Source organism: Streptomyces sp. NPDC001904, assembly GCF_040297005.1.
Classification (GTDB): Bacteria; Actinomycetota; Actinomycetes; order Streptomycetales; family Streptomycetaceae; genus Streptomyces.
The window spans coordinates 1-111358 of sequence record NZ_JBEOYI010000018.1 but is presented as its reverse complement, the minus strand read 5'-3'; the positions used below and the strand labels follow the sequence as shown (position 1 = coordinate 111358).

Annotated in this window: 112 protein-coding genes and 3 pseudogenes (1 of these 115 cut by a window edge); 64 read left to right on the top strand and 51 right to left on the bottom strand. The window is 71.6% G+C overall.

Going from position 1 to position 111358, the window contains the following annotated elements; all coding sequences use genetic code 11:
• On the top strand, positions 1 to 855 hold the 3' portion of the coding sequence (locus ABT127_RS26105; RefSeq protein WP_351454634.1) for a helix-turn-helix transcriptional regulator. Its footprint begins 54 nt before the window's first position; the window shows 855 of its 909 coding nt (coding positions 55–909); its start codon lies beyond the left edge, outside the window; the stop codon is at positions 853 to 855.
• A gap of 87 nt (positions 856 to 942) precedes the next feature.
• Here the strand turns inward: ABT127_RS26105 and ABT127_RS26100 are convergent, their stop codons facing one another.
• Positions 943 to 1830: a helix-turn-helix transcriptional regulator gene (locus ABT127_RS26100; protein WP_351454632.1), complete on the bottom strand. Its 888-nt coding sequence runs from the start codon at positions 1828 to 1830 to the stop codon at positions 943 to 945.
• A 221-nt stretch (positions 1831 to 2051) separates the two neighbouring features.
• Between ABT127_RS26100 and ABT127_RS26095 the strand changes: the two genes are divergently transcribed.
• From ABT127_RS26095 to ABT127_RS26085, 3 genes are all read left to right on the top strand, one after another.
• Positions 2052 to 2372 (top strand): carboxymuconolactone decarboxylase family protein, encoded by a 321-nt coding sequence (locus ABT127_RS26095; RefSeq protein WP_351454630.1) that lies wholly within the window; start codon positions 2052 to 2054, stop codon positions 2370 to 2372.
• Between the two features lie 71 nt (positions 2373 to 2443).
• On the top strand, positions 2444 to 2884 hold the full coding sequence (locus ABT127_RS26090; protein WP_351454628.1) for a cupin domain-containing protein: 441 nt from the start codon (positions 2444 to 2446) through the stop codon (positions 2882 to 2884).
• Positions 2881 to 3738: an aldo/keto reductase gene (locus ABT127_RS26085; protein ID WP_351454627.1), complete on the top strand. Its 858-nt coding sequence runs from the start codon at positions 2881 to 2883 to the stop codon at positions 3736 to 3738. The genes ABT127_RS26090 and ABT127_RS26085 overlap by 4 nt, the downstream gene beginning before the upstream one ends.
• A 1058-nt stretch (positions 3739 to 4796) precedes the next feature.
• Here the strand turns inward: ABT127_RS26085 and ABT127_RS26080 are convergent.
• From ABT127_RS26080 to ABT127_RS26065, 4 genes are all read right to left on the bottom strand, one after another.
• A complete protein-coding gene (locus ABT127_RS26080) occupies positions 4797 to 5039 on the bottom strand; it encodes a DUF6411 family protein (RefSeq protein ID WP_351454624.1) in 243 nt (80 codons plus the stop codon).
• A gap of 126 nt (positions 5040 to 5165) precedes the next feature.
• Positions 5166 to 6116, bottom strand: coding sequence for a polyphosphate kinase 2 (gene ppk2 / locus ABT127_RS26075; RefSeq protein ID WP_351454622.1), 951 nt, complete (start codon positions 6114 to 6116; stop codon positions 5166 to 5168).
• Between the two features lie 410 nt (positions 6117 to 6526).
• Positions 6527 to 6856: a hypothetical protein gene (locus tag ABT127_RS26070; protein WP_351454619.1), complete on the bottom strand. Its 330-nt coding sequence runs from the start codon at positions 6854 to 6856 to the stop codon at positions 6527 to 6529.
• Between the two features lie 61 nt (positions 6857 to 6917).
• Positions 6918 to 7601 carry a hypothetical protein gene (locus tag ABT127_RS26065; RefSeq protein ID WP_351454617.1) on the bottom strand — a complete coding sequence of 228 codons (684 nt, stop codon included), beginning with the start codon at positions 7599 to 7601 and terminating at the stop codon, positions 6918 to 6920.
• 1516 nt (positions 7602 to 9117) lie between these two features.
• Here ABT127_RS26065 and ABT127_RS26060 point away from each other — a divergent pair.
• Together ABT127_RS26060 and ABT127_RS26055 are read left to right on the top strand one after the other, a co-directional pair.
• Complete coding sequence (locus ABT127_RS26060) at positions 9118 to 10014, top strand: hypothetical protein (protein ID WP_351454615.1); 897 nt, start codon at positions 9118 to 9120, stop codon at positions 10012 to 10014.
• 51 nt (positions 10015 to 10065) lie between these two features.
• The gene (locus tag ABT127_RS26055; protein ID WP_351454613.1) at positions 10066 to 10512 is read left to right on the top strand and encodes a hypothetical protein; all 447 of its coding nucleotides are present in this window, start codon (positions 10066 to 10068) and stop codon (positions 10510 to 10512) included.
• 220 nt (positions 10513 to 10732) lie between these two features.
• Here the strand turns inward: ABT127_RS26055 and ABT127_RS26050 are convergent, their stop codons facing one another.
• Together ABT127_RS26050 and ABT127_RS26045 are read right to left on the bottom strand one after the other, a co-directional pair.
• Positions 10733 to 11146 carry a hypothetical protein gene (locus ABT127_RS26050; RefSeq protein ID WP_351454610.1) on the bottom strand — a complete coding sequence of 138 codons (414 nt, stop codon included), beginning with the start codon at positions 11144 to 11146 and terminating at the stop codon, positions 10733 to 10735.
• Positions 11147 to 11618: 472 nt separating this feature from the next.
• Positions 11619 to 14645, bottom strand: a complete 3027-nt coding sequence (locus ABT127_RS26045; protein WP_351454607.1) for a hypothetical protein — start codon at positions 14643 to 14645, stop codon at positions 11619 to 11621.
• A 591-nt stretch (positions 14646 to 15236) separates the two neighbouring features.
• Between ABT127_RS26045 and ABT127_RS26040 the strand changes: the two genes are divergently transcribed.
• Positions 15237 to 15686, top strand: a complete 450-nt coding sequence (locus ABT127_RS26040; RefSeq protein WP_351454605.1) for a hypothetical protein — start codon at positions 15237 to 15239, stop codon at positions 15684 to 15686.
• Positions 15687 to 16026: 340 nt separating this feature from the next.
• Here ABT127_RS26040 and ABT127_RS26035 read toward each other — a convergent pair whose 3' ends face one another.
• On the bottom strand, positions 16027 to 16440 hold the full coding sequence (locus ABT127_RS26035; RefSeq protein WP_351454602.1) for a winged helix-turn-helix transcriptional regulator: 414 nt from the start codon (positions 16438 to 16440) through the stop codon (positions 16027 to 16029).
• 103 nt (positions 16441 to 16543) lie between these two features.
• Between ABT127_RS26035 and ABT127_RS26030 the strand changes: the two genes are divergently transcribed.
• Positions 16544 to 17395 carry an alpha/beta fold hydrolase gene (locus tag ABT127_RS26030; protein ID WP_351454600.1) on the top strand — a complete coding sequence of 284 codons (852 nt, stop codon included), beginning with the start codon at positions 16544 to 16546 and terminating at the stop codon, positions 17393 to 17395.
• 622 nt (positions 17396 to 18017) lie between these two features.
• Here ABT127_RS26030 and ABT127_RS26025 read toward each other — a convergent pair.
• A complete protein-coding gene (locus ABT127_RS26025) occupies positions 18018 to 19205 on the bottom strand; it encodes an MFS transporter (protein ID WP_351454597.1) in 1188 nt (395 codons plus the stop codon).
• A gap of 79 nt (positions 19206 to 19284) precedes the next feature.
• Here ABT127_RS26025 and ABT127_RS26020 point away from each other — a divergent pair, with 79 nt between their 5' ends.
• The 4 genes from ABT127_RS26020 to ABT127_RS26005 all read left to right on the top strand — a co-directional run bounded on the left by ABT127_RS26020 (position 19285) and on the right by ABT127_RS26005 (position 22994).
• Positions 19285 to 19743, top strand: coding sequence for a winged helix-turn-helix transcriptional regulator (locus tag ABT127_RS26020; protein ID WP_502971781.1), 459 nt, complete (start codon positions 19285 to 19287; stop codon positions 19741 to 19743).
• A 277-nt stretch (positions 19744 to 20020) separates the two neighbouring features.
• Positions 20021 to 21484 carry a hypothetical protein gene (locus ABT127_RS26015; protein ID WP_351454594.1) on the top strand — a complete coding sequence of 488 codons (1464 nt, stop codon included), beginning with the start codon at positions 20021 to 20023 and terminating at the stop codon, positions 21482 to 21484.
• A 58-nt stretch (positions 21485 to 21542) separates the two neighbouring features.
• Entirely contained in the window at positions 21543 to 22571 is a 1029-nt protein-coding gene (locus ABT127_RS26010; RefSeq protein WP_351454593.1) for a PHP domain-containing protein, read from the top strand.
• 105 nt (positions 22572 to 22676) lie between these two features.
• Entirely contained in the window at positions 22677 to 22994 is a 318-nt protein-coding gene (locus ABT127_RS26005) for a hypothetical protein (protein WP_351454591.1), read from the top strand.
• A gap of 96 nt (positions 22995 to 23090) precedes the next feature.
• On the opposite strand, the gene ABT127_RS26000 is transcribed toward ABT127_RS26005, so the two are convergent.
• A complete protein-coding gene (locus ABT127_RS26000; protein WP_351454588.1) occupies positions 23091 to 24293 on the bottom strand; it encodes a cysteine desulfurase-like protein in 1203 nt (400 codons plus the stop codon).
• Between the two features lie 45 nt (positions 24294 to 24338).
• Positions 24339 to 25058, bottom strand: coding sequence for an aspartate/glutamate racemase family protein (locus tag ABT127_RS25995; protein ID WP_351454586.1), 720 nt, complete (start codon positions 25056 to 25058; stop codon positions 24339 to 24341).
• Between the two features lie 285 nt (positions 25059 to 25343).
• On the opposite strand from ABT127_RS25995, the gene ABT127_RS25990 reads away from it, so the two are divergent.
• Genes ABT127_RS25990 through ABT127_RS25965 form a run of 6 tightly spaced genes read left to right on the top strand, consistent with a single transcriptional unit; the run spans position 25344 to position 32995 of the window.
• Positions 25344 to 26708, top strand: a complete 1365-nt coding sequence (locus ABT127_RS25990; protein ID WP_351454584.1) for a purine-cytosine permease family protein — start codon at positions 25344 to 25346, stop codon at positions 26706 to 26708.
• A 45-nt stretch (positions 26709 to 26753) separates the two neighbouring features.
• Positions 26754 to 28316, top strand: a complete 1563-nt coding sequence (locus ABT127_RS25985; protein WP_351454582.1) for a hydantoinase/oxoprolinase N-terminal domain-containing protein — start codon at positions 26754 to 26756, stop codon at positions 28314 to 28316.
• A complete protein-coding gene (locus tag ABT127_RS25980; RefSeq protein ID WP_351454580.1) occupies positions 28309 to 29388 on the top strand; it encodes an S-methyl thiohydantoin desulfurase family protein in 1080 nt (359 codons plus the stop codon). The genes ABT127_RS25985 and ABT127_RS25980 overlap by 8 nt, the downstream gene beginning before the upstream one ends.
• Positions 29389 to 29398: 10 nt before the next feature.
• Complete coding sequence (locus tag ABT127_RS25975; RefSeq protein ID WP_351454579.1) at positions 29399 to 30517, top strand: S-methyl thiohydantoin desulfurase family protein; 1119 nt, start codon at positions 29399 to 29401, stop codon at positions 30515 to 30517.
• Positions 30514 to 32058 (top strand): helix-turn-helix domain-containing protein, encoded by a 1545-nt coding sequence (locus tag ABT127_RS25970; RefSeq protein ID WP_351454576.1) that lies wholly within the window; start codon positions 30514 to 30516, stop codon positions 32056 to 32058. Before ABT127_RS25975 ends, ABT127_RS25970 begins: the two co-directional genes overlap by 4 nt.
• A gap of 37 nt (positions 32059 to 32095) precedes the next feature.
• Complete coding sequence (locus ABT127_RS25965) at positions 32096 to 32995, top strand: NAD-dependent protein deacetylase (RefSeq protein ID WP_351454574.1); 900 nt, start codon at positions 32096 to 32098, stop codon at positions 32993 to 32995.
• A 10-nt stretch (positions 32996 to 33005) separates the two neighbouring features.
• On the opposite strand, the gene ABT127_RS25960 is transcribed toward ABT127_RS25965, so the two are convergent.
• The 6 genes from ABT127_RS25960 to ABT127_RS25935 all read right to left on the bottom strand — a co-directional run bounded on the left by ABT127_RS25960 (position 33006) and on the right by ABT127_RS25935 (position 36591).
• A complete protein-coding gene (locus ABT127_RS25960; protein ID WP_351454573.1) occupies positions 33006 to 33380 on the bottom strand; it encodes a VOC family protein in 375 nt (124 codons plus the stop codon).
• Between the two features lie 13 nt (positions 33381 to 33393).
• Entirely contained in the window at positions 33394 to 33792 is a 399-nt protein-coding gene (locus ABT127_RS25955) for an ArsR/SmtB family transcription factor (RefSeq protein WP_351454572.1), read from the bottom strand.
• A gap of 196 nt (positions 33793 to 33988) precedes the next feature.
• A complete protein-coding gene (locus ABT127_RS25950) occupies positions 33989 to 34363 on the bottom strand; it encodes a roadblock/LC7 domain-containing protein (protein WP_351454569.1) in 375 nt (124 codons plus the stop codon).
• A gap of 174 nt (positions 34364 to 34537) precedes the next feature.
• On the bottom strand, positions 34538 to 34921 hold the full coding sequence (locus ABT127_RS25945; protein WP_351454566.1) for a PPOX class F420-dependent oxidoreductase: 384 nt from the start codon (positions 34919 to 34921) through the stop codon (positions 34538 to 34540).
• A 193-nt stretch (positions 34922 to 35114) separates the two neighbouring features.
• Positions 35115 to 36044 carry an alpha/beta fold hydrolase gene (locus ABT127_RS25940; protein WP_351454564.1) on the bottom strand — a complete coding sequence of 310 codons (930 nt, stop codon included), beginning with the start codon at positions 36042 to 36044 and terminating at the stop codon, positions 35115 to 35117.
• A 118-nt stretch (positions 36045 to 36162) separates the two neighbouring features.
• Complete coding sequence (locus tag ABT127_RS25935) at positions 36163 to 36591, bottom strand: SRPBCC family protein (RefSeq protein ID WP_351454561.1); 429 nt, start codon at positions 36589 to 36591, stop codon at positions 36163 to 36165.
• Positions 36592 to 36842: 251 nt separating this feature from the next.
• On the opposite strand from ABT127_RS25935, the gene ABT127_RS25930 reads away from it, so the two are divergent.
• The 3 genes from ABT127_RS25930 to ABT127_RS25920 all read left to right on the top strand — a co-directional run bounded on the left by ABT127_RS25930 (position 36843) and on the right by ABT127_RS25920 (position 38234).
• Positions 36843 to 37271: an organic hydroperoxide resistance protein gene (locus ABT127_RS25930; protein WP_351454558.1), complete on the top strand. Its 429-nt coding sequence runs from the start codon at positions 36843 to 36845 to the stop codon at positions 37269 to 37271.
• Positions 37272 to 37361: 90 nt separating this feature from the next.
• Entirely contained in the window at positions 37362 to 37580 is a 219-nt protein-coding gene (locus tag ABT127_RS25925; protein WP_351454555.1) for a hypothetical protein, read from the top strand.
• A 30-nt stretch (positions 37581 to 37610) separates the two neighbouring features.
• Entirely contained in the window at positions 37611 to 38234 is a 624-nt protein-coding gene (locus ABT127_RS25920) for a GOLPH3/VPS74 family protein (RefSeq protein ID WP_351454552.1), read from the top strand.
• 144 nt (positions 38235 to 38378) lie between these two features.
• Here the strand turns inward: ABT127_RS25920 and ABT127_RS25915 are convergent, their stop codons facing one another.
• On the bottom strand, positions 38379 to 38981 hold the full coding sequence (locus tag ABT127_RS25915; protein ID WP_351454550.1) for a hypothetical protein: 603 nt from the start codon (positions 38979 to 38981) through the stop codon (positions 38379 to 38381).
• 38 nt (positions 38982 to 39019) lie between these two features.
• Complete coding sequence (locus ABT127_RS39365) at positions 39020 to 39706, bottom strand: Bax inhibitor-1/YccA family membrane protein (protein WP_502971784.1); 687 nt, start codon at positions 39704 to 39706, stop codon at positions 39020 to 39022.
• Between ABT127_RS39365 and ABT127_RS25905 the strand changes: the two genes are divergently transcribed.
• A complete protein-coding gene (locus ABT127_RS25905; protein ID WP_351454547.1) occupies positions 39705 to 40631 on the top strand; it encodes an alpha/beta hydrolase in 927 nt (308 codons plus the stop codon). The genes ABT127_RS39365 and ABT127_RS25905 overlap by 2 nt on opposite strands.
• A gap of 89 nt (positions 40632 to 40720) precedes the next feature.
• On the opposite strand, the gene ABT127_RS25900 is transcribed toward ABT127_RS25905, so the two are convergent.
• Entirely contained in the window at positions 40721 to 41194 is a 474-nt protein-coding gene (locus ABT127_RS25900; RefSeq protein WP_351454544.1) for a Dps family protein, read from the bottom strand.
• Between the two features lie 438 nt (positions 41195 to 41632).
• Here ABT127_RS25900 and ABT127_RS25895 point away from each other — a divergent pair.
• From ABT127_RS25895 to ABT127_RS25880, 4 genes and pseudogenes are all read left to right on the top strand, one after another.
• Positions 41633 to 43117: pseudogene (locus ABT127_RS25895) on the top strand (MFS transporter); the annotation flags it as partial.
• A gap of 68 nt (positions 43118 to 43185) precedes the next feature.
• Positions 43186 to 43551, top strand: coding sequence for a response regulator (locus ABT127_RS25890; protein ID WP_351454543.1), 366 nt, complete (start codon positions 43186 to 43188; stop codon positions 43549 to 43551).
• Between the two features lie 61 nt (positions 43552 to 43612).
• A pseudogene (locus ABT127_RS25885) lies at positions 43613 to 43939 on the top strand (SsgA family sporulation/cell division regulator); the annotation flags it as partial.
• 106 nt (positions 43940 to 44045) lie between these two features.
• Positions 44046 to 44354: a WhiB family transcriptional regulator gene (locus ABT127_RS25880; protein ID WP_351454540.1), complete on the top strand. Its 309-nt coding sequence runs from the start codon at positions 44046 to 44048 to the stop codon at positions 44352 to 44354.
• Positions 44355 to 44570: 216 nt separating this feature from the next.
• Here ABT127_RS25880 and ABT127_RS25875 read toward each other — a convergent pair whose 3' ends face one another.
• From ABT127_RS25875 to ABT127_RS25860, 4 genes and pseudogenes are all read right to left on the bottom strand, one after another.
• On the bottom strand, positions 44571 to 44774 hold the full coding sequence (locus tag ABT127_RS25875) for a histidine kinase (RefSeq protein WP_351454820.1): 204 nt from the start codon (positions 44772 to 44774) through the stop codon (positions 44571 to 44573).
• A 103-nt stretch (positions 44775 to 44877) separates the two neighbouring features.
• A pseudogene (locus ABT127_RS25870) lies at positions 44878 to 45063 on the bottom strand (CHASE3 domain-containing protein); the annotation flags it as partial.
• A gap of 176 nt (positions 45064 to 45239) precedes the next feature.
• On the bottom strand, positions 45240 to 45368 hold the full coding sequence (locus ABT127_RS25865) for a winged helix-turn-helix transcriptional regulator (protein WP_351454537.1): 129 nt from the start codon (positions 45366 to 45368) through the stop codon (positions 45240 to 45242).
• 15 nt (positions 45369 to 45383) lie between these two features.
• The gene (locus ABT127_RS25860) at positions 45384 to 45854 is read right to left on the bottom strand and encodes an SsgA family sporulation/cell division regulator (RefSeq protein ID WP_351454535.1); all 471 of its coding nucleotides are present in this window, start codon (positions 45852 to 45854) and stop codon (positions 45384 to 45386) included.
• Positions 45855 to 46097: 243 nt separating this feature from the next.
• On the opposite strand from ABT127_RS25860, the gene ABT127_RS25855 reads away from it, so the two are divergent.
• Positions 46098 to 46937 carry a prephenate dehydratase gene (locus ABT127_RS25855; RefSeq protein WP_351454533.1) on the top strand — a complete coding sequence of 280 codons (840 nt, stop codon included), beginning with the start codon at positions 46098 to 46100 and terminating at the stop codon, positions 46935 to 46937.
• Positions 46938 to 47037: 100 nt separating this feature from the next.
• The gene (locus tag ABT127_RS25850; protein WP_351454531.1) at positions 47038 to 47667 is read left to right on the top strand and encodes an HAD-IA family hydrolase; all 630 of its coding nucleotides are present in this window, start codon (positions 47038 to 47040) and stop codon (positions 47665 to 47667) included.
• A gap of 97 nt (positions 47668 to 47764) precedes the next feature.
• Here ABT127_RS25850 and ABT127_RS25845 read toward each other — a convergent pair whose 3' ends face one another.
• Complete coding sequence (locus tag ABT127_RS25845; protein ID WP_351454817.1) at positions 47765 to 48256, bottom strand: TetR/AcrR family transcriptional regulator; 492 nt, start codon at positions 48254 to 48256, stop codon at positions 47765 to 47767.
• 414 nt (positions 48257 to 48670) lie between these two features.
• Here ABT127_RS25845 and ABT127_RS25840 point away from each other — a divergent pair, with 414 nt between their 5' ends.
• The 3 genes from ABT127_RS25840 (at position 48671) to ABT127_RS25830 (ending at position 51564) form a co-directional block, all read left to right on the top strand.
• Complete coding sequence (locus ABT127_RS25840; RefSeq protein ID WP_351454529.1) at positions 48671 to 49564, top strand: Bax inhibitor-1/YccA family membrane protein; 894 nt, start codon at positions 48671 to 48673, stop codon at positions 49562 to 49564.
• A gap of 23 nt (positions 49565 to 49587) precedes the next feature.
• Entirely contained in the window at positions 49588 to 50031 is a 444-nt protein-coding gene (locus tag ABT127_RS25835) for a hypothetical protein (protein WP_351454527.1), read from the top strand.
• A 90-nt stretch (positions 50032 to 50121) separates the two neighbouring features.
• A complete protein-coding gene (locus tag ABT127_RS25830; RefSeq protein WP_351454525.1) occupies positions 50122 to 51564 on the top strand; it encodes an aldehyde dehydrogenase in 1443 nt (480 codons plus the stop codon).
• 67 nt (positions 51565 to 51631) lie between these two features.
• Here ABT127_RS25830 and ABT127_RS25825 read toward each other — a convergent pair whose 3' ends face one another.
• A complete protein-coding gene (locus ABT127_RS25825; RefSeq protein WP_351454522.1) occupies positions 51632 to 52030 on the bottom strand; it encodes a VOC family protein in 399 nt (132 codons plus the stop codon).
• Between the two features lie 127 nt (positions 52031 to 52157).
• Between ABT127_RS25825 and ABT127_RS25820 the strand changes: the two genes are divergently transcribed.
• Positions 52158 to 53144 (top strand): helix-turn-helix transcriptional regulator, encoded by a 987-nt coding sequence (locus tag ABT127_RS25820; protein WP_351454520.1) that lies wholly within the window; start codon positions 52158 to 52160, stop codon positions 53142 to 53144.
• Between the two features lie 18 nt (positions 53145 to 53162).
• Here the strand turns inward: ABT127_RS25820 and ABT127_RS25815 are convergent, their stop codons facing one another.
• From ABT127_RS25815 to ABT127_RS25790, 6 genes are all read right to left on the bottom strand, one after another.
• Complete coding sequence (locus tag ABT127_RS25815) at positions 53163 to 54815, bottom strand: glycoside hydrolase family 3 protein (RefSeq protein ID WP_351454517.1); 1653 nt, start codon at positions 54813 to 54815, stop codon at positions 53163 to 53165.
• Positions 54816 to 55188: 373 nt separating this feature from the next.
• The gene (locus ABT127_RS25810) at positions 55189 to 56463 is read right to left on the bottom strand and encodes an MFS transporter (RefSeq protein ID WP_351454514.1); all 1275 of its coding nucleotides are present in this window, start codon (positions 56461 to 56463) and stop codon (positions 55189 to 55191) included.
• Positions 56460 to 57110, bottom strand: a complete 651-nt coding sequence (locus tag ABT127_RS25805) for a GntR family transcriptional regulator (RefSeq protein ID WP_351454511.1) — start codon at positions 57108 to 57110, stop codon at positions 56460 to 56462. The genes ABT127_RS25810 and ABT127_RS25805 overlap by 4 nt, the downstream gene beginning before the upstream one ends.
• 122 nt (positions 57111 to 57232) lie before the next feature.
• The gene (locus ABT127_RS25800; protein ID WP_351454509.1) at positions 57233 to 58855 is read right to left on the bottom strand and encodes a tannase/feruloyl esterase family alpha/beta hydrolase; all 1623 of its coding nucleotides are present in this window, start codon (positions 58853 to 58855) and stop codon (positions 57233 to 57235) included.
• Positions 58856 to 59017: 162 nt separating this feature from the next.
• Positions 59018 to 59668 (bottom strand): cytochrome b/b6 domain-containing protein, encoded by a 651-nt coding sequence (locus ABT127_RS25795; RefSeq protein ID WP_351454507.1) that lies wholly within the window; start codon positions 59666 to 59668, stop codon positions 59018 to 59020.
• Entirely contained in the window at positions 59652 to 60380 is a 729-nt protein-coding gene (locus tag ABT127_RS25790; RefSeq protein WP_351454504.1) for a molybdopterin-dependent oxidoreductase, read from the bottom strand. Before ABT127_RS25790 ends, ABT127_RS25795 begins: the two co-directional genes overlap by 17 nt.
• Positions 60381 to 60698: 318 nt before the next feature.
• Here ABT127_RS25790 and ABT127_RS25785 point away from each other — a divergent pair, with 318 nt between their 5' ends.
• Positions 60699 to 61247: a CGNR zinc finger domain-containing protein gene (locus ABT127_RS25785; RefSeq protein ID WP_351454502.1), complete on the top strand. Its 549-nt coding sequence runs from the start codon at positions 60699 to 60701 to the stop codon at positions 61245 to 61247.
• 124 nt (positions 61248 to 61371) lie between these two features.
• Here the strand turns inward: ABT127_RS25785 and ABT127_RS25780 are convergent, their stop codons facing one another.
• Positions 61372 to 61839, bottom strand: coding sequence for a hypothetical protein (locus tag ABT127_RS25780; protein ID WP_351454499.1), 468 nt, complete (start codon positions 61837 to 61839; stop codon positions 61372 to 61374).
• A 161-nt stretch (positions 61840 to 62000) separates the two neighbouring features.
• Complete coding sequence (locus ABT127_RS25775; protein ID WP_351454496.1) at positions 62001 to 63062, bottom strand: alpha/beta fold hydrolase; 1062 nt, start codon at positions 63060 to 63062, stop codon at positions 62001 to 62003.
• Positions 63063 to 63389: 327 nt separating this feature from the next.
• On the opposite strand from ABT127_RS25775, the gene ABT127_RS25770 reads away from it, so the two are divergent.
• From ABT127_RS25770 to ABT127_RS25755, 4 genes are all read left to right on the top strand, one after another.
• Positions 63390 to 64250: an alpha/beta fold hydrolase gene (locus tag ABT127_RS25770; RefSeq protein WP_351454493.1), complete on the top strand. Its 861-nt coding sequence runs from the start codon at positions 63390 to 63392 to the stop codon at positions 64248 to 64250.
• 288 nt (positions 64251 to 64538) lie between these two features.
• Entirely contained in the window at positions 64539 to 64733 is a 195-nt protein-coding gene (locus ABT127_RS25765) for a hypothetical protein (RefSeq protein WP_351454490.1), read from the top strand.
• A 219-nt stretch (positions 64734 to 64952) separates the two neighbouring features.
• On the top strand, positions 64953 to 65831 hold the full coding sequence (locus tag ABT127_RS25760) for a helix-turn-helix domain-containing protein (protein WP_351454488.1): 879 nt from the start codon (positions 64953 to 64955) through the stop codon (positions 65829 to 65831).
• A gap of 147 nt (positions 65832 to 65978) precedes the next feature.
• A complete protein-coding gene (locus tag ABT127_RS25755) occupies positions 65979 to 67244 on the top strand; it encodes a helix-turn-helix domain-containing protein (RefSeq protein ID WP_351454485.1) in 1266 nt (421 codons plus the stop codon).
• 35 nt (positions 67245 to 67279) lie between these two features.
• Here ABT127_RS25755 and ABT127_RS25750 read toward each other — a convergent pair whose 3' ends face one another.
• Positions 67280 to 67855, bottom strand: a complete 576-nt coding sequence (locus ABT127_RS25750; protein WP_351454482.1) for a TetR/AcrR family transcriptional regulator — start codon at positions 67853 to 67855, stop codon at positions 67280 to 67282.
• 256 nt (positions 67856 to 68111) lie between these two features.
• Here ABT127_RS25750 and ABT127_RS25745 point away from each other — a divergent pair, with 256 nt between their 5' ends.
• Positions 68112 to 68528, top strand: coding sequence for a hypothetical protein (locus tag ABT127_RS25745; RefSeq protein WP_351454480.1), 417 nt, complete (start codon positions 68112 to 68114; stop codon positions 68526 to 68528).
• A 163-nt stretch (positions 68529 to 68691) separates the two neighbouring features.
• Positions 68692 to 71481, top strand: coding sequence for a helix-turn-helix transcriptional regulator (locus ABT127_RS25740; protein ID WP_351454477.1), 2790 nt, complete (start codon positions 68692 to 68694; stop codon positions 71479 to 71481).
• A gap of 69 nt (positions 71482 to 71550) precedes the next feature.
• Here ABT127_RS25740 and ABT127_RS25735 read toward each other — a convergent pair whose 3' ends face one another.
• The 6 genes from ABT127_RS25735 to ABT127_RS25710 form a co-directional block, all read right to left on the bottom strand.
• Positions 71551 to 74352 (bottom strand): AAA family ATPase, encoded by a 2802-nt coding sequence (locus tag ABT127_RS25735; RefSeq protein ID WP_351454475.1) that lies wholly within the window; start codon positions 74350 to 74352, stop codon positions 71551 to 71553.
• A 144-nt stretch (positions 74353 to 74496) separates the two neighbouring features.
• Complete coding sequence (locus ABT127_RS25730) at positions 74497 to 75405, bottom strand: YihY/virulence factor BrkB family protein (protein ID WP_351454472.1); 909 nt, start codon at positions 75403 to 75405, stop codon at positions 74497 to 74499.
• Positions 75395 to 75976, bottom strand: coding sequence for a hypothetical protein (locus ABT127_RS25725; RefSeq protein ID WP_351454469.1), 582 nt, complete (start codon positions 75974 to 75976; stop codon positions 75395 to 75397). The genes ABT127_RS25730 and ABT127_RS25725 overlap by 11 nt, the downstream gene beginning before the upstream one ends.
• On the bottom strand, positions 75976 to 76932 hold the full coding sequence (locus ABT127_RS25720) for a DUF6286 domain-containing Asp23/Gls24 family envelope stress response protein (protein ID WP_351454466.1): 957 nt from the start codon (positions 76930 to 76932) through the stop codon (positions 75976 to 75978). Before ABT127_RS25720 ends, ABT127_RS25725 begins: the two co-directional genes overlap by 1 nt.
• Positions 76929 to 77120, bottom strand: a complete 192-nt coding sequence (locus tag ABT127_RS25715) for a hypothetical protein (protein ID WP_351454832.1) — start codon at positions 77118 to 77120, stop codon at positions 76929 to 76931. Before ABT127_RS25715 ends, ABT127_RS25720 begins: the two co-directional genes overlap by 4 nt.
• 70 nt (positions 77121 to 77190) lie before the next feature.
• Entirely contained in the window at positions 77191 to 77697 is a 507-nt protein-coding gene (locus tag ABT127_RS25710; RefSeq protein WP_351454463.1) for an Asp23/Gls24 family envelope stress response protein, read from the bottom strand.
• A gap of 217 nt (positions 77698 to 77914) precedes the next feature.
• Here ABT127_RS25710 and ABT127_RS25705 point away from each other — a divergent pair, with 217 nt between their 5' ends.
• The 3 genes from ABT127_RS25705 to ABT127_RS25695 are packed head-to-tail and all read left to right on the top strand — an operon-like array spanning position 77915 to position 79466.
• Positions 77915 to 78499, top strand: a complete 585-nt coding sequence (locus tag ABT127_RS25705; RefSeq protein ID WP_351454460.1) for an RNA polymerase sigma factor — start codon at positions 77915 to 77917, stop codon at positions 78497 to 78499.
• Entirely contained in the window at positions 78496 to 79119 is a 624-nt protein-coding gene (locus ABT127_RS25700) for an Asp23/Gls24 family envelope stress response protein (RefSeq protein ID WP_351454457.1), read from the top strand. The genes ABT127_RS25705 and ABT127_RS25700 overlap by 4 nt, the downstream gene beginning before the upstream one ends.
• Positions 79116 to 79466, top strand: coding sequence for a hypothetical protein (locus ABT127_RS25695; protein WP_351454455.1), 351 nt, complete (start codon positions 79116 to 79118; stop codon positions 79464 to 79466). The genes ABT127_RS25700 and ABT127_RS25695 overlap by 4 nt, the downstream gene beginning before the upstream one ends.
• A gap of 68 nt (positions 79467 to 79534) precedes the next feature.
• Here the strand turns inward: ABT127_RS25695 and ABT127_RS25690 are convergent, their stop codons facing one another.
• Both ABT127_RS25690 and ABT127_RS25685 read right to left on the bottom strand, forming a co-directional pair.
• A complete protein-coding gene (locus tag ABT127_RS25690; RefSeq protein WP_351454452.1) occupies positions 79535 to 80497 on the bottom strand; it encodes a hypothetical protein in 963 nt (320 codons plus the stop codon).
• Between the two features lie 117 nt (positions 80498 to 80614).
• The gene (locus ABT127_RS25685; protein WP_351454449.1) at positions 80615 to 82573 is read right to left on the bottom strand and encodes an acyl-CoA dehydrogenase family protein; all 1959 of its coding nucleotides are present in this window, start codon (positions 82571 to 82573) and stop codon (positions 80615 to 80617) included.
• A 110-nt stretch (positions 82574 to 82683) separates the two neighbouring features.
• Between ABT127_RS25685 and ABT127_RS25680 the strand changes: the two genes are divergently transcribed.
• The 5 genes from ABT127_RS25680 to ABT127_RS25660 all read left to right on the top strand — a co-directional run bounded on the left by ABT127_RS25680 (position 82684) and on the right by ABT127_RS25660 (position 87713).
• On the top strand, positions 82684 to 82941 hold the full coding sequence (locus ABT127_RS25680; protein WP_351454447.1) for a hypothetical protein: 258 nt from the start codon (positions 82684 to 82686) through the stop codon (positions 82939 to 82941).
• Positions 82938 to 84398, top strand: coding sequence for a helix-turn-helix domain-containing protein (locus ABT127_RS25675; RefSeq protein WP_351454444.1), 1461 nt, complete (start codon positions 82938 to 82940; stop codon positions 84396 to 84398). Before ABT127_RS25680 ends, ABT127_RS25675 begins: the two co-directional genes overlap by 4 nt.
• Positions 84399 to 84533: 135 nt before the next feature.
• A complete protein-coding gene (locus tag ABT127_RS25670; RefSeq protein ID WP_351454441.1) occupies positions 84534 to 86015 on the top strand; it encodes an MFS transporter in 1482 nt (493 codons plus the stop codon).
• A complete protein-coding gene (locus ABT127_RS25665; RefSeq protein ID WP_351454439.1) occupies positions 86012 to 86572 on the top strand; it encodes a TetR/AcrR family transcriptional regulator in 561 nt (186 codons plus the stop codon). Before ABT127_RS25670 ends, ABT127_RS25665 begins: the two co-directional genes overlap by 4 nt.
• A 91-nt stretch (positions 86573 to 86663) precedes the next feature.
• On the top strand, positions 86664 to 87713 hold the full coding sequence (locus tag ABT127_RS25660) for an enoyl-CoA hydratase/isomerase family protein (RefSeq protein WP_502971780.1): 1050 nt from the start codon (positions 86664 to 86666) through the stop codon (positions 87711 to 87713).
• 22 nt (positions 87714 to 87735) lie between these two features.
• Here ABT127_RS25660 and ABT127_RS25655 read toward each other — a convergent pair whose 3' ends face one another.
• Together ABT127_RS25655 and ABT127_RS25650 are read right to left on the bottom strand one after the other, a co-directional pair.
• The gene (locus tag ABT127_RS25655) at positions 87736 to 88212 is read right to left on the bottom strand and encodes a nucleoside deaminase (protein WP_351454436.1); all 477 of its coding nucleotides are present in this window, start codon (positions 88210 to 88212) and stop codon (positions 87736 to 87738) included.
• A 105-nt stretch (positions 88213 to 88317) separates the two neighbouring features.
• The gene (locus ABT127_RS25650) at positions 88318 to 89103 is read right to left on the bottom strand and encodes an SAM-dependent methyltransferase (RefSeq protein ID WP_351454433.1); all 786 of its coding nucleotides are present in this window, start codon (positions 89101 to 89103) and stop codon (positions 88318 to 88320) included.
• Positions 89104 to 89292: 189 nt separating this feature from the next.
• On the opposite strand from ABT127_RS25650, the gene aac(6') reads away from it, so the two are divergent.
• A complete protein-coding gene (gene aac(6'), locus ABT127_RS25645) occupies positions 89293 to 89766 on the top strand; it encodes an aminoglycoside 6'-N-acetyltransferase (protein ID WP_351454430.1) in 474 nt (157 codons plus the stop codon).
• Here aac(6') and ABT127_RS25640 read toward each other — a convergent pair.
• On the bottom strand, positions 89691 to 90668 hold the full coding sequence (locus ABT127_RS25640) for a DMT family transporter (protein WP_351454428.1): 978 nt from the start codon (positions 90666 to 90668) through the stop codon (positions 89691 to 89693). The two genes, aac(6') and ABT127_RS25640, sit on opposite strands and share 76 nt — an antisense overlap.
• Before the next feature lie 40 nt (positions 90669 to 90708).
• Here ABT127_RS25640 and ABT127_RS25635 point away from each other — a divergent pair, with 40 nt between their 5' ends.
• A complete protein-coding gene (locus ABT127_RS25635; RefSeq protein WP_351454426.1) occupies positions 90709 to 91227 on the top strand; it encodes a MarR family winged helix-turn-helix transcriptional regulator in 519 nt (172 codons plus the stop codon).
• Between the two features lie 74 nt (positions 91228 to 91301).
• On the opposite strand, the gene yicI is transcribed toward ABT127_RS25635, so the two are convergent.
• Together yicI and xylB are read right to left on the bottom strand one after the other, a co-directional pair.
• Positions 91302 to 93542 carry an alpha-xylosidase gene (gene yicI / locus ABT127_RS25630; protein ID WP_351454813.1) on the bottom strand — a complete coding sequence of 747 codons (2241 nt, stop codon included), beginning with the start codon at positions 93540 to 93542 and terminating at the stop codon, positions 91302 to 91304.
• Positions 93543 to 93618: 76 nt separating this feature from the next.
• On the bottom strand, positions 93619 to 95079 hold the full coding sequence (gene xylB / locus ABT127_RS25625; protein WP_351454423.1) for a xylulokinase: 1461 nt from the start codon (positions 95077 to 95079) through the stop codon (positions 93619 to 93621).
• A 272-nt stretch (positions 95080 to 95351) separates the two neighbouring features.
• On the opposite strand from xylB, the gene xylA reads away from it, so the two are divergent.
• The 5 genes from xylA (at position 95352) to ABT127_RS25600 (ending at position 101098) form a co-directional block, all read left to right on the top strand.
• Positions 95352 to 96521 carry a xylose isomerase gene (gene xylA / locus ABT127_RS25620; RefSeq protein WP_351454420.1) on the top strand — a complete coding sequence of 390 codons (1170 nt, stop codon included), beginning with the start codon at positions 95352 to 95354 and terminating at the stop codon, positions 96519 to 96521.
• Between the two features lie 131 nt (positions 96522 to 96652).
• Complete coding sequence (locus tag ABT127_RS25615; protein ID WP_351454418.1) at positions 96653 to 97879, top strand: ABC transporter substrate-binding protein; 1227 nt, start codon at positions 96653 to 96655, stop codon at positions 97877 to 97879.
• A 14-nt stretch (positions 97880 to 97893) separates the two neighbouring features.
• Entirely contained in the window at positions 97894 to 98844 is a 951-nt protein-coding gene (locus ABT127_RS25610) for a carbohydrate ABC transporter permease (RefSeq protein WP_351454415.1), read from the top strand.
• A 5-nt stretch (positions 98845 to 98849) separates the two neighbouring features.
• Positions 98850 to 99686 carry a carbohydrate ABC transporter permease gene (locus tag ABT127_RS25605; protein ID WP_351454413.1) on the top strand — a complete coding sequence of 279 codons (837 nt, stop codon included), beginning with the start codon at positions 98850 to 98852 and terminating at the stop codon, positions 99684 to 99686.
• Positions 99687 to 99694: 8 nt separating this feature from the next.
• Positions 99695 to 101098, top strand: coding sequence for a GH1 family beta-glucosidase (locus tag ABT127_RS25600; protein WP_351454410.1), 1404 nt, complete (start codon positions 99695 to 99697; stop codon positions 101096 to 101098).
• A 66-nt stretch (positions 101099 to 101164) separates the two neighbouring features.
• On the opposite strand, the gene ABT127_RS25595 is transcribed toward ABT127_RS25600, so the two are convergent.
• Entirely contained in the window at positions 101165 to 101911 is a 747-nt protein-coding gene (locus ABT127_RS25595; protein ID WP_351454407.1) for an IclR family transcriptional regulator, read from the bottom strand.
• A 198-nt stretch (positions 101912 to 102109) separates the two neighbouring features.
• Between ABT127_RS25595 and ABT127_RS25590 the strand changes: the two genes are divergently transcribed.
• The 9 genes from ABT127_RS25590 (at position 102110) to ABT127_RS25550 (ending at position 108019) form a co-directional block, all read left to right on the top strand.
• The gene (locus ABT127_RS25590; RefSeq protein WP_351454404.1) at positions 102110 to 103243 is read left to right on the top strand and encodes an amidohydrolase/deacetylase family metallohydrolase; all 1134 of its coding nucleotides are present in this window, start codon (positions 102110 to 102112) and stop codon (positions 103241 to 103243) included.
• A gap of 73 nt (positions 103244 to 103316) precedes the next feature.
• Positions 103317 to 103712 (top strand): hypothetical protein, encoded by a 396-nt coding sequence (locus ABT127_RS25585; protein WP_351454401.1) that lies wholly within the window; start codon positions 103317 to 103319, stop codon positions 103710 to 103712.
• A 37-nt stretch (positions 103713 to 103749) separates the two neighbouring features.
• The gene (locus ABT127_RS25580) at positions 103750 to 104118 is read left to right on the top strand and encodes an SFCGS family glycine-rich protein (RefSeq protein ID WP_351454398.1); all 369 of its coding nucleotides are present in this window, start codon (positions 103750 to 103752) and stop codon (positions 104116 to 104118) included.
• Complete coding sequence (locus tag ABT127_RS25575) at positions 104115 to 104450, top strand: DUF4312 family protein (RefSeq protein ID WP_351454396.1); 336 nt, start codon at positions 104115 to 104117, stop codon at positions 104448 to 104450. Before ABT127_RS25580 ends, ABT127_RS25575 begins: the two co-directional genes overlap by 4 nt.
• Before the next feature lie 4 nt (positions 104451 to 104454).
• Entirely contained in the window at positions 104455 to 105243 is a 789-nt protein-coding gene (locus ABT127_RS25570) for a DUF4311 domain-containing protein (protein ID WP_351454393.1), read from the top strand.
• Positions 105244 to 105256: 13 nt separating this feature from the next.
• Positions 105257 to 105994 (top strand): DUF4310 family protein, encoded by a 738-nt coding sequence (locus tag ABT127_RS25565; protein ID WP_351454390.1) that lies wholly within the window; start codon positions 105257 to 105259, stop codon positions 105992 to 105994.
• Positions 105995 to 106032: 38 nt separating this feature from the next.
• The gene (locus ABT127_RS25560; protein WP_351454388.1) at positions 106033 to 107133 is read left to right on the top strand and encodes a DgaE family pyridoxal phosphate-dependent ammonia lyase; all 1101 of its coding nucleotides are present in this window, start codon (positions 106033 to 106035) and stop codon (positions 107131 to 107133) included.
• Positions 107130 to 107393, top strand: a complete 264-nt coding sequence (locus ABT127_RS25555; protein WP_351454385.1) for an HPr family phosphocarrier protein — start codon at positions 107130 to 107132, stop codon at positions 107391 to 107393. The genes ABT127_RS25560 and ABT127_RS25555 overlap by 4 nt, the downstream gene beginning before the upstream one ends.
• Before the next feature lie 23 nt (positions 107394 to 107416).
• The gene (locus ABT127_RS25550) at positions 107417 to 108019 is read left to right on the top strand and encodes a bifunctional 4-hydroxy-2-oxoglutarate aldolase/2-dehydro-3-deoxy-phosphogluconate aldolase (protein WP_351454382.1); all 603 of its coding nucleotides are present in this window, start codon (positions 107417 to 107419) and stop codon (positions 108017 to 108019) included.
• 85 nt (positions 108020 to 108104) lie between these two features.
• On the opposite strand, the gene ABT127_RS25545 is transcribed toward ABT127_RS25550, so the two are convergent.
• Positions 108105 to 109361 carry an ROK family transcriptional regulator gene (locus ABT127_RS25545; RefSeq protein WP_351454379.1) on the bottom strand — a complete coding sequence of 419 codons (1257 nt, stop codon included), beginning with the start codon at positions 109359 to 109361 and terminating at the stop codon, positions 108105 to 108107.
• Positions 109362 to 109374: 13 nt separating this feature from the next.
• Entirely contained in the window at positions 109375 to 109947 is a 573-nt protein-coding gene (locus ABT127_RS25540) for a TetR/AcrR family transcriptional regulator (protein WP_351454377.1), read from the bottom strand.
• Positions 109948 to 110071: 124 nt separating this feature from the next.
• On the opposite strand from ABT127_RS25540, the gene ABT127_RS25535 reads away from it, so the two are divergent.
• Positions 110072 to 111268: an MFS transporter gene (locus ABT127_RS25535; protein ID WP_351454374.1), complete on the top strand. Its 1197-nt coding sequence runs from the start codon at positions 110072 to 110074 to the stop codon at positions 111266 to 111268.
• The last annotated feature ends 90 nt before the right edge of the window (positions 111269 to 111358 follow it).

Genomic DNA, 111358 nt, shown 5'->3' with positions numbered 1-111358 from the left:
GCCCGCCGCACCCAGACCAGCCCCGAGCACGTCGGCCTCACCGTCGGCGCCGGCATCCGCCGCACCCCCGGCCTGCGCCGCGAGGAGCTGGCCACTCTGGCCGGCATCAGCATCGACTACTACGTGCGCCTGGAACGCGGCAAGGAGACCCGCCCCAGCCCCGCCGTCCTCGACTCACTCGCCCGCGCCCTGCACATGGACGACCAGGAACACCAGCACCTGCGCGAGCTCGCCGCCCGCGCCGCCCGCTACGTCTCCGACCCTCCGCCCGCGCCCAGCCGTACCGTGCGTCCCCACCTCAAGCTGCTCCTTGAGTCACTGCGCCCGAACCCCGCGTACGTCATCAGCCGCAGCATGGACATGCTGGCCTGTAACCCCGGCGGGCTGGCCCTGTACGCGGGCCTGGACGACTGGCCTATCAAGCACCGCAACCTCGCCCGCTACCTCTTCCTGCACCCCGCCGCCCGCGGTCTCTTCCCCGACTGGGACCGGCAGATCACCGCATGCGTCGCCCGCCTGCGCGCCATCGCCGGCACTGCCCCCGACGCCCCCGACCTCACCAACCTGGTCGGCGAGCTGCTTTTGAAAAGCCCGGACTTCGCGGGCCTGTGGGAGCGCTACGAGGTGACCGGACGCAAGCCCGCCCACAAAATGTTCCAGCACCCGCAGGTCGGAACCCTCACCCTCACCTCGCAGTCCCTGCATGTCGAAGGCACCCCCGGCCAGCGCATCGGCGTCTACACCGCCGAACCCGGCAGCCCCGACCACGACGCCCTGCTCCTGCTCGACATGACCGCACCCCGGCCCGCCCAACGTCCTGCTCCTGCTTCCAAAAGCGAGGGTCAACGACCGTAGGGAGCTTGCGTCCCGCTCCTGGATTCCCGGTGCGAGGGGCGAACACGGAAGTTGTGCGGGCTCCGGTTGATGCCTGCGCGGGCCCGGTCAGGAGCGCGCAGGGTCTGCGGTGTGGGTCTGCCCGTGGTCGGAGGCGGCCCAGGAGGCGAGCAGGCGCAGGGCGTCGTCCTCGGAAGTGCCGGGTTCGGCGCTGTAGGCCGTCAGGGTGAGGCCAGGGTGAGCGGGCAGTTCCATGGTGTCGAAATCGAGGGTAATCACGCCGATGGCCGGGTGGCGGAAGGCTTTGCGTCCGGTGTGGTGCAGACGCACGTTGTGTTTGGCCCACGCGGTGCGGAACTCGTCGCTGCGGGTGACGAGTTCACCGATCAGCCCGGTCAGGTCGGTGTCGCCGGGGGCCCGGCCGGCTTCGGTGCGCAGCAGGGAGACGGTGGTGTTGACGGAGGCGTTCCAGTCGGGGAAGAAGTCGCGGCTGGTGGGGTCGAGGAACTGGAAGCGGGCGATGTTCACGGGGCGGGCTGAGCCGGTGAACAGGGGTGCGTAGAGTGCGCGTCCGAGGGGGTTGACGGCGAGGATGTCGAGCCGGCCGTTGCGGATGAAGGCCGGGGCGTCGGTCATGGACTCCAGGACGCGCGTGAGGCTGGCCGGGACCGCGGTCCTGGACTTGCGGGCGGTGCGGCGGGGCGCGCGTCGGCGCTGGGCAGCGGCCAGGTCGTAGAGGTGGGCGCGTTCGGCGTCGTCGAGCTGGAGGGCCCGGCTGAGGGCGTCGAGGACCTCTTCTGAGGCACCGGCGAGCTGGCCGCGTTCCAGGCGGACGTAGTAGTCGATGCTGACACCGGCGAGCAGGGCGACTTCCTCGCGGCGCAAACCGGGCACCCTGCGCTTGCCGTTCCCGAAGGCGGGCAGACCGGCTTGCTGTGGAGTGATCTTGGCGCGGCGGGTGGCGAGGAACTCTCGGATCTCGTGGGCGGTGTCCATGCTCTCCAGGCTAGGAGGAGCGGAGCGCAGCTGGGAGGTTCTGCCAGTACCTGGACCGACAGGACCTTCCGTACGCCTGTGAGCTGCGGTTTCCTCGATGTTGTCAGCGGATGCGGCTGCTTCCGGAAGGTGGGTAAGCCCTGGGATGCCCACCGGGCCCGATGGGCCGACAGTGAACAATGCCGCACCCTCGTGTCCGCGCCATCACAAGGAGTGATCTCATGGCGAAGCAGTCCGCACCCCAGGAGCTGGCCGGCATCGCGCCGAAGCTGGTCGAGCTCACCAACGACGTTCTGTTCCAGGACGTGTGGGAGCGCCCCGGCCTCTCCCCGCGGGACCGCAGCCTGGTCACGGTCAGTGTGCTGGCCGCCCTCTACCGCAGCGAGCAGCTGCCCTACCACCTGGGCGTGGCCCTGGACAACGGGCTCACGGTCGAGGAGCTGTCCGAGGCGATCACGCACCTGGCGTTCTACGCCGGATGGCCCAACGCGATGACCGCGATCACCCTGCTGAAGAAGATCGCCGACGAGCGCTCCGCATGACCCCCTGGCGCGAGCAGCAAAGCCGCCCCGCACGGTCAGCGGGGCGCAGAGAACCAGAGACGAGGAACAAGATGGCTGCCAACGGATCCGGATTCGACCAGATCTTCCCGCTCGGTGAGAAGAACGACGCCTTCGCGGAGTTCTTCATCGGCCAGAGCTACCTGGCCCCGCTCGCCTCGGGCAGCGTGCCCGTCAGCAACGTCTCCTTCGAGCCGGGCTGCCGTAACAACTGGCACATCCACCACGGCCAGGACGGCGGCGGGGACCAGATCCTGCTGTGCACGGCGGGCAGCGGCTGGTACCAGGCCGAGGGCGAGGACCCCATCAGCATGGAGCCGGGCACGGTGATCCGCGTTCCAGCGGGAACGAAGCACTGGCACGGCGCGAAGTCCGACTCATGGTTCTCCCACCTCGCCTACATCACCCCGGGCGAGAACGTGAGCAACGAATGGCTCGAGCCCGTCACCGACGAGGTGTACGGCAAGCTGCCGACGAACGGAGCGAACGCATGACCATCCTGAACGAGACCTACACGCTGTCGAACGGCGTTGAGATTCCCAAGCTGGGTCTTGGCACCTGGTTCATCGACGACGACAAGGCGGCCGATGCGGTCCGCGCGGCCGTGGAGATCGGCTACCGCAACATCGACACCGCCCAGGCGTACGGCAACGAGCGCGGCGTCGGTGAGGGCGTGCGCACCGTCACGGTCCCGCGCGAGCAGCTGTTCGTGTCGACGAAACTCGCCGCCGAGATCAAGGACTACGACGAGGCGGTCGCGTCGATCGACGATTCGCTCAAGGAGCTGGGCCTGGAGTACATCGACCTGATGCTCATTCACAGCCCGCAGCCCTGGGACGACTTCCGCGGCGGCGATTACGCCGAGGGCAACCGCGCGGCCTGGCGGGCCCTCGAGGAGGCACACAAGGCGGGCAAGATCCGCTCCATCGGTGTCTCCAACTTCCAGCAGCAAGACCTGGACAACCTCCTCCAGGGCGCGACCGTCGTGCCCCTTGTGAACCAGCTCCTTGTTCACGCCGGCAACACCCCGTCGGAGCTCCTGCACTACTGCGAAGCCAAGGGAATCCTCGTAGAGGCGTACTCGCCGATCGCCCACGGCGCGATCCTGGGGAACGCCCAGGTCAAGGCGATGGCCGAGCGGTACGGTGTGTCCGTCCCGCAGCTGTGCATCCGCTACACGCTGCAGCTGGGCACGGTCTCGCTGCCCAAGACGGCCAACCCCGACCATATGCGCTCCAACGCCGAGGTCGACTTCGAGATCTCCAGCTCCGACATGGACGCCCTGCGGGGCCTGCGCGATGTGGACTACGGGAAGCACACGGTGTTCCCGGTGTACAGCGGAAAGTGACACCGGCGCGGGGCGCCCTCACGCACCGAACCGCGCATCCGCGTCAACAGCGGCGCGCTCACTGACGCGTCAGGCACTCCTGAAGCAGGCCATGAGGTGAGACGGCTCGAAATCCACTGGTCAGCACGACGCTCCGTGACGCGGGCCGTGAGTTCCTACACTCCAGCCTGGGGACGGACGGCACGGCGGGCATCCCGACGCCACTGCGGCCGCGCCCCTGGCTCTACAGGTGGGCGATGCGGCTGTGCGGGGCGCGGTGTGCACGCCGGTAGGGCAACCAACCGCCCAGCAGGATGAGGCGGGCTGCACGGTGGCGCTGTCGCACTGCCGGTCGTGATCCGCTACTCCAGCACGCGCGGGATGAGTTGCTCCATCACGAGCGCGGTCTGCGCCAGACGCAGCCCCGCCTACTTCCGGTGTGCTTCGGCCACGACGTCGTGATGGGGGACGAACGCCGTCGGGTCGTCGGCGGCGCCGAGCGGCTGCGACAGCGCGTCGAGCGCCCAATCAGAGCCCGGCCCCCACGCCTCACCGACGACGTGGTCCGGGGATGTCGGTCCCGAGTCAACTCGGTGATCTTGAGGGTGGCGGGGCCTGCCGGGGTGCGGGTCGTGCGCCACCAGGTGCCGTCCGGTTCCTGCCGGCAGATCGGATCGCTTCTGCCGCGGCGCAGCACCCGCAGAGTGCGGGCGAGGCCGTAGGGTGCGGGCGATGCCCAGATGTGGCGGGCCATGCCTTCAGGCTAGGCCGTCACCAGCGTTTCCTGGCCCCGGAGGGCTGAGGAAATGGGCTGTGGCACACGTCAGACCCGCGCGGGGGAGGGCGCGGGTCTGACGGCATACATCACGAGTGGCATGACTCGCCGGGGGACGACGAGGTGTCAAGGCCACGATGCGGACGGCGCGTGGATCCGGTGGCCGGACCGCCCATCCGCCCATGCTTGGCTTTCCCGAAGGCTGGGACGAACTGTGAGAGTCGTGCCGCCTGCTTCTCACAGGGGTCTTGCGTTTGGCCGCCTCGCAGGTGGCCGAGTGCTGGAAGAGTCGGCCCCTATGGGTTCAGAAGGGCATGTGGCCGCGCGCGCGGCGACCGGCCGATCCACTGTGGCCCACTGCCTTGGAGCTGCTGCGGAAAGGCTTGCTGAAGATCCGCCCCAGGATGCCTGGAGCCTTGCTGCCCGCTCGCGATCCCATGCCCAGAGTTCGCTGGGTTCCGCGCTCAGGATGTCGCGACAGCCGCGGCACGAAGAACGCGAGTACGGCAAGGATCACGCACACTGCGACGATACCGACAATGATCATGAGGAGCTCCTGGGGTTGGGGGTGTCTCTGCCGAGTGCCCGAACAACTCCAACCCATGTGTCCGGCCAGCCTCTTCGTGGCGGGCTGGGGCCGCGGTGTGCTGCGGATGTCTTCTCGTCCGTGTGTTCAGGGATGCTGCCCTGGGCCCAGCCGCGTGTGTGCGGCCAGGCGGCTCGGTGAGAGGTCGGTCGGGTTCTCTCCGGGTTCGAGCAGGGTGTCGGCGGGCCCGACGAGAAGTGGGTCCGGTTTGCCCACCCCTTCAATGTCACGGGCCTGGTAGTCGATGCGGGACAGCAGGTGCCGCATCGCTTCCAGTCGGCCACGCCGCTTGTCGTTCGTCTTCACCACCGTCCAGGGCGCATAGGGGGTATCAGTGGCACGGAACATCTCGACCTTGACCCGCGTATAGGCGTCCCAGAGGTCCAGAGAGGCCAGATCCGTGGACGACAACTTCCACTGCCGCACCGGGTCGACCTGACGTATGGCGAAGCGAGTGCGTTGCTCGGCGCGCGAGACGGAGAACCAGAACTTCACCAGCACAATCCCGTCGTCAGTCAGCATGCGCTCGAACAACGGCGCCTGCTGCAGAAAATGCCGGTGCTCCTCAGGCGTACAGAAACCCATCACTGGCTCCACTCCGGCGCGGTTGTACCAGGACCGGTCGAAGAACACGATTTCGCCCGCGGCAGGCAACTGCCTGACGTAGCGCTGGAAGTACCACTGTCCGGACTCCCGGTCGGTCGGCTTCTCCAGAGCGACGACACGGGCACCGCGTGGATTGAGCCGCTCGGTGAATCGCTTGATGGTGCCGCCCTTGCCCGCAGCGTCACGTCCCTCACAGACGACCACCACCCGCAAACCCTGCTCGCGCACATGCTTCTGCAGCTTCAGCAGTTCGATCTGCAACAGTCGCTTCTGTCGCTCGTACTCCTGGCGCTTCAGCTTCGTGGCGTACGGGTAGTTCTCCCGCCAGGTACGCAACGGACGCCCCTTCTCGTCCAGCAGCAAGGGCCTCTCCGGACGCGACTCATCCACCAGCAGCCCCTCGAGCAGTTCCGCCCTCTTCCTGCCGGCCACCGCGCACACCTTCCGTCGACCATACGTCTTTGCGTTCTCTTTACCCCAATTTTGTGCTCAGTCACCCTTTCGCCCGGCATGCAGCGAGCTCCACCGGTTTCGCAAGGACATCCGCCCGGCTTGTGCACGCCAGACCGTTCGGCCGGGTCACGCGCAGCTCTCACTCTGCACCGCCTGGATCGGCGGGCCGCCCAGCTCCGCCACCTGAACCGGCAGCAGCGCGCGCCGCTCCCGCCGCGGCCGCCCCCGTGCGTCCCCGAAGCGGGTGCGAGAGCACGTCCCACACCGGCAGCTGCTGCGCGAGCTCCGCCGCCCGCGCCGCCGTCGACGAGGGCTGAGCGCACCGCCCCGAAGTCGATCCGCCCGCCCGGCCACACCACGCACCCACCATCGAGTACCCGTGCCAGGCCCTAGCTCCACCGCGACAGGCCCTCGGACGCCATTACGGTGAGCGCCTTGTTGCTGATCCGGGGCCGGGTCTCGTACGGCTTGCCCGGCGAGATGGTGATCTGCTTCTTGAGCCGGGGCGCGGCATCGGCGATCTGGGTGGCACCGGCCTCACCGATCGCCGCCAAGGCCGCCGCGATCTCGCTTTCGACGTCGGTCAGCCATCGCGTGTCGTGCTCGGGGCGCTCGTTCGGGTCATGGCGCCACAGCCGGCCCTTGCCGGGGGCTCCTGCGACTATCCCGGCAGCGATCTTCCTGCCGCAGGTTGAGTACTCAACTCGGGGCATTTTCAAGCGACCCAGTGTGCGACGTATGACCCAGCCCGTACAGCGGATCGGGTCATTTCCCCGCGCTCTACTTGGCAAGACCGCACTCCTTCAGCGGTGCCGTTTTGGTGACGTGCGCACGGGCCACGCTATAGGGCGGGAGCGTGAACTTGTCCCCGGCCAGGTCCTCGGAATCTTCCTCATCCCCCTCAGTGAGTTCAGTCTGTGATCGCTCCCACAGCTTTCCGTCGCTGTCCGTGTACTGCATGAAAATGCTGAACTCCCCTGACGGTAGTTTGATACGCCCACCATCAATGGCCTGCGTCAACTCAGAGAGTTTCAGGTCCAGTTCTGAACACGGCGGCAGTACCTCCAACTGGATTCCCGCATCGGAGTCGCCCCAGAGCAGAGCAGTTATGTCAGTGACTGGATCGAGGGAGCGGTTCATGAGATGCAAGGTCTGCTCGCTCCCCTTAGCAGGTTCCTCAGTCCAGAAGTTGACTCGCGCCGCCTGACTGCGATCTTCCTTCTCGCTGTCCTCCCTCGTCTGCTCCAACTGCTGCTGGGCCACGACTGCGGAGTAGTAAGTGGCCACTCCGCTGAAGATGAGACCCCCGATGGCTGCCATGGCTCCGACGACCGTGCCGATCGTGGTCCACGGCAGCCCTAGCAGCCAGTCATCTGCCGCGACCGAGCGCCGCCGGACACGGCTGGGCGCAGGCCGCTGCCGCGCCAGACGCACCCTCCCGCGCCGCTGCTGATTCGTGCTCATCGCCCTCCAGTCGTCGTCCGAGAGGGGGACGCAGGTGATCGTCGTTCGGTTGCCGTCGCCACGTTCGCTTCCGGGGCGTCCTCGACCGCAGCATGCGGTTCGGTCTCCGTGGCCGAAAGTTCCGCCAGGATCTGCGTGACGGTCTCCCGCGTGATTTTCAGCCGCGACAGATCTTCCCGCGCCTTTTCCGGCCGGAGGGCCAACTCCGCGGCCTCAGCCTTAAGTTCCTCCACGCAACGCCGAGCCGCAGCCGCTCGCGCGCGAAGCTCTTCCGGCAACGACACCATGGCGCCCCACCTCCACACCCAACGGTAGAAGGGCAATGGCGCCACCACAGAGCAACAGGCGTCTTCCCGCAACAGCCCCCGAGTTCAAGCCCGTCGCGGAGGGCCGAGCCGTTCGATGACCTCGCGCATCTCTGCCTCGTCGGCCTCGTCAACCGTCTCACCCATGCATTGATCCCGGGCGTGCAGGGTGTGGATCAGCGGTCCATGCGGTGTCCCCAGGCGGACCAGAGAGGCCGAAGGTCCGTGGACTGCGCGCTCGGTACCCGGGGGCTCCTCGGCTGTCTCCCCCTCGGTCGCCTCGTCCTCCGTCGTGACGTCATCAGCAGGCTCTGTCACCGTCTCGGCGACCGTGGATCGTCGCCGTACTCAAGATCGCCGTGATCTCTTCCATCAGCGACGAGGGCGTACGCGTCGTCCCACCGGCCAGCTGGCGCGCTTGTGTCTGGCTGCATCGCCCAGCGCAATTGGCGGGCCGGCCCGACGAGCGCCTGCATCTGCCCCCAGCAGGTGTCCGGCTTGGACGAGGGGCACCCATCCACGGGGTAGTGGTCGAGCGCTTCCTGGAACCGTTGGGTCGCGGTCTGGACGGCGGCGCCGCCAGATGCGGCCGCTGCCGGACGTGATGCGCTCGCCTGGCACCCGCATACCAGCACGACCGAGAGGGCGGCAAGGAACGCGATGCAGGCGGGCCGCCCTGCTGGCTGTCTCCCTACGCACAGGATGATTCCACGCTGGCACGGCGAGCAGCTCGGGATCCGGAATGTTCGTGGCGCGCCACACCGCGGGGACCTTTGCGGGACAGCCCTGAGGCCCGCCAGCGAGACGCCCTGGCCGCCGAACGCAGGGAACGCGCCTGCATCCACACCGAGAAGGGTGTAGCTCTCTTCCGGGGACGGCCCCGATGGTTTGAGCTGGGAGATCGTGGTTGTGGGTGATGGCGGCGTGGTCGGGTCTCTACCGTGTGGGTGGAGGAGGCGACGCTGATGGGGTCGCTGATCGGGGAGTTGGAGGCGCGGGAGGCGACGGCCCGGGCCGGGTGCGGTCGCCGCCGTCCTCGACGAGTGACGGAACCGCCGGGGCCGCACCGTGTCGGGGGCCGAGCGGGGCGGGCCGCCCACCGACTAGCATCGCCGAGTTCGTGCCACCCACCGGCCCGGGCATCGCGGCGCGGCGTACAGGGGAGCTGACACGGCATGAGAACGAAGAGCGCAGCGGCGTGGGCGGTAGCGGTGCTGATGCTCGGCGCAGCCGTCGGCGGCTGCGCCGAGCAATCGGACAAGGGACCGTCCGGCAGCAGCGCGAAGCACACGAAGTCCCACCGCGAACCCGAGGACAAGCCTGATTCACGGGTCGTCGAGGACGACGACGACCACACCGTCCTCGAACTGTCCGACGGCCGGCAGGTGTCCCTCCGCTTCACTCGCCGCGGCCTGGAGGCACAGCATCGCGACGCCTCTGACGACGCCTGGTCCGCCCGGAAGACGGTGTATGAGACCGGTACCAAACCGTGCCACGGCATCAGGGCAAAGGCGTACCGGGACACCGTGTGGCTGGCGGCCGGCTTCGGCGACTCCTGCAGGGACGGCGAAGAACCGCAGGAGGTGATCGCGGCCGTCGCCACCGGGGACCTCTCCTCCTGGACCACCGACCCGGCCAAGAGCCACACCACCTGGCCGAAGGCCCACATCCGTGACGGTGGCACCCGAGTGGACTTCGTCGATTCCAGCTGGGTGTACACCACCACGCTGACCTGGCGCAAAGGCTCGGGATTCGCCGAGGCGGTCACGGAGTACAAGCCCATCCACTCCTGGTACGTGGGCCGGTGGCGAGCCACGGATGGCAGCCAGCAGCTGACCTTCCACCAGGTCGAGCCGGGCAGATGGGCACGCGTGGTCATCGAGTCCCTCACCGGCCCGCGATGCAAGGGCAGCGCCATTGTCACCGGCACCAACCAGTACAACCTGTCAATGACCAACTTCAAGCTCGATCAGGGCACCAAGACCGTCAACTGCCCGCCGGATGTGCTCAGGTACGAATTCGACGTGCAATCCTCGGACGGCCCGCTGCGCCTACGCAAGATCGGCAACCATCCGAAGACGGTCCTTACCTATGAGCGGGTGGGCTGACGTACGACTGCGCATGAGGGGCGGCCGCGTGGTCGGGTCTCTACCGTGTGGGTGGAGGAGGCGACGCTGATGGGGTCGTTGATCGGGGAGTTGGAGGCGCGGGAGGCGGCGGCCCGGGCCCGGGTGGAGGCGCTCGAAGAGGAGCTCGCCCGGCTGACGGCCCGTCTGGAGGACGAGCGGGAGGCATGGTCGCGGCTGCGGATCGCCCGGGAGACGGTGGCCGAGGTGATCATGGATCTGGACGGGTCCGGAGCGACCGCACCGGTGGCCGGCGGCGCGGAGCCGGAGAACCCGCTGCACCCCGGGGTGCGGGTGGTCGGGGCGATCACAGTGCCGCACTGGCGCCAGGGGCTGTCGGCTGCGGTGCTGCCGGATGTCTACCGGGACATCATCGAGCCCTGGAGGCGAACCTCGACGACCTGCAGCGTCACGCGGACGACTTCGCTCAGCGCCTCGGATTCACCTGCACCGTCATCGAGACCGCCCATGGCGAGGTGATCGGCTGCGGTCTACATCCATCCCTCCCGCAGCGGTGACCACGACACCGACGTCCGCTCCTGGGTCCGCGCCGACAGAGCCGAGCTGGACGCACCCTTGCAAGCGGCCGTCACGACCTGGCTGTCCACGAACCGGCCCCTCGGAACTCTCAACTCTCAGCCCCGCTGACAACCAGGCTCCGTTCACGAGAAGTGCTGCCCGTCGGTTACGGCGCTGGTGGTCATTCCACTGTCAGTAGGAAGATCACAGTTCCCAGGATGAGGAGGAGCCCGCACACGAGAACCGCGAGGAAGAGCGTGCCGACGACGCGGGCACTCAACGTGCCCCAGAATTCTGCTCGCCGACCGTCGGGGGTATCGGTGCGCCAGTTTGACGGGATGTCGACGTGTCCCTCGGAGATGGCCGGCGCGGCCCTGCGTACGTCCCCTGGGTGGAAGTGATAGAAGGTCGGCTCCGCCCCCCACGTGCCTCGGCTTGCCCCACCGAAGCTGCGGATGCGGACATCCGCACGACGGGCCACACCTGGCAGCCAGTCCTTACGCACGGGCCAGAGCTTCGCGACCTCCTCACTGCTGAGCCATGACTCCTCTTCATGCACTGCCTCTGGTGTTTCCGGATCCGGCGTGTTCGGCATGCTTCCCCCTCGGTGTAACAGGCCTCCAGTACACAGCCGCTGCGCCGCGAGCGGGTAGAGCGCTGCGGCACGACGCGATACCGGACAGGACCAGTCCTGCCGGACGGACAGCGCCCGGCTGGTGCTCCGCCCAGGACCCGAAACGTCCGACACCGGCACCCTGCTCGGCGATGTTCGCGCCTTCCTCCACCTGACCACGGCTGCGCATCGCCGTCCCCTCCGCTATCGACCGCCGGCTGGGCACGAACCTGCTCTTCTCGCCCCTGCTGCTAGGGCTGCTCGTCCTCGGTGCCCCGCCCGTGGACGAGGCGTATCAGGACACATTGGCCGTCGCACTCATCGCCTGACTCAGTGCCGCCACCCCTGCCGAGTGACTCCACCGATACCGCCGGGCCAGGGCCCACTTCGCGCGGACAGGCGACCATCAGACACGCCCATGCTGGCGTAGCACGCCACGTCCCGACCCGCCCGGTCACCTGCGTCCGCTGTCCGTCTTCACCGCAGTCCCGCCTCTCCGACGGCCTGTCACCAGCAGAGCCGACGCGACCGTCACGGCCGCGGCCGTGACGGCGAGCGCGGGCGGCACGGTCCCCGGGATACCCAGGTACTCAGTCAGGCCCAGGATGCGGTGCAGACCCCACGGCAGCAGCGCCATCTGGTCGTTCCACGTGCTCAGCGACGTTTCCGTACCCACTGCCCAGACCACCGCGGCACCCACCAGGGCAGTGCTGCCGACGGCACCGAGGAGCCAGCCCCAGCTCCGTCGGACGCTCAGCCCGTAGCCGAGACGAAGGGCCCACCAGGCGGCTGCGCACACCCAGAGGAACAGGGCCCACGCCACCATGACGTACAGGAAGCGGCCCGATGCCGAGGTCCAGAAACCGAACCAGTAGAAGCCCGGCCCGCGCACAGCGAGTACGCCCAGCAGAAGCAGCGTCCGCAGAAGGGCGGAGCCGCCCACCGCCGCCGCGAGCCGGTAGCCGTGACGCCCCGCAGCACACCGCAGGACGCCCGCGAAAACCATCCAGGCGCCCAACGTCACCGCCACGTGCACCGGTGCCATGAACCACGTCTGCACCGCCCGGCTCAATACGAGGAACAGTCCGGGGAGCACCCACACCACGACCCGGTCGACCTGTCCCGACGGCTCGGGAAGCATCCGCACCTGCCACGGGCGTAGCGCGCCCGTCAGCAGCGCGCGGATGCCGGCGGCTCCAGGCAGCCTTCTCAAGGTCATGGCGGCCATGGCGATCAAGAGCAGGGCGAACAGCAGAGCACGCGCCCACCAGGCCATGGCCGGATCGCGATCCGCCCGCCGCAGACCCCCATCGGCTGCGGTGAAATTGTAGGCCGGCAGCGCCAGATCATTGCCGTATCGGTGCGCATGGGTCTCTGCCGCGGTACGGAAGCGATCCTCGGCCGCGTGCCATTGCCTGCTCGCCTCGGCCGATCCGGTGTCGAGCCATCTCTGGTGCCACAGCACGGCGCTGCGGTACTCGCCCAGCACTGTGAGCAGGTTCGTCTGGTACGCGAGTGCGTCGGCGAACCGTTCGCGCATCTGTGGGTCGCGCCAGGTGCCGGCGTCCGTTCGTGACAGCAACTGCTGCTGACGACGGGACAGTTCCACTGCCTTCCGAGCGTCGGCCAGCGCCTCGGGCACCCGGGCGCGGGTGGCGGCATAGATGCTGGAAAGGGTGGCGCTGTCACCGGTCGCGATGTCCCACTCGAAGATCCACATCATCGGCGGGGGCTCAAGACCGAGTGCCTTGGCCGAGGTGTCCGCGTACGGACCGATGTACAGCCCCTTCGTGATCGTCGCGCGCGACAGCCCCAGGATCTGGCCGATCGCGGCCACGGTCGACGGATCCTCCGAGAACGTGCGGCGGATCCAAGCCGCGCGAGCCTCGGCCAGATCGGTGTCGGGATCCTGCGCCAGGCGGGCGGTCAGGTACACGTTCACGTCCCACAACTGCCAGAATCCGGTGCGCAGATACAGCGAGCGCGGACCGGCGTACAGCGGTCCGCCCGACTGCGCCCAGGTCCACACGCCCTCGACGCGGGGGTTGGCGGACAGGAAGCGTCGCAGAGCCGTCTGTTCCAGCTCCGCCACGTCGTCCGGCAGAGCTCCCTGCCCCTCGAACTCTCGCCGCGCCTGGAACTCCACGATGCGCCGCTGTGAGCCACCGAGCAGCGTTGGGTTCAGGGGCAGATGCGAATAGAAGTCGCCCTGGGAGTACTTCGTCGACACGATCAGTCGCGGATCGTCGATGCCGTCCAGCACCGCTTTGTAGGAGGCTGGGTTGGTGTGCAGATCGCCGACGGCGCCGACACCCACACTCCACGTGCGGAAGATCACCTCGCGATCGCCGCCCGCATGTGCGGTGGCGCCCAGGAGGGATCGCAGCATGACGCGCACCGATCGGGCCGTCGTCACCTCGATCGCCGAGGTGTAGTCCCAGCCCGGCAGCCGGTACGCGGATCCGCCCTCGCCGGTACGGATCATCACCCCGGACGCGAACGGCATCACGTGGAACAGCTCTTCGAGCCCGGCCGCGTACACCGACCACAGCTTGGCGTTCTCGGTGTCCAGACTGCCGAACTCGCCCTCCAGATAGCCGCGAAGAGGCGGTGACAGCGCCAGCATGTCCGTCTGGAAGTAGACCCGCATGCCCGCTTCGTGGGCGTACCGCCACACCGGCGCGAAGGCCTTGACCATCGCGCGGGCCCGGGCCACATGCACGTCGCCCGCCGGATACACGGACCGTCCGTCACCGACGCCCGAGAAGGTCACGTACTCGAGAAAGCCGGGCACCACCACGCCGTTGTAGCCGTCTCGCACCGCATGCCGGACGAGTGTGCGGAACTGCCGCCCGATCTGCTCAGCCTTCGCGCTGTCCACCCAAGGAGCCCGCGGCAGCAGCGCCGTCCCCACGACATCGGAGTTGAGGGAGTAGTCCCTGCCCCCGGCGAACCGGGCAGGATCGGCATCCAGACCGACGGCACCGGTGTCGATCAGCCTGAGCCCCAACCTCGGCGCCACGACGCGCCCTCGGTCGGCCTGGACGTCCTCGCCGCCGCGGACGCGATCCGCGAACCGGTACAGGCCCGCCGCGGCGCCGGCCGCCGACGCCGCGTCCAGGACGTAACCACTCCCGACACGTCGCAGCCTGTATCGCTCGTCGGAACCGCCCCTGGAGAGACCGCCCACCCGCACGGCCAGCGCGTCGTCAGCCACCCTGTCGTCGTGGCGCGTGCGGATCGCGGGCGCGGCACGACCACGGGCGACGAGCGCGTCACCGACCGCCTCACCGGCGAGCCGCAGTCGAGTTCCGGTGACACCGGTGATCGTCCGCAGCACGGGCGCCTCGCGCGGGGAGCGCACCGACTCCTGCCGGGCCCGTTCGACGGGGACGACCTTTGCCGTGAACGACAGCCCCAGAGCGCCGTCGAGCGCCCACGCGACCATCACGCCGGACAGCAGAAACACCAGCACAGTCACGACAACGGAAACTCGTGGCCTCACACGCCCCACCCGCCCCCCCAGCTTTCGTCGCGTCATCGTAAGGAAGAACCAGCTCCGGGCAGAAGGCCTGTGCTCCGTACGGCATGGATTGGGGGGTGTCCCTCTTGCCGCGTCTCGGCGCCCGCTTCCCGCGCCCAGGCCATCAGCGTCCCCTCGGCGTCGGCGCGCGGACCCTCTCACTCGGTCCGCGCCGACCGCCACACCTGACCCTTGGCCTACTCGAGCAGGCCAAGGGTCAGGTGTGGCGGCCATGGTGATGGGACTCGCACGCGACTTCCACGAAGCACGCGCCGACGTGACCTGGGATTCGGCCAAACAGGCCGGGTCCTGGACCGCCCAGGTCACCGTTGCCGCAACCCCGCCGAACGCCTGTGGTTACACGGCAAGCTCAGACGGGTTGCTCGGCGAGGGGGTCAAGCGCCCCGTGCAGGAGCTGCCACCCGTGGGGGCGACCGTCGACCTAATCGTCGGTCAGGTACGAGCTGGCTGCATCGGCGGGTTCACCCGATGGGTGCGGGATCGGCGTGGTTCCGGGATGGCGGGCCGCCACGCGGGGACCAGAGGGACATGAACGCCAACGAAGAGCGGCCGGGTACCGGCCACCGGCGCCCGCCGGGCGTTACCGACGAGACCGTCGAAGCACTGGGATCGCTGTCGAAGGCACTGGAGACGGTGGAACAGGCCCGCGGCCACCTCTACGCGTTCCACCGGCTGACCGGCACTGCTGATCTCGAACTCGGCCGCGCCGTCGACCTGCTGCGCACCGCCGGCCACGGCGAGTGGGCGGACCGCGTCGAGAGAGAACTCATCGGCCGCAACGTCCTTGAGGGACGCTGGACCTTCCAGATCATCGAGGAGTACGACGCCGCGTACTACCAGACGTTCCGTGCCCTGGAGCGCGGTGCCCGCGAGGAACTCGTCGACGGCCTGGACCATTTGTACGAGGCAGAGATGAAGGAACGCCGCCGCACACACGGTCATCCGCGCCACACGGCCCGCCCGGACGATGCCGGCTGACCGGGGGACAGCGACTTTGCCGATGCCGATGCCGTAGCCGATGCGGCCGATCTGGCTGACTGAGCAAGGTCCGTCCCTGGTCACCCCTGTGAGTCGGTTGTACGCGGCCCACTCCTGCTCGGCGCGCGCCCAACGGCGTCCCCGGCTGGCAGCACGCGCAGGCCCGCGAGGCCGCTCCCGAGGCACTGTCGGCGAAGTTGTTCACCGCTGTACGACGTCTTCACCTGATCCCACGTCACCAGGAGCGCGACCATGGACGTTGATCCCGAGCTTCTGGGCGCACTTGCCGTCGGAGCAGGAGGCGGCGCTGCCACAGTGACCAACACACCTCATCCACAAGCTAGTTGGGGGATGTCTCGTCGGCGCGCTGGTTGTTGAGGTCGATCTCCGGCATGTTCGTTTCTGCCCAGACCCGTAGGGCGGAGAGCGGTCCTTCGAGGGACAGGCCGAGCTCGGTGAGCCGGTAGTGGACGGCGGGCGGCACGGTGGGTTCGACGCGGCGCGCGACCAGACCGTCGCGGACCAGGCTATGCAGGGTGACGGACAGCATCTTCTGCGAGATGCCCGTGACGCGGCGCCGCAGTTCCGCAAAACGGACCTCACCCGGAGCCTCCTCGGCCAGCACCTTGACCGCCATCGACGTCCACTTGGTGCCGATCCGGTCGAGCAACTGCCGGGTCGGGCAGCGCGGATCGAGCAAGTCCCCGTGCTCGCCGGGGCGCTGGCCGCGTCCGCCGGGCCTCGACGTGGTCACCTGGGGCTCACCACCTGAAGGAAAAGTGCCGTCTTATACAGACCAGGTTAGTTCCCTAGCGTGACCTGGTCACCATCACTCACCAAGTACCTGGAGTTCCTCCATGCCCGAGCTGCGACACGTCCACGCCAACGGTGTCGATCTGAACGTCGCCGTCTCCGGATCGGGCCCGGCTGTTCTGCTGCTGCACGGCTTCCCGCACACCTGGGAGTTGTGGACGGACGTCATGGCCGATCTGTCCGGCCGCTACCGCGTCATCGCTCCGGATCTGCGCGGGTTCGGAGCGAGCAGCCGGGCTTCCTCCGGTTACGACGCGGGCACCCTGGCAGAGGACGCCGCGGCGCTTCTCACCACGCTCGGCATGTCCTCGGCCGCGGTGGTGGGCATCGATGCGGGCACTGCGCCGGCCTTCCTCCTCGCCCTGCGACGCCCTGATCTCGTCCGGCGCCTGGTCGTCATGGAGTCCCTTCTGGGCAGGCTGCCCGGCGCCGAGGACTTCCTCGCCGACGGGCCACCGTGGTGGTTCGGCTTCCACTCCGCCGCGTCCAGCCTTGCCGAGACCGTGTTGGAAGGCCACGAGGCCGCCTACGTCGACTGGTTCCTGAACGCCGGCACACTCGGCGACGGTGTGCGCCCCGCCCTCCGGGACGCGTTCGTCCGCGCATACACCGGCCGTCAGGCGCTGCGCAGCGCGTTCTCGTACTACCGGGCCCTGCCCGAGAGTGCAGCACAGATCGAGCAGGCGGTCGCCTCCTCCCGCCTGACGGTGCCGACGATGGCGCTGGGCGCCCGGCCCGTCGGTCCCGCGCTGGAACGCCAACTCCGTCCAGTCACCGACGATCTCACCGGACACGTCCTCGAAGACTGCGGCCACATCATCCCGCTGCACCGGCCGCATGCCCTGCTCGCGCTGCTGCACCCGTTCCTGGCCGGTGAGGATACGAAAGCAGCGTGACCGGAGAGGAGCTGACATTCGACACGCGTCCCGGCTAGGTCCTGCCCGGCGGATCATGGCCGAGGGCCGCTACAAGCGCGTCGCTTCAGTGGTGAGGGGCGCAGTGACGGTGCAGGCCGGCTCTCGGTTCTGCCGGTTGTGTGCCTGGTTCAGCTCTCTGGGGACTCAGCCCTGCCACGGTCAGCCGGGAACAGCCGGTCCGCCTGGGCGGCTGGGTCGGGCAGTGCTCCGTGGCCAGGACGATGCCGACGATCAGCGTGATCAGGTCGGCGACAGTCACGCCTGTTGCCGTAAATGCGCGCACGGTGTGGCGCTGGTTGCAGGCTGCGCGGGATGTCGGCCTGCGTCCGGGTGCGCACACCGGTCATCCATGTAGCCGGATGGGCGTTCAGCGGCACACCGTCGACCAGGGCCAGGGTCCGCTCGGATGACGAGGCCCTGCCCCACCCGCTCATTGCCATGATCTACGTCGCGATGATCGCCCTCACGACCGGACTTTTCACCCACGAATCCACACCAAACTGGTGAGGAGATGAAACCCATCAAGTGCCCGGAGCGGGATGAACCGAGTACTGATTCGTTCTCCATGCGGGTCGGGGCTTCGCGGGTCGGGACCAGGTGGTTACACGAGTGCGTCTCGTGGCGCGTCGGCGGCCGCGTGTCGGTTGACGGCCCAGACAATGAGTGCGCAGAGGGCGAAGGCGGCGCCGAGAAGGCTGGATCCGGCCCAGCCCGCGGCGGCGTACACAGCGGTGGTGCCGGTCGCTCCGACGGCGGAGCCGAGGGAGTAGAAGAGCATGTAGCCGCCGATGACGCTGCTCGTCCGGTGTGAGTATGCGGCCGTGAGCAGGTGTTGATTGCTGACGTGCACTGCTTGCACAGCGAAGTCGAGAACGATCACGCCGACGACGACCGCCCAGAGCGACCAGGACGCTTGTCCACTCGCCAGCCACGAAGCGGCCAGGAGCGCAAGTGCACCTCCTGTGATGACGTTGGCGCGGCCGGCGTCAGCCCCCTGCCCGGCCCGGGAGGCGCCCAGCGCCCCGGCGAGCCCGGCGATTCCGAAGAGCCCGATCTGGGCCGTGCTCAGATGCCATGGCTCGGCTGCGAGCGGCAGAGCCAGACCGCTCCACAACACGCCGAACGAAGCAAACAGGAAGAACGCAATCAGTCCACGCGAGACGAACAGGCGCTCACGAAACAGACGACCCAGCGAGATCAGCACCGCGCCGTACGTGGCCCGGACGTCACGCGGATCGCGGGGCAGGAGCCTCAGCGCGAAGCCGCTCAGCGCGATGAGGAGCACGGCGAACACCACGTAGATGCTTCGCCATCCCCAGAGCGCAGCGAGACTGCCGGCGAGGACGCGCGCTCCGAGAATGCCGATGATGACACCGGAGGTCACGGCGCCGAGTGTGCGGCCGCGTTCCGCTGCCGTGGACAGGTCGGCGGCGAACGCCACAGTGGTCTGAACAACGACCGCGAACAAGCCTGCGACGGCCAGCCCGGCAAGCAGGAGCCACAGTTCGGCAGCGACCGCGGCCAGAGTCATGCCTGCCGCGGTGAGGAGAAGATGCCCGGCGATGAGCCTGCGCCGGTCGAACATGTCCCCCAGAGGTACAAGAAAGGCCAGGCCGATCAGGTAGCCGAGCTGCCCCGTGGTGACGATCCACCCCCAGTCGGCTTCCGGCAGGCCCAGGTCGCCTCCGATCTGGGCCAGTACGGGCTGCGCCACGTAGATCGTCGCGACCGCGACCGCGCAGATCGCGGCGAACAGCGTCCTTCGACCAGACGTAAGACTCACCGACACGCCCCCAATGAGTAGCGAATTGCAACCAAATTGACGGTACGGCAGAATGGTTTTGATCCGCAACTCTTCTGGAGGAGTGATGACTCGCGCAGTGCCCCGTGCCGAGGGGATGTCCTGGACCGACCCCGCCTGCCCCGTCGCGCGCACCCTCGACCTGGTCGGAGATCGGTGGAGCCTGCTGATCATTCGCGACGCGATGGACGGTGCGCGAGCGTTCACCGACTTCCAGCACCGCACCGGAATCGCGCGCAACATCCTCACCGACCGCCTGAGACGCCTGGTCGACCGAGGAATCCTCGATCGGCAGACCGCCCCGACAGGGCGGCGACAGAACTACGTCCTCACAGAGAAGGGCCGAGACCTCTTCGCCGTCATCGTGGCTGCGCGTCAGTGGGGCGAACGGCACGCCTTCGCGCCAGGTGAGACTCACTCGGTTCTCGTTGACGAAAGCGGTCTCCCGCTCCCGGAGCTGCGTCCCACCGACGCGCACGGCAAACCCGTGGACGTCGATACGACCTCTGTGCTGCACGATCGCTGACCAGAAGGGAAGCCGCCCGACAACTCCCTTCAAGTGATCCATGGAGCTGGGCTGACCATGAAGCGGGCGGCGGGCACGGGACGGCTGTGTCCGCCGGGGAGGGCCGTCCTGCCCGTGTCTGTGCCGCGCGCGATGCGTGACGTAGAAACGCCGTACATCGGGCTCGCCCGGTGCGTGCCCGGCGGCGCGGCGGGAAGACGGAGTGCCTTGCGAGGCGGGCAGCCCGGCCCGCTTCCCGGATCCCGCCGCGACGTGCGGCGCACCACAGGAGTCAGTCATGCCGCAACCGGCCGCGTTCCACGATCTTGGCGTCCTGCGATTCGACGGCGGGGCCGCGCTCGAGCCCGGCTCCGTGGACCGGGTGCGGGCGGCCGTGCGGGACAGCGGCGTCCGCGACCTGTACGTCGTGGTCCACGGCGCCCACAACGACGACGCGGTCGGCGCCGCTGTCGACGGCGCGTACCGCGGCCTGCTCGCCGAGGCCTGGCAGGACGCGCCCGGCCGGGCCGGCATGCTGGCCGTGCACTGGCCGTCGCTCTGCTTCCGCGACGAGGACCTGCCCGGCGTCGGACAGCCGCCGGACGGCGCGGCGATCGACGAGGAGACGTTCCGCGATCTGGTGCGCCACCTGCCGGGCCACGAGGAGGAGTTGACCGGCATCGTCGCCCTGCTGCGGGAGCGGCCCGACCACGAGACCGCCTTCGACGACTTCGGTTCACAGCTGCGCCGGCTCGCGGAGGTCCCGCTGCAGGACCCGGTGGCCCCGTTCGCCGCCGACACCGAGGGCGAGATCCTGCCGCAGTCCGACCCCCTCATGCTCTTCGAGGACACCCGGACCATGTGCGTCGAGTTCGCGGGCGCCCTCGACGACCTGCGCCGGGCCGGCGACACGGGCTCCGCGCGGGCGGACGGCGGCAAGGGGCCCGAGGGGGCCAAGGAGAGCACCGCCGCCGAGATACGGGTCGCCGGCCTGCGCCCGGCGCAGCCGCTGAGCGAGCGGGTGGGCCACGCCGGCACGGTCACCTCCGGCGGCCCGCGGGGGGAGCGGGCCGCCGCGGCCGACAACGCCGAACTGTGGGAGGGCGCCCACGAACTCTTCCGGCAGGTCGTCCGGCACATGCTGCGCCGCCGCGCCGGATACATCGGCGAACTCGGCCTCGGCCCCGTCCTGCCCGGTCTCGCCGAGGACTCCGAGGTGCGGCTGCACCTCGTCGGGCACGGCCTCGGCGCGCGACTGGCCGGGTTCGCGCTGCGCGGCCTGGAGAACGGCGGAGCGGAGCCGGTCCTGCTGTCCTCCCTCACGCTCCTCCAGGGCGAGATGTCGCACTTCGCGTTCGCCGACAGCCTGCCGCAGCAGGTCGCGGGCCACGGCGCGCTGTGGAACCTGCAACGCCTGGTCGAGGGGCCGCTGTTCTGCACGTTCTCGCCCCTCGACTTCCATCTCGGCGTGCTGTACCCGCTGTCCGCCCAGATGATCGGCGACTCCGTCGACGTGATGTCGCTCTCCCGCAAATGGGGTGCCCTCGGCTTCGACGGCGTTCAGGGCGTCGACGGGCCCGCCCCGGTGCGGCTGGGGGAGACGGGGAAGGAGGACCTGCGGCGTCTGCCTTACCTGAACGTCGACGCCTCCGAGGTGATCCGCTCGGCCGGCCGCCCCCTGAGCGGCCACCACGACGTCATCCAGCCCGAGATCGGACAGCTGCTGCGGCAGGCCGCCGACGTGCCGGGTGGCGCCCGCTGAGCGACGCTGGACAGGTGACGTCGAGACCGCGAGCACGACGGCCGGGCCGGAGGTGACGATGCGGCCTCCGCAGGCCCTGGAGCGGATCGCGTTCCTCCTGGAGCGCGATCGTGCCCCCACCTACCGTGTACGCGCCTTTCGCACCGCCGCCCGTGTGGTCACCGAACAGGGCCCGGACGAGACGGCGCGGCGCGCCGCCGCGGGCACCCTGGAAGCGCTCAAGGGCATCGGCCCCACCACGGCCGAGGTGATCCGCGAGGCGCTCGCCGGCGACGTCCCGGAGTACCTGGCCCGCCTGGAGGAAACGGCCCGGACCCCGCTCGTGCCGGACGGCGCCGGAGCCCGGCTCCGGGCGCTGCAGCGCGGGGACTGCCATCTGCACTCCGACTGGTCCGACGGGGGCAGCCCCATCGAGACGATGGGCCGCGCGGCCCGCGACCTCGGCCATGCGTGGGCGGTGCTCACCGATCACTCGCCCCGGCTGACCGTCGCCCACGGCCTCTCCCCGCAGCGGCTGCGCGAACAACTCGACGTGGTCGCCGAACTCAACGCCCGCTGGGCACCGTTCCGGCTCCTGACCGGCATCGAGTGCGACATCCTCGACGACGGCTCCCTCGACCAGGAACCCGACCTGCTGGACCGGCTCGACCTGGTCGTGGTGTCCGTTCACTCGAAGCTCCGGATGGACGCCGCCGCCATGACCCGCCGTCTGACCGCCGCCGTCCGCGACCCGCACGCCGACGTCCTCGGACACTGCACCGGCCGGCTCGTCACCGGACGCGGCAGACCCGAGTCGGCCTTCGACGCCGACGCGGTCTTCGCGGCCTGCGCGGAGGCCGGCACCGCGGTCGAGATCAACAGCCGCCCCGAGCGGCTCGACCCGCCGCGCCGGCTGCTGCGCCGGGCCGTCGCGGCCGGCACCTTGTTCGCCGTGGACACCGACGCGCACGCGCCGGGACAGCTCGACTGGCAGGTGCTCGGCTGCGCCCGGGCGGAGGAGTGCGACGTGCCCGCCGACCGCGTGGTGACCACCTGGCCCGCGGACCGCCTCCTGGACTGGACGCGCGGCAGTGGCCGGCGTGGGTGAGACGGGAGAGCGACGCCGTACCCGAGTGGCCCGAGTGAGCGGGGCAACCCGGGGAAGCCGACTCGACACGGCAGCCGAGCCGTGGCAGAGACAGGAGCACCGCACATGACGACCTTCGTCATCACGATCCCCGGTACTTTCGTGCGCACCGCGGACGCCCAGGTGAGAGCCCAGATCGAGCGCCAACTGCGGGAGGCCGACCCGCACCGCACCGAACTGGGCCGCGAGGAGGACCTGGACCTGCTCACCGTCAACGACGACAACACGTTCAGCATCCACCTCGAAGTGACCGCGGACGCGAGCGCCCAGGCCCGCGACAGGGCCGGAGAACTGGCGGCGCAGGCGCTGAGCGCGGCGGGATTCGACGAGAACGACGCCCCGCTGGGCCCGTCGATCGTGACCGGGATCGACAACCCGGCGTGACCGCGTGCGGATCTGCCCGGGACAGCGCTCCGGGCAGATCCAGGTCCGGGTCCGCGCCGCCGGCTCAGATCACACAGTCCGGCAGGACGCGGGACGTCACGCGATGACCTCGGCGAGGGCGGACAGAAGACGGTCGATGTCCTGCTCGTCGGTGTAGGGCGCGAGCCCCACGCGGACACCGCCCCCGTCGCCGAGGCCGAGCCGCTGCGCCGCCTCCACGGCGTAGAACGAACCGGCGGGCGCGTCCACCCCGTGTGCGGCAAGGCGGCGCGAGACGTCGGCCGGGTCCAGACCGTCCACCGTGAACAGCAGCGTCGGCGTGCGCCGCGCCGCCCGCGAATGCACCGTGACCCCCGGCAGGGCGGCGAGCCCGTCCTCGAGGCGGGTGCGCAGCGTGTGCTCATGGGCCTCCAGCGCGGCGAACGAGGCGACGATCCGCTCCCTGCGGCTGCCCCGTGCCAGCGGGTCGAGCCCCGCGAGCAGATCGACCGCAGCCCGCGCGCCCGCCAGCAACTCGTAGGGCAGCGTGCCCAGTTCGAAGCGCTCCGGCACCGCGTCACTGGACGGCAGGAGCTTGTCGGGGCGCAGCGACTCCAGCAGGTCGGCGCGGCCGGTGAGGACGCCCAGGTGCGGGCCGAGGAACTTGTACGGCGAGCAGACCAGCGTGTCCGCGCCCAGCGCCGCGACATCGACCGCGCCATGAGCGGCGTAGTGCACCGCGTCCACGTGCAGCAGCGCGCCCACCTCGTGCACGAGCGCGGCGACGGCGGGCAGGTCGGGGCGGGTGCCGATCAGGTTCGACGCGGCGGTCACCGCGACCAGCCGGGTCCGCGGCGACAGCACCGCGTCGATGTGCTCGGGCCGCAGCTCGCCCGTGGCCGGGTCGAAGTCCGCCCAGCGCACCTTCGCGCCGACGGCCTCGGCCGCCTGCACCCAGGGCCGGATGTTGGAGTCGTGGTCGAGCCGTGTCACCACCACCTCGTCGCCCGGCTGCCAGGTCTTGGCCAGCGTCCGTGACAGGTCGTAGGCGAGCTGGGTGGCGCTGCGGCCGAACACGACCGTTCCGGGCGCGGTGGCCAGCAGGTCCCCGAGCGCCGCCCGCGCCTCGACCACGATCCGGTCCGCGTTGCGCTCGGCCTCCGTGGCGCGGCCACGATTCGCCAGCGGCGCGGTCAGCGCCGCCGCGACGGCGTCCACGACCGGCTGCGGCATCTGCGTCCCGCCCGGCGCGTCGAACCGGGCGGCACCGGACTTCAGGGCGGGTATCTGCGCACGCAGGGCGGCTGCATCGAAAGGCATGAACTTCTCCAGGTGACGCGGGTGGGCGAGGATGCTCGGCGGCGGTCAGCCGACGCGGTCCTTGGCCCGCGGCGGCATGTACGTCGTCCGGCTGGGTCGTACCCCGAGACGCACCTGCGACTCCAGCCACATCACGGCGGCGCCCGTCGGATCCACGACCGGCACGAACGTACCGTCCTGCGCCAGCCGCTCCTGAAGGGCCGCGGCCACGCCCAGCATGCCGGTGCAGCCGAGGACGACGACATCGGCCTCCCGCGCGGCCACCGCTGCCCGGGCTTGCTCGGCGAGACCGTCGAGCAGCCGCTCGCCGGGGTCCAGGTCGAGCACCGGGATGTCGACGACGCGGATCGACCGGACGCGCTCGGTCAGGCCGTAGCGGCGCACGAGGCCGTGCAGCGTCGGCAGGACGTTCGGCAGCACGGTGATCACGCCGGTGCGCTCACCGAGGGCGAGCGACATGAGCACGGCCGGTTCGAACCCGCCGACGACCGGGATGTCGACGATCTCCCGTGCCGCGTGCACCCCCGGGTCGCCGAAGCAGCTGACGAAGACGGCGTCCGCGCCGTCCCCCTCCGCCTCGCGGACGGCGTCGAGGATGCCGGGCCCGGCCAGCGCCTCGTCGTACTCGGACTCGATGGACGCGGTGCCGCGCGCGACGCGGCGCACGTCGATCCCGGTGCCGGGCGCCGCCCAGGCGGCGACCTCCCGGCGCACCTCCTCGGTGAACGCGTCGGTGATGACGGGCAGCACGACCGTGAGCTTCACAGCACCTCCAGGGGTGACAAGGACGTGCGCACACCCTCGGCCGCCCCTCCCGGCCGCCACAACGTGCACCCTGCACAGCCCCGACCGGGGACCAGGGCGGTCCGCACCGCCCCCGCACGATGCCCGGCGCCCGGCCGGATCCACCACTGTGCACCTCGCACGCCCACACCCCGGGAGCTGTGCCATGTGCATGGTGACCCGTCCGGCGCGGCGGCCTAACCTCACCCCACCGCACACCGAGCCGGCCGTTCGCCCCCTGTCCCCGCCTGCCCCTCTGGAGTCCCCATGGCGTCCACCCCAGGACACGACGACCACGCGCTGAGCCGTGTCCCGCCGACGGCCCGCTTCCACTGGTTCTCGGTCGCCACCCAGCGTTTCGGCCAGCTCTCCACCCTGGCCAGCTTCCTCATCGGCGCCACCCTCGGCTTCGGCATGACGTTCTGGAACGCGGTCCTCGCCATCACGCTCGGCGCGGTCATCCTGGAGGTCATGACGGTCTTCACCGGGATCGCGGGCCAGCGCGAGGGCCTGTCCACGTCGCTGCTCGCCCGCTGGACCGGCTTCGGCGCGAACGGAGCCGCGCTCATCGGCCTGGCCATCAGCATCAGTGCCGTCGGCTGGTTCGGGATCCAGAACGCCGTCTCCGCCGACGGTCTCGTGGACCTCGTCGGCATCCTGCCCGCCTGGGGCTGGGCCCTGGTGGTCGGCCTGCTCATCACCGCGGTCGTCGTCCGCGGCGTCGGCTCGATGGCCTGGGCCGCGTACGTCACCGTCCCCGCCTTCCTCGTCCTGGCCGGCTGGTCGATCGCCGTCGAGCTGTCCAAGCACGACCTGGGCGCCCTCACCTCGGCCCAGCCCGCAGGACCGCCGCTGTCGCTGCTCCAGGGCACCACGCTCGTCGCCGGCGGCTTCATCGTCGGCGCGGTCATCACCCCCGACATGAGCCGCTTCAACCGCACCGGCAAGGACGTCGTCAAGCAGACCGTCCTCGGCATCACCGTCGGCGAGTACGTCATCGGCCTCATCGGCGTGCTCCTCGCCCTGGCCCTGCGCACCAACGACGTCATCGCCATCGTCACGTCCACCTCCGGGTTCCTGGGCACCCTCGTCATCGTGGCCGCCACGATCAAGGTGAACGACTGGAACCTCTACGCCGCCTCGCTCGGCATCGTCACCTTCGCCGACCGCACCTTCGGCCGCCGCCTCGACCGGGCCGCCGTCACCGTCGTCGTCGGTGTCATCGGGTCCGTCCTGGGCGCCCTGGGCGTCCTCGACAGCTTCAGCGGCTTCCTGAACCTGCTGGGCGTGCTCTTCCCGCCGATCGCCGGAATCATGGTCGCCGAATACTTCGTGACCCGGACCTGGCGGCCCGCGCTCGACACCACCCGCCCGTCCGGCACGCTGCCCGCCGACGCGCCCGCCTGGGTGCCGGCCGGCCTCGTCGTGTGGGCCGCCGCGTCCGTCGTGGGGAAGTACGTCGACTGGGGCCTGCCCTCGATCAACTCCGTCGTCGTCGCCCTCGTGCTCTACCTCGCGGCGGCCCGCCTCGGCCTCGTGCGCGGGGTCGGCACCGTGCCCACCGACCAGGACAGCCCGGCGGACACCCCCGTCACCATCGGCGAACGACCCGCCGAACAGCCCTCCGTCTGACCCCGGGCGCCCCGGCGCCAGGACCGCAAGAGAAAGGACCCCGCCATGCTCCGACTCGGCATCGACGTGGGCGGCACCAACACGGACGCCGTCCTGATCGACGGCGACCGGGTGCTGGGCGCCGTCAAGGCGTCCACCACCGCCGACGTCACCGGCGGCATCGTCACCGCACTGCGCGACCTGCGCGAAACCACCGGTTTCGACCCGGCCGCCGTGCACGCGGTGATGATCGGCACCACCCACTTCATCAACGCGCTCGTCGAGGGCGAACGGCTCGCCCCGACCGCAGCCATCCGCTTCGGCCTGCCCGCCACCCGCGCGCTGCCCCCGCTGGTCGCCTGGCCCGAGCGGCTGGTCGCCGCCATCGGCGGGCACAGCTACCTGTGCCACGGCGGCCACGAGTACGACGGCAGCCCCATCGCCGACTTCGACGAGACCGAGTTCCGCGAGGTCCTGGACCGGGCCGTCGCCGCGGGCGCCACCTCGTTCGCCCTGTCCTCCGTGTTCTCGCCGGTCAACGCCGAGTTCGAGTCGCGCGCCGCCGAGATCATCGCCGAACAGCTGCCCGGCGCACCGGTCAGCCTCTCCCACGAGATCGGCCGGATGGGCCTGCTCGGCCGGGAGAACGCCACCGTCGTCAACGCGGCCCTGCGCGGCCTCGCCGACCAGGTCGCCACCGGACTGACCCGCACCGTCGCCGACGCGGGCATCAGCGCCCCGGTGTTCCTCAGCCAGAACGACGGCACCCTCATGGACGTCGACTACGCACGCCGCTACCCGGTGGCCACCTTCGCCTCGGGACCGACCAACTCGATGCGCGGTGCCGCGTTCCTGTCGAAGCTGCCGTCCTGCGCCGTCGTCGACATCGGCGGCACCACCAGCGACGTCGGCATCCTGCAGAACGGCTTCCCCCGTGAGGCCTCCACCGACGTGCAGGTCGCGGGCGTGCAGACCAACTTCCGGATGCCCGACGTGCTCTCCGTCGGCATCGGCGGCGGCAGCCACGTCGTGCACGGCGCGTCCGGCATCGCCGTCGGCCCGGCCAGCGTCGGCTACCGGCTCGGCCAGGAGGCCCTCGTCTTCGGCGGCACCCGGCTGACCGCCACCGACGTCGCCGTCGCCGGAAAGCGCGCAGAGGTCGGTGACCCGTCGCTCGTCGCCCACCTGGACAGGTCCGTGATCGACGCGGCGCTGCGCGAGATCGACGACCGCCTCGCCGAGGTCGTCGACCGGATGCGGGCCTCCGCCGAACCCGTCCCCGTCGTCGCCGTCGGCGGCGGCAGCATCCTCGTACCCGACAACCTCGAAGGCGCCTCCAGCGTGGTGCGCCCCGACCACTTCGCCGTCGCCAACGCCATCGGCGCGGCCATCGCCCAGGTCGGCGGCGAGGTCGACCGGGTCTACTCGGTCGTCCCGCAGGCCCGCGACACGGTCCTGGACGAGGCCCGCCAGGAAGCCGTCGAGCGCGCCGTCGCCGCCGGTGCCCGCCCCGGCTCCGTCGAGATCGTCGACATCGAGGAAGTACCACTGGCCTACCTGCCGGGCAACGCGACCCGGATCCGCGTCAAGGCCGTCGGAGAACTGAGCCTGGGAGGCCACGATGCGTGAGATCACCGCCGACAACCTGCCCGATCTGGCGCGTGGCGCCGCCGTCCTCGGCACCGGCGGAGGCGGCGACCCCTTCGTCGGCCGCCTCCTGGCCGAGCAGGCGCTCAAGCAGCACGGACCGGTCACCCTCCTCGACGTCGACGAGATCGACGACGACGCCGTGGTGATCCCCACCGCGTTCATGGGCGCCCCCACCGTCATGCTGGAGAAGCTGCCCTCCGGCGACGAGATCCTCGGCGCGATGCGCGCCCTGGAGGACCTCCTCGGCAAGCGCGCCACCCACACCGTCTCCATCGAGGCGGGCGGACTGAACTCCATGTCCCCGTTCGTCGCCGCCGCCGAGGCCGGGGTGCCGCTCATCGACGCCGACGGCATGGGCCGGGCCTTCCCCGAACTCCAGATGCTGCTGCCCACCCTCGGCGGGATACCGGCCTCCCCGATGGCCCTGGCCGACGAACGCGGCAACTCCGTCGCGCTGCGCACCGACGGCAACGCCTGGGCCGAGCGCCTCGCCCGCGCCGCCACCGTCGAGATGGGCTGCAGCGCCGCCGTCAGCCTCTACGCGCTCACCGGCCGCCAGGCCAAGGACCACCTCGTCCCCGGCACCCTCACCCTGTGCGAGCGCGTCGGCCGGGCCATCCGCGAGGCCCGCGAGGGACACGACGACCCGGTGGCCGCCGCGGCGACCACCCTCGGCGGACGCCTCGTCTTCACCGGCAAGGTCGCCGACGTGCGGCGCACCACCACCGGCGGCTTCGCCCGCGGCACCGCCCGCCTCACCGGACTCGACGGGGACAGCGGATCCACCCTCGAACTGTCCTTCCAGAACGAGAACCTGGTCGCCACGCACGACGGGACCGTCGTGGTCAGCGTGCCCGACCTGATCTGCGTCCTGGACAGCGACTCCGGCGAACCGGTCACCACCGAGACGCTCCGCTACGGCCTGCGCGTCAGCGTCCTCGGCGTCCCCTGCGACCCGCGCTGGCGCACCCCCGAGGGCCTGGCCCTCGCCGGCCCCGGCTACTTCGGCTACGACCACACCTACGAGCCGCTTCCCGCCGCCGAAGTGTGATGATCGAAGCGTGACCACCCCGCCGCCCGCCCCCGAGCGCACCCTCACGGCCACGCGGCTGCCCGCGCTCGCCGTGGGCGCCCAGCTGCTCGGATCGGGCGGCGGCGGAGAGGTGGCCACCGGCGCCCTGCTGCTGCGCCGCGAACTCGACCGGACACCCGTCACCCTGATCCCCGCCGCCGACCTGCCACCGGACACCGCCGTGGTCCACGTCGGCCAGGGCGGCGCCCCCGACGTCCTCGCCGAGCGCCTCGCCGACCCCGACGACTTCGTCCGCGCCGTCCGCACCGTCACCGACGTGACCGGACGGCCCGCCGGCGCGGTCGGCGTCATCGAGGTGGGCGGCCTGAACACCCTGATCGCGGGCGTCGCCGCGGCCCGCCTCGGCCTGCCGCTCGTCGACGGCGACCTCATGGGCCGCGCCTTCCCGCGCATCGATCAGACGGTCGCCGCCCTGCACGGCCTCCCCACCCACCCGCTCGCCCTCGTCGGCCCCGGCGGCGACACCGTCGTCGTCCGGGACTGCGCGCCCCGCCGCGTCGAACCCCTGCTCCGCGCCAACGTCCTGGCCCTCGGCGGAGCCGCCGCCGTCGCCCTGCACCCGCTGCCCGCCGAGACCCTCGCCCGGATCGGCGTACGGGGATCAGTGAGCGCCTGCCTCCGCCTCGGCGAGCGCTTCCTGGCCGCCGCGGGCGACCACCGCACCACCCCCGACGACCTCGCCGCCGCCCTCGACGCCGAACTGCTCGCGGTCGGCCGCACCGAGGAGATCGTCCCGCGCCAGGACCTGAGCCCCGGCTGGGCCACCCTCACCGACCGGCGCACCGGCGCCGTCGTCCGCGTCGACCTCCTCGACGAGTACCTGGCCGTCACCGTCGACGGCGTCACCCGCGCCGCCTGCCCGCGCATCGTCACCGCCGTCGACCCCAGCGGCCGCCGCCCGCTGCGCGCCGACCAGATCCGCACCGGCCAGCACCTGGTCCTGCTGGCCCTGCCCGCCCTGTACGACTGGCCCGCGGAGGCCACCGCCCTGGTCGGCCCCGCGGCCTTCGGCCTCGACCTGACACCCGCCCCGCACCGCACGGCGCCGCCCGGCTGGGGCCGCCGCACCGAGAAGGGCCCGGCATGAGTGCGACACCCACCGTCGCGGACCTGCTCGCCGACCCGCTGCTGCGCACCGCCCGCACCCTCGCCGGACACGCGGGCCTGGACCGTCCGGTCACCGACGTCATCGCCTACCAGGGCACCCTCGACGCGATCGCAGGGCACCTCGTGATCTGCGACGCCCGCGACGCCGCCCCCGCCTACCGCCTCGACGCGCTGGTGCGCCGCGCCCAGGAGGCCGGCGCGGCCGCGCTCTGCGTCACCGTGGGCGACACCGACCGGCCGCCCCTGTCAGCCGTCCGGCTCGCCGACCGGCTGCGCATCCCCGTGCTGTGGGCACCGACCGACGACCCGTTCCGCCTCGCCCTCGACCTGACCCTCCGGGTGCGCGCCCCCGAGGTGGCCAGGGCCCGCACCGTGGAGACCCTGGTCCGCCGCCTCGCCCACCACACCGAGGGCCCGGACCTGATCGTCGCGGCCCGCGCCGTCCTCACCGCGGACATCAGCCTCGTCACCCCCGACGGCGCGGCGATCCTCGGCGACCCGGTCCGCACCGACACCCTGCGCCCCGAACTCGCCGTCCCGCAGCGCACCGCCCGGCTGCTCGCCCACCCCGTGCACGCCGACCCGTCCGCCGGGCGGCGCCCGGGCGGCGCCGCCCCTGTCCCCGCCTGGCTGCTCTGCCCCGTGGACGGCGTCGACGACAGCCGCGCCGAGACCATCACCCTCGGTCTGGCCCTGCTCGAACCCTTCGTCCGGTCCTGGCTCGCGGGCGCCCGCACCCGCGCCGACCACGACCGGGCCGCCCGCCGACGGCTGCTCACCGACGTCGTCACCGGCCGGTCGAGCGTCAGCCGGGAGACCGTGGAGCGGGCCGTCGCCCTCGGCTGGCGCCTGGAGGACTGGCACCTCGGCCTGTTCGTCCGCGCGGAACACACCCCCGCGGGCGACGGGGCCGACACCTTCGTCACGGCGCTGGTCGCGGCACTGGCCCGGCACGGCCTCACCGTGCAGGCCGTGGCCGAGGACGACGCCTCCTGGGACCTGTGGGCCAGCAGCGTCCGGCCGCCGGTGACCGACGACCCCCGCCGACTGCTGCGCGACGTCCGCAGAGCCCTCGCCGACCTGCCCGTGCGGCGGCGCCTGGTCGCGGGCATCGGCCGGCCCCACCAGGGCCCCGGCGGTCTCGCGGACACGCTGACCGAGGCCCGCAACGCGGCGCGGCTCGCCGCAGCCCGGGAGTTCCGCCCCGCCGTGGAGCACACCGACGAACTCGGCGTGGGCCAGCTGCTGGCCGCCTGGCAGCAGTCCGACATCACCCGGGCCTTCGCCGAGACGGCACTCGCCCCGCTGCGCGACCCCGAGCACGCCCACCTGCTGACGACCCTGCGGGTCTTCCTGGAGAGCGGCGGTTCGGCCGCCGCCACGGCCCGCGCCCTCGGCCTGCACCGCAACACCGTCGGTGCCCGGCTGCACCAGGTCCGCGACCGCCTCGGCATCGACCTGGACGACGCGAGCTACCGGCTGGCCCTGCAGATGGCCTGCCGTGCCCTGACCGGCACCTGACCGGCCCAGGACCGCCGGGCTGCGTACGCTGGCAGACATGCGGATCAGACCTACGCTGAACTGGGAGCCCACCGGCGATCTGCCCGCGCCCACGACCGATCTGTCGGCCGTCGTCGACGCCGTGCGAGCGGGCGGAGTCGTGGTGCTGAGCGGTGCGGGCCTCTCGACCGAGTCGGGCATCCCGGACTACCGGGGCGAGCACGGCTCACTGCGCCGGCACACCCCGATGACGTACCAGGACTTCATCGGCGGCGAGGAGGCCCGGCAGCGGTACTGGGCCCGCAGCCAGCTCGGCTGGCGCGCCATGACCCGGGCCCGGCCGAACGCCGGGCACCGTGCGGTGACCGCGCTGACCCGCGCCGGTCTTGTCACCGGCGTCATCACGCAGAACGTCGACGGTCTCCAGCAGGCGGCCGGCGCCCGGCACGTCATCGAGCTGCACGGGAGCCTCAGCCGGGTCGTCTGCCTGCGCTGCGGCCGCACCAGCACCCGTGCCGAGCTGGACCGGCAGCTGCGCGCGGCCAATCCGGGGTTCGAGGCGGTCGCCGAGCGGCACCGGGCCGCGCGGGTCAATCCGGACGGTGACGTGGAACTGCCCGAGGCGGCGGTGCGCGAGTTCCGGCTGGTGCCGTGCGAGGCCTGCGGCACCGGAGTCCTCAAGCCGGACGTCGTCTTCTTCGGGGAGAACGTCCCGCCCGAGCGTGTGGCGCTGTGCCGGGAGACGGTCGACGGCGCCACCACGCTGCTGGTGCTCGGCTCGTCCCTGACGGTCATGTCCGGGCTGCGCTTCGTCCGCCGTGCGGCCGACGCGGGGACTCCGGTCCTGGTCGTCAACCAGGGGCCGACCCGGGGCGACCGCTGGGCCGCCGGCCGGGTCGAACTGCCGCTCGGCGAGGCGCTGTCCACCGTGGTGACCGAGGTCGGCGCGTCCGGCTGAGCGCGGCCGGTCAGGCGCCGGGCAGGAAGAGGCAGAACAGGTGGCCGTGCGGGTCGCGCATGACCCGTACGTCCGGCTGGGGCTGATGGTCCTCGATCGTCGCCCCGAGAGCGCGGGCCCGTTCGGTCTCCGCGGCCAGGTCGTCGACCTGGATGTCGAGGTGGGCCTGCATCTGCTGGGTGCCGGGGCGCGCGGGCCAGGCCGGCGGGGTGTGGTCGGGCTCGTACTGGAAGCTGAGACCGGGGCGTTCGCGCTCGGGAGCGCGTAGTCGTACCCACTCCGGCTGGCGGTCCACCTCCGTCCAGCCGAGCAGGGCGCGGTAGAAGTCCGCCAGCGCGCGCGGATCGGGAGTACCGAGGACAAAGGCTCCGAGCGTCGTCGTCATGCTCCCCATGCTGTCAATGGCGGACGTGTGCGGCGGGTTGCCCGGGATGTTCGGAGTGTTCCGGGCGCTCGTCGTGCCCGGGGACCTCGGAGTCCTGGAGTTCGGCCAGCAGGGCGCTCTGGCCCGCGAGCAGTTCGGTGAGGATCCGGCGGGCGGCGCGCAGGAGTTCGGCGACGTCACCCCCGGCGAGGGCGTAGTTGACGGTGGCGCCCTCGCGGGTGGAGATGACGATGCCGGAGCGGCGCAGGACGGCGAGTTGCTGCGAGAGGTTCGAGGGTTCGATGTCGATGTCGATCAGCAGATCGCGTACCGATACCGGCCCGTTCTGAAGCAGCTCCAGAACACGTATCCGGACCGGGTGTCCGAGCATGCGGAAGAACTCTGCTTTGACCTGGTAGAGGGGCGCCTGCACGGGGATCGCTCACTTCCCTGGCTCGGAGTGCGGATGCGGGTGTGGAGACGGGGAGCGGCGGCCACTCCCGCCGCCGCACCCGCCGTGCCGTCCCATCCTTCCCGGCCGGAGGCCGCCGGATCCGAGAGTTCGACGGATGCAGAGATGGAGACGTGAAGAAGTCTTCAAGTCGTGAGCAAAGAAAAAGAGCCGGGGCTCAGACTTCCAACTGCTCCTCGACGCGCCGGAGATGATGCCGCGCCATTGCGAGGTTCGACCGGCCCTTGTCGATGACGAGGTAGATGAACAGCCCGTTCCCCGTGCGGCCGGAGACCGGGCGGATCAGGTGGTACTGGGTGCCGAGGGTGATGAGTATGTCCTCGATCTCGGCCTGGAGGCCGAGCGTCTCCATGGTGCGCATCTTGGCGCGGATCACGTCGGTGTTGCCGGCCGCCGCGACGGTCAGGTCCAGTTCCTTGCCGCCGCCCAGGGTGCCCAGCGCCATGCCGCTCGTGTAGTCGACGACGGCGGCCCCCAGCGCACCCTCGACCTCCGTCAGCAGGGTCTTGAGGGACACTTCCACATTGGTCACGGGTTCTCCTCCATGGGATGCGGGGGCTGGAACTCCAGCCCCCGCCGGAACCCTAGACAGTTGAAGGCAACACGGCATGGCATATGCCCAAATCGATTGCCGGAGACTTCTTCTCTTTGCTCCCTGTGCCCTTCGGTCCGAATTTGATCAACGGAATCACTCACTGATGGAGCATCAGAGGGTGATCTCGATACCGATGTTGGGCTTCTTGCGGACACGGAGGACCTTGAGGATTCCGTTGCCGATCCGCGAGGTGACGTACTTCTTTCCGAGCAGCTTCTGCGCGTCGGCGGTGCCCGCCTCGTCGAGCAGGCGCGCGGTGCCGGACAGGACGGCGGCATCGGGGGCGATACGTCCGCGCACGGTGCAGACGGCGACCGTCACGGCGTCGTTGTTGCGGATCCGCTTGACCTTCCAGGAGTCGGCCGGTGTCACGACGAGGACCGCACCGTCGGCCCGCGGTACTTGCCACACGGGGGTCGCGACCGGGGTGCCGTCCTTCCGGTGCGTCGTCAGGCTGATGTAGGTGGCGCGGCGGATCGCGTCGATGTCGGACATGCGGGGGAGTCTAACGAGCCCGGTGATCTTCATGGCTTCCGGAACCTTCGTGACTCCTGTGCCGCGTGTTCGCCGACCGGGTATGCCCTCTGGCGGTGGGGAAGTTGAACCGGGAACAATGGGGGGTGCCGGCTCCGCCGTCCCATCCCCGTGACGGCGGAGTCCGGTCTGCCGACGTGGCCGCACCTCCGGGTCAGCGGCGGCGGTCGCCGGGCTTTTCGGTACCGGCGCTCAGGATGAAGTCGCGGACGGCGTCGGCGAAGAGCTCGGGCTCTTCCAAGTGACCGAAGTGCCCGCTGTTCTCCAGCGTCAACAGCCGGGCTCCGGGGATCAGTTCGGACAGTTCGCGGCCCCAGCGCGGTCCGCAGATGACATCGTGCAGGCCCACCACGACCAGGGTGGGCACATCAAGTCCCTTGAGCGCGACGCGGTCGTCGATGACGTCGGGGGTGAGGTCATCGTCCAGACCGGAGATGTACGTGGCCCGGATCGCGTCCCTGAACGGCGCCAGCCGTTCCTCGTCGGCCCAGTAGTCGGCGAAGTACGACGGCAGCACACCGCGGGCCACGGCCACGGTGCCGTCGTCGTCGCGGATGCGGGACATCGCGCCGAACGCCGCCAGCACATCGGGCAGTCCGGGGTGCCCGGCGTGTCGCGCGGCCCAGGCCTCCACCATCCGGCCCGCCTCGGCCCCGTGCTCGGGCCCGGTGACGGGTGCGCCCTCGTAGAGCACGATCCCCGCGAGCCGTTCGGGCCGGTGCAGTGCGTGGTGGGCGGCCACGAACGCCCCGTGCGAGTGCCCCAGCAGATGGACCTCGGGCACGCCCAGGCGGCTGATGAGCACGTCGAGGAAGCCGCTGTACCGCTCCCGGGTGTACCCGTGCGGGTGTGAGGGCAGCCGGCTGTCGTCGGCCGTGCCGATGGGCTCGACATACACCATCGTCAGATGGTCCTCCAGCGCGGGCATGCGCAGGTAGTCCCAGGCGATCCCGGGGCCACCGGAGTGGACCACACACACCGGCCCCGAGCCGTGCACGTGGTACCGCTGGACGATGCCGGCCAGCTGATAGGCGTGACTGCCGGGGGAGAGCGGGCCGGCGCCCTGGGTGGGCGATGCGGTCATCGGTGGCTCCAGGTGGGGCGAGGTGTGATGGGGGTCGACAAGGTGTGATGCGGGCGCCTGTCGAGGCGGGCACGTGTGAGCGATAGCCCGTAAGTGCTGCCCGCCGCCGGCACATGTGTCATGCTGCCTGAAGCGGTCCGGCGAACGACTTGCGCAGTGAGGCGGGCGCCGCGAGCGGCAGCAGTGAGGCGAGCACCTTGCCCTTGAACGTGCCTGGTGTGCGGGTCAGTTCGACATCGACCCGGGTGCCGGGGCCCTCCGGAGTCATTCGGAAGACCCAGCCGCCGCCGGCTCCGAACAGCTTGGAGTCGAGGGTGGTGATGGTGACCGTGTCGCCCCCGGGCTGCCACTCGTAGCGCGCCCGCTCCCAGGCGGCAGCGGTGCCTTCGGTCACCTCGGCCCAGGTGTCCCCGAGGCCGTGCACCTCGAAGTGGTCGGTGTCGATCGTGGGCCAGGACTCGGCGCGCGAGGGACCGAAGTCCGTCAGCACCGCCAGGACGTCCGACGGGCTGAGCGTGGACAGGAGATGAAAGCGGACGACTGCCATGGGTTCTTCCCTCACCGATGGATAACTGGTCTGACTGGTGACGAACGCTCGCACGGCCGGGTGTGACCTGTCAAGATGGGCGAGGTGTCGGGTGTGAGGTCCCGAGTGGACGTTGAATGCCCCGAGTAACTGTCTTGACTGGTGACGTAGATATCTGCCACGATTCCATCACCGCCCCAACTGGTGCCCCTGATCGGGTCAGTTGCGGGGCGTGCCCGAACACCTACCGACCCGGATGGGGAGCACGAGTCATGGCTGTCAGCTACACCGCTGTTGTCGACGTCGACGGAGAGGGCCGCAACGGAGGCCGTGTCCACTCCTCGGACGGGCTGCTGGAGACCGGCCTCGCCCTGCCGAAGGAGCTCGGCGGGTCAGGCGCCGCGACCAACCCCGAGCAACTGCTCGCCGCCGGCTGGGCCGCCTGCTTCCTCGGCGCCCTGCGCCGCGCCGCGACGAGCCGCAAGATCCGGCTGACCAGCACCGCCATCACCGCCGAGGTCACCCTCACGCACGGCGACGACGGCGAGTTCTCCCTCTCCGCGGTCCTGACGCCGGTCCTCGGAGGCGTCGACCGGAGCACGGCTCAGGAGCTTGCCGACGCCGCCCATCAGATCTGCCCGTACTCCAAGGCCACCCGCGGCAACGTGCCGGTCGTCATCGACGCCCGGGCCGCCGCCTGACCTTCCCCCGAACCGCGGGCCCCGTGCCCCTTCCCCCGGCACGGGGCCCGCACCATCCGCACCGCCGACCGGAGAGAGACGGCACACGCCATGGTTTCCGACACGTACTCGCGCATCCGGACCCCCGAGCGGCGCCGCGCCGTCACCCACCCCTCGCCGGTCTCCACCATCGGCACCACGGGCACCACCGACCCCACCGGCACTGTCCCGTTGGGCGACCACGAGCGCCACGACACCACGCAGATGTGGAGCTGGTCCGCGACCGCGGTCATGTGGGGGTACGGCCCGTCGGTCTCCGACTTCCTCTGAGGCCCGGCCGGACGTCAAGGAGCTCCGCTGATGACCACCACAACCACCGCACAAGACCTCGTCCTGGTCGCCCTGGACGTGCCGCACGAGCAGCGCGCGGAACCCGGTGCCCTGTCCCTCGCGCTCGCGGGCGCCGAGGCCATCGACCTCGTCATGAGGGGCGCGCTGTCTGTGGACGGCGACCGCATGGTGCCGGGCCCCCGACGACCCGCAGATGACGGCCTGTTGGACCGTGCGGCCGCGACGCTCGTCCGCAACGAGCCGTACGAGACGGTGGAGAACTGGCTGTGGCGGCGCGGCCCCGGACTGGCCGCCGCCTACGTCGCCGAGCTGGAGCGGTCCGGCCTGATCGACCGCCCGCGCCCGAAGCGCCACAAGTTCTGGGCGAGACCGGCGGACCCGGATCGCCGTGCCGATGTCCTCGCCCGCCGCGCCGCGCAGGCGCGCGCCGCGTCCTGCGAACCCGTACTCGTCGAGCTGCTGGCGGCGACGAGGCGTCAGGACACGTCGTCGTGGCAGCGGCGGGACGACCCGGGCGATGACGCGGTCGTCACCGTCCTCGCCGCTGTAGGGGAGGCGGTCACACATCTGGCGGCCGCGCGGTTGCGCCGGGCCATCGAGATCGACGCGTTCGACAACATCTGGCGTGCATAGGGCGGCGTGCACAGAGGCACGCCCGGAAACGTCCCCGGGGAGAATGTGGTGCCGCCGGACACATCCCTCCCGCGGGGGCCGTCGGCCACCGTCCGCGGGAGGAGGGGATGTGTGTCCGGCCGTCGTCCGCCGGGGCGTGTGCGCTCAGTTCGCGGACTTCACGAGGGTGTACATCACGGACCGCTGCTTCTTGTGGCGCCGGATGCGGCTCTTGGCGACCAGCGATTCGAGCGTGTTGCGCACCACCTGCGGCGTCGGATTGCGGTCCGGGTGCTTCGCCAGGAGTTCCTCGCGCAGATCGGATGCCGGCTGCGGAGTGTCGTGTCCGGCGAGCAGGTCGACCAGCAGGTCCCCGAGGAGCGGCTGACGCGACTTCCCCTTCGCGCCAACCTTTCCCTTCGCGTCACCCTTCGCCTTCGTGCTCGCCGTGGCCTTCTTGGCTGCGGGGGCCTTTCCGGCCGGAGTCCTGGTGGTCGCGGGGGCCTTGGCGACCCCGGACGTCTTCTTGGCTGTCGGCGCCTGTGCGGCGCCCGCTTCGTCCTGGACCTGCTCCGGCAGGCGCGAGGCGTCGGCGAAACCCTCGTACCGCTCGGCAAGGTTCAGGATGTCCACCAGCAGCGCCTCCTGCTGCTTCAGGACCGCGAGCTGGTCCGCGAGTTCCTGCTGACGCCGGCGGTTGTCCGCCAGGTCCGACGCGGCCTGTTCTGCGTACCGCGACCGGAGCGTGGCGGCTGATCGGCTGCTCACAACCGTTCACTCCCTCCATATGGATGTCGCTGCGCATGCTACCCACGCGAAGGGTGCCGTGCAGATGGGTGTGGATACCGGGTGGGCCGTCGGCATGTTGGCCGGGCATGTTCACTCTTCACGATAGACGCAAAGGCGCTGGTGCGCGGGAGTCTCGGACGTCCCGCCCCGACGGCATCGGGGCGCACGCGCACATGTGTCCGAAGGGTGGGGATGTCACATGTGCTGCCAGCGGATGTGGTGGTCTTCTCACACCTGATACCTGTATCTGGCATCTGGCACCGCCGACCGTGCACATGTGAGGAGTTGCCCACGGGCTCGTCACCCGGCGGCGCGGTCCCGAACTGGGCCGGAAGACCCGACAGGACGAAGGCGGCGAGGGCGGCACCGACGGCGATCGCGTACGAGCGTCCGACGGCGGCCTCGTCGACGGGCAGCAGCAGCCACGACACCACCGCGCCGAGCACGACGGTGCCCAGTGTCGTCGCGGTGTGGACCACCACGTCGTCCACGGTCAGCGCGGAGGTGGCGATGTCCTTGTCGGCCACGGCGACGCCGGTGACATAGGGGTTGGTCCCGTGCCTTACATGTGAGGGGGAAGGTTCTTTCCCAGGCAGAAACCTGTCTCTTTTCGAGGCGGCCGGCCCCTGTGATCGTAGAGACGTGTTCAGGACGGACCGAGTCCGCGGACCGCGAGGACACCAGGAACAGGGAGAGTGCCCCATGGCCAGATTCAGCGTCACCTTCGACAGCGCCGGCATCGAGATCGCCGCTCACCTCTACCTGCCCGAGGGGGCCGGATCCGGACCGTGGCCCGCGCTGGTGGTCGGTCACCCCGGAACGGGAGTGAAGGAGCAGACGTCCGGCACCTACGCGCAGTCGATGGCCGGGCGCGGCTTCGTCACCCTCGCCTTCGACGCCGCCCACCAGGGTGAGTCGGGCGGGCTCCCGCGCGGCCTGGAGGACCCCGGGCAGCGCGTCGAGGACTTCAAGGCCGCCGTCTCCTACCTCACCACCCGCGACGAGGTCGACGCCGGGCGGATCGGTCTGCTCGGCATCTGTGCCTCCGGCGGCTACTCACTGGCCGCCGCCGGCGGCGACCACCGCGTCCGTGCCGTGGCCACGGTCTCCACCGCCGACCCGTCCCGCCAGTTCCGCCTCGGTGCCGACGGCGGCCAGGACCCGGCCGTCTTCCGGTCCTTGCTGGACGCGGCCGGACAGGCGCGGACCGCCGCCGCCCGGGGGACGGACCCGGGGGTGATGACGATGTTCCCCGAGATGGCGGAGCAGGCCCGCGAGCTCGGCGGTGAGCACGGCGTCGAGGGGTTCGAGTACTACTGCACCGCGCGCGGCGGGCACGAGCGGTCCGCCAAGTTCCTGGCCTGGGAGAGCATCGACAAACTGGCCTTCTACGACGCCTTCTTCGCCGTCCCGCTGATCGGACCGCGCCCGATGCTCCAGATCATCGGGGAGCGCGCCGTCACCGCGTGGATGGCGGTCGAGGCGCACCAGCGCGCCACCGGGAGTGCGGAGTTGTACCGGATCGAGGGCGCCAGCCACGTCGACCTGTACGACAAGAAGGAGTACGTCGACGAGGCCGTCGACAAGCTCGCCGACTACTTCGCCACGCACCTGGGCGCCGCGAGCTGATCCCTGCGGGGGCGGCCCGTCTCCGTGGCCCGTCTTCGTGTCCCTTCCGCGCGGCCGCCCCCGGGATCCTCCGGTCCTTTCGGGGTCCGTCAGCCCCTGTTCTCGGCCTGGAACATCCAGCTCTGCTTCTCCAGCGCCGCGGTCAGCCCGATCAGCAGATCCTGTGTCACGGCGTCGACCGGACCGGTCAGTTCGACATGGGTGCGGGCCCGTGCGATGACGGCGGCGAACGTCCGGACCAGCGCGTCGACGGCGTCGACGTCCTTCGTCCAGCCGGCCGGGAAGGCGGGCGCGCCGCTGGTGGCGGCGATCGTGGCCGCCCGGCCGTCCGGGCTGACGCCCAGTGCTGCGGCTCGCTCCGCCACCGCGTCCGCGAAGTCGCGGGCGGTGCCGACCACTTCGTCGAGCTGAAGATGGATGGAGCGGAAGCGAGGCCCGTAGAGGTTCCAGTGTGCCTGCTTGGCCACCAGGGACAGGTCGAGAAGGTCGACCAGTGTCGCCTGGAGCGCCTCGCCCGCGATCGCGCGTTCCTTGTCCGGCAGCGGGCCGTTGATGACCGTCATGAGTGCGGTCCTTTCCGAAGAAGTGGTTCGGACGTGGTGGTCGCCTCAGTGTCGAGTCTCCTCGTCGCCCCGGGATCAGTCGACCGACTGACCCTCGCCACGGCGCAGCGCGCCCCCGAACTTGCCGACGCCAGGGTCGACTTTCCTCCATGTGAGCTGCACGGCTGGGTGTTCCGTCCCCGTGACGCAGTCAACCGACGGATGTGTGTGTCCTGCAGGGGCCTCAAGACTGAGCCGGTGTCCGCACCCCGCGCCCGGCTTGCGCCGACCGGGGCGAGAGCCTCTCGGCCCGGTCACCACCCCGCTGTCACCCACGTAAGGACGCGACACCCCATGACCACCACCCCGGGCGCCGGCGTACGGCCCCAGGCCCACCCCGGCGGCGGGCCGCAGCCCGCGCCGATGACCCACGCGCAGATCATGCGGGCCTTTTAGGGACTGCTGCTCGGCCTGTTCGCCGCCATCCTGTCCTCGACCGTCGTCACCAACGCCCTGCCGAGGATCATCAGCGATCTCGGCGGCGGCCAGAGCGCCTACACCTGGGTCGTCACCGCCTCCCTCCTCGCGGTGACGGCGTCCACCCCGCTGTGGGGCAAACTCGCCGACCAGTTCTGCAAGAAGACGCTCGTCCAGTCCGCGCTGGTCGTCTACTGCGTAGGCTCCCTCGTCGCCGGACTCGCGCCGAACGCCGCCACGCTGATCACCGCCCGCGTGATCCAGGGCCTCGGCGGCGGTGGACTCTCCGCACTGGCGCAGGTCGTCCTGGCCGCGATGATCTCCCCGCGCCGGCGTGGGCGTTACTCCGGCTACCTCGGGGCGACCTTCGCCGTGGCCACCGTCGGCGGTCCGCTGCTCGGCGGAGTCATCACCGACACCAGCTGGCTCGGCTGGCGCTGGTGCCTCTTCATCGGCATCCCCTTCGCGCTCGTCGCCCTGGTGGTACTGCAACGGACACTGAACCTGCCGGTGACCGGACGCGCGGCCAGGATCGACTGGACGGGCGCCTTCCTCGTCAGCGCGGCCGTCTGCCTGCTGCTGGTCTGGGTCACCTTCGCCGGGGACACGTACGCGTGGCTGTCCTGGCAGACCTGCGCGTCGGTCGCGGGCGCCCTCCTGCTGACGCTCGCCTTCCTCCTCGTCGAGACAAGAGCGGCCGAACCGATCATCCCGCTGCGGCTGTTCCGCAACCGCACCATCGCGCTCGCCTCGCTGTCCTCCCTGTTCGTCGGCGTCGCCCTGTTCGCGGGCACCGTCTTCCTCAGTCAGTTCTTCCAGCTGGCGCGCGGCGACTCGCCGACGCGGTCGGGGCTCATGACGATCCCGTTCATCGCGGGGCTGTTCGTCTCCTCGACCGTCTCCGGACGCGTCATCACCCGTACCGGCCGCTGGAAGGGCTGGCTGCTCACGGGCGGAGTCCTGCTCACGGCGGGGCTCGCACTGCTCGGCATGCTCCGGTACGACACCTCGTACGTGTTCATCGCCCTGTGCATGACCCTGATGGGGCTCGGGGTCGGCATGACCCTGCAGAACCTCGTGCTGTGCACCCAGAACCAGGTGTCGGCCGACGACCTCGGCGCCGCCTCCTCGACGGTCACCTTCTTCCGCTCGCTCGGCGGCGCGGTCGGCGTCTCGGTGCTCGGCGCGATCCTCACCACCCGGATCGGCCACTACACGCGCGACACCCTCACGCAACTCGTTCCGGCCGACCGCGTCACGGCCGCGCGGGCCTCCGGCGACGGCGCCTTCCCGGACCTCGCCCTGCTGCCCTCCTCCGTGCGCACCTGGCTGGAGAGCGCCTACGGACACGGCATCGGTGACCTCTTCCTCTGTGCGGCCCCGATCGCCCTGATCGCCCTGCTGGTGACCCTCTTCATCAAGGAGGTTCCGCTGAGCGCCCAGAGCGGCCTGGCCCGTGCGACGCGTGAGCCATACACAAAACCGTAGGGATTCCCCTATGGCCGCACCGTCGGACCGCCCGGCAAGCTGGGATCATGTGCATCGGTACCGTCGTCGTCGACGACGACCCCGGATGCCGCCGCGTCGCCACGACGCTGCTGACGGCGCGGGGCCTGCGGGCCGTGGCGGAGTCACCGGACGGTGCGTCGGCCCTGGCAGCGGTGCGGGCCCACCGCCCCGACGGGCTGCTGCTCGATCTCCGTCTGCCCGACGCGGACGGGCTGGGCGTGGCGCGGCAGCTGACCCGGGAGGACCGCCCGCCGCGGATCGTGCTGACCTCCACCGACACGTCGCTCTGGTCGCGGGAGGAACTGCGCGGCGCCGGCATCGAGTCCTTCGTCCCCAAGGACAAGCTGGTCGACGCCGACCTGCGGGGGCTGTTCGCCCCCACCGCGCCCTGACCCGGCCAAAGACCCGCCGGGGCCTTCTCCTTGAGCAGGTGTCCCACGCCGCTGTCTCCCCGTGGAGACCACGCTCTGGGTGATCTCCGCCCTGTCCGTCCGCCGCGCCGGTGAGTTCTCGTACGACACCCGCGACCCGCCGGCCGTCACCCTGATCGTGGCCACGGACGGCGACCGGTTCGTGCGCTGGGTCTTCGCCCGCGATCTGCTCACCGAGGGCCTCACCGCCCGGACCGGCGCGGGCGATGTCGCACTCTGGCCGGTGGACGGCGCCGACGGCGAGCGGTCCGCCTTCTGCCTGCGGCTGGGCAGCACCCGCACCGCGCTCTTCGAGATCCCCGTTGGACCCGTCGCCCGCTGGCTCGCCGAGACCTACGCCTTGGTGGCCCGCGGCGCCGAACTCGACGGCGTGGACCGGGACGTCTCGTCCAGCCCGCGTAATGACCCCCGCACCTGTCTCACGCACACCTGCGACACCCACCACCTCGAAAGGCATGACGATGCACAGCTCCCCGCGCCCCCTCCTCGTCGACTGGCAGTGGCAGGACCGGGCCGCCTGCCGCGGTATGAGCAGTTCGGTCTTCTTCTCCCCGTCGGGCGAGCGCGGCCGCGCCCGCCGCGACCGCGAGGAGCAGGCCCGCCGCATCTGCGCCGGCTGCGCGGTCGCCGACCGGTGCGCCGCGACGGCCCTGGCGCACGAGGAGACGTACGGAGTCTGGGGCGGCCTTTCGGGCAAGGACCGCCGGCGACTCGGCACGGACCATGCCCGGAGGAGCACGGCGGACGGCACCGCCCGGCGGTGACGGCACGCGCGCCCCGCGGATCACGCGGGAATCGGTATGCGGATCCGCAGGGTGGTGCCGCTGCTTGACCGCGTGGGTCACCGCCTCGGCCACGACGAAGTAGGCGTTCGACTCGACCGTGGGGGAGACCCTCCGCTCGTGCGCGCGCTCGACGACCCTGGGCACAGGGCCACCGCACCGCGAGATCGTGCACAGCGGCCACCAGCCCCTTCATCGTCAGGACGAGCGGACAGATACCGGAGGCGAGCTCCCGCAGTTCGTTGACGGCCGTCTGCGCGTTGTCGATCGACTGGTCCAGCAGATCGAGCGCCGGGGTCTGCGTGGCGGGATCAGCTCCCGCGCGAGCCGCAGCCCGATCATGAGGCTGACAAGTCGCTGCTGCGCTCCGTCGTGCAGATCGTGGGCCGTGCGCCGGTGCACGGCCGCGGTGCTCTCCACGATGCGTCGGCGGCTGTCCTGGAGGGAGGGAGGCCGCCATGGTGTTGAACGACGTGCCGAGCGCCCCGATCTCGGCCACCGAGCTGGGCGGCATCCGCACACTCAGGTCGCCGCCCGCGAGTTCCTGAGCCGCGGCCGCCGCACCGCGTACCGGCCGTACCACCGCCCGGTGTTGGTCGCGCGCCTTCGGCAACGGCGGGAGGAACTCCTCCCGCCCGGTGATCACGAAACCGCGCGGCCCCGTCTCCAGGTCGAGCAGCAGCCGTTCCATCGTCCCGGCCTCCACGAGAGCCGTACGGGATGCGCGATGGTCCGACACCGAGCTGTTCGCGTCGGAGATCGCCCACAGCAGCACGGCGAACGCGACGCCGATCAGCGAGGCCGGCAGCACACTCGCCACGACCGTCAGGCTCGTGAGGCCCAGGGATCCGGGTCCGCGCTCCGGTGCTACGGCCGTGTCCGCGTGTGGGACAGCATCTTCTCGCTGATGCCCTCGATGTGCCGGCGCAGCACGCCGAACGGGGATTCGCCCTGGTGGAGCGCGGCCGGCACGAGGATCCCCCAGCGGCCCGTCACATGGGGACGCCTCGCTCAGTCGGAGTGCGCCCGAGGGCCGTGCAGCAGATCCGCGGCCGTGACGTCCCAGTCGACGTCGGCGAGTTCCTCCCCTGCGGGGACGAGCTCGTACGTGTGCGTGAGCCACGCGGCCAGGGGCGGCACGGGCAGCTCGAACAGGGCGGCCGTGTCGCCGGAGGCCAGTTGCATCCGGGCCGTCGCTCCGCGCTGCCCGGCCGCGGGCCAGACCCGTACGTCCCCGAGGCCGCTCATCGAGTACAGCCCCTCCTGGAGCAGGTCCCGCCCGATCCGCCACAGCACCCGCGGACCTCCCTCGGCGACGAACTCCACCGACACGACCAGCGGCGCCGCCGGGTCGAACAGGAACTCGGCCCTGATGGCCTGCCGGGCACGCACGCCCAGGACGCGCTCGATGTCCAGGGTCAGCCGGGGGCGACGGCCCGGGACGCTTCTGCCGGTCGGGGCACCTGGTGCGTGGCCGCTCATGACGTGGGTCCTTCCCTGGGGCGGAGGCTGGCGCGCTCCACTCTCGTCGTCCGCGACCCGCTGTACTTAAGTAGGTTGACCGTGCATCACGACCCGTTCCACCGTCGCCCGCCGCGAGTCGTCATGCCGTCGCCACCCCCTGATGCGGCTCCGGGCGCCCGGAGCACCGATACTGCACCTGGTGCGGTGTGCGAGCGAGCGGCTGCCGCCCGGCGACAGAACCACGTGGAAGGGCGTAAACCGGTGACAACCGTCACGTACCAGGGTGAACTGGGATCCAACTCGGCGACCGTTGCGAGCGCGCTGTTTCCCGGGGACCCGCAGCTGCCGTGCACGAGCTTCGAGCAGGCCCTGGACGCCGTGACGCTGGGTACGGCCGATGTCGCGGTGATCCCCGTCGACAACTCCGCCGCGGGACGCGTCGCGGACGTGCACCACCTGCTGCCCGAGTCGGGGCTCTTCATCAACGCCGAGTACTTCCTCGCGATCCGCTTCGACCTCATGGGCGTGCCCGGTGCGACGCTCGATCAGGTGGAATGCGTACGCAGTCACGTGCACGCGCTCGGCCAGTGCCGCAAGCTGCTGCGCGAGGGCGGCTGGCGCACCCTCGTCTGCGACGACACCGCCGGAGCCGCGCGCGAGGTGGCCGAGCTGGGCGACCCGCGGCACGCGGCCCTCGCCCCGCCCGCCGCGGCCGCGCTGCACGGTCTGGAGGTGCTGCGCGCGGGCGTCGAGGACGACCCGGACAACACCACGCGATTCGTCGTCCTGTCCCGCGAGGCCGCCCCGGCTCCGGCCCTCGGGGAACCGACGATGACGAGCCTGTTCTTCTGCGTGCGCAACATCCCGAGCGCTCTGTACAAGGCGCTCGGCGGATTCGCCAGCAGCGGCGTCAACCTCACCAAGATCGAGAGCTACCAGATGGGAGCGGGCCGCAGCGCGAGCCGGTTCTACGTGGAGATCGAGGGCCACCCGGACGACGAGCGGGTCGCGCTGGCCCTGCACGAGCTGCGCTTCTTCTCCAGCGAGGTACGCGTCCTCGGTGTCTTCCCCGCGGACCCGCACCGGTACCGGAGCGCCTGACCCGGGTACGCCCTGTGCCGAACGGGCACACATGTCCCGCTCGGGGAGAAACACACCTGTCGGTGCGGGACATGTCTCGGCGACGCTCTAAGGTGTGCGTATGACTCTCCACCGCAAGGGACTCGTCCTCGACTTCGGTGGTGTGCTGACGACCCCTCTGCTGCCCGCCGCGCTCGCCTTCGAGCGGCGCGCGGGACTGGCCGAGGGGACGCTGCTCACCGGCCTCTATCTGAACCCCGAGGGGATCGCCCGCACCGAGGACCTGGAGCGGGGCACCATCGGCCAGCCGGAGTGGAACGAGGCGGCCGGCCGGCTCCTCGGCCTCGACCCGGACAACCTGATGGGACGGATCTTCGCCGACCTGCGCCCCGAACCCACGGTGATCGCGGCGGCCGCCGCCGCGCGCCGGGCCGGGGTGAAGGTCGGCATCCTCTCGAACTCCGTGGGCCTCACGCCGTGGAACCTCTACGACGGATACGACATCGACGAGCTCTACGACGCCGTGGTGCTGTCCGAACTCCACGGCACGCGCAAGCCCGAGCCCACGATGTTCCGGCTCGTCCTGGACCGGCTCGGGCTGGCGGCCGAGGACTGCGTGTTCGTCGACGACACCGCGCAGTACCTGCCCCCGGCGGCGGAGCTCGGTTTCGCCACCGTGCACGCGGAGGACCCCGCGCGGACGGTCGCCGCGCTGGAGGACGCCCTCGCCATGACGCTCACCGGCGGCTGACGGAACGACCGGCTCCGAAGCCGCGCGCCGCCGAACCCATGGAACGGCCCCTGCGGACACACGTCCTCCCGTGTGTCCGCAGGGGCCGTCGCCGTGTTCAGGACGCGGTGCCGAGCCCGCGCAGCAAGGTGGCGACGACGATGTCCGCCGCCTGCCCGGGGCTCAGTTCGGGCAGGCGGCGGGCGACCAGGTGCATCAGCTGGGGGAGCAGCTCGTTCGCCCAGCCCTGCGGCAGACCGGACCGCAACAGCCCCTCGTCGGTGGCGCGTTCGAGGAAGGCGTCCACCTCGCGGACCGACACGTCCCGGCGCTCGCGCAGGCTGTCGTCGGAGAGCATCCGGGTGAGGTCGACGGGCCAGTCGCGGTTCACGCCGATGATGTTCTCGACGTAGCGGTGCAGGGCGACGGCGACGGGTGCCTCACGGAGCCGGGCGTCCTCGACGGCGTGCTCGATCGCCGTGAGGCGGGCCTCGTGAACGGCGGCCAGAAGATCCTCGCGGGAGGCGAAGCGCCGGTAGACGGTGCGCCGGTCCACCCCCGCCTCGGCGGCGATGCTCGCGATGCTGGTGGCGGGGTCGGCCGCGAGCATGCGGGCCGCGGTGGTCAGGACGGTTTCCAGATTGCGTGCTGCGTCGGCTCTCACGGCCCCGAGTCTAGGCTTCGTATGGGGAGCCTCGCACGCCTAGAGCTACTTACGAGTGGAATGTAACTCCATAAATGTTACATCAGAGTGGTAGTTGTGTGACGTGGCGTGCCCACTGCCGACCACAGTGCGGCAAGCGCCTTGGGAGAGACCACCCACCGCCCCGAGACACGTGTGCCTCGTCGTGCGGCGCACCGTCATGTGACGGATGCGCGCGGCCCGGATCACGCGACAGGCTGAAGTCCCCACTCCGGTGCGCCCGTCGGCACCCCGGAACACGCACGGCCGCCCCTGCGCCCCGCCGCATCGGATCACGGGGCTTCGGCGGCGGTGCGCCCGACACGGAGAAGAGGATCCGACGTGACACCGGTCGAGCAGCAACGCACGATCAGGAGCAGCAATCCGGTGCTCCGCCTACCGCAGTTCACCCCGCGCGGCGGGCAGAAGACGGCGGCCCGCGATCCGCGGGCCGGGCGCACCGTGGCCCGGGACCGGATCAGGGCGGGCAAGGACGTCGAGCAGCCGCCCACCGAGGAGCCCGACGCGCCCCCGCTCCTCGTGGGCGACCTGATGACGATCGGCGACGTACTGCCGCGTGCCGCGACCGCTCTCGCCACGACGGTCCTCGCGGCCGTACTGACGTGGACGCTGCTGCCGCTCGGCACGCTTCCCCTCGGTGTCCCGTACGCGATCGCCGGCGGGGCCGGGCTGCTCGCCGGGGCACTGGTCGTGGTCCAGTGCCGAGGTAACCCGTCGTCCGGGTCGCTGACGCTGGCGTTCGCCGCGTGCCAGGGCGTCTTCCTCGGCGCGCTGTCCTGGACCGTCTCCAGCCAGCTGTCACCCGGAGTCCTCGTGCAGCTGGTGCTCGGGACGATGGCGACGTCCGCCGGGGCGCTGACCGCCCGTGCCCTGCGCTGGATACGTGTGACCCGCCGGTTCTACGGGTTCGTGGGCGCGGCCCTGCTGGGCTTCGCCTTCCTCGCGCTGGCGGACCGGCTCCTCCTCCCACTCGTCGGGGCGGACGTCCTGGGGCTCCACCCCCTCGGCCTCGGCCTCTTCTCCGGGTTCCTCGGCGTCGCCCTCGCCGCGTGCTTCCTCTCCCTGCACGTCGGACAGGTCGAGGACGGTGTCGCCTTCGGCGCCTCCCGTGACCGGGCCTGGTCGGCCGCGTTCGGCCTCACCCTCACCCTGACCTGGCTCTACGTGGAGACGATGCGGCTCTTCACCCTCTACCCCCACGACGACCTCTACTGAACACGCGACAGAAGGCCCTCCCCATGCACGACACCGCACCACCCCGGACTCCGCACGACACCCGCCGCCGGGCCCGGGGCGCGAGGACGGGCCGGCCTGCGCTGACGCTCGTACCCGGTTCCGACGCACACCGGACCGTGGAACTGTCCGCACTCACGGCCGAGCCGATGCCCGCCGACGTCCGGGGCGCGCTCGTGCGACCGACGGGCGGCGCTCTCGTCGCCGACTGGCTGCCGCTCGGCCGGGCCACCGCCGTGCCGGAGGGCCGCGTGCTGCTGTCCTGGACGCCGGTCGGCCCGGACCGGACGGACGTCACGGCCCATCTGGGACACGCGGACGGCGTGGAGCTGCTGGCTGTCTGGCCCGGCCTGCGCGGCGAATGGTCCAGCGTGGTCCGCCCCACGGTCATCCAGGTGACCGGCCTGTACGCAACGCTCCACGCCGCGCGACGCTCCACTTTCGTCTGAGTTATCGCCTCATAGGTGAGCGACTGACGAAGCTAAGTGCTACATTGAAGTGACAGTTAAATTGATACCTTCACCCGGGGAGAGAAACGCATGATCACCTACGACCGGCTGTTCATCGGGGGCTCCTGGACCGAGCCGAGCACCCCGGACCTCCTCGACATCGCCTCCCCGCACGACAGGTCGGTGATCGGCCGTGCCGCCCAGGCCCGGCCCGCCGACATCGACCGGGCGGTGGCCGCGGCGCGGGCGTCGTTCGGGGCGGGTGCGTGGCGGCGGACCGCGCCGGCGGAGCGGATCGCGGTCCTGCGGCGGTTCAATGCGCTGCGTGAGAAGAACGCCGAGAAGGTCGCCGACCTGATCTCGCTGGAGAACGGCTCGGCGGGCTGGTTCACCCGGGCCGGCCAGCCCGGACTCACCCGACAGGCGAACGCCTACCTGAAGGCGGCGGAACAGTTCGGCTGGGAGGAGACCCTGGTCCTCTCCGATCCGGCGTCGCCGACGCGCACCGTGGTGCGGCGCGAGGCCGTCGGCGTGGTCGCCGCCGTGATCCCGTGGAACTCGCCGTTCTCCTCTGCCACTTCGAAGATCATCCCGGCTCTGCTCGCGGGGAACTCCGTCGTGCTCAAGGTGTCTCCGGAGAACTCGCTGAGCATGGGCTTCCTCGCCGAACTGCTCGAACAGGTCGGCCTGCCCGACGGTGTGCTGAGCGTGCTGCCCGCGGACCGTGAGACCAGCGAGTACCTGGTGGCCCACCCGGAGGTCGACAAGATCGCCTTCACCGGCTCCACCCGCGCCGGCCGGCGCATCGCCTCTCTCGCGGGCGAACAGCTCAAGCGCGTCAGCCTGGAACTCGGCGGCAAGTCCGCCGCGATCGTCCTCCCGGACGCCGACATCGAACGCGTCGTCTCGGGCCTGAAGTTCGGCTCCCTGCTCAACAACGGCGAGTCGTGCATCGCCCAGACCAGGATCCTCGCCCCGCGCGGCCGCTACGAGGACGTGGTCACGGCGCTGAAGGAGATGGTGGAGTCGCTCGCGGTCGGCGATCCCGCCGCCCCGGACACCTTCATCGGCCCGATGATCCGCCCCGACCAGCAGGAGCGGGTCCGCGACTACATCCGGATCGGCATCGAGGAAGGGGCGCGGCTGGTGACCGGCGGGCCGCAGATCCCCGAGGGCCTGGAGAAGGGCAACTACGTCACCCCCACCGTCTTCGCCGACGTCGACAACTCCATGCGGATCGCCCAGGAGGAGATCTTCGGCCCGGTGCTCGTCGTGATCGCCTACGACGACGAGGACGACGCCGTCCGCATCGCCAACGACTCCGAGTACGGCCTGTCCGGCGGCGTCTGGTCCGCCGACGAGGAGCACGCCCTCGCGGTCGCCCGCCGGGTCCGCACCGGCACCGTCACGGTCAACGGCGCCTCCGTCGGCTTCGACGGCCCCTTCGGCGGCTTCAAGGCCAGCGGCATCGGCCGCGAGTACGGCGCGGTCGGCCTCGGCACCTACACCGAGTACCAGACCATCACCCTCTGACCGGGCGGGGTCCGTCGGGCGGGAGGTGCGAGGCGCCCCACGGATCCGCGCCCGGCGTACGAAGGGTTCAGCGGGCGAACTTCGCGACGGCCGCCTCGGTCACCGGCGTGAAGAAGTTGACGAGATTGCCGTCGGGATCGCGCAGCAGCAGCGACCGGTTGCCCCACGGCATCGTCGTGGGCCCGCCGACGAACTCGGTGACGAACCCGCTCAGGTCCGCGTGCACCCGGTCCACGTCGTCGACGAGGAACTCGGTGATCACACTGTGGTTGTCGGCCGGTCGCGCCGATCCCGGGGCGAACAGCGCGACCGTTCGGGAGCCGGCGATCGCGAGAGTGGCGCCCGCCGTCCGCAGTTCGGCGAAGTCCTCCGTGGCCCACTCCGCTCGGACGCCGGTGGCCCGCTCGTAGAAGTCGACGAGGCGCGGCACATCGCCGGTGATGATGCGGATCGAGACGAAGTCCATGGGAATCTCCTTGGCCGTGCGAAGGGCTGTGCGAGTGACTGTGTGAAGTGCTGTGAGGTGCTCGCGTGTCGCAGGCTAGGACCAATAGAGGACAGAATCGGTCCGGTATGGGCGTTAGAGTGCGGCCATGTCCCGACCCACCGGCCGCGTGCTCACCCTCCTGGAACTGCTGCAGTCGGGCGGCACCCGGACCGTGGCCGAGCTCGCCGACCGGCTCGGCGTCGAAGGCCGCACCGTCCGTCGGTACGTGGAGCAGCTGATCGACCTGGACGTGCCGGTGGAGTCGGTGCGCGGCCGCTACGGCGGCTACCGGATCGGCCCCGGATACCGGCTGCCGCCGCTCATGTTCAGCGACGACGAGGCGCTGTCCGTCCTGCTCGGCCTGCTCGCCGGACGTCGCGCGGGGCTGACCACGGATCCCACGGCGAGCGAGACGGCTGCCGCCAAGATCCGGCGCGTGCTGCCCCGGCACACCGCCCGCCGCCTGGACACCCTCCTCGACGCGCTGGCCTTCACCGACGGGAGCGGAGGTGGCGCCGCGCCGGACGCGGGAATCCTGCTCACCCTCGCCGACGCGGTACGCCATCGCCGCCCGGTGTCGATCCGCTACACCGGCCGGGACGGACGACGCAGCGAACGCACACTGCACCCGTACGGCGTCGTCGCCCACGCGGGCCGCTGGTACGTCACCGGCGCGGACCCGCGCATCGGCGAGGACCGGACCTTCCGGCTCGACCGCGTCGGCGACGCGCGGACCCTGCCCGGCTCGTTCGAGGCACCCCCGGACCTCGACCCGGCACAGCGGGTGATCTCCGGATTCGCCACGGCCGCGTACCGCCACGAAGTGGTGTTTCGGGTCCACGCGACAGCCGAGCAGGTCCGGGCCCGTCTCCCTGCGAGCCTCGCCACCGTGGCGGAGGACGAGCCCGTGACGGGGGAGCCCACGGCGGCCGAGGGCTGGCTGCGGGTCGTGCTGCGGGCGGAGCGGCTCGACTGGCTGCCGCCGGTGCTCGCCGCGCTCGACCGGCCGTTCGTCATCGAGCGCCCCGGGGAACTCCGCGACCTCGTCGCCGCGTTCGCCGATCGCCTGGCGGCCTCCGCCCGCCGCACCTGACAGCGGCCGCGGCCCCGGTCAGGGGCGCTCGAAGCGCAGCCCGTGTCCCACCGGGAACAGCGTCCGCGACGGATCGTCCGCCGCCGGGACCGACACCGGCAGCCGCCCGCTCGGACCGTGCTCGCCGACGACGACCCCCACCGCCTGGTCGAGGGCGGTCGCACCGTTGCCGTACGTCGCCAGGTACACGGGGGCTCCGGGGAAGCGGTTGATGTCGTACGGGGTGCGCACCCCGATCACGACCACCGGGGTCGCCGTCGCCAACAGCGCGCGGACCAGGCCCACTTGCGCGTCGGCAGAACCGCTGGACGCGACGACCACCAGGTCGGCGGAGCGCGCGAGCCCGACGGTCTCCTCGATCACGGCGGGGCCCGGTGCGACACCGGCGTCCAGGGTTCTCACCACGTGCCCGCGCGAGCGGAACGAAGCGGCGAGACGGGACACGGCGACAGAGTCGGCACCGGTGACGAGGACGCTGCGCGCGCCTGTGCGGAGCGGGAGCGCTCCGCCGTCGTTCTTGACCAGCGTCGTGCTGCGGGAGGTGATCGCGGCGACGTCCGACCGGAAACCCGCCCCGCCGACGACGCGCTCGGCCCGGTCCGCGCCGGAGGCCGTGGCGAAGAGGCCGCGGCGCACCTTGTGGCTCAGGACGCGGATCACCGACGCGTCCAGACGCGTCATGGAGATCCGCCCGGACCGCACCGCGTCGAGCACCGCCGCGTACGCCCGCGGAAGGTCCGGGGACAGCACCAGCATGTCGACCCCCGCGGCCAGCGCCGTGACCGCGGCCTTGTCCGGCGGGAATTGTCCGCTCGCGCCCCGCATGTCGAGGGCGTCGGTGACGATGAGGCCGTCGAACCCCAGCTCCTCGCGGAGCAGGCCGGTGACGACGGCGTGCGACATGGTGGCGGGCACCCCGGTGGGATCGAGCGCGGGAACACTGATGTGTGCCGTCATGATCAGATCCACGCCCGCGGCGACGGCCGCGCGGAAGGGCGGCAGATCGATCGCGTCGAGCTGGGCCCGGCTGTGGGTGATGCGCGGCAGTCCCACATGGCTGTCGGTGTCCGTGTCGCCGTGTCCCGGGAAGTGTTTGGCGGTGGCGGCGACACCACCGCGGTGCAACCCCTCGACGGCGGCGCGGACGAACGCCGAGACGGCCTCGGCGGTGGCGCCGAAGGAGCGCACCCCGATCACCGGGTTGGCCGGATTGACGTTCACGTCCGCCACCGGAGCGTGGTCGGCGGTGATCCCGCACGCCTCCAGCTCGGCGGCGGTGATCTCGTACGAGCGCCGGGCGTCCGCCGTCGACCAGGTGGCGCCCAGCGCCATGTTTCCCGGCTGCTCGGTGGCCGGTGGGGTGGGCAGCCGGGAGACCGCGCCGCCCTCCTGGTCCACCGAGATGATCAGGGGGAGGCCCGACGCGTCCCGGGACACCTGCTGCAGACCGCCGGACAGCCGGGCGATCTGGCCCGGCGCACCGAGATTGTCGTCGCCGCGCGCGGAGAAGTAGATGACGCCGCCCGGCGCGTACTTGCGGACGACCTCGGCGGGGGTGGCCACGCCGTAGCGCTGCCGGTTGAGCGCCGCGGCGTCCTCGCTCACCCGGAAGGCGTCCCGGCCCGCCACCTCGATCATGAAGAGCTGGCCGACCTTCTCCTCCACCGACATGCGGCCGGCGAGCGCCCGGGCCGTCTCACGGGCGGAGCGCGACGCGGCCGGTGCGGGTGGGCCAGCCGCGCCCCAGAGCAGGGCCGTACCGGCGATTCCGGCCAGCGCCTGCCTGCGGGAGGTCGTCCAGGGGAGTGCGGAGTACGTGGCGATGGGGCTGCTCCTTCGGCCGTTTTGCCCGCACCCTACTGACGTGGACCGTCACCGTGCCGGTCCGCCGCGCGGTCATACGTGTCATACGCCGAGAGGCCCGGCGTGTTCCTGAAGGACGGGCGGACGGGCGCGTCGTCATCACCGACTCATCCTGACACACCGCGGGTGTGCCGGCCGTCCGACGTGTGTCAAGGACGGCCGGCACACTCATGTCCGGGTGTCAGGTCCGGGCGGCGCCCGTAGCGGCACGCTCGCCGGTCGGCAGGTGCCGCCGGTAGGCCAGCAGCACCGAGGCCGCGCACAACAGCGCCAGCACGACCAGGGCGAGCAGCAGGGTCGTCGTGCCGAACAGCGAGGTGACGGCGGCCAGCACGATCGGGGTGAGGAAGCCCGCGTACGCGAGGGTGTAGAAGACGCCGGTGAGCCCGGCGAGATCGCGCGGCCCCGCGATGCGCTGTACCTCCAGCAGCCCGCTGACCAGCCCCGTACCGATGGCGCACCCCAGTACGGCGGCGGCGGCCAGCCCCAGCCAGAGCGACTGCCAGTACTGCGCGCCGGTCATCACGAGCAGTCCGGCGGCGGTCAGGAACAGGAACACCACCAGACCCCGGGCGGACGACGGGGAGTCGATCCGCTTCGCCCACGGCTGGATCAGGGCCGCGATCCCGAGCGTCAGGCCGGTCAGCGCGGTGGCGTAGGCCAGACCCCAGGAGCCGGTGGAGCCGGAGAGCAGGACGGGGAGATACCCGTAGGCGAGGGCCGCCGACGCGAAGAGCCACGGCGCCGCGACCGCGACGACGCGCAGGAACCGCCTGTGCCCGGCGGCCGGGACCCGCAACTGCCGCCGCAGCGGTCCGCCGAGGTCGCCCGGGCTGGTCTCCGGTATCCGGCGCACCAGCCACACGAACGGCGCGGCGACCACGATCTGCAGCACGAACGGCAGCACTTCGGGCCGCGGACCCCACTGCGCGAGCGCGCCCGCCACCAGGGCTCCCAAGCCGGAGCCGAGTGTGAACGCCGTCGAGGCGCGCCGGGCCCCCGCACCGGTGTCCGCGCTCGGGTCGTGCGGCGCCTGCGAGAGCTCCTTGAGCCAGCTGTTGCCCACCGCCATCGCGATCCCGACCGTGACACCGGACAGCAGCCGCCCGATGAACAGCGGGGCGACGCCGAGCGGGCCGAGCGCGAGCACGGCGCCCGCGGCCAGGGCGGTCAGCGTGCCCACCGTCATGACCGGACGCCGCCCGTACCGGTCGGAGAGGGCTCCGGCCAGCAGCAGCGCGGGGGCAAGACCGCCCACGTAGACCCCGAGCAACAGGTTCACCAGGAGCGTCGAGTAGTGCTCCTCGTGCTTGTACAGCAACAGCAGCGGGCTGAACTGATTGCCGCACCAGCTCATGACGAAGACCGCGCCGAACACGACACGCCACGGCGGGACGGTACGGGTGCCGGCGGGCCGGCGACCGCCGGTGGACGGGCTCGCGGTCACGGAGGTCACATCGCCCCCTGATGCCGGGCGACATGGTCCGCCAGGACCGCGACGTAGCCTGCCGCGTCGCCCGCGGACAGCCTGCCGAGCAGCTCCTGGTGGTCGTCGACGACCTTCGGCAGATGTTGCGGCTGCGTCGTCAGGAGCTGGTGGCGCAGCCGCTGCTGACGGTCGCGCAGCAGCGTGAAGAAGTGTTCGGCGATCGCGTTGCCCGAGGCCCGCACCACCGCGGAGTGGAAGGTCTCGTCCACCGCGACGAACGCCTCCAGGTTCGCCGCGTCCAGATGGACCCGCTGCCGCTCCACACATTCCGTCAGGGTCCGGACCAGGTCGGCGGACGGGCCGCCCTCCGCCACGACGCGGCGGGCCGCCTCACCTTCGAGGACCTGTCGCATCTCCAGCACGTCCTGGGCCTCGCGCGGCGCGATGGGCGTGACCACGGCGCCCCTGCGGCCCGCGAGATCGAGCAGCCGTTCGCCGCTCAGCCGGAGGAAGGCCTCGTGCGCGGGCGTCCGGCTGATGCCGAGGGCCTCACTGATCTCGCTCTCGGTGACCAACTGGCCGCCCGGCAGCCGCCCGCTGATGATCGCCTGTTTGACGTGCTGGTACGCGGTCTCCGCGGCGGAGCGCGATCCGGAATTAGATGGCATAGCCATGTATCTTTCCATGCATGCATTGATGCATGCAACGCACCCCTCGATCGTGAAACGGCCGTGGCCGGCCCGGAAGTGTCCGGGCCGGCCACGGCCGTCTTGTGAGTGATGTGCGGTGCCGGGGGTCAGTGCCGCGGGCCGACGCAGCGGAAGCTGCTCGCGTCCGCCACGTCACCGTGACCCCTGTACTGCGGAGTCCGCGGGTAGAGGCACAGCTCGCGCGTGACCTCCTTGCCCGAGGCGTCGGTGACGGCGGCGCTCAGCGTCTGCGGAGCCTTGCCGTGCTCGACCCACTTGACCAGCGCGCCGAGCGCGTCGGTGGGGGAGGGGCCGGTGTTGCCGTCCCCCGCGCAGTGGTTGACGCCCGGAGCCAGGAACACCCGGTAGAAGTCGTCGACGCGCTGCGCGCCGCCCAGCTTCCTCTCGACCCGCTCGCGGTAGTCGACGGTGCCCTGTGTCGGGATGAGCTGGTCCGCCTGGCCCTGCCAGGTCAGCAGCTTGCCACCGGACGCCCGGAAGCCGGACAGGTCCGGGTCGTCGGTGCCGATGACCTTGTCGTACTCGGCCTGCGACTGCCGGAACAGCTTCTCGAACTCGCCGTACCCCGCGGTCGCGACGTTGTAGCCGGGCTGCTTCTTGACGAACGTGGAGATCCACTCGGACGGCACCGGGAACGGCGATCCGACCGATACTCCGTCGGAGGCGGCCAGCACCGTCAGGTCCGAGCCGATCGCCGGGCCGTACCAGAGCCTCCTGCCCGAAGCGGTGCGCGGGCCGTCCCAGATCTTGCGGACCACGGCCGCGTCGGCCGCCGAGAAGGTCACCTGCTTGCCGTCGCACTTCAGGGTCGTGCCGATCAGCTTGCGCGGGTCGAAGCGACATCCGTCGGGATCGCCGATGACCCCGTCCTCGGCGCCGTCGAGCGTGTCGCACGCCTTGACGGCCGCCTGCGTCGCGAGGGTGAGTTCACACGTGCTCGGGTAGGTGTGCTCCTCGTTCATCACCACCTGGGGCCAGGCCGTGGCGACCTCGAACTCGTCCCAGTTGACACCGGGCGCGTCGGCGAGGATCCCGTCGTAGTCGCCGGGGTGCCGCTGCGCCTCGGCGTAGCCCTGACGGCCGCCGGTGGAGCAGCCGTTGAAGTACGAGTACGCGGCGGACCGGCCGTAGACGTCGCCGATGACCTGCTTGGCGACGACGGTGGCCTCGTGCACGGAGCGCGAGGCGAAGTTCTTCAGCAGGGCACGGTCGACCGTGCCCTTGCCGTCGAGGGCCCAGCTCACATCGAGATAGCTGCCGACCCCGGCATCGGTCGTGGCGGTGGCGTAGCCGCTCTTCACCGCTGCGGCCAGACCGGAACCGTAGTCGCCGGCCGCGTAGGCGCTGCCGCCGAGCCCCTGGAAACGGCCGTTCCAGCCGTGCTCCGGCAGCCACACCTGAACCTTGGCATGGTCACCGGCGCCGGAGTGGCCGAGGGTGACGGTCACCTGGCAGTGCGCCGGGACGTTCTTGACCGTGGCTCCGGGCAGCGGTGTCACCGGCGGCACGTCGACGTCCCCGGCCGGCCGGCTCACCGCCGACACCGACTCGATCCTCGTGCCGCTCGGCGCCTTCAGCCCCAGCGAATCGGACGCGCACCGGAACGGCGCGGCGGTGGAACCGCCGGACTCCGCCATGGCGGTGGGGAGATACACCGCCGCCGTCACCAGCGGCACCGCGGCCGCGAGGACGGTCAGAAGTCGTTTCATGGAATTCCCTCGTCTGTTGAAAGGTGTGATGGTGATGATGGTGATGGGTGGCATCAGATGGCGTGTGTCTGCCGCTGCCGGCACACACACATGTGCACGATGAAGTGCGAGATCGGCTTCTGGCCGGTGTTCACATCCTGCACGTCCCGGAGCAGGCGTCCATCAGTCACCTGACGGTCGTCCGGGTGCGGAGGTGTCGTCGCGCAGCCACTCGGAGTGCTTCTCCCGGGCCCAGCGCACCGGGACGGAGCCGGTCCGCATGCCGAGCCGCGCCTCCGGATCCTCGTACGCCTTGCGCAGGTGTCCGACGAGGACGAACGTGATGCCCCAGGCGAGACAGTCGTGCACGAAGATCGCGCTGGTGCGGGAGACCGCCGGAAGCAGTCCGCCGAACCACATCAGGAGTCCGGTGAAGAGCATCAGCAGTACGGCTCCCGCGATCCAGCCGGCGTAGAGCTTCTGACCGGCGTTGAACTTCCCCGCCGGTCGCGACGCCGGCGCGGTCAGGCGTCTGCGCGCCGCGCGCAGCCACTGCCGGTCATAGGGCGCGAAGCGGTTCAGCCGGCGCAGGTCCGCGCGGAACGCGGGGGACAGCAGGCCGAGCAGGAACGGCGCGGGGAGCAGGATCCCGGACCACTCGTGCACGGTGACCATCAGGTGCCGCCGGCCCACGAGTTGGGCGAGCGGGCCGAGGTAGAGGCAGGCCGCGGTCAGCAGGCACAGCAGCATCAGAACGCCGGTGGTGCGATGGACGAGGCGTTCGGCCCGGGTGAAGCGGCGGACCCGCGCGCCGGTGTCAGGCGGCGGTGTCATCGGGCTGCCTGTTCTCGCCGTCGAGCCAGCCGTCGATGTCGTAGCCCCGCTCCTCCCAGTACCCCGGTACGACCTCGTCGGTGACGGAGATGCCGGACAGCCACTTCGCCGACTTGTAGAAGTACATGGGCGCCGCGTACAGCCGGACCGGTCCACCGTGCTCGTGGGTGAGGGGCTTGTCCTGCATCGAGAGCGCCACCATCACGTCCGGTCGACGTGCCTGTTCCAGGGTGAGGTTCTCGCTGTAGGCGCCGTCGAAGCAGGTGAAGCGGACGGCCTTGCCTTCGGGACGGACTCCTGCGGCGTCGAGCAGATCGGCCAGCCGGACCCCTTCGAAAGGTGTGTTCGCCACGCGCCAGCCGTCCGTGCACACCACGTCGTGGACCACACGGGTCTGCCGCATGGCGCGCAGTTGCGGAAGGGTGAAGGTCCGGGGGCGGTCGACGAGCCCGCCGACGTGCAGCGTGTAGGTGTGAGCGTCCTTGCGGGGCACGGAACCCACGATGCTGTAGTAGCGAAAGCCGCCCGGGTTGGGCAGGAGGCCGGTGATTCCGGTCGGGTCCGCCTGCGAGGCGGCGCCCAGCACGCTCTCCCAACCTCGTTGCAGATAAGGCGCGGTGGCGAGTCCGGCCGCCCCCGCGGCGAGTGTCGCGAGCATCGCCCGCCGGGCCACGGGTGGCCCGCTCTCGGTGTCCGTGCGCTGGTCTGCCATGTCTGTCACGTCCTGTCGCCGCGCTGAAGGTGGCCGACCCAGCGATGTCATGAGTGGCCGGCCCACACGTCGAGCCGACGATCGATGTCGTCGTCACCGCTCTGTGTGGTGATGATCCTTGCATGGGTGTGTCTCACCGGTCAATACGGTGATGTGGGTTTCCGGGTGTTCGGGGTGCTCCGGGGTGGCCCCGGGGCGGCCCCGCGTGGCCCTGTGCGTACCCGGGCCGCGCGGCACCCCTGTCGGCGGGATGCGCAGGATCGGCTGCTCGCGAAGGGGAGGCTTGCATTCTCAAGGGTCACTGGTCAGTATGGTTACGTGAATCATGCCTTTCCTTGTGGGACGCTCCCTCTCGACTTCGTCGGCACGCTGCGCGCGAGGCGCAACGACCTGCCGATGGAGAAGCTCGCCACCCCCGAGCTGCTCGATGACTGGTTCGTGGAGTCCGGCATGCTCGATCTGGCCCCCGGCGCGAGCGAGGTGGACCTCACCCTCGCAGTCGACCTGCGCGAATCTATCTACTCACTGGTTGCCGCCCGGCTGCACGACGAGCCGTTGCCGCCGGACGCCGTGGCCGAGCTGAATCTCCAGGCGTCGGGGATGCCCGTGACGCTCCGGCTCGGTCCCGACGGGGCGACCCGCACCGGCTCGGTCGGCCAGGGACTCGCGACTCTCGCCCGGGAGGCCGTGGAGATCCTCGGCGGGGACGACGGAGCGCTGCTGCGCGAATGTGCCCGCCCCGAGTGCACCCAGGTCTACCTCGACCGGTCGCGCGGTCACCGGCGCGAATGGTGCGCCATGCGGACCTGCGGCAACCGCGTCAAGGCCGCCGCCTATCGGGCCCGCCAGCACAGCACTCAGAGCTGACTCCCGCGGCCCGGCGCGGAAAACTCACGCCCCGGGCGTTCTCGAGGTCGGCCGGCGCTCGTCGGGGGAGGTGTCTCCGCGGGCGTGCATGCCCGTGGGGAGGCGGGTGTGAATCCGGGCCGGCTCAGCCGTCCGTGTCCGCGGGGTCCGATTCCGCGTTCGTGTACATCACCGACCGCTGCTGCTTGTGGCGCTGGATCCGGCCCCTGGCGACCAGCGACTCCAGAGTGTTCCGCACGACCTGAGGCGTCGGGGAGCGGTCCGGATGCTTCTCCAGCAGCTCGTCCCGCAGTTCCTTGGCCAGGCGAGGCTCCTTGTGCGGCGCCAGCAGTCCGGCCAGAAGGTCCCCGAGCAGCGGCTGCGCCGCCTTCTCCTTCGCGGGGGCGGGCGTTCGCGCGGGACTCGGCGACGGGGGCTCGGCGCCCTCGTGCCGCTCGGCGAGCTGCATGATGTCGACCAAGAGGGCTTCCTCCTGCTCCAGCATCCTGATCTTCTCGGTCAGTTCCTGCTGCCGGCGACGGTTGTCTTCCAGATCCGACGCGGCCTGCTCGACGTACCGCGATCGGAGCGTGTCGGCTGATGGACTGGTCACAACCGTTCACTCCTCAGTAGTGATGGACGCTGGGCATGGTACCCATGCCGGTGCGTCCGTGCCGAGGAGTGCGGCACATACATGTGTGGCCCAGGACGACGGACAGGAGGTCGGCCGGGGCCCGGGCCGACCGGGTCGGCCGGCCCCTGGCGCGACGTCCGTCAGAAGTGGTCCACGTCGACCACGGCCTGGGCGAACGCCGTCGGTGCCTCCTGCGGCAGGTTGTGGCCGACGGCCAGCGTGCGGTGTTCGTACGTCCCGGTGAACTTCGAACGGTACGACGTACCGTCGCCGGGCGCCGTGAACGGGTCGTACTGGGCGTCGATGGTGATGGTCGGCACCGCGATGGTCGGGGCCGCGGACAGCTTGTCCTCGTAACCGTCGTAGCGCCGCTCGCCCTCGGCCAGGTCCAGCCGCCAGCGGTAGTTGTGTATGACGATGGCGGCGTAGTCGGGGTTCTCGAAGGCGGCCGCGGTGCGCTCGAAGGTGGCGTCGTCGAATCCCCAGGTCGGCGAGACTGTCTGCCACACCAGCTTGGTCAGGTCGTGGCGCAGGTCCTTGCGTTCCATCGCCTTCTTGCCGCGTTCCGTCGCGAAGTAGTACTGGTACCACCAGGTGTGTTCGGCGGTCGGGGAGATCGGCTCCAGCTGGGCCTTGCGGTTGGTGATGAGGTAACCGCTCACCGACACCAGCGCCTTGACCCGCTCCGGCCACAGCGCCGCGAGGATGTCACCGGTGCGCGAGCCCCAGTCGAACCCGGCGACGACCGCCTTGTGGATCTTGAGGGCGTCCATCAGGGCGATGATGTCGAGAGCGATCACCGACTGCTGGGCGTTGCGGACCGTCCGGGAGGACAGGAAGCGCGTCGTGCCGTGGCCGCGCAGATACGGCACGATCACGCGGTATCCCTGGTCGGCCAGGAGCGGGGCGACGTCGACGTAGCTGTGGATGTCGTACGGCCAGCCGTGCAGCAGGACGACGGCGGGGCCGTGCGCGGGACCCAGCTCGGCGTAACCGACGTCCAGCAGACCGGCCTTGATCTGCCTGAGCGCGGGGAACGAGGTGTGCGTCCCGGGGGTGACGGTCGGCACGACCGGCGCCTTCCCGCCGTGGCCCGGGGCTGTGGCGGCGGCGTGCGAGACGCCCTGCAGGCCGGCCAGTGAGACGGCGGCCGCCCCCGTGCCCAGGCCCACGGCCTTGTTGAAGCTACGCCTGTTGATCATGTGAAGCCTTCCGTGCGTGTCCGGTGTGTTTCCCGACAGGGCCACTCTTCTCCGCGCCCTCGGTGTGTGCATCAGTCAATTGACGGTCGTACCGACGTAGTCCCGGGCGTGTGCCGATCGGCTGCCGATGGACCGTCAAGTGACGGATGTGTGCCTCTTTGTCGCAGGCGACAGTGGGGAAGGAGAGCGACCGCTGTAGCGCCGTCACCACCTTGACAGGTTATTTATTGCCTGACAAGTTCATCACCGGACAAGATGGTGACGGCAGATTCCTCTCGGCGTCGCGTCGACTCCTCCGCCTCTACTGATCCCTCGGGAAGGTTTCTCATGGTCACCATCAAGCGCGTGCACGGTCGACGGGTTCTCACCGGTGTCGGCGCCGCGGTCGCGGCCGGTGCCGCGGTCGGCGCCTTCGCTCTGAGCGGCACCGCCAACGCCGATGCCGACGCCGGGCGTTCGACGGGCGGCAAGGGTGCGGCCAGGCCCACCGTCGTCCTGGAGCACGGCGCCTTCGCCGACTCCTCCAGCTGGAACGGTGTCGTCTCCCGGCTGCGCGCCGACGGGTATCCGGTCGTCGCCGCCGCGAACCCGCTGCGCGGCCCGCACGACGACGCCACCGCGCTGCGCAGCGTCCTCGACCATGTGAAGGGTCCCAAGATCCTCGTCGGACACTCCTACGGAGGTTCCGTGATCAGCGCGGCCGCCGCGGGTGACCCGCAGGTCAAGGGCCTCGTCTACGTGGCCGCGTTCCTGCCCGCGGTGGGGGAGTCGGCCCTGGAGCTGACCAACAAGTACCCGGGTTCCACGCTCCCCGACGCCCTCGACCCGGTGCCCGTCACCCTGCCCGACGGCACCAAGGGGACGGACCTCTACATCCAGCAGGACAAGTTCCGCCACCAGTTCGCCGCGGACGTCTCTCCCGCCGAGGCCGCGCTCGCCGCCGCGGGACAGCGGCCCATCGCCCAGTCCGCGCTGGAGGAGAAGGCCACCGTAGCCGCCTGGAAGTCCATACCCAGCTGGGACATCGTCACGACCCGGGATCTCAACATCCCGGCTTCCGTGCAGCGGTTCATGGCCGAGCGCGCCCACGCCCACACCGTCGAGGTCGCCGCCTCGCACTCCGTCGCGGTCTCCCGTCCCGGACTCGTCACCCGCGTCATCGAGGACGCCGCGCGCACCACCCGGTGACGAGCGCCCGGCGAACCGTTCCGCCCGGGTGCCGACCCCTCGCGCTGAGGGGACGTGCCGGTCCGGTCCCTGTGACGCCGGTCGCTCAACTACACCTCTCGGGAGATCGCCGCCCCGGGCCGCGCCGCGGTGTGGCCCGGGGCGGCTGGAGGCCCATCGAGATACGTCCATGCGTCACCGTCTTGACGGGTTACGGATGGAAGTGCAAGCTGAAGACGGACAGTGCCGGTGGTCACGTCGCCAGGACGCGATCCACGGCTCAGGAAACTCACGGAAGAGGGACGAGTCATGCCCGAGGCAGGAGCGAGAGACGCGGCTGCGGCACTGCGCAGCGCGAAGTACGGCAAGCTCCCCGAGCGCATCCGCTACGAGGACATGACCGAGGAGGTCGAAACGGACCCGGACGCCTCGAAGAAGTCCGGCTACAACCCCGAGGGCTCGTGGAACTACTACTCGTGCCTGGCTCTGGACCTGGGCCTGTGAGCAAGGGCGGGTTCAGACCGCATGCCGTCGCCCCAACAGGCGCGCCTGTTCCTGCTTCAGCGCGGAGAATCCCTGACGCCCGTACGCCGCGCGCTCCGCACTGGGGAACGGCACCACGGAAAGGTGCTCCTCGTGACGGTCCCGCGCCCATCGGCCGCCCCGATGGTCCCAGTCCCGGAACCGTAGGGCTGTCCCTGCAGAGCCTCGCCACCCAAGGAGATGACCGCCGTGTCCGACCCCCGTGAACTCGGAGCCTTCCTCAAGGCGTGCCGAGCCCGGCTGGCACCAGGAGACTGCGGGCTGCCCGACCCGCACACGCCCCGCAAGGTCCCCGGACTGCGGCGCGAGGAGGTGGCCCGGCTGGCGGTGATCAGCGTCGACTACTACACACGGCTCGAACAGGGCCGGGTCCGGGCGTCCGCGGCGGTCCTGGCCACCCTGGTCCGCGCGCTGCGCCTCGACGAGGACCAGCAGACCTACCTCTACGACCTCGCCGGCCGCGCCGACGCCCGCCCGCGCCGCCGGACCCCGCAACGTCCACGCCCCGCGATGCTCCGACTCCTCGACCAGCTCACCCAGACACCCGCCCTCGTCCTCGGGCGGCGCCTCGACATCCTCGCCTGGAACACGGCTGCTACCGCCCTGTACACGGACTTCTCCGCACTCCCGCCGGGCCGGCGGAACTACCTCCACCTGCTCTTCACCGACCCCGGCTTCCGCGGCTTGTACCGGCAGTGGCGCAGCGACGCGCGCGACGCCGTGGCCGCACTGCGGATGGAAGCCGCCGACGACCCCGACGACCCGGAACTCGCCCGGCTCGTCGGGGAACTGTCCCTGCGCGACGAGGACTTCAGCACCTGGTGGGCCGAACGCCGGGTGCTCACCGCCACCTACGGCACCAAGCAGTACCGGCACCACCTGGTCGGCGACCTCACCCTCGACTGCGACACCTGGGCCTGCCCCGACGGCTCCGGGCAGCGACTCATGGTGCTCACCGCCGAACCCGACAGCCCCTCGTACGACGCTCTGCGGATCCTCACCTCGTGGAGCGCCGGACACCCCGTCGGCCAGGAGCAGCTGCAGGAACGGACCGCCTGAACCTCTCACACGTGTGCCGAGCGCTGCCCGATATGTGAGATGGTCCCGTGAACGATCGATCCAGAACTGCTAGGTTTACGGGACTTGGAAACATGTGCGGGGCTTTCCGGTGCGCGATCCGCCGCGCCACCGGCGGGCGAGGTGGGTATGGACAACAACACGTTCGGCCGGCTGTTGCGCGCGGCGCGGCAGCGCTCGCTGATGACGATGGAGGGCCTCGCCGAGGCGTCGGGAGTGAGCGGCCGGGCCATCAGCGACATGGAGCGCGGCCAGAGCCTGCCGCGCCCCTCGACCCTGAGCGAACTGATGGACGCGCTCGCCCTGGGCGACGACGAGCGGCACCGCCTGGCCCGGGCGGCCACCCGACGCGCGACACGGACCGTGCCCCCGCGTCAACTCCCGCCCGACCTGATGGCGTTCCGCGGCAGAACGGCCGCCCTCGCCGAGCTCCACCGACGCACCGAACCGATCGAGGTCTCCGGCGGGCACACCGTCATCGCTGCGATCGCCGGAATGGCGGGCATCGGCAAGACCACCCTTGCCGTCCACTGGGCCCACCACGTCGCGGACCGCTTCCCCGACGGCCGGCTCTACGTGGACTGCCGCGGCTTCGACACGGCCGCGAGCCCCCTGGATCCCGGTGCGGTGCTCGGCGGTTTTCTGCGCGCGCTCGGTGTGCCGAACGGCGACATACCCGCCGCCACCGAGCAGCGCAGCAGCCTGTTCCGGGAACGGACCGCGTCCCGGCAACTGATCGTCGTACTCGACAACGTACGGGACTCCGCCCAGGTCAGGCCGCTCCTGCCCGGTTCCGCGGAATCACTGACCCTCATCACCTCACGCAACCAGCTGTCCGGCCTCGCCGCGACCGAAGGCGCCTCGGTGCTCCAGCTGGACGTGTGGACACCGGACGAGGCGTACGCGGCCCTGGCCGCGCGGATCGGTGAACGGCGCTGCCGCGCGGAACCCGAGGCCGCCGCCGAACTCGTCGAGCTGTGCGGCCGGCTGCCGCTCGCCGTCGCCGTGGTCGCCGCACAGCTCGGCGCGGCACCCCGACTGCCCCTGCGCCTCGCGGTCGCCGAACTGCGCGCCACCCAGCCGCGGCTGGACGGTCTGACCACCGACGATCAGCGCGTGGACGTCCGGACCGCCTTCGCCGGCTCGTACCGGACGCTCGACGACGCGACGGCCCGGTTCTTCCGGCACGTGGCACAGAACCCGGGGCCCGTCGTGACCACGGAGGCCGCCGCCGCCCTCGCCGCGGTAGGACTGCCGCAGGCGCGGGGCCATCTGCGGGCGCTCATCTCGGCCGGCCTGATCGCACGGGACGCCGACGGCCGCCACGTCCTGCACGACCTGGTCAGGGCCTACGGCAGCGAACTGGCCGACCGGGCCGACGACGTCGCCCCGTGACCCCGCCGACCCCGGTGCGGGGTCCGGCCCGGCGCTCAGTCCAGGGCACGCAGCGCCCCGGCCACCGCCGACTCCAGAAAGACCCGGCCGGCCCGCGCGTTGCCCATCACATGCAGTCCCTGTACGAACGTGGTCAGGAAACGGGCCAGCTCCGCCGGGTCGTGCGCGGCACGCAGCTCGCCCCGCGCCCGTGCGCGCCGCAGCGCGTCGGCGAGCAGGTGTTCCACGGCGGCCAAGGCCGCCCGTACCCGCTCCACGGTGACCGCGTGCCCCGCGCGTTCCGTGGCGGCGTTGACCAGCAGACAGCCCAGTTCCGGGTCCGCGAGGTCCGACGCCGCCAGCGCGAGCAGCAACTCCCGCACGGTGACGCGGATGTCGTCGTCCGCCTTCAAACGCTCCGCGAAGTGCCGGACCAGGTCGGCACAGTATTGGTCGAGAGCGCGCGCGTAGAGCCCTTCCTTGGAGGCGAAGGCGGCGTAGAGACTGCCGCTTCCGATGTGCAGGCGGGTTGTCAGCTGTGGCATGGATGTGGCGTGGAACCCCTGCCGGCGGAAGAGACCCGTCGCCCGCTCCACTGCCAGGCCGGTGTCGAATCCGCGGGGGCGAGCCATGTGTGTCCTCTTCGTCCAGGTGTCACGCGCACACCGGACTGTCCCAGAACGGACGGCGGACGGCATGAGTCGATCGACTGCATGTCTGTGCCCCGCCCGGGCAGGTTCTCGAATTGACCGGTGAAGTAAACGGTGGGGCTGTACTTCCGGCCTTCCGGGTCGGCATGGTGGAGCCCGCACACTTGCCCAGCCGCCCGCCCGGCCCGAGAACCGCGACAGGCCCGACGGCATCGACGGAAACGGTCCGAGGACACACATGCACCTGCATCTGAAGTATCCGCTGGAACCCGACAGCGCACCTCGGCATGCGGCGGCCGTCGTCGAGGCGGCCCTGGACATCAGCGGCGCCGAGCTGGACTACAGTCCCGGCAGCATCGAACTCGTCGAGGACATCGTCGACAGCTTCCGCAGCGACGGAGCGACCTGCGACGAGATGGCCGAGTCCCTCGCCGAATTCGGCTGCTACGTCGGCGAGATCCTGGTCCGGCACGCGGGCGGCGCCTGGCGTCACGCACCCGCCGGCCGCCACCCGGTACCGCTCGTCGTGGAGCTGCCCGGACCGCGCCGGTGCCACCCGGTCACGTGGGTCTTCCGACGGCTGGAGCACGGGCCCGACGTCAGCATCCGCGCTCTGTACGCGACGGCCGTCCACGAGAAGGCGGCCGACAGGTGACCTGAGGTGTGCACACCTCACTGGTAGGATCCGAGCGGATCCGAGAGCCGTCGGACCGCCGTGTGTCACACCTGTCGAAGACACCTGACACATCACATTCTTCAGCACACCTGATGACACGCTTGTGGCTCCGTGGGGGAGCGCCGGGGCAGGGGAGGACGCCATGAGTGCGCACGGGCAGTCCGACGACAGCACGCTGATCGGCCGCGCGCACGAGCGCCGTCTGGTGGAGGAGATGCTGGACGCCCTGCCCGGCGGCGGCCGGGTCCTGCGTCTCACCGGCGGACCGGGTTCCGGCAAGACCGCTCTCGTCCGGTTCGCCATGCGGGCCGCCGCGCAGCGCGGCACACGCGTCCTGTCGGTGACCTGGGCCCCGGCCGAGCAGGACCTCGCCCATGCCGCCCTGCACGGTCTGCTCCACCCGTTGCTGCCCCACCTAGGAGAGTTGCCGGGCCCCGAACGGGCCGCGCTGGCCTCGGCGTTCGGGGAGGTTCACGGCGAACCGGAACCGGCCGTCCTGGCCCGCGCCGCGCTCCGGCTCATCTCCCGCGCCCCGGGGCCCGTCCTCGTCTGTGTCGACGACCTCGACCGCCTCGACCCCGCAAGCCGGGACACCCTCCGGGCGATGATCCACCTGTGCCACGGCACCCGGGCCGGCATCCTCGTCACCGAACGCGCCGCGTCCGCCGACCGCCTCCCCGAGGACGCCCTCACCGTCGCCCTGTCCCCGCTCTCCGCCCGCGAGGCCCGTGACCTGGTCTGCCGCCGGGGCCGCGCCCAGGCCCACACGGAGGAAGAGCTCATCCTCGCCGTGGCCGGGGGCAACGCCCTCGCCCTCACCGAACTGTCCCTCAGCGGCACCGGCCTGCGGGAAGCGGCCGGGTTCGGCATGCTCCCGGCGACCCCGTGTCTGGCCGAGGCCTTCGCCGACGACCTGCGCACCCTGTCCGCCCGGGGCAACGCCGTACTCCTCACCGCGGCACTGAGCACCTCCCCTCTCGTCCCGGAGATCCTCGACGCGAGCGCCCGTCAGCTGGGCGGCGCGGAACACGCGCGAGCGGGTCTCGACGAGGCCGTGGCGCGCGGCCTCATCGTTGTGGAGCCGCTGGAGTTGGTACAGCCCGGAGAGTCCGTGGGGCCCGCGGATTCAGTCGGACAACTGGGCGCACCCGAGGCACAACCCCACCTGCGCTTCACGCAGCCCCTGCTCCGTGTCGCCGCCCTCCACCGTGAGCCCGCCACCCGCCGCATGACCGCGCACGCGGCACTCGGCCGGAGCATCGCCGACCCCACCCGCGCCGCCTGGCACGCGGCCCAGTGCGCGACCGGCACCGACGAGGAACTCGCCCGGCGCGTCGAGTCGCTGGCCGAGGGCCCCTGGCCGGACACCACCCTGCTGGTCGCGCTCGCCGTGCTGGAGACCGCGGCACGGCTCTCCCCGGACCCCGAGCACCGGGCGGGCCGACTGCTGCGCGCCGCCGAACTGGCCTGCCACTACGGCCTCGGTGAACAGGCCCGGCAGTACGCCCGCGGGATCGACCCCGCCGAACTCGGCGACCTCGGCCGGGCCATGCTCCTGTGGCTCCACGACCTCCTGCCCGGAAACCCCCCGGTCGGCGCCGAACGGATCGGCCAACTCTGCGCCGCCGCGCGCTCGGTGGCCGCCGGTCATCCGGCACTCGCCCGGAAACTCCTGCACGCGGCCGCCGGCCGCTGCTGGTGGGAACAGGCCGCCACCCCCGAACGCGACCTGGTCGTCGCCACCTTGAAGGAACTGCGCACCCCGCCCTGGCAGCCACGCGAACTCGCCGCCCTGGCCCTCACCGACCCGCTCTCGATCAGCCACACACCCCTGCGCGTATCGGAACCGCCCACCCCAGACGAACAGCTCATCCTCGGCCAGGTCGCCCACCTCACCGGCGACCTCGAACGTGCCGGTGAACTCCTCGAAGCCGCCGAACGAGCCGCCCGGGCCACCGGACGCCACGGACGGCTCCCGCACATCCTCGGTGCCCGCGCCCTCGGCGAGATCTGGCTCGGCACGCAGTGGCGGACCGCGCACGACATGGCCGAGGAGGCCCGCACCGTCGCCGTCCGGCTGCGCCTCGACAACTACGCGGCCCGTGCCACCGGCGCCCTCGGCCTCATCGAAGCGCTCCAGGGCCACCACGACCAGGCACTGGAACACGCGGCCGCCATCGAGGGAGCCTCCCGGCACCTCGCACAGGGCCAGCACCTCAACCTCGCCACCCTCACCCGCGTACTGACCGCGTCCGGATCGGGACGCTACGCCGACGCCTACACCCAACTGCGGTCCTCGTTCACCCGGCTGACCACGCCGTACTCGTTCCAGCAGTTCTGGGGCCTGGCCTTCTTCGTCGAAGCCGCCCTGCCCGCGGGCGAGACCGAGGACGCCAGAACCGTCGTCAAGGAGATCGCCGACCGCACCGGCGGCGGACGGGCACCGCTGCTCCGGCAGATCCTCGCCTACGCCGACGCGGCCCTCGCCCCGGACGAGGAGGCGGAAGCCCGCCACCGCGCGGCCCTCGACGGCGACATCGCCCGCTGGCCGCTCCTGCACGCCATGACCCGCCTGAACCACGGGGTGTGGCTCAGGCGCCGCCGCCGCGTCGTCGAGTCCCGCGCACCCCTCACCGTCGCCGAGTCCCTCTTCAGGTCCCTCGGCGCCACCTCCCGCGCCGACCTCGCCGCCTCGGAACTGCGCGCCGCCGGCCGCACCGACACGCCGCCCGGCCAGGACAGCCCGGCCGCGGCCCTCTCCCCACAACAGCTCACCATCGCCCGCCTGGCCGCCGACGGCCTGACCAACCGCGCCATCGGCGAACAACTCCACCTGTCCGCCCGCACCGTGGCCTCACACCTCTACCAGATCTTCCCCAAACTGGGTGTCAGCTCCCGCGCCCAGCTCGCGCAGCGAACAGACCTGCACTGACCAAGTGGCAACCGGTTCCGTTCCTCCGTCCACCTACCGCACACTGGCGGCCTCCGCGCGCGTACGGGTTCACGCCTCGGCGTGCTCCTCGGCCGACCGCAGCACTCCCGACAACTGGGACCGCGCCGTCACACCGAGCCGGGGAAAGATCCGGTAGAGGTAGGCGCCGATCGTGCGCGGGGAGAGTCCCAGCTCCTGGCCGATCTGCCGGTTGGACAGACCCCGCCCCGCGAGCCGGGCGATCCGCAGCTCCTGCGCGCTGAGCAGCCCGGCCGCCGGGGCGGGGCGCGCGCCGCCCGCCGTGGCGGAGTCCGTCCGCTGCCCCGACGCCCGTAGCTCCTCGGTGATGCGCGAGACCCGGGCCTCCGCCCCCATCATGGCGAACGTGGCCGCCGCCTGACGCAACGTCACGCGGGAGTCGGTGAACTCGTGCCGGCGCCGCAGCCACCGCCCGTGCGCCAGCCGCAACGACGCCTCGAGGAACGGCCGGTGCGCCAGATCCATGCGGAAGGCCCGCTCGTACAGGGCCGCCGCGCTCTCGTCGTCCGCCAGGATCGCCTGCGCGACGGCCAGTTCGACCGCGACGAGCGGGGCCCGTTCCGGCCCCAGGTCCCGTTCCAGCGCGAGCAGGCGGGTGCGGGCCGTCCCGGCCGCGTTCACCGCGGCCGCCGCCTCCGCGAACACCACGAGAGCGAACAGGGCCGGGGTGCAGCGTGCGGGATCGGCGAGGAGGCGCGAGAGAGTGGCGTGACCGGCGGCCACGTCACCGCTCTCGACCTGTGCCCATCCGGTGCCGACGGCGACGATCTCGTCCAGCGCGCTCACCGGCCGCCGGCCCGCGGCGAGGGCGCCGGCGTCGACCGGCTCCGCCACCGTGCCCGTACGCAGCGCACGCGTCAGGCGTTCGAGGATCTCCGCCCCGGCCGCGTCGTCGCTCAGCGCGTTCCGCTCCGCCTCCTCGCGCGACCTGCGGAACGCCGTCTCGGCCTGCTCCCAGTCACCCGTCACCAGGTGCGCGAGCCCCTGCCAGAGCACGGTGGCGGGCAGCCGGTCGGACAGGCCGTGGAACAGACACAGCCGCTCGGCCTGCCGGTGCAGATCCAGCGCCTCGAGCGGTGCGCCGGCGCGCAGCGCCGCCTCTCCCAGCCGTTCGAGATCACGAATGGCAACGATGTCAGAGTCCCGGGATGTCAGCCGTGCGAGGACCGTGGCGGCCCGCCGGACCGGCGCCGCGCTCGCCATGGCGTGCAGCAGACGCGGATCGCGGGCGACGTCCGACGGCAGAGCGTCCAGGTAGCCGAGGAGCGCGTCCGCCCGCTCCCGGTCGTCGGTGAGGTGCGGCGCGACGAGGTGGGCGAGTTCCAGGGCGCTGTCCGTCTCGTCCGCCCCCACCGGCCGCGGCCAGTCGTCGGGGTCCACCGTCGGGCCGTCGCCGTCGAGCCGTGTCAGCGTCTCGGCGTACAGGGAGCCGAGCGGTCCGAGCGGATGGTCGAGCGCGCGGCGTGCCAGCGTCCGGGACGTGCGTGTCCACCCGGCGCCCTGGGCCAACTGGGCGGCCCGCAGCAGGCAGCGCCCCTGGTCCTCCGGCGCGCTGTACAGAGCGGCCGCGCGCCGCAGCAGGCGCAGCGCCATCGCCGGTTCGTTCTGCCGCAGGGCGGAGCGGTGGGCGTCCTCCAGGCGGGCGGCGAGTCGTGGATCGAGGTCCTCCACGGACTGGGACAGGTGCCACAGCTGCCGCACCGAGTCCCGGGTGAGTTCCGCGGCGAGCGCCGCGTGCGCGCGACGGCAGTGCGCTCGGCCCGTGCCGTGCGCGACGGCGCCGGCCACCGCGGGATGGGTGAACTCAAGGCGTGTGCCGTCGAAGACGACGAGGCCCTGCCGCTCGGCGGGCGCCACGACGGAGAAGCCGAGCGGGTCGCCGCCCCGCATCCGGGACGCCGCCGACAGCAGCAGGGGGATGTCCGCCGTCGGATGCAGCGCCGCCACCAGGAGCAGATCGCGCGTCGCCGACGGAAGCCGCGCCGCTCCCGGGGCCAGCGCTGCCGCCAGCCGGTCGGAGGAGGCGGGCAGATGGGGGAACGGGTCCTCGGAGCGGGCGGGGAGTTCGAGGAGCGCCAACGGGTTCCCGGCGGCCCGCGCCATCAGGTCGCGCACCGCCTGCGGATCGTGCCCGGGCCGCCGCGCCGCGAGCAGCGCGGCGGACTCGGCCGGGGTCATGGGATCGAGGGACAGCTCCGGGAGACCCGTCGGAAGCAGGGGGCCCGCGGGATGCGCACGGGACGTCATCAGCAGCCCCAGGGGATGCCGGTCGACGCGGCGGGCGATGAACGTGAGCACGTCGGCGCTGGGGGAGTCCAGCGCGTCCCAGTCGTCGACCGCGATCAGCAGCGGCCGCGCGACGCCGACCGACTCCAGGACCCTCAGCACGGTGAACGGCAGCCGGGCCCGGTCCCGCCGACCGGGCGCACCGTCGACCAGCAGTTCCTCGAGCGCCCCCAGGTGTCCGCTGTCCGACGGCAGACGCGCGTCCCCGAGCAGGGGCCACAGCATCTGCAGCAAGCCCGACAGATCCGACGGGGTGCTGCCCCGCACACCCGCGCAGCGCAGGACGGACATCCCCGCGGCCGCCCCCAGGGCGACGCCCGCCTCCAGCAGCTCCGACTTGCCCGACCCCGCCGCGCCGCGGATCACTCTGGCCGCCCCGCCCGAAGAGGCCTCCCGCACGAACGACCGCAGTCGCGCCAGATGCGTCTCGCGGCCGATGAGCCGGCCCGGCCCCGCCGGGGCGTGGCCCGGTGCGCCGACGGGCTGCCGGGTGCGGCGGCCGAACTCAGGCCCCGCTGCGGACAAGGTGTCGATCCGGGTGTTCATGGGCGCTCCCTGTTCCAGGACACCGAAAACTCCCGACCGCACACGGGGAGCCCTCTCGTCGTGGATCCCATCCCACCGGACGGCGCCGCGCGGCAACAGGCAGTTCGCATGCAGCTTGCCCCGCGCGCCCCGGCCCGGCGCGGGTCAGCCGTCGGTCCGCCGCTCCTGCGCGGTGAGCTCGGCCGTGAACTGCGCACCGGCGAGCAGTGCCAGATTCGACAGCCACAGCCAGATCAGGAAGACCACGGCACCGGCGAGGGACCCGTAGAGCCTGCTGTACGTGCTCAGCACGGACGCGTACAGGGCGAACCCGGCGGAGACGACGAGCCACAGGGCCGACGCCAGAATGCCGCCGGGAATGCTGTGGCCGCGCACCCGGGCCGCGACCGGGCCGGTGTGGAAGACGATGACGACCAGCAGGGCGACCACCCCCAGCAGCATGGGCCAGCGCAGCAGACTCCATGCCCAGGCGGCCTCGGTGCCGAACCCGAGGGTGCGGCCGAGACTCTCGGCGACGGGCCCGGTCAGCAGCAGCACGAGGGAGCTCAGCACCAGCAGGCCGAGCAGTGCCAGCGCGGTGATCAGGATGCGGTGGGCCTTGTGCCAGGGCGAGCGGTGGTCCGCCACCCGGTGCATGCGGTGCAGCGCGCGGCGGAACACCGCGAGGTAGCTGGACGCGGACCACAGGCCGCTCACCAGGCCGGCGATCAGCAGGGTCCACGCGGCCGTGCCGCCCCGCAGGGTCCGGGACAGCACGTCGTGGAGCTGTGTGCCCGACTCCGCCGGCGCGTAGGCGGTGACATGGGCGACGAAGGCCTCCGCCGTGCCCGGACTGATCAGGCTGAACCCGATGGCGGTGACCAGCAGCGAGGGCAGCACGGCGAGGATCGCGTAGTAGGTGAGGGCGGCCGCGTAGTCCGACACGTCGTCGCGCCACATCGAGAGGGGTGTGCGCCGCAGAGCGGCGCGCCACTCCGGGGGAATGCGGGCGGCCCGCCATCTCGCTGTGAACGAGCGCGGGCGGCCGGCGGAGGCGTGGGGTTCAGCGGACATGAGGCCTTCGGTGAGAGCGGCTGGTGAACCGGATGTGGGTCCGGAAACGGTACGGGCTGAGCACGGTCTCCGTGTCGTGCGCGAGGCCGGTCAGGGCAGGCAGCACGGTGTGCGGAGAGGTGTCCTCCCGAAGTCGTACCCGCAGGACGACATCCAACCGCTGTCGCCGCACCCGGATACGGGCCCGGCACCCCGCGACCCCGTCGACGGCCGTCGCCCCGCGGACGAGTGCGTCCTCCAGCGCCCGGGTCCGCAGACCGCTGTGCGGCGCGGGCAGCGGCACCAGACGGCGGAATCCGCTGCCCAGCTGGCGCAGGCTCACGCAGGCGAGGAGCAGCGTCGCGACGATCGACACCGCCATGAGGGTCGGCGTCCACCAGCCCTGCTCGCGCAGCGTGGCGAGCCGGCCGGCCGGCACGACCGGGGTGTGCGGACCGGGAAGGTGCCACCGTCCCGGCAGATCGGGGGCCCATGTCGCCCCGCCCGCCGACAGCCGGACGGCCGCCGCGAGCAGCACCGCGCCGAGCACGGCGAGCACGAGCCGGTTGAGGATCGTACGGCTACGGGGCATCAGCTGACCTCTCCTTCGACACGTGTGTCCGGCGCCGGGAGCCGCTCCGTACCGGCGGGTTCCCAGGACTCGTCCGGGCGGACCCGGACCCGGAGCTTCAGCGGGCGCCTCAGGTCACATCCGTCCAGCACCGCGCGTGCCGCCTCCCGCACCGCGTCCCGCGCCGTGTCCCGCGGGCCGAAGGCGAGCCGGGCCCGGACCGCGGCACGCCGACGCCGCACCCGGACCCGCACCGGCCCGATGCCGGGCACATCGCTCACCGCGTCGCGCACCAGCAGCGCGACCGCCGCCCGGTCCACGGCCGCCCGCACCCGTGGATCGGACGACGACACGGTGAGCAGCCCCCGACGGCCCGGTGCGAGCGCCAGGAAGATCATTCCGATACCGAGCACGGCGAGCAGAACGGCCCCCATGCGCACGGCCGGATCGGCGGAGCCGTGCCCCGTCAGCCAGTGCACGGACTCCGTGCGCCACGGCGCGGCGGGACGGTGGGCGAGGTGCACCAGGACGAGATCGAGCGCGAGGGCGCCGCAGAGCGCGGTGAGGGCCAGTGTGCACAGGCCCGTCGGCAGCCTGCGCGGCGACCACCACCGCAGCGGCGTCCGCCCGCCGGACAGCTGCGCGTCGGGCAGCGGGGCGCTCCATCCGGGCCGCGCGGGGAGCAGCGCGGTGACCCCGACGCGCGGGGCGTCGACATGCAGTCCCGTCAGCTCCCGGGTGCGGTCCGCGACATGGGACTGCACCCGGCGGACCGTGTCGGACAGGGACGCCTGGCAGGGGAGGGCGACCTCCAGCGCGACGTCCGCACGTCGCCCGCGCACGGTCGCCGACCCCTTCGCCGTGTCCTCTCCGCGACGGGCGCCCGCCGGTACCGCCTCGACGGCGGCCCGCTCGGCGATCTTGCGCACCGCCCGCTCGGACACGACCGTCGTGCCCCGCCCGGCGGCCGTGGTCATCGACGGCTCCGCTCGTAGGCGTCACGCAGGTCCTGGAGGCGGCCGCCGCCGTCGGACCAGTGGCCCGCCGCGGCTCCCAGACCGCCGAGCGCGGCCACGAGCAGGAACGCCCCGAAGCCCCCGAAGTACCCCGCGAAGGCCAGTGCCATGCCGGCGGCCATCCCGGCGAACGCCCTGTTCACTGCCACTTCCATCCCCTCTCGCCCGGCGTTCTCACGCGCCGGTCACCGGTCGCCGACTGCTGTGCACGCGGACCGGTCACTCCACGCGGGAGTCCACGGCCGGGGCCTCGGAGTCGTCCTCGGGCAGGTGGACGTCGTTGATCGTCACGTTCACCTCGACGACCTCCAGGCCGGTGACGCGCTCGACCGCGGAGATGACGTTCTCGCGCACGTCGCGCGCCACGTCCGTGATCGGGACGCCGTACTCCACGACGAGGTCCAGATCGATGGCGGTCTGCCGCTCGCCGACCTCGACCTTCACCCCGCGGCCCACGTTCGGACGGCCGCCCGGCACCCGGTCGCGCACCGCGCCGATGGTGCGCGACAGACCCCCGCCCATGTCGTGGACCCCGGGGATCTCCCGTGCCGCGATGCCGGCCACCTTCACCACGACGACATCCGCGATGGAGGTCCTGCCGCGGTCCGCGGCGGGCTGGTCGGCTCCGGTGGCTCCGCCGGAGACCGCCGTGGTGCGCACCGACGGCCCCGTGCGCACCGCCGGGACGTCCTTGGCGGCCGGCGCGGTCTGCGTGCTGGTGGTCATGATGTGGCCTTCTTCCTGTCACGGATCACTGGCTGTTCGGTTGCGCTTGCTCCGATAGACCCGCCTCCGCCGCATCTGTGACGCGGCGGAGCGAAGAATCTTTCTCCGCCGCGCCGGACGGAACCGGCGACCGGCGCCGACCTGCCCGAAAATGCCGCGTAACAGAACGCCGCCCGGGTGTGTCCAACCAGCAGGACGAAACGAGAGGAGCCGCCCAGTGGCGGGCGCCCGCATCGACACCGCACTGCCGGACGGCAGGGGCGCGAGGGACGACACCCTTCTGGTGGCCCGAGCCGCCGAAGGGGACGAGGACGCCTTCGCGGCCCTCGTGCAACGTCACGCCCCTGCGCTGATCCGGCTCGCGACCCGCCTGCTCGGTACCCGTACGGAGGCCGAGGACGCCGTGCAGGACGCCCTCATCAGCGCCTGGCGGCGGTTGCCCGAGTTCCAGGGCCAGGCATCCTTCGGCACCTGGACGTACCGCATCGTCACCAACCGCTGCCTCAACGTCCTGCGCGGCCGCCGGCCCGCCGCACCCCTGGAGTCGGCGGGGGAGGTGGCCGCGCCCGAGCATGCGGTGTCACCGGCCCGGATCGCCGAGGGACGCGACGCGGTACGCGAACTGAGCCGGGCCCTCGACCAGCTGTCGGCCGAACAGCGCGCCTGCTGGGTGTTGCGCGAACTGGACGGCCGGTCCTACGAATTCATCGCGGACGCGGTCGGTATCAGCCAGGAGGCTGTCCGCGCCCGCGTCTTCCGTGCACGACGCTGTCTGACACAAGCGATGGGGGCCTGGCGATGACCGCTCACACAGAACCGCCCAACCCGCACGACGACCTGGCGGACGACGAGCGGCTCGCCTGCGGCCGGCCGCTGTCCTGGGTCTGGGAGTCGTGGGAGGAGCAGTCCGACGATCCCCACCTGCGCACCTGCCCCCATTGCCAGGAGGCCGTGGGTGACCTCGACCGGCTGGAGAGCGCGGTCCGGGAGCTGCGCGAGGAGCCCGTGGACGCCGGGTACGACGCGTCGACGCTGACCCGGCGGGTCATGGACGTCGTCCGCCTCGAACTGCGTCCCGGTCGCCCGCTGCCGCTCGGCGGGCCGGACGAGGACCTGTGGGTCATGGAGGCGGTGGCGGCCCGGACCCTGCGGGAGGCGGCCGAGTCGGTGGCCGGCGTCCAGGCCGGCTCCTGCCGGCTGCGGCCCGCCGACGGTGCGGGCGCCGACCGTGTCGAGGTCCGCCTGGAGATCCACGCACCGGCCGACGCCCACCTCCCGGACCTCGCGGAGGACGTCCGTGCCCGGGTACGGGACGCGGCGGACCGGCGGCTCGGCATGGAGATCGCGTCGGTGGACATCCGTGTCACCGACCTCACCGACCTCACCGACAGCACCGACGATCAGGAAGGCGGCGGACGATGACCCGGCTCACCGTGCCCGGCACTCTCTCCGAGGGCATCGCCCGGGCCGTGGCGGACCTGCCCGACGTCGCCTTCCTCAAGCCCGGCCTCGCCGGCCGGCTGCGCACCGCGCTGTCCCGCCCGGAGCCCGCGGATCCGGTTCCGTCATCGGCAGGCGTACGGCTGACCGGGCCCGCCGACGGCACCGGACCCTGGCACGTCGAGATCCAGCTCGTCGCGCGCGGACGGGCCCGCACCGTGGACGTCGCCCGCGCCGCCCGCCGCGCGGCCGAGGAGCACCTCGCGGCGGCCCTTCCGGAGCAGGCCGCCCCGGCCCACGTCACGGTGACGGTCACCGGACTGGTCTGAGCGGACGGAACGGGTGCGGGGGAGGACGAGAACGGTGCCCGTGACGCCCATACCCGCACCCGCTCACCTCAGGCGAAGTAGTGCACGGTTCCGCGCAGCGCAGGTTCCGCGTCCTCGCAGTGCTGCACGAACGTCGCCGCGAACGCGGTCACCTCGCCGGTGGCGCGGTCGGTGACCAGCCGGGTCAGCCTGAACTCCCCGGTGAGGGTGTTGCAGCCGCGCTTCAGGCCGTCGACGTCCAGGGCCGCGATCCCCTGCCCCCTGAACCGTTCGGCCCGGTAGACCTTGCCGACGACGAACTTCTCGCCCTCCGGCGGCTCCAGTCGCACCGACCAGGTGGCCCGCTTCCCCGAGGCGGTGTACTCGATGGTCCGGTCCGTCCCGCGCACGCCGAACGTGCTCGTCGCCCCCGTGTACGAGCCCGTGGTGCCGTTGCCCACGTGGTCGCCGGGATCACTGGTGTAGCCGTACGAGAGGGGCTGCGCGCGGTACTTGACGCGGCCCTTGAGCGGCGGGGCGTCCGCGGTCTCGCAGTGCTGGGTGAAGGTGGCGTCCAGCAGGGTCACCTGGCCGTCCGCGTCGTGCGCGACCTGGTGCACCGTGAAATCGCCGTACACCTCGTTGCAGCCGTGCCCGTTGCCGGTGACCGCGAGGCCCGGCGAGCGTCCGGTGCGGAAGGCGGCGCGTTCGGCGTCGCGGTAGACCCCGGGGGTCAGCAACTCGCCCTGGGCACCCGCGAACTCGATCATCCAGTCGGTGTCGCCGTCGGAGACGAAGACCCGGATGAGGCCCGGATCGACCTCGACGGGGTTGAGGGCGGAGATGCCGTCCTGCGGAGCGGTGAACGTGCCGCTGCGGCCCTGGCCGATGAAGTCGCCGGGGCTGCTGGTGTAGCTGAAGGACGTGACCGGCGCGGTGCCCGCGCTCGCGGCGGCCGCGGGAGTGGGCACGGTGGCGACCGCCGCGGCCAGCAGCAGGGTGAGCCCGACCCCGGTCGCGACGCGCCGCCATAAGCCGATGAGTCTTCGCATGTCTGGTCCCCTCCTGTGAAGATCCCGTGCGGATCGGGGACCCGTGTACCCGGAAGCGGCCCGGTGTCACCTCAGCCACAGGAGGAAGAGGCGGAGCCGAGCGCTCCGCCGCCGGGATCAGGCCACCAGGTCGGGCGAGCGCAGCATCTCCTGCGGGATGCCCCAGGCGTCGACGAGGTCGACGGCGAGCGGCCTGACCTTGCGGCAGAGGCCGTTGATCTCACGACTGATCGCCTTGGAGCGCTGGACGGTGAGCCGGCCGTGCTCCATGAACCACGCGCGGTCGGCCTCGATCGTGGACAGCGCGAAGAGGTCGCACAGCAGCCCGAGCGCGACCTTGTTGTCGTCGTCGGGCAGAGTGCGCAGCCGCTCGACGAACGCCTCCAGGACCAGCCGCTCGACGTGGGCGCGCGCCACCGCGATGACGTGGTCCTGGACATGGGAGAAGACGGCGCCCGGCTCGCGCTCCTGCTCCATCCCGCGCTTGAGGCGGCGGGCCAGACCGGCGAGCATGTGCTCCTCACGGAAGCGGACCATGGCGAGCTGGTACTCCGAGTCGAGCAGACCGGCCTCCTGGTCCCACTCGTCACCGCCGGGCAGCAGGTCGCGGACGCGCTCCAGGAGCTTGTGCACCGAGGTCTTCTCGATGACCGTCTCGACGGCCTGGCCGGTGACGAACCGCACCATGCCGAGCTGGTCCATGTCCTCGAACTCGTGCGCGTAGTTGGTGAGGAGCCCCTTGGCCACGAGCTGGAGGAGCACGTGGTTGTCGCCCTCGAACGTGGTGAAGACGTCGCTGTCGGCCTTGAGGGCGGCGAACCGGTTGACGGCGAGATAGCCGGCGCCGCCGCACGCCTCGCGGCACTCCTGGATCGTGCGCGTGGCGTGCCAGGTGCCGAGCGCCTTCGTCCCGGCGGCCCGCGACTCCAGCTCGCGCCGCGCCTGCTCGTCGTCCGTCTCTCCCGAGAAGACCTCGTGGAGCTGGGTGCGGACCACGTCCTGGGCGAAGTGCAGGGCATAGGTGCGGGCGATCAGCGGGAGCAGACGACGCTGGTGCATCCCGTAGTCGAGGAGCAGCTGTTCCTCGGTGTCCGGGGCCGCGTCGAACTGACGGCGGCGCACGGCGTACTTCGTGGCGATCGCCAAAGCCACCTTCGCCGCGTTGATCGCGCCGCCGCCGACGCTGACCCGGCCCTGGACCAGCGTGCCGAGCATGGTGAAGAAACGGCGGCCCGGGTTCTCGATGGGGCTCTCGTAGACGCCCTCCGGGGTGACGTCGGCGAACCGGTTGAGCAGCGCCTCCCGCGGCACCCGCACGCCGTCGAAGCTGATCCGGCCGTTGTCGACGCCGTTGAGCCCCATCTTGCGGCCGTCGTCCTCGATGCGGACCCCGGGAGCCGGTGCGCCGTCGACCCGGACCGGCACGACGAAGGCGTGCACGCCCTCGGCCCGGCCGCCCACGTCGAGCTGCGCGAAGACGACGGCCAGTTCCGCGTGGCGGGCGGCGTTCCCGATGTAGTCCTTGCGGGCGGCCTCGCCCCGCGTGGTGATGACGAACTCCTGGCTCTCCGCGTCGTAGGTCGCCACCGTGCCGAGCGCCTGGACGTTCGAGCCGTGCCCGGTCTCGGTCATCGCGAAGCAGCCCAGCAGCTTGCCGGTGATCAGATCCGGCAGGAGGGCACGGTGGTGGCGCTCGGTACCGAGGTGCAGGATCGCGCCTCCGAACAGGCCGAACTGCACCCCCACCTTCACCAGCAGCGACAGATCTCCGAACGCGAGGGTCTCGAACGCGGCGATCGACGCGCCGATGTCACCGCCACCCCCGTACTCCTTCGGAAAGCCCATGCCCGTCTGCCCCGTCGCCGCCAGCGCGACGGCGAGCTCGCGCACCCGCTCCCGGAAGGCCTCGAAGTCGAGTTCCTCGGCCTCTTCGAGGACGGAGGCGTGCTTCACGAGGTTCGTCCGCACCAGCTCGCGGATCTCGGCGTACTCGCCGTCGAGCACCCGGGTGAGAGCCGGTACGTCGATGTCCGGCCGGGTGTAGCCGCCGGAGGGTGTGGAGGTGTCGGTGATCATGGACCCCTGGTACCCCGTACCGGCGGGACCCAAGCGGTCCGTTCCTCCCGGCTCGTGAAATCCGGCACCGTCATGAAATTGAATCCCGTCACGGAGAATGCCATGATCAAATGGTGACGAATGTGGATGCGGAACAGGAACTCGCCAGGGCGGTCGAGGCGTTGAGGGCCACGGAGGACCGTGTCGCCGCCGCGCTGCGCGCCTTCCTGGCCAGGGACCCGGTCACGGGCAGGCCGGTCCACGGACGGATCGGGCGCGCCGCACAGATCACCGGCTGGGGCGAGCAGCGGGTGAAGGAGATCGTCACCCCGGCGCTCGCCGAGCGGCGCCGGGCCAAGCGGGCGGGCGGAAAGGAGGGCGACGAGTGAAGGACTTCGACGCGATCGACTCGCTCCTCGCGTCCGTCACCCCCGAGGCGGACCTTCCCGAGCCGCGAGTACGGCGTGAACTGCGCGAACAGGCAAGCCTTTCGAAGGTGCAGGTGGCCCGCGCGCTCGGGGTGAGCGCGTCGACGGTGGCCGCCTGGGAGGCGGGACGCGACCCGGCGGGGGAGACGCGCACGCGGTACGCGTATCTGCTGGAGGGGCTGGCCACCAAGCTCACCTCGGCCGACGAGCCGACGGGTGCGGCGCCCGAGGAGCCAGGCCCGAGCGACGGGGAACCGCTTCCCCCGGCCGGGTCCGCCCCCGCGGACGACGACGTCGAGACACTGGCGGCGCCGGAACCCTGCGTGCTGTGCGGGGAGCCGGCCGGTCGGCGCGTCGCCGGTTTCCCCCAGCACCTCGACCCCGCCGACTGCGGGAGCCCCGCACCCGGGACACCGCTGAAGGCCGGCCCTCGTCCCCCGGCAGCCCGCGGCACCGGGCCGCACGCCCGGCGGGCGCCCCGCTCCGGAGACGAACCGGCCGCTCTGATCGGCGCCGCCGTCCGTGCGGCACTCGCCGACCACGGCGGCGATGTCGCGGCGGCGACGGAAGCGCTGGTGAAGAAGGCGATCCCGGACGCGATGGCGCTGCTGGACGCCACCCGCAAGGGCGGCCGCTACGACGTGATCGCACATCCCTGGATGCCGGACGTACTGAAGAAGCAGACCTCGCGCGGCGCCGACCAGGTGTGGGAGGCCCGACCCAAGTGGACCCGGCCCGAACTGCCGCCGGGCGAGCACGAGGTGACCGCCCTCGACATCAACGGCGCGTACCTCTCCGCCCTGAAGACCCATCTTCCGCTGGGGCAGCTGGAGCACTCCACCGGCTTCGGCCACGACCGTCGCCGTGCCGGCATCCACCTGATCACGCCGCCGCACTGGGGCCACGACGACGTGCTGCCGAACCCGATCGGGCAGCGCGACGAGCCCGGCCCGCTGTGGGTCACCGAGCCGACCCTGCGGCTGCTCCAGAGGCTCTCTGGGCCGAAGTACGGGCTGTGCGAACCGCCCGAGATCCACGAGTCGTTCACCTCCGGAGCCACGGAAGGTCTCCTGGAGAAGTTCCGCATCGCGCTGAAGGACGCCCGGGACACGGCCATCGCCGAGGGCGACGAGGTGACCCTGGAGTACGTGAAGGCGATGTACTCCAAGTTCGTCTCCACGATGGGGGAGTCGAACTACAACCGGGAGCTGTACCGCCCGGACTGGATGCACCTCATCCGCTCGCAGGCCTTCGCCAACCTGTGGATGAAGGCCCTCAAGGCCCACGACGAGGGCCTCACCGTCGTCCGCGCGATGGGCACCGACGAACTCCATGTCATCGGCGACTGGCGCACGGTCTTCCCCGAGGGCCGCGGCGTCACCGAGGTCAAGGTCAAGGACGTCTACGACGCCGGATAGCCGCGCCGCGCGGGCACTGAGGCAGGGATCACGGCGGTGACCGGCGAGGGCGGCGCCGCCGCCATGTCATCATGCAATGACATCGATTGATGACAAGAATGGGAAGCCTCCTTGCAGCCCTCCATACCGGCGTCCGTGTCCACCCCCGACACGGCGGCACCCGCGCTCCGCCACCCGCGGGCCCTGGTGCCCGTCCTCGTCTCCCTCGGCATGCTCGTGGCCGTCGTCAGCAGCCTCGGCGCCCCGCTGATCCCGACCATCGCCGCCGAGGACCACGTGTCCGTGTCCACCGCGCAGTGGGCGCTCACGGTGACGATGCTCGTCGGCGCCGTGGCGACGCCGGTGATGGGACGCCTCGGCGACGGCCCGCACCGCAAGCGGGTCATCCTCGGCGGGCTCGGCTTCGTCCTCGTCGGCAGCGTCCTCGCCGCCCTTCCCGCCGGGTTCGCCTGCCTGCTGGTGGGCCGGGCCCTGCAGGGCGTGGGCATGGGACTGGTCCCGCTCGCCATCGCCACCGCCCGGGACGCGCTGCCCGACACCCGGGCCCGCTCCGCGGTGGCGACCCTCTCCCTGACCACCGCCGCGGGGATCGGACTCGGCTATCCGATCACCGGCATGTTCGCCGAGTACCTGGGCATGTACGCGGGCTTCTGGTTCGCGGCCGCCACCGCCGCCGCGGCCCTGACCGCCGCGCTGATCGTCGTGCCCCGCGCCCCGCACCGCCCCAGCGTCCCGATGGACGTCCCCGGCGCGCTGCTGCTCACCGGCGGCATGGCGGCCCTGCTGCTGACGCTCGCCGAAGGGGAACGCTGGGGCTGGACCTCGGCGGGGCTGCTCGCGCTGGCCGGCGCGGCCGTCGTCCTGCTGGGCGGCTGGATCGCCCACTCGCTGCGCAGCACCCACCCCCTGGTGCGGGTCCGCCTCGTGAAGGACCGCGGCGTGCTCGTCGCCAACCTGACCACGATGGTCGGCGGAGTCGGCACGTACCTCCTCATCGCCCTGGTCACCCGCTACGTGCAGACCCCGACCTCCGCGGGATACGGCTTCTCCGCCTCCATCGTCGTCACCGGGCTGCTCCTCGTGCCGTTCTCGGCCGCGAGCCTCCTCACTGGGCGTCTGGTCCGGATGCTCGGCAGCGCGGCCACCCCCGGCCGGATGCTCCCGCTCGGCTGCCTGCTCTCGCTCGGCTCCCTCGTCTGCTTCCTCCTCGCCCGCTCCAGCCTGTGGGGCATCGGCACCATGATGGCGCTGGCCGGACTCGGCGTCGGCGTCACCTTCGCGGTCACCCCCGGCCTGATCGTCGCCGGAGTGCCCGCGAGCGAAACGGGCAGCGCGATGAGTTTCAATCAGGTCGTGAAGTACATCGGATACTCGACCGGCAGCGCCCTGAGCGCCGTCATCCTGCAAGCGGCCACCGCACCCGGCGCGAGCCTGCCGGCCAACGACGGCTACCGCACCGCGGGCCTCGTCGGCTGCGCCGCCTTCGCGATCACCGGCGTCATCGCCGTCGCCCTCACCCGCGGTGGCCCCCGGCCGCGCCCGTCCGTCGTCGCCGCGGTCCAGGCGGCACCCGCCGTGGCGGCCGACCCGGCGCCGTCCGCGCAGGCCCGCCCATGAGCACGCCGCGCAACTCCGCCCGCAGCCGGGAGGCCCTGCTGACGGCGGCCACCGCGCTCTTCTCCGAGCGGGGCTACGACCGGACCACCATCCGCGAGATCGGCGAACGGGCAGGCGTCGACCCGTCCCTGATCGCCCGCTACTTCGGCAGCAAGCCGCTGCTGTACGTGGAGGTGCTCCGGGCCGAGCACGGCGACGACCGCCCGGACGACCTGCTCACCGAACCCCGCCTGCGCGAGGTGGCCCGGCGGGCGCAGCGGCGCGGCCCGGTGCCGCTGCTGCGGGTCGCCGTCGAACCGCTGAGCGACGCCGCGGCACAGGAGGCCACCCGGGCGGCCCTGCACGACCGCCTGGTGGAGCCGCTGCGGGACCGCTTCACCCGCGAGGGCCGCGACCGCCCGGGACTGCGCGCCGACATCCTGGTCGCGGCGGTCTCCGGGGTGCTGCTGGCCCGGCACTCCGGCGCCTTCGACGAACTGGCCGACGCCGGGGTGGACGAGGTCGTCGACGTCCTGCTGGAGACCTTCGACGCCGGCGGGCCGCCCGGCACCGGGTGACCTCGCGCCGACGCGAGCAGGGGACGCCCGGCCGCCGCCCGACGCGGGGGTGATACAGATGGGCCAGCCGTGATCTTCACCGGAAGGACTCGTGTTGACCCCCGACGCCGCCCCCGTGCTCACCGTCGTCGACGGACACGCCGCCCGCATCACCCTCAACCGGCCGAAGGCGCTGAACGCCCTGACCCCCGCCATGATCGACGGCGTGGCCGCGGCGCTCGACGCCTGGGAGCACGACCCCGCCGTCCGGACCGTCGTGCTCGACGGGGCGGGGGAGCGCGGGCTGTGCGCCGGCGCCGACATCCGCCTCTTCCACGCCGACGCCCGCAGCGGCGACCACACCGCGTCCGAGGCGTTCCTGCGTGCCGAGTACCGCCTCGACTCCCGTATCGCGCACTACCCGAAGCCCTACGTCGCCCTCATGGACGGCATCGTCATGGGCGGCGGCGTCGGCCTGTCCGCGCACGGCGCCGTCCGCGTCGTCACCGAACGGTCGAGGGTCGCGATGCCCGAGGTCTCCATCGGCCTGGTCCCCGATGTCGGCGGCACGTTCCTGCTGTCCCGCGCGCCGGGTGGTCTCGGCACCCATCTCGCCCTGACCGGTCTGCCGGCCGGGGGCGCCGACGCGGTGCTGTGCGGACTCGCCGATCACTTCGTCCCGTGGGCCTCGCTGCCGGAGCTGCTCGCCGACCTCGCCCGGGAACCGGCGCTCGACGCGGTCGCCCGGCATGCCCGTCCGGCCCCCGAGGGCGCGCTCGCCGCGGAACGGCCGTGGATCGACGCCTGCTACGGCGCCGACACGGTCGAGGAGATCGTCGACCGGCTCTTCTCGTGCGGCGAACCCGCGGCCAAGGAAGCCGCCGAGACGCTGCTGGCCAAGTCCCCTTCGGCCGTCAAGGCGACGCTGGCGTCGCTGCGCCGCGCGGCCCGCCTCGACTCGCTGGAAGCCGCCCTCGACCAGGAGTTCCGGGCGTCCTGCGCGGCCCTCGGCACGCACGACCTGCCGGAGGGCATCCGCGCCCAGATCATCGACAAGGACCGCGACCCGCACTGGCGCCCCGCGACCCTCGCCGAGGTCACGTGCGACCAGGTGGAACGCTACTTCGCGCCCTTGGGAGAGCGGGAACTCGGCCTGGCCTGAGCCGTCCGCGCCGTGCCGGGGTTCAGCCCCGGTCGGCGAGGCGGCGGTGCAGGGCCTTCACGTCGGGCACCAGCGCGTCGACCGGCCCCTCGACCTTCACCGACGGGGCGATCTCCTGCACGGACAGCGCGCGGACGGGAGGCAGCGGACGCCCCCACTCCGTGAGCCACTCGGTCAGCTGGGCCGACGAGGCGACGTACACGATCCGGCCGAGACCGACCCAGGCGTGCGCCGCCGAACACATCGGGCAGTGCTCGCCCGAGGTGTAGACGGTGGCGTCCTGCCGTTCCCGCGGGGTGAGGTTCCCGGCCGCCCAGCGGGCCAGCTCGAACTCCGGATGCCGGGTGGAGTCCCCGTCGGCGATCCGGTTGCGGTCCTCCGCGCGGACCGTGCCCGCGCCGTCGACCAGCACCGACCCGAAGGGCTCGTCACCGGCCTCCAGCGCCTCGGCGGCCAGTTCCACACAGCGGCGCAGGTGGGTCAGTTCACGCTCGTCCATCGCAGCCTCTTTCTGCCGGTACCAGGGGAGGGGATGCCGCCCATGCTGGCACGGGCCGGGGCCGCGGACACGGCGCCCCGGCCGGCCGGGACGCCGTGCGAGGAGTCAGGAGACGCGGGCCACGCCGACGTAGAAGCCGCTCAGCTCCGGGGTGGGCGCGGGCGTGTCCTTGTACCAGTACGTGGCCGTGACCAGCCCGGGGTCCACCATCTCCAGACCCTCGAAGAACGGCTCCACCTCGGCCTTCGTCCGCATCCGCAGCGGAATCTCGCCCTTCTTGTACGTGGACTGCACCGACTTGACGAGGTGCGGGTGCTCATCGGTGGTGCCGTGGGACAGGACGAGGTAGCTGCCCGGCGGCAGCGCGTCGACGAGGGTCCGCGCGAGGCCGTAGGGATCCTCCTCGTCGGTGATGAAGTGCATCAACGCGATCATCGACAGCGCGATGGGGCGGCTGAAGTCCAGGAACGTCCGTGCGTGGTCGAGGATCGCCTCGGGCCGGCGGACGTCCGCCTCGATGTAGTCCGTCGCCCCCTCCGGACTGCTGACCAGCAGCGCCTCCGCGTGCCGCAGCACGATCGGGTCGTTGTCGACGTAGGCGACGCGGGCCGACGGCACGATGCCCTGCACGATCTGGTGCAGATTGGGCTTGGTCGGGATGCCCGTGCCGATGTCGAGGTACTGGTCGACGCCGGATCCGGCCAGCCAGGCGGCGGCCCGGTGCATGAAGGCGCGGTTCCGCATGGCGTTCTCCCGCGCCTGCGGCGGCAGCTTCTGCGCCACTTCCTGGTCGACGGGGTAGTTGTCCTTCCCGCCCAGCAGCCAGTCGTAGACGCGGGCCGGATGGGGTCTGCTCGTGTCGATACGGCTCGGGGAGGAATGTGCCGTCATGCCTGGCTCCAGCGTGGATCGGATCGCGGACCGGTTCACCGGAAACCGTGCGGCTCCGGTGAGGCCGTTGAGGTCCCCGTGATTATGGCACTGGCCACAGGGTGACGCAGAGGCATCGGCGGTGGTGACCGGGCTCATCTGGCGTGCGGCGGGCCCCGGTTGGTCCGGGTTGCGAGGGAGAATGGGTCCATGGAGTTGCGTGGGAACAAGGTCGTGCTGCGCCCGGTCGCCGACGGCGACCCGGAGATCCTGGACAGGATCGTCCGGGAACCGGAGGTCGCCGCGTGGTGGTCGCCGCCGGACGACTACGAGGATGCGCTGGCGGTCGTGCACCAGGGGAAGGTCATCGGCCTCGTCCAGTACGCCGAGGAGAGCGACCCCGAGTTCCGTCGGGCGGGCATCGACATCTTCCTGACGGCGAAGCGCCACGGGGAGGGGCTCGGCGCCGACACGGTGCGCACGCTGGCCCGGTGGCTGGTGGAGGAGAAGGGCCATCACCGGCTGACCATCGACCCCGCCGCGGCCAACGCCACGGCGATCCGCTGCTACGGCAGGGTCGGCTTCAAGCCCGTCGGCGTCATGCGGGCCTACTGGCGCAACCACCGGACGGGCGTCTGGGAGGACGGACTCCTGATGGACCTGCTCGCGGACGAGCTGACCTGAGACGCGGCCGGTTCGCGCGAGGGTTCCGCCACGGGATCGGGGTGCTCCCCGCGAGGCGCGCGTGCGGGCCTGCCGAGGATCACGCCCGTCAGAACCAGTGCGAGGCCCAGCAGTTGACGACCCGTCAGTTCCTCCCCGGCGATCAGGACGCCGCAGAGCACGCCCGTGACGGGATTGAGCAGCCCGATCAGTCCCACGGTCCCCGCGGGCAGCCGGCGCAGGCCGGCGAACCAGGCGGTGAACGCGAGCGCCGTGGCCACCAGGGACACGAAGGCGAAGGCGAGGAGCGCGGAGGGGGAGAGCGCGGGCGGCGCGCCCTCCGCGACAGCGGCGCAGGGCAGCAGGAACAGGCCGCCGGCCACGAGCTGCCAGGAGGTCGTGGCGATCATGTCGGTGCCGACGCTCCAGCGCTTCGTCAGCAGATGTCCGAAGGAGGACACGAGCACGGCCGCCGCCGAGGCGAGCATGCCCGGCACGCTCGCCGCCACCGCCCCGGTGAGCAGCATCAGGCACACGCCGCCGAGCCCGATCACGGCGCCGGTCAGATGCGCGCCCCGCGGCCGCTCGGCCAGCAGGGGCCAGGCGAGGAACATCATGGTCAGGGGAGAGGCGGCCATGACGGTCGAGGCGACGCTCGCGGGCAGCAGTTGGGACGCGGCGTAGACGAGGGTGAAGAACACGCTCACGTTGATCAGGCCGAGGACGGCGGAGCGCCACCACCACACGCCGCGGGGCCTCGTCCTGCACAGGGCGAGGAGGACGAGACCCGCGGGCAGCGCGCGCAGGGCGGCGCCGTACAGCGGGCTGTCCGCCGGCAGGCAGGCGCGCGTCACGTAGTAGTTGGCTCCCCAGGCCACCGGAGCGACAGCGGTGAGTGCCACCCAGCGCATATTGGCTTCCATGGAAGGCAATATAGCTTCCTGGGAAGCTAATATGGGAGGCATGGACGACCAGCAGCCGAAGGACCGTGTAGCCCGCATCCAGGACGAGTGGCGGCGCGAGCGCCCCGAGCTCGACGTCACGCCCCAAGGGGTGATCGGCCGCCTGCACCGTCTGGCGGACCGGCTCGGTGAGGAACTGCGTCTCGTGTACGGCCGGTACGGCCTGAGCGAGGGCGAGTTCGACGTCCTGTGCGCCCTGCGGCGGGCCGGCGAGCCGTACGAGCGGGCGCCCGGTGAACTGGCCGCCCACACCATGGTCACCACCGGCGCGATGACGAAGCGGATCGATCGTCTGGAGAAGGCCGGACTGGTCACGCGGAGGCGTTCGGACGACGATCAGCGCGGCCGGATCGTCGCCCTCACCGGCCCGGGGCAGGACCTCATCGACCGGGCCTTCACCGAGCACATGCACAACGAGCGGAGGCTGGTGGATCTCCTGCCCGCCGACGACGCGGCCTCCCTCGAAACGCTGCTGACGACATGGCTCTCCCACCTGGAGCCGCCGCGCACCCGCCCGTAGGAACGCGAGCGCCGCCCGGAGCACACACGTGCTCCGGGCGGCGCTCGGACGAACCGCTGCTCCTGCTCCGACGGCTACTGCGCGGAGCGCACCACCTTCGGCACGTCCCGGCCCTGCGGCGCGGTCACGTCGACCGCTCCCGTCGCGTCCCGCACGACCTCGTACATCGCCGCATCCTGGCCGTGGTGGTCGGGGACCGACACGGTCACCGTGCCGTTCTCCGCGCCACCGGGCGCGACGAGCAGGGACAGGTCCGTCAGCCAGTCGCCGTCGGGACGGCTCGTGTCCGCGCCGAGCGGCAGCACCGCGCCGGGCCGCACGTACAGCGGAAGGCTGTCGAAGCCGTGCCGCTCGCGGCGCCAGGCCGGGCCCTGCACCTGCTCACCGGTGAGCAGGTGCGTCCAGGTGCCTTCGGGGAGGTAGTACTCGACATCGCCGTCGGCCGAGAAGACCGGCGCGACCAGCAGGTCGGGGCCGAGCATGTACTGCCGGTCCAGGACGCGGGCGGTCGGGTCGCCGGGGAAGTCGAGCAGCATCGGGCGCATCAGCGGGACGCCCGTGCGGTGGGCCTCGACGGCCGCTCCGTACAGGTACGGCATCAGGCGGTGCTTCAGCTTGGTGAACTGCCGGGCCACGTCGACCGCTTCGTCGCCGAACTCCCACGGCACGCGGTACGAGGACGAGCCGTGCAGCCGGCTGTGCGAGGAGAGCAGCCCGAACTGCAGCCAGCGCTTGAAGACCGCCGGGTCGGGGGTGCCCTCGAAGCCGCCGATGTCGTGCGACCAGAAGCCGAAGCCGGACAGGGACAGCGACAGACCGCCGCGCAGCGATTCGGCCATCGCGCCGAACGACGACCAGCAGTCGCCGCCCCAGTGCACCGGGAACTGCTGCCCGCCCGCCGCCGCGGACCGCGCGAACAGCACGGCCTCGCCGCTGCCGCGCTCCTTCTCCAGGAGTTCGAAGACGACCTTGTTGTACAGGTGCGTGTAGTAGTTGTGCATGCGCTCCGGGTCGGAGCCGTCGTGCCAGACCACGTCCGTCGGGATGCGCTCGCCGAAGTCCGTCTTGAAGCAGTCCACGCCCTGGTCCAGGAGCACCTTCAGCTTCGCCTGGAACCAGGCGCACGCGTCGGGGTTGGTGAAGTCCACCAGGCCCATGCCGGCCTGCCACAGGTCCCACTGCCAGACGTCCCCGCCGGCGGTCCGCACCAGGTACCCCAGCTCCGCCGCCTCGTCGAACAGCGCGGACTTCTGGGCGATGTACGGGTTGATCCACACCGAGATCCTCAGGCCCCGCTCCTTGAGCCGGGCGAGCATGCCGACCGGGTCCGGGAAGACGTCCGGGTCCCAGGCGAAGTCCGACCACTGGTACTCGCGCATCCAGAAGCAGTCGAAGTGGAAGACGGACAGCGGGATGTCGCGCTCGGCCATGCCGTCGACGAACTTCGTCACCGTCGCCTCGTCGTACTGCGTGGTGAACGAGGTGGTCAGCCACAGGCCGAACGACCAGGCCGGCGGGAGGGCCGGGCGGCCGGTCAGCGCGGTGTAGCGGCGCAGCACGTCCTTGGGCTCGGGGCCCGCGACGACGTAGTAGGTCAGCGTCTGGTCCTCGACGCTGAACTGCATCTGCCCGACGGACTCCGAGCCGATCTCGTAGCCGACCTTCCCCGGGTGGTCGACGAAGACGCCGTACGCGCCGGTGGGGGAGACGTGCAGGCTGAACGGGATGTTCTTGTACGCCTGCTCGCTGCTCGTACCGCCGTCGGCCTGCCACATGTCGACGACCTGGCCGTTCTTCACGAACGGGGTGAAGCGCTCGCCGAGCCCGTAGACCTGCTCGCCGACTCCGAGGGACAGCTGCCCGGCCATGTGGTGGGCGCCGTCGCCCGTGGTGAGGAAGGCGGTGCCCTTGCGGCCCACCGAGGCGACCTCGCGGCCCTCGGGATCGCGGAACGACAGGGTCCACGGCGCGCCCGCGTCCAGGCGGACGCCGAGGGCGCCGCTGCTCAGTTCGACGACGTCGCCGTCGCGGCGCACCCGGCCGACGCCGGTGTCCGCGCCGGGCAGGGCGAAGTCGGGTCCGCGGTGCCTGCGGCCCGCCAGGTGCGTGACGCGTACGCCGATGACGCCCTCGGCGGGGGAGAAGCAGTCGACGGTCAGGAGCGGGGCGTTGAGGGTGTCACCGCGCCGCTCGACCCGCTTGACCGCGGCGAACGCGGTGAAGCGGTCGTCGGCGGCGTGGACGTCGCGTACCTCGGTGGCGTACGAGGCCTCGACCCCGTCGCGCATCAGCCAGAAGCCGTCGGTGAACTTCATCATCTTCCTTGGGGTGCGGGGTGGTGCGGGATGGTGCGCGGTCGGGAGTTCCGAGGGGGCGACGCGGCCCCGGCGGTCAGGTCAGCAGGGCCGGTGTCGCCTCGTCCAGCACCTGGGTCAGCCGGTTCCAGGTCACCCGGTCGCGGGGCACCGCCGGGAGCGGTGTGCCGCGACCGGTGTCCCAGGCGGTGGCGACGGCGACCGGGTCGAGGCCGGTGGCGGCGGCGCGGGCGAGCGCGGCGGCACCGAGCGCGACGAGTTCGCCGGACTCGGGCAGCAGAACGGGCCGTCCGGACAGCCGGCGCACCGTCTCCACCCAGGTGCGGCCACGGGCGCCGCCGCCGATCAGACGCAGCGGGCGCGCGGCGACCTCGGGGTCGTCCGGATCGAGACCGCAGGCCGTCAGCAGCGCGTCCAGGGCGCGGAGCACGGTGAACACGGCGCCCTCGTAGGCGGCGCCGAGCAGCTGCCGTCCGCTGGTGGCGTGCCGCAGGCCGGTCAGCAGGCCCGTGGCGTGCGGCAGGTCCGGGGTGCGCTCGCCGTCGAGGTACGGCAGGAGCACGGCGCCGCCGCCGGGCTCGGCGTCCTCGCGGTCCAGGCCCAGCAGGGCGGCGACCTTGTCGACGGCGAGCGTGCAGTTGAGGGTGCAGGCCAGCGGCAGGTACGTACCGTCGGTCGCGGCGAATCCGGCGAGATCCCGGGAGGCCGGGCGGGTGCGGGTGGCGGTGAAGACGGTGCCCGAGGTGCCGAGGCTGACGACCGGGTGGTCCAGGAGGCCCGCGCCGCCGAGGCCGAGCCCGACCGCGGCCGCCATGTTGTCGCCGGTGCCCGCGGCCACCGCGATGCCCTCGGGCAGGCCCAGCGCCGCCGCGGCCCGCGCGGTCAGCGATCCGGCACGTGTGCCGCCCGTCGCGGCGACCGCGGGCAGCAGCTCGGGCCGCAGACCGAGGAGGTCGAGGACCTCGGGATCGTAGGCACCGGTCGCCGTGGAGTACCAGCCGGTCCCGGAGGCGTCCCCGGGGTCGGTGACCGCCTGCCCGCACAGCCGCTCGGTCAGGAAGTCGTGCGGCAGCCGGACGGCGGCGACCGCGCGAGCGGGCTCGTGCTCGCGCAGCCAGCGCCACTTCGTCGCGGTGAGCGAGGCGACCGGTACGGAACCGGTGCGCGCGAGCCAGGCGTCCGGGCCGCCGAACTCCTCGGTCAGCGCGGCGGCCTGCGGGGCGGAGCGGGTGTCGTTCCACAGTGCGGCCGGGCGCAGCGGCCTGCCGTCCGCGTCGAGCACGACGAGGCCGTGCTGCTGGCCCGCGACGGCGATCGCGGTGACGGCCCCGGGTGCGATGTCCGCCTCCTTCAGCCCGTTCGCGACCGCGTCGCGCAGCGCCCACCACCACACGTCCGGCTCGGTCTCGCGGGCGCCGTGCTCGCCGGTGACGACGTGCGGAGCACGGCCGACGGCGAGGATCCGGCCGGTGGCGGCGTCGGTGACGGCTGCCTTGGTGGACTGCGTGGAGCTGTCCACGCCGATCACGACGGCCATGAAGCCCCCTCACCCCCTCAACGTGTTGGTGATCTTGCCTGCGCCGTGAAGCCGGGCTCGGTCCAAAGCGCCTGTATGACGCATTTGATCGTACAGAAAACAAAAGAACAAGGGGTCGCGGGGTGTGATGTCGCGCAAGCGCTTCGATTCCTCGCAACAGCAGGTCGTTGCCGATCCGTGAAGTGTGAGTTTCGCCGTCGGGTCTGGCGCCGAGCGGCCGAATGACGTATTAGTCATGTCAGAAAACAAACGATCGACCCAAGGACGGCGCCATGTCCGGCGGATTCACTCCCACCCCTGAAGACAAGTTCACGTTCGGTCTGTGGACCGTGGGCTGGCGGGGCAACGACCCGTTCGGCGACGCCACCCGGCCCGCGCTCGACCCGGTCGAGTCGGTGCGGCGTCTGTCCGAACTCGGCGCCCACGGCGTCACGTTCCACGACGACGACCTCATCCCCTTCGGCTCGACGGACGCCGAGCGCGAGGCGATCGTCAAGCGGTTCAAGCAGGCGCTCGACGCCACCGGCATGGCCGTCCCGATGGCCACCACCAACCTCTTCACCCACCCGGTCTTCAAGGACGGCGGCTTCACCGCCAACGACCGTGACGTGCGCCGGTACGCGCTGCGCAAGACGATCCGCAACATCGACCTCGCGGCCGAACTGGGCGCGGAAACGTATGTCGCGTGGGGTGGCCGCGAGGGCGCCGAGTCCGGTGGCGCCAAGGACGTCCGGGACGCCCTCGACCGCATGAAGGAGGCCTTCGACCTCCTGGGCGACTACGTCACCGAGCAGGGCTACGACCTGAAGTTCGCCATCGAGCCCAAGCCCAACGAGCCGCGCGGCGACATCCTCCTGCCCACCATCGGTCACGCCCTCGCCTTCATCGAGCGCCTGGAGCGCCCCGAACTCGTCGGCGTGAACCCCGAGGTCGGCCACGAGCAGATGGCGGGCCTCAACTTCCCGCACGGCATCGCGCAGGCGCTGTGGGCGGGCAAGCTCTTCCACATCGACCTCAACGGCCAGACCGGCATCAAGTACGACCAGGACTTCCGCTTCGGCGCCGGCGACGTGCGCCAGGCGTTCTGGCTCGTCGACCTGCTGGAGAACTCCGACTACGCGGGCCCGCGCCACTTCGACTTCAAGCCGGTGCGCACCGACGGCTTCGACGGGGTGTGGGAGTCCGCCAGGAACTGCATGCGCAACTACCTGATCCTCAAGGAGCGCGCCGCGGCCTTCCGCGCCGACCCCGAGGTGCAGAAGGCGCTCCTCGACTCCCGCCTCGACGAGCTGGCGCAGCCCACCGCCGCCGACGGCCTCGCCGCCCTCCTCGCCGACAAGAGCGCGTACGAGGAGTTCGACGTGGAGGCCGCGGCCACCCGCTCGATGGCCTTCGAGCGACTCGACCAGCTCGCGATGGACCACCTGCTCGGCGCCCGCTGAGCACTCCGGGCGCCTCGCCCCTCCTTCCGCGTACGGCCGGGCCGGACCCGTACGCCTCACGCAGTGACACCCCGGCGGAACACGGGCGTTCCGCCGGGCCGGCCATCCCTCCCCAGGCAAGGGCAATGACCGTGACAGCAGCACGCCGGCGGGCCGTTATCCCGCTCACCGTTGTCTCCGTCCTCGTCGCCTCCGCGGCCCTCTCGGGCTGCGGAAGCCAGCGCGACGACGACGTCTACACCGTCCTCAACTCCTCGACCGACGACTCGTACCACGGCTGGGACGCCGCCACCCTGAAGCGGTGCAGCGCCCGGCTGGGGATCACCATCGAGCAGCAGAGCGTCCCGGCCTCACAGGTCATGACGAAATCGCTGCGGATGGCGTCGTCGAAGTCGCTCCCGGACGTCATCCAGTTCGACGCCTCCGAGATGCCGACGTTCGCCGAGGCGGGAGGCCTGGTCGACCTGACGTCGCTCGGCCTGTCCACGCAGGACATCCCGAAGGGCATCGTCGACTTCGGCTCCTACAAGGGCACGTACTACGGCGCCGCGCGCACGGTGAACACCCTCGCCCTCTTCTACAACAAGGACGTCCTGAAGAAGGCCGGTCTGAAGGTCCCCACCACCTGGGCCGAGATGAAGGAGACCGCGAAGAAGCTCACGCAGGGCAAGCAGTACGGCATCGCCCTGAGCGCGGGCGGCGCCGAGGACGGCGTCTTCCAGTTCACGCCGTTCATGTGGTCCAACGGCGGCGACGAGACCGACCTCGACAGCAAGCAGGTCGCCGACGCCCTCGACTACTGGAAGGGCCTGCTCAAGGACGGCTCGCTGTCCAAGTCCACGGTCAACTGGACGCAGGCCGACGTCAACGACCAGTTCATGGCCGGCAACGCCGCGATGATGATCAACGGTCCCTGGCAGGTCGAGACCCTCAACACCAAGAAGTCCCTGCACTGGGGCATCGCGCAGATCCCGGTGCCCCAGGAGGGCGACGACTCCGTCGGCCCGCTCGGCGGCGCCGTCCTCACCGTCCCCAAGACCGGTGACACGGAGCGCGAGAAGACCGCCGCGAAGATCATCGGGTGCATGTCCTCCGAGAAGGAGCAGATCACCTACGCGCGCAACAGCTGGATGGTGCCCGCGAACGAGAAGGCGGCCGCCGTCTGGCGCAAGGAAGTGCCCGAACTCGACGCGCTCGCCGACCAGGTGGCCACCGCCCGCTCGCGCACCGCGAAGGTCGGAGCGGGCTGGTCGTCCGTGTCGCTGGCCCTGCAGAGCGCCTTCCAGTCCGCGCTCACCGGTCAGAACAGCGCGGACGCGCTGAAGAAGGCGCAGGCGCGCGCCACGAGCGGGAACTGAGGGGTTTCACGAACATGTCGACCACCACGGCCTCCGCCGCCCCCGCCACCCGGCCGGCCCCCGCCGCTCCGGTGAAGAAGCGCGACACGCGGCGCCGCCGCAGGCTCTCCCAGTGGGGCTTCATCGCCCCCGCCGTCGTCTTCATGCTGCTGTTCTTCGGCTACCCGCTCGTCCGCAACGTCGTGATGAGCTTCCAGGACTTCTCGCCGTCCACGTTCTTCGACGGCAAGTCGCCCTTCAACGGCACCGACAACTGGAGCAAGGTCTTCCACGACGACCTCTTCGGCAAGGCGCTGTGGCACACCATCGTCTTCACGATCGGCTCGCTGATCGGTCAGTTCGGCATCGGCCTCGCACTCGCCGTCTTCTTCACGAAGCGGTTCCCCCTCAACGGGTTCCTGCGCTCGCTGATCCTCCTGCCCTGGCTCGTCCCCATGGTCGTCTCCGGCATCGTCTGGCGCCGCATCCTCGACCAGGACACGGGCGTCCTCAACTCCTTCCTCGACACCCTCGGCCTCGGCGGCCACACCCCGTGGCTGACCAGCCCCGGCATGGCCCTGTTCTCCGTGATCATGGTGAACATATGGATCGGCATCCCGTTCAACATGGTGATCCTCTACGGCGGACTCCAGGAGATCCCCAAGGAGCTGTACGAGGCCGCGTCCCTGGACGGCGCCTCCGCCTGGCGCACCTTCCGCTCCATCACGCTGCCGCTGCTGAAGCCCGTGATCACGGTGGTCCTCGTGCTCGGCTTCATGTCGACGGTGAAGATCCTCGACCTGATCCTGGCCCTGACCGACGGCGGCCCGGCCGACTCCACGCAGACGCTCGGCACGCTCACCTACCAGAACTCCTTCGTCCAGCTCGACTTCGGCGCGGGCGCCGTCGTCGGCAACGTCCTGATCCTGATCTCCGCCGTCTTCGCGGTGTTCTACCTGCGGGCCAACCGCTCCGAGGGGAAGTGACCGGCATGGCAACCGTCTCCGCCTCCGCAACCACCGGGCCGAAGCGCCGCTGGGGCGCCACCGTCGCCGGCATCGTCATCCTGCTCGTGATGCTGTTCCCGCTGTACTGGATGATCAACACGGCACTCCAGCCCGAGTCGGGACTCCTCGACGTCTCGCCCGTGCCGCACTCGCTCGACCTGTCCGGCTTCTCGTCCGCCGTCAGCGAGCAGGGCGGCCACCTGCTGACCTCGCTCGCCGTCGCGCTCGGCGCCGTCGTCATCTGTCTGGCGGTCGCCGCGCCCGCCGCGTACGGACTCGCCCAGTTCCGGCTGCCCGGCACCAAGTCCATCGTCTTCGGCACGCTCATCACGCAGATGGTCCCGGGCATCGTCATCGCCAACGCCCTCTACAGCGCGTACGTCGACCTCGGCCTGGTCAACTCCTACTTCGGCCTGATGCTCGCCGACGCCTCGCTCGGCATCCCCTTCGCCATCGTCCTGATGCGCTCGTTCATGGTGGCCATCCCCAAGGAGGTCATCGAGGCGGCCGAGGTCGACGGCGCGGGCAAGCTGCGCACGTTCGTCCAGGTGGTGCTGCCGATGAGCCGCAACTCCCTGATCACGGCGGGCCTGTTCTCCTTCCTGTACGCGTGGAGCGACTTCATGTTCGCCCTCACGCTCAACACCACCGACGACGTCAAGCCCGTCACGCTCGGCATCTACCAGTACATCGGCGCCCACGTCGGCGACTGGGGCTCCGTCATGGCCGCGTCCGTCCTGTCGGCGATCCCGGCCGCCGTGCTGCTCGTTCTCGCCCAGAAGTACATTGCTGCCGGTATCACCGGCGGATCCGTCAAGTAAGGCTTCTCATGAGTGACTTGCCCGTTTTCCCCGAAGGCTTCGTGTTCGGCGCGGCCACCGCCTCTTACCAGATCGAGGGTGCGGCGAACGAGGACGGCCGCGGCCCGTCCATCTGGGACGTCTACAGCCACACGCCCGGCCGCACCGACGGCGGAGACACCGGCGACGTGGCCTGCGACCACTACCACCGCTACCCCGAGGACGTGGCGCTGCTGCGCGACCTCGGTGTCGAGTCGTACCGCTTCTCGATCGCCTGGCCGCGCATCCAGCCGACGGGACAGGGCCCCGCCAACCAGAAGGGCCTCGACTTCTACTCGCGCCTCGTCGACGAGCTGCTCGAAGCGGGCATCGAGCCCGCCGCCACGCTCTACCACTGGGACCTGCCGCAGGCCCTGGAGACTCCATCCGGCAGCGGCTTCGCCGCGGGGGGCGGCTGGCGGGTGCGTGAGACCGCCGAGCGGTTCGCCGAGTACACGGCGATCGTGGCCGGGCACCTCGCCGACCGCGTGCCGCGCTGGATCACCCTCAACGAACCGTGGTGCAGCGCGTTCCTCGGCTACTCGGTGGGCCGCCACGCGCCCGGCGCCCAGGAGGGCACCCCCGCCCTCGCCGCGGCCCACCACCTGCTCGTCGGCCACGGCCTCGCCGTCAAGGAGCTGCGCGCGGCCGGCGTGCGTGAGGTCGGCATCACCCTCAACCCGGACTTCAACGTCCCGGCCACCGACTCGGCCGCCGACCGGGCCGCCGCACTGCGCGCCGACACCCAGCACAACCTGGTGTGGACCGACCCGATCCTCGCCGGCCGCTACCCCGCGTCGGACGAGGACACCTGGGGCGAGCTGATCACCCGCCAGGACTTCCGGCTCGACGGCGACCTCGACCTCATCGCGCAGCCGCTCGACTTCCTCGGCGTCAACTACTACCGGCCCACCCTCGTCGCCGACGCCCCGCACCGGGAGCCCGACCCGGCCGTCCGCGTCGCCACCGACAACCGGTACGCGGAGCGCCCCTGGCCCGACGTGCGGCGCAACTCCATGAACTGGCCGGTCGTCCCCGAGACGTTCACCCAGTTGCTCACCGGCCTCAAGGAGCGCTACGGCGACGCGCTGCCGCCGATCCACATCACGGAGAACGGCACCGCGGAGCACGACGAGGTCGCCGCCGACGGCGCCGTGCACGACGCGGACCGGGTGACGTACCTCCACGACCACCTCACCGCCCTGCGCACCGCCATGGACGCGGGTGTCGACGTGCGCGGCTACTACGTCTGGTCGCTGCTCGACAACTTCGAATGGGCGCTCGGCTACGCCAAGCGGTTCGGCATCGTCCGGGTCGACTACGACACCCAGCAGCGCACCCCGAAGGACAGCTACCACTGGTACCGGAAGCTGATCGCCGCCCACCAGGGCTGACGGGACGCTTCGGCGCATGATGCCCGGCGGAGTCCTCCGCCGGGCATCGGCATGTCCGGCCGGGGGTCACAGGCGCCGGGACACGTCCTGCGCGGCCTGCCGGACGGCCGGCGCGAACGCGGCCAACTGGACCTCGGTGACGAGGAAGGTGAGCGAGGAGACGGAGACGGCACCGACCGCGGTGCCGTCGGCGTCGAGCACCGGCGCGGCGAGCGAGCAGATGGCCTCGTCCGCCTCCTCGTAGTCGGTGGCGTACCCGGCGGCGCGGATCGCGGCCAGTTCTTCGACGAGCGCCGCACGGTCGGTGTGGGTGCGCGGGGTACGTGCGGGCAGGCCGGTGCGGTCGAGGACCTCCGCCGCCTCGGCCGGCGGCAGGTGGGCGAGCAGGGCCTTGCCCGCGGCCGTGGCGTGCAGCGGGAGCGGCGTCCCGACGTCGGTCGCGATCCGGTAGGCGTGTCCCGGGTCGACCTTGTGCGTGTACGTCGCGTGGTCACCGCTGAGGACGGCCAGGTGGACGGCCTGCCCGAGACGCTGCTGGAGGGCGCGCAGCACGGCGTCGATGCCCACGGCGTCGTCCGCGAGGACCTGGGCGGCCAGGGCGCGGAGCTGGACGCCGCAGCCGTAGCGTCCCTCGCCGTCGGTCGCCACGTACCCCTCCTCGACGAACGTCGCGAGGACCCGGTGCGCGGTCGCCTTCGGGACGCCGGAGCGCTCCGCGATGTCGCCCAGCCGGTGCGGCCCGTCGGCGCGGGCCACCGCATGCAGCACATGCAGCGCCTTGGCGACGGAATTCGCGGGCTTGCTCGCTTCCATTGACCCTCCGTGGAGAAGCGGACTATGTTGCCAATCGATCCGCACAGCGGAACGCCATTCTACTCCACGGAACGGGATGGCGTCCTTCGGTTGTGGCACGGCCCCTGGGTGTCCGGGGCGGTGCGACCGGATGCTTCCCGCACCCACTCTCACGCTCGTGAAAGGCGGCCGTCCATGGCTGGACACGGAACTTCCTCCGTGCACCCGCAACGATTCGATCTCGTCGTGGCGGGTGGTCTGCTGGCCGACCCCCTGCTGGCCACCCCCGTACCGGGGGATCTGGCCGTGCGCGACGGACGGATCGCCGCCGTCGGCGCCCCGGGCACCCTCGTCGGCGCAAAGACGCTCGACGCCTCCGGCCTGCTCGTCGCCCCCGGCCTGATCGACCTGCACACGCACGTCTACGCCCCCAGCACCTACCTCGGCGTCGCCGCCGACGAGATCGGGGTGCGTCAGGGCGTCACCACCGTGGTGGACGCGGGCAGTTGCGGCAGCGACCACTGGGACGACTTCGCCGATAACGTTGTCGAACCGGCCGCCACCCGCGTTTTGAGCTGGCTCAACATCTCCCGGCACGGCCTGGTCCACGGGCGGCAGGAACTCTCGCACGGCCCCGACGACATCGACGAGGCGGCCACGGAGAAGCTGCTGCGCGAACACCCCGACCGGGTGCGCGGCATCAAGATCCGGATGAGCGCGTCGGTCCTCGGCGACTCGGGCCTCGCCCCGCTGCGGGCCGCCAAGCGCGTGGCCGGCCGGGTCGGCCGCCCCGTGATGGTCCACGTCGGCAACGAACCGCCGCACCTCGGCGACGTACTCGACCTGCTCGGCGAAGGGGACGTCGTCACCCACGCCTTCCACGGCAAGCCCGGCGGTCTGTTCGGCAGCGAACCCCAGGCCCGCGCCGCCGTGGCCCGCGGGGTCCGCCTCGACGTCGGACACGGCAGCGCGAGCCTCAGCTTCGCCACCGCCGAACGCGCCCTCGCCGCGGGCTTCACCCCGCACACCATCAGCACCGACCTGCACCACAGGAACGTCGAAGGTCCCGTGCACTCCCTCGTGGAGACCCTCACCAAACTCGTCGCCCTCGGACTGACCCCGCACGAGGCGATCCGCTGCTCGACCCTGCACGCCGCCCGAGTGATCGGAATGGAGGACGAGTTGGGCACCCTCCGATCCGGCTCCGCGGCGGACCTCACGCTGCTGCGGCTGACCGAGGGCCCCGTCACGCTGACCGACGCCGACGGCGGCACGCGTACCGGCACCACCCGCCTGACCGCCGTGGCCGCGGTCCGCGCCGGACGCCCGCTCCCCGTCGACGGCGCGCTCTGAGCGGGCCCCCACCCGTCCGAGCCCGGGCGCCGTACGACACGAACCACCGACCGAACCACCGAGAGGCCCGTGCATGACCACCCCCCTCATCGAGCGACTCGCGACGACCGTAGGGGACTCGGCCCACCCCGTCACCGACGCCGACCGCGCCGACCTGACCGCCTTCCTGCCGCTCGCCCAGGTCTACGCGGAGACGTGCGGCATCGGCTTCGACGACGTCCGCTCGCTCGCGCTCGCCGTGCACGCCCTCGCCTTCGTCCGGCGGGTCCGTGCGGACGAGCACCTGGACGCCCTCGACGAGGAACTCGGCGACGAGATCGCCCCCGGACGCATGGCGGCCGTCCGCACCCTCGTGGACGCCTACTGCGCGCCCCGCGGATTCTCCGCGAGCGACACCGAGATCCTGCTGCTCGCCCTGCACTTCGAGGCGGCGGCACAGCTTCAGCACCAGACCAGCCAGCAGGCATGACAGCTCAGCCATGACCGACACACCAGGGAGCACCGCCATGACAGTCAAGATCGTGATCGGACACCGGCTCGGCAAGGGCCAGGCCGTCGCCGACGGCGTACGTGCCGCGGGCGGCGAGCCCGTCCTCATCCCGGGCCCCGGCGCCGACATGAAGGTGGGCGACGTGATGGACGCCGAGGGCGCGCAGCTCGGCATCTCCTTCTGCGGCAGCGGCGGTGCGGGAGCCGTCACCGCCAAGGCCAAGTACGGCCACGACATCGAGTTCGGCATGCGCTCGGCACAGGCCGGCGTGACCGCCGTGGAACAGGGCCGCACCGTCCTCGGCTTCGGGTTCCTCGACAGCGAGGAGCTCGGCTTCAAGGTCACCGAGGCGCTGCTGAAGAAGCTGGCCAAGGAGGCCTCGTGAAGCAGTCCCGGCACACCCTGCGGCTCAGCGGGTCGGGCCCCACCCGGGAGAAGGCGTTCGCCACCGCCATCGGGCAGGTGCAGTCCGAGGTCGCCAAGCGCACCGACGGCGTCGACTTCCGCGTGGAGCCCCTGGAACTCGACGTCGTGTCCGCGGTGGAGCACCGCTGGACCGAGCGGTTCCTCGGCCTGCTCTTCCCCCGCACCCGCCGGCGCTTCGAGATCACGCTGCGCATCGAGGTCCAGGTGGCCTCCCTCGACCTGGACGCCGTCGACTTCACGGTGCGCGAGGAGCGGCTCTCCTCGCTCCAGCACGCCCTCCACATGAGGTGACCCGATGAACGAAACCCTCACCGTCCTCCTGGAGTCGCTCGTCATCGGTGGCCTCATCGGCTTCGGCGCGAGCGCGGGCGTGGCCCGCATGTTCCACGCGCCGAAGGTCCAGGGCATGGGCGCCTTCCGCACCCTGGGCGAGCTGAACGCCTGTCAGAACGACCCCGTCGCCCACTTCTCCTTCGGGCTCGGCTTCCTCTTCAACGCCTGGTCGAGCGCGGTCGGAACCGGCGCGCTCACCTCGGACGTGGACCACCGCATCGTGCCGCACTGGTCGGCGGCCGTCGCCATGGCGAAGAACCGCAACCTCGACGCGACGCTGCACAACCCGCGCCGGATGGCGCTGACCGGCGCCGTCGTCGGAATGCTCCTGGTCACCCTCCTCAACACGACGGCCGCCTCCATCCCGCACTCCCTCCAGGAGGTTGCGGCCCAGGTGCTGGGACCGGCGTCGGAGTGGCTGATCAACCCCGTCATGCCGATCATCTTCTGGATGGCCGCCGTCGACGCGGGCCGCCGCACCGGAGCCTGGGGCACCGTCCTCGGCGGACTCGGCCACCTGGTGATGGGCAACGCGGTCCCCGGCATCGTGCTCGGCATCGTCATCGGCAAGGGCGTCGACGACCTCGGCTGGACCAAGGTCACCAAGTCACTGGCCGGCGTCGTCATCGCCCTGTTCGTGGCCAGCACCTTCCTGCGCGGCGTCGACATCACCCTGCTCGAGCAGATGAAGGTGCACATCCCGCACTGGCTCACGCAGCTCCACGACACCACCGGCACCAAGCCCCAGTGAGGCAGGCAGCGACATGACCGACACATCCACCGCCGCCGCGGGCGGCATACCCGCACAGAACTCCGGTGCGCCGGAGGCCAGGAGCGGCTTCCTCAGCCGGGTGCCGGGCGAGGGCAGCTTCTGGCTGGCCGAGTGGGCCTTCCCCGTCTTCGTGGCGTGCCTGGCCGCGGGCATCTTCACCGGCACCCACCTCTACTACGTCTACGACACCGGGGTGTTCAACGACGTCGCCGTCGCCTCGATGCTCAAGGCCGGTATGCAGAACGGAAGTTACGGTGCCGCGGCCGCGTTCGGCGCGGGCTTCCTGTTCGCCCGCATCATCGAGGGCCCCATGGTCGGCATCCTCGACATCGGCGGTTCCCTGCAGACCGGCGTGGGCATCGGCATCCCCGCCATGCTCCTCGGCGCCGGGTTCACCGCGCCGCTCCAGCACTTCTGGCTCGCGGTCCCGGTCGGCGCGCTGCTCGGCGGCCTGATCGGCATCGCCATCGTCGTCATCCGGCGCGCCACCGTGAACTCCACGGGCGGCACGTCCACCTTCGGCGCCGACGTGATGATGGGCGCGGGCAACTCCGCAGGCCGCTATCTCGGCCCCCTCGTCATCATCTCCGCCGCGACCGCGTCCCTGCCCGTGGGGCTCGGCTCCACCATCGGCGCCCTCGTCTTCTACAAGTGGCAGAAGCCGCTGACCGGCGGCGCCATCATCGGCGCGATGCTCGCCGGCCTCTTCTTCCCCATCCCCGGCAAGTGACCGCCCCCGCCCCTGCACCCGCAGCGCAAGGAGACCGTGTGCCCACCCTCCACCACGACCTCGGGGTCCCGCCCGCCATCAACGCCAGCGGCCGGATGACCGCCCTCGGCGGCAGCGTCCTCGGCGACGGTGTCATCGCCGCCATGGGCGAGGCGGCCCGCCACCACGTCGTCATGGACGACCTGCTGGACGCCGTCGGCCGGGAGATCGCCGACGCGACCGGCACCGAGGCCGGTTGTCCCACCACGGGAGCCGCCTCGGGCATCGCCATCGCCGTCGCCTCCGTGATCGCGGGCACCGACGTCAGCCGTGTCGAGACCCTGCCCGACCCCGGCGACGCGCCGTGCGAGGTGATCCTGCCGCGCGGGCACTCCGTCTACTTCGGCGCCCCGATCCGCCAGATGATCGCGCTCGGCGGCGGCCGCCCCGTCGAGGTCGGCTCCGCCAACAAGGTCACCGCCGACCACCTGGCGGGCGCGATCGGCCCGCGCACGGCAGCCCTCCTCTACGTCCAGTCCCACCACGCCGTCCAGAAGGGCATGGTCTCCCTCGCGGAGACGATCGAGATCGGACGGCGGCACGACATCCCCGTCATCGTCGACGCGGCCGCCGAGGAGGACCTGAAGCACTGGCCCGCCACCGGCGCCGACCTGGTCGTCTACAGCGGCGGCAAGGCCGTGGGCGGACCCGCCTCCGGCATGATCTGCGGCAGCGCCGCACGCGTGGCCGCCTGCCGGGCCCAGTACGGCGGCATCGCCCGCCCCATGAAGGTCGGCAAGGAGACCCTGTTCGGCCTGGTCCAGGCGCTGCGCGACTACGGCAGCGCGGAGCCCGGCGGCCACCGCGAGCGCATGGAGAAGCTGGCCGCGCGCCTCGCCGACCTGCCCGGCATCACCACCCGGGTCGTCGGCGACGAGGCGGGACGCGCCATTCACCGCACCGAACTGACCGTGGACCCGGCGGAGTCCGGCCGGGACGCGGCCACGCTCGCGGCCGAACTCGCCTCCACGGGCGTCCACGTGAGGGACCACCTCGCGGTGACGGGCCGGCTGCTGATCGACCCGCGCCCGCTGCGCCCCGACGAAGAGGACCGACTCGTGGACCGGCTGACCGCGCTGCTCGGGGGAGGAGCCCGATGACCGTCGTCGAACGCCGCCTGGTCGTCACCGAGGAGGCCGGCCTGCACGCCCGCCCCGCCGCCGCCTTCGCGCAGACCGCGGCCCGCGCCGCCGCCGAGGTGACCGTCGCCCGCGAGGACGGCACCGAGGTGCCCGCGCGCAGCGTCCTGTCGCTGATGACCCTCAACATCCGCTGCGGCGACGCGATCGTGCTGCGCGCCAGCGGCACCGACGCCGAGTCCACCCTGGACGCGCTCGAGCGCATCGCGGCCCCGGCATGACCGAGCACCGTACGGAGACACCGATGAACCCCGCCGTCCCCGACGTGATCGACCGGCTGCGGCTGGCCCGCGTCACCCCGACCGTCCGTGAGGCCGACGCCGACGCGGCCGACCGGATGGCCCGCACCCTGGTCGAGTCCGGCATCACCGCCTTCGAGTTCACGGCCACCACACCCGGCTGGGAGAAGCTGGTGGAGACCTGGTCGCGCGAGGCGCCCGAGGTCACCCTGGGCCTGGGCACGGTCACCTCGCCGGAGATCGCCGAGCGGGCCCTCGCGGCCGGGGCGCACTTCCTCGTCAGCCCCTTCCAGGTGCCGGAGGTGCGCCCCGTGGCCGACGCGGCGGGCCGGCTCCTCGTCGAGGGCGGATTCACCCCGAGCGAACTGCGGATCGCGGCCGGGCGCGGGGTGGGGAAGCTCTTCCCCGCGAACATCGGCGGGATCGGCTACCTGAAGTCGCTGCTGTCCGTCCTGCCGGGCGCCAGGATCATGGCCACCGGCGGCGTCGGCGTCGACAACGCCGCGCAGTGGCTCGATGCCGGCGCCTTCACGGTCAGCATCGGCAGCGATCTGGCGAAGGGTGATGTGCGGGCCAACGTCGCGCGGCTGAAGGAGAACATCGGCTGAGCGGGGGCACCGGCCGACGCCCGGGCCGGGCCGGGACCGCGAGGCTCCGCCCCGGCCCCGGCGGCGTCCGGGCTGCCGCCCGAGTTCAGTCCCTCCCGGACTCCGCGTAGGCCGCCGGGTCCGCCAGCACCTCGCGCACCACGTGGGCCGCGGCGCCGCGTGCCGCGTCCCCGGACGAGGACGAGGCCCGCAGCCGCCCGCTGCCGGGCGTCCACAGACCCGACACCACCCGCGCCGTCAGCTCCGCGTCCGCGGCCGGCGCGAGCCACGGCTTCAGCTCGCGGAAGGCGCCGCCCAGGATCACCGCGTCCGGGTCCAGCAGGTTCACCGCCCCGGACAGCACCCGGCCGAGCCGTCGCCCGGCCTCCTCCAGAGCCTGCAGCGCCCGAGGCTGACCGGCCCGCGCCCGCGCCTCCAGCTCCGCGACGCCCGCCGCGCCCGCCTTCTCGTCCAGGTCCGCCGCCCGCAGCAGCGCCGCCTGGCCCGCGTACTGCTCCAGGCAGCCGCGCGCGCCGCAGCTGCACGGGGGCCCGTCGGGGTCGACCACGAGATGTCCGATCTCGCCCGCGAACCCGTGGGCGCCGCGCAGCAGTTGACCATTGAGGACCAGCGCGCCGCCGACACCGATCTCGCCGGTGAGGTAGACGAAGCTGTTCACCGGGGCGCGGTCGTCGTCGGCCGTGGCGAACCACAGCTCGGCCATCGCCGCGAGATTGGCCTCGTTGTCGGCGCTCACCGGAAGAGCACGGTGCTCGGGCCGCAGTGCGCTGAGCGCCTGGGCGAACAGACCCTCGACCGGAACCCGGTTCCAGCCCAGGTTCGGCGCCTGCCGCACCGCGCCGCCGGAGACCAGACCGGGCAGCGCCAACTCGGCCGCCACGGGGCGCAGTTCCTGTTCCGTGGCGGAGGCGACGGCCCGCGCGGCGATCCGGGCGGCCTGGTTGAGGACGGCGGACGGCGCCGCGCCGCGGTTGTCCATCCGCTCGACCAGGCGGACCCGGTCGGTGCCCGCGAGATCGACGACGCACACGGCCACGTAGTCGATGTTGATCTCCACGCCGAGCCCGGCGGGGCCGCTGCGGGCCACCTTCAGGACGGTGCCGGGACGGCCCGCCTGCCCGCTGAACGTCTTGCCCCACTCGCTGAGGAATCCCTCCGTCAGGAGCTGGTCGACGAGCGACGAGACCGCGGCCCGGGTCAGCCCCACGCGCGCGGCGACGCCGGCCCGGGTCGCCTCGCCCTCGTCGTGGACGGTGCGCAGCACCAGGCTCAGATTGTGCCGCCGCACGCCTGCCTTGTCGGCCTTCGCGGGCGGGGCGGGGGACGCGTTGTTGCTGTTCATCGTGGTGTCGACCCTAGACGACGCCGGAGGTGGCGGGACGTGCGACGACGGCGCCGACCACGGCCGCGATCCCCGCGCGGTCGGTGGGACGGGCGTCGACGGAGTTGTGGATGGAGAAGCCCTCCACCAGCGCGTCCAGGGCACGGGCGGTCAGCGGGTCGAAGTGCCGGGCGAGGGAGTCGCGGCTGGCCTGCATCCAGGAGCGCATCACCTCGCGCAGTTCGGGGTGGCGGGTGGCGAAGGCGTACAGCTCGTAGCTGAGCAGGAGATTGCGGTCGGAGCCCCACACCTTGCCGCAGATGATCTCGACGACCGCCTCCTGGGCCTCCTCAGGGGTGCGAGCTGCGGCCAGCAGTGCCCCGTAGCGGCTGGAGACGGTCTCGGCGAGGCGGGTGAAGGCCTCCGTGAGCAGATGCTGCATGTCGTCGAAGTAGTAGGTGAGCGAGCCGAGCGGTACCCCGGCCGCCGCGGCGATCCGGCGGAAGGTGACCTTGATGGCGCCGTGTTCGGCGATGACGTCGAGGGCCGCGTCGAGGATCCGCTCGCGCCGCCGGGGGTCGTTGGGGCCGCGGTTGCTTCCGGTCATCGTGTGGTCCGCCTTCTCTTCTCTCCGCCCCACCAGGTATGTACATTTGTGCATACCCTGGTCCTGGTGGGGGCGGGACGCGTCGCCTGCCGGTCCATTCTTCCGAACTCCTGCGGAGCTCCTGTTGATAGACCCTGCCGTGCGCCGGCGCCGTCAGGCCCTGTACCTCTTCTTCTTCCTTCCCGGCATCGCCATGTCCTCCTGGGTCACCCGCACCCCGGACGTGCGGGACGAACTGGGCGTGTCGACCGCCCAGATGGGGCTCGTCCTCTTCGGGCTCTCCGTCGGGGCCATGATCGGCATCCTGTGCTCCGGACGCTTCGTGTCGCGCTTCGGCACCCGGCCCGTGATCGCTCTGGGCACCTGTCTGATCATCGCGGCCGTCGTCGTCATCGGCGCGGGCAGCGCCCTCGCCTCCGCGCCCGTGGTCACCGCAGGGCTCTGCCTCTTCGGAGCCGGTACGGGGGCTGGCGAGGTGGCCGTGAACGTGGACGGGGCCGATGTCGAGCGCATCACCGGCCGGGCGGTCCTGCCGACGCTGCACGGCTGCTTCAGCCTGGGCACGGTGGTCGGCGGTCTGGCGGGCATGGCGGCCACGGCGGCCGACGTCCCTGCCCACTGGCACCTCGCCGTCGTCGCGGTGGTGGCCACGGCGCTCCTGCTCCACGCGCTGCGCTCGGTCCCGGCCGGTACCGGCCTCAGCGTCGAGCGGGCCGCCCGGACGGCGGGGCGGCGTTCCCGGCCGCAGGTCTGGAAGGACCACCGGCTGCTGCTGATCGGCGCCATCGTGCTGGCCATGGCCCTGGCCGAGGGCGCGGCGAACGACTGGCTGCCGCTGCTCATGGTCGACGGCCACGGCCTGAACGCGGCGGCCGGATCCCTCGTCTACGTCGGGTTCGCCGCGGCGATGACCACGGGCCGTTTCTGCGGTTCCTTCTTCCTCGACCGCTTCGGACGTGTGGCGGTCGTCCGGGCGAGTGCCGTCTCCGGCGCCGTCGGGCTCGTCCTGGTGATCTTCTCCGACAGCGCCGTCGTGGCCGCGATCGCCGTGCTGTTCTGGGGCCTCGGGGCCTCGCTCGGCTTCCCGGTGGCCCTGTCGGCGGCCGGTGACTCGGGCCCCGACCAGACGGCCCGGGTGTCCCTGGTCGCCATCATCGGGTACGTGGCGTTCCTGGTCGGGCCGCCGGCCCTGGGCTTCCTGGGCGACCACTACGGGCTGCGCTCGGCGATGGTCGCGGTCCTCGTGTTCGTCGCGGGGGCGGTTCTGCTGGCCCCGGCGGCCGACACGCGCACCCGCGAGCCCGTGCCCGCGGACGCCTAGGGCGTGTGTCGAAAGTCCCGCCTGCCCCGCGGCGCCTGGCACGCACGCTCGCGGCGTTGCCGAAACGCCCGCATAGCTCCGCTATGAGGG

Bases quoted from the DNA above. Each gene is read 5' to 3' on its own strand.
- ABT127_RS25945 (WP_351454566.1), bottom strand. From the start codon at position 34,921: ATGTCCGACATCGACGCGATCCGCCGCGCCACCTACATCAGCCTGACG.
- ABT127_RS25695 (WP_351454455.1), top strand. From the start codon at position 79,116: ATGACCCGGCTCACCGTGCCCGGCACTCTCTCCGAGGGCATCGCCCGG.
- ABT127_RS25800 (WP_351454509.1), bottom strand. From the start codon at position 58,855: ATGAAACGACTTCTGACCGTCCTCGCGGCCGCGGTGCCGCTGGTGACG.
- ABT127_RS25545 (WP_351454379.1), bottom strand. From the start codon at position 109,361: ATGAACAGCAACAACGCGTCCCCCGCCCCGCCCGCGAAGGCCGACAAG.
- ABT127_RS25775 (WP_351454496.1), bottom strand. From the start codon at position 63,062: ATGATCAACAGGCGTAGCTTCAACAAGGCCGTGGGCCTGGGCACGGGG.
- ABT127_RS26010 (WP_351454593.1), top strand. From the start codon at position 21,543: ATGCGGCCTCCGCAGGCCCTGGAGCGGATCGCGTTCCTCCTGGAGCGC.
- ABT127_RS25990 (WP_351454584.1), top strand. From the start codon at position 25,344: ATGGCGTCCACCCCAGGACACGACGACCACGCGCTGAGCCGTGTCCCG.
- ABT127_RS25970 (WP_351454576.1), top strand. From the start codon at position 30,514: ATGAGTGCGACACCCACCGTCGCGGACCTGCTCGCCGACCCGCTGCTG.
- xylB (WP_351454423.1), bottom strand. From the start codon at position 95,079: ATGGCCGTCGTGATCGGCGTGGACAGCTCCACGCAGTCCACCAAGGCA.
- ABT127_RS26100 (WP_351454632.1), bottom strand. From the start codon at position 1,830: ATGGACACCGCCCACGAGATCCGAGAGTTCCTCGCCACCCGCCGCGCC.
- ABT127_RS25820 (WP_351454520.1), top strand. From the start codon at position 52,158: ATGTCCCGACCCACCGGCCGCGTGCTCACCCTCCTGGAACTGCTGCAG.
- ABT127_RS26080 (WP_351454624.1), bottom strand. From the start codon at position 5,039: ATGATCATTGTCGGTATCGTCGCAGTGTGCGTGATCCTTGCCGTACTC.
- ABT127_RS25850 (WP_351454531.1), top strand. From the start codon at position 47,038: ATGACTCTCCACCGCAAGGGACTCGTCCTCGACTTCGGTGGTGTGCTG.
- ABT127_RS25730 (WP_351454472.1), bottom strand. From the start codon at position 75,405: ATGTCCGCTGAACCCCACGCCTCCGCCGGCCGCCCGCGCTCGTTCACA.
- ABT127_RS26050 (WP_351454610.1), bottom strand. From the start codon at position 11,146: ATGCCGAACACGCCGGATCCGGAAACACCAGAGGCAGTGCATGAAGAG.
- ABT127_RS25980 (WP_351454580.1), top strand. From the start codon at position 28,309: ATGCGTGAGATCACCGCCGACAACCTGCCCGATCTGGCGCGTGGCGCC.
- ABT127_RS25650 (WP_351454433.1), bottom strand. From the start codon at position 89,103: ATGACGGCACATTCCTCCCCGAGCCGTATCGACACGAGCAGACCCCAT.
- ABT127_RS26065 (WP_351454617.1), bottom strand. From the start codon at position 7,601: ATGAGCACGAATCAGCAGCGGCGCGGGAGGGTGCGTCTGGCGCGGCAG.
- ABT127_RS25890 (WP_351454543.1), top strand. From the start codon at position 43,186: ATGTGCATCGGTACCGTCGTCGTCGACGACGACCCCGGATGCCGCCGC.
- ABT127_RS25600 (WP_351454410.1), top strand. From the start codon at position 99,695: ATGAGTGACTTGCCCGTTTTCCCCGAAGGCTTCGTGTTCGGCGCGGCC.
- ABT127_RS25745 (WP_351454480.1), top strand. From the start codon at position 68,112: ATGCACCTGCATCTGAAGTATCCGCTGGAACCCGACAGCGCACCTCGG.
- ABT127_RS25680 (WP_351454447.1), top strand. From the start codon at position 82,684: ATGGTGACGAATGTGGATGCGGAACAGGAACTCGCCAGGGCGGTCGAG.
- ABT127_RS25635 (WP_351454426.1), top strand. From the start codon at position 90,709: ATGGACGACCAGCAGCCGAAGGACCGTGTAGCCCGCATCCAGGACGAG.
- ABT127_RS25835 (WP_351454527.1), top strand. From the start codon at position 49,588: ATGCACGACACCGCACCACCCCGGACTCCGCACGACACCCGCCGCCGG.
- ABT127_RS26040 (WP_351454605.1), top strand. From the start codon at position 15,237: ATGAACGCCAACGAAGAGCGGCCGGGTACCGGCCACCGGCGCCCGCCG.
- ABT127_RS25815 (WP_351454517.1), bottom strand. From the start codon at position 54,815: ATGTCGGTGGAGGAGAAGGTCGGCCAGCTCTTCATGATCGAGGTGGCG.
- ABT127_RS25795 (WP_351454507.1), bottom strand. From the start codon at position 59,668: ATGACACCGCCGCCTGACACCGGCGCGCGGGTCCGCCGCTTCACCCGG.
- ABT127_RS25925 (WP_351454555.1), top strand. From the start codon at position 37,362: ATGGTTTCCGACACGTACTCGCGCATCCGGACCCCCGAGCGGCGCCGC.
- ABT127_RS25750 (WP_351454482.1), bottom strand. From the start codon at position 67,855: ATGGCTCGCCCCCGCGGATTCGACACCGGCCTGGCAGTGGAGCGGGCG.
- ABT127_RS26015 (WP_351454594.1), top strand. From the start codon at position 20,021: ATGCCGCAACCGGCCGCGTTCCACGATCTTGGCGTCCTGCGATTCGAC.
- ABT127_RS26095 (WP_351454630.1), top strand. From the start codon at position 2,052: ATGGCGAAGCAGTCCGCACCCCAGGAGCTGGCCGGCATCGCGCCGAAG.
- ABT127_RS25765 (WP_351454490.1), top strand. From the start codon at position 64,539: ATGCCCGAGGCAGGAGCGAGAGACGCGGCTGCGGCACTGCGCAGCGCG.
- ABT127_RS26020 (WP_502971781.1), top strand. From the start codon at position 19,285: ATGACTCGCGCAGTGCCCCGTGCCGAGGGGATGTCCTGGACCGACCCC.
- ABT127_RS25830 (WP_351454525.1), top strand. From the start codon at position 50,122: ATGATCACCTACGACCGGCTGTTCATCGGGGGCTCCTGGACCGAGCCG.
- ABT127_RS25965 (WP_351454574.1), top strand. From the start codon at position 32,096: ATGCGGATCAGACCTACGCTGAACTGGGAGCCCACCGGCGATCTGCCC.
- ABT127_RS25740 (WP_351454477.1), top strand. From the start codon at position 68,692: ATGAGTGCGCACGGGCAGTCCGACGACAGCACGCTGATCGGCCGCGCG.
- ABT127_RS25710 (WP_351454463.1), bottom strand. From the start codon at position 77,697: ATGACCACCAGCACGCAGACCGCGCCGGCCGCCAAGGACGTCCCGGCG.
- ABT127_RS25900 (WP_351454544.1), bottom strand. From the start codon at position 41,194: ATGACGGTCATCAACGGCCCGCTGCCGGACAAGGAACGCGCGATCGCG.
- ABT127_RS25845 (WP_351454817.1), bottom strand. From the start codon at position 48,256: ATGCTCGCGGCCGACCCCGCCACCAGCATCGCGAGCATCGCCGCCGAG.
- ABT127_RS25555 (WP_351454385.1), top strand. From the start codon at position 107,130: ATGACCGTCGTCGAACGCCGCCTGGTCGTCACCGAGGAGGCCGGCCTG.
- ABT127_RS25920 (WP_351454552.1), top strand. From the start codon at position 37,611: ATGACCACCACAACCACCGCACAAGACCTCGTCCTGGTCGCCCTGGAC.
- ABT127_RS39365 (WP_502971784.1), bottom strand. From the start codon at position 39,706: ATGGGGCACTCTCCCTGTTCCTGGTGTCCTCGCGGTCCGCGGACTCGG.
- yicI (WP_351454813.1), bottom strand. From the start codon at position 93,542: ATGAAGTTCACCGACGGCTTCTGGCTGATGCGCGACGGGGTCGAGGCC.
- ABT127_RS25585 (WP_351454401.1), top strand. From the start codon at position 103,317: ATGACCACCCCCCTCATCGAGCGACTCGCGACGACCGTAGGGGACTCG.
- ABT127_RS25935 (WP_351454561.1), bottom strand. From the start codon at position 36,591: ATGGCAGTCGTCCGCTTTCATCTCCTGTCCACGCTCAGCCCGTCGGAC.
- ABT127_RS25550 (WP_351454382.1), top strand. From the start codon at position 107,417: ATGAACCCCGCCGTCCCCGACGTGATCGACCGGCTGCGGCTGGCCCGC.
- ABT127_RS25655 (WP_351454436.1), bottom strand. From the start codon at position 88,212: ATGGACGAGCGTGAACTGACCCACCTGCGCCGCTGTGTGGAACTGGCC.
- ABT127_RS25905 (WP_351454547.1), top strand. From the start codon at position 39,705: ATGGCCAGATTCAGCGTCACCTTCGACAGCGCCGGCATCGAGATCGCC.
- ABT127_RS25605 (WP_351454413.1), top strand. From the start codon at position 98,850: ATGGCAACCGTCTCCGCCTCCGCAACCACCGGGCCGAAGCGCCGCTGG.
- ABT127_RS25770 (WP_351454493.1), top strand. From the start codon at position 63,390: ATGGTCACCATCAAGCGCGTGCACGGTCGACGGGTTCTCACCGGTGTC.
- ABT127_RS26030 (WP_351454600.1), top strand. From the start codon at position 16,544: ATGCCCGAGCTGCGACACGTCCACGCCAACGGTGTCGATCTGAACGTC.
- ABT127_RS25735 (WP_351454475.1), bottom strand. From the start codon at position 74,352: ATGAACACCCGGATCGACACCTTGTCCGCAGCGGGGCCTGAGTTCGGC.
- ABT127_RS25540 (WP_351454377.1), bottom strand. From the start codon at position 109,947: ATGACCGGAAGCAACCGCGGCCCCAACGACCCCCGGCGGCGCGAGCGG.
- ABT127_RS25700 (WP_351454457.1), top strand. From the start codon at position 78,496: ATGACCGCTCACACAGAACCGCCCAACCCGCACGACGACCTGGCGGAC.
- ABT127_RS25760 (WP_351454488.1), top strand. From the start codon at position 64,953: ATGACCGCCGTGTCCGACCCCCGTGAACTCGGAGCCTTCCTCAAGGCG.
- ABT127_RS25960 (WP_351454573.1), bottom strand. From the start codon at position 33,380: ATGACGACGACGCTCGGAGCCTTTGTCCTCGGTACTCCCGATCCGCGC.
- ABT127_RS25665 (WP_351454439.1), top strand. From the start codon at position 86,012: ATGAGCACGCCGCGCAACTCCGCCCGCAGCCGGGAGGCCCTGCTGACG.
- ABT127_RS25860 (WP_351454535.1), bottom strand. From the start codon at position 45,854: ATGAGCGGCCACGCACCAGGTGCCCCGACCGGCAGAAGCGTCCCGGGC.
- ABT127_RS25880 (WP_351454540.1), top strand. From the start codon at position 44,046: ATGACGATGCACAGCTCCCCGCGCCCCCTCCTCGTCGACTGGCAGTGG.
- ABT127_RS25570 (WP_351454393.1), top strand. From the start codon at position 104,455: ATGAACGAAACCCTCACCGTCCTCCTGGAGTCGCTCGTCATCGGTGGC.
- ABT127_RS25725 (WP_351454469.1), bottom strand. From the start codon at position 75,976: ATGCCCCGTAGCCGTACGATCCTCAACCGGCTCGTGCTCGCCGTGCTC.
- ABT127_RS25790 (WP_351454504.1), bottom strand. From the start codon at position 60,380: ATGGCAGACCAGCGCACGGACACCGAGAGCGGGCCACCCGTGGCCCGG.
- ABT127_RS25720 (WP_351454466.1), bottom strand. From the start codon at position 76,932: ATGACCACGGCCGCCGGGCGGGGCACGACGGTCGTGTCCGAGCGGGCG.
- ABT127_RS26090 (WP_351454628.1), top strand. From the start codon at position 2,444: ATGGCTGCCAACGGATCCGGATTCGACCAGATCTTCCCGCTCGGTGAG.
- ABT127_RS26085 (WP_351454627.1), top strand. From the start codon at position 2,881: ATGACCATCCTGAACGAGACCTACACGCTGTCGAACGGCGTTGAGATT.
- ABT127_RS25580 (WP_351454398.1), top strand. From the start codon at position 103,750: ATGACAGTCAAGATCGTGATCGGACACCGGCTCGGCAAGGGCCAGGCC.
- xylA (WP_351454420.1), top strand. From the start codon at position 95,352: ATGTCCGGCGGATTCACTCCCACCCCTGAAGACAAGTTCACGTTCGGT.
- ABT127_RS25755 (WP_351454485.1), top strand. From the start codon at position 65,979: ATGGACAACAACACGTTCGGCCGGCTGTTGCGCGCGGCGCGGCAGCGC.
- ABT127_RS25690 (WP_351454452.1), bottom strand. From the start codon at position 80,497: ATGCGAAGACTCATCGGCTTATGGCGGCGCGTCGCGACCGGGGTCGGG.
- ABT127_RS25940 (WP_351454564.1), bottom strand. From the start codon at position 36,044: ATGACCGCATCGCCCACCCAGGGCGCCGGCCCGCTCTCCCCCGGCAGT.
- ABT127_RS26005 (WP_351454591.1), top strand. From the start codon at position 22,677: ATGACGACCTTCGTCATCACGATCCCCGGTACTTTCGTGCGCACCGCG.
- ABT127_RS25825 (WP_351454522.1), bottom strand. From the start codon at position 52,030: ATGGACTTCGTCTCGATCCGCATCATCACCGGCGATGTGCCGCGCCTC.
- ABT127_RS25640 (WP_351454428.1), bottom strand. From the start codon at position 90,668: ATGGAAGCCAATATGCGCTGGGTGGCACTCACCGCTGTCGCTCCGGTG.
- ABT127_RS25595 (WP_351454407.1), bottom strand. From the start codon at position 101,911: ATGGAAGCGAGCAAGCCCGCGAATTCCGTCGCCAAGGCGCTGCATGTG.
- ABT127_RS25930 (WP_351454558.1), top strand. From the start codon at position 36,843: ATGGCTGTCAGCTACACCGCTGTTGTCGACGTCGACGGAGAGGGCCGC.
- ABT127_RS26000 (WP_351454588.1), bottom strand. From the start codon at position 24,293: ATGCCTTTCGATGCAGCCGCCCTGCGTGCGCAGATACCCGCCCTGAAG.
- ABT127_RS25985 (WP_351454582.1), top strand. From the start codon at position 26,754: ATGCTCCGACTCGGCATCGACGTGGGCGGCACCAACACGGACGCCGTC.
- ABT127_RS25805 (WP_351454511.1), bottom strand. From the start codon at position 57,110: ATGGCTATGCCATCTAATTCCGGATCGCGCTCCGCCGCGGAGACCGCG.
- ABT127_RS25685 (WP_351454449.1), bottom strand. From the start codon at position 82,573: ATGATCACCGACACCTCCACACCCTCCGGCGGCTACACCCGGCCGGAC.
- ABT127_RS25610 (WP_351454415.1), top strand. From the start codon at position 97,894: ATGTCGACCACCACGGCCTCCGCCGCCCCCGCCACCCGGCCGGCCCCC.
- ABT127_RS25565 (WP_351454390.1), top strand. From the start codon at position 105,257: ATGACCGACACATCCACCGCCGCCGCGGGCGGCATACCCGCACAGAAC.